Here is a 112,999-nt window from a genome sequence, read left to right as displayed (position 1 = left end):
GCACGTAGAATGAGATCGCGTGATCATTGGTGTGCCTGCCGATCGACATCGAGATCTTGTAACCAAGCGCCCGACAGCGTTCGTAGGCCCCGATCACGTCGTGAACATCGGCTACTTCCAGCGCCATGTGATGGATCCGCGCCGGCATCGGGTCCATCTTCATCCCTTTTGTTTCCGCCACGGCAATCGAGTGATGGCGCTCGTTGAACCGGGTGAAGGTGATCAACAACTCCACGCCTGGTACCTTCTCGACGATCTGGTCCGAAGTCCTTGCGTCGAAGATCTCGCGCCAGAAGCCCAGCATCGAAGCGGGTTCGCGCGAGGTTATGGCAAGGTGACACAGCCCGCCCTCGTCAACCTTGAACCCGCTCGGCTTGATCTCTGGCGCCGTGGCTATCGTGCGAGCCGTCAGGAACATCTCGACGGCGATCTTCTTGGGGCCAACCAGCTTCCAGAACCGGTCTACACCGCGAATGTCGGCTTCCTTGCCTGCGACCTCGGTCACGTCGACACTGCGCTCCTTGAGCCGCGACAGGATGGTTTCCAACGCATCCTCGTTCGCGATCTCGAGACCGATGGTCGCGATGTCATTCGTCTCACCCTTCCGGATGATCAGCCTCCGCTCGCGGTCATCGACGCGAAAGCTCAGCAAGTCCGGCCCGCGCACATCCATGTGCAGCCCGAGCGCCTCTCCGCCAAAGCGTTTCCAATCGTCGATATCGGTCGTAGTGGCAACAACGTAGCCAGTCTTGACCTTGTCATAGACGGTGTTGAGTTTCATGGGGTCTCCTCCGGAAATCTCTGGTCAGCGCTCAGGGGGGTGCCGCGATCGGCCGGAAAGAGTGCTGCGCACATCCCGACCGTGCCCGCCACGATGGCGGGATCTTTTTCATCAGCAATCTGCATGTTTCACACGTCGGCGTTCGCCGACAGGAAGGCAGTACAGACCGCGTTGAATTCAGCGGCGCGTTCCCACTGCACCCAGTGACCGACCCCGGCAAAGATGTAGAGGTCGCAAGACTTCATGTTTTCCCGAAGCCAGTGCCCGCCCGTAAGCAGGTTCACCCGGTCTGCATCGCCCCACAGGGCAAGCGTCGGATGATCGATCTGGGTCATGCGCGGATCTGCCGACAGGTCCAGCCGCGCCATGGCCTGCGGATCGTTGGGTACCTGAAGCGGCGGGTTGGCGACTACCTCGGGGTCGATCGACGCCCGGTAGCGCGCCTCGATCATCTCGTCCGATACGGCGGTTCCGTCGGCGACCAGGAACTCCCGCAGGAACTCGGCCAGTTTTTCGCGGCTGGGGCCGTCGCCCTTGTAGTAACCGATAAGCTTTTGCAGCCCCAGGCTCGGCCCGCCCTGCAGGCCTCCTACTCCGCCCGGCCCCATAAGGACGAGACGGTCGATCCGGCCGGGATGGTCCATCGCCATGCGCAGCGCCGTCGCACCCCCAAGCGAATTGCCGACCACGCTGGCCCGTTCGATCCCAAGCGCGTCCATCAAGCCGATCATCGAATGCGCCAGGTCACCGAAAACGTCGGACTGGTCCAACCTCTTGGTCGACTGACCATATCCCGGCATGTCCGGCACGATGACGCGAAACCTCTGGGCCAGGGTGGAAACGTTCCTTGAGAAATTGGACATCCCCGACGCGCCGGGCCCGCCACCGTGCAACTTGATGACGACTGGCCCGTCGCCCACTTCCGTAACATGGATTTCGCGCGCCCCGACGGCAACGACCTGCTCTTTCAAGCCTTCTGGATCTGGTGTTTGCAGCATGAATTCCTCCTGTTTGAAGTATGCTGACAATTTCGTCATTATGACGCAAGTGTCATTTTTACTTTCTTGTAAGCTGCGGTAAAGAAGAGTGAAACAGGAGCAGGAAGATGGCCACGAAGCCCGAAACAGACCACCGGACACGTGCCGCTGCTGCACGACGTGCCAAGATGCGCGAACGCCTGATCGAGAGCGCCGTGCTGGTGTTTGCCGAAAAAGGCGTGGATGCGTCCGTGATCGATGACGTCATCGCAACGGCCGGCGTGTCACGCGGGACATTCTACAATTATTTCCGCTCGAACCAGGAGTTGTTGTCCGCGGCAGGCGATCAGCTTGGCGACGAGCTTGTCGAGATCATCGAACATAAGGTCAGTACCCTTCCCGACCCGGCCGAACGGCTGGCCACCGGCATACGCCTGTTCATCGAAACCGCGCGCCGTTATCCCCTTCTGGGTCGGTTCACCGCGCGTGCAGGGTTGGAATCCGGTGGGCCGGGCAACCTGATCTACGATTATCTGCCTGTCCATATCCGCCAGGGCATTGCGCAGGGCCGGTTCATCAACATGCCCATGACCGTTGCACTGGATCTCATCCGTGGAACTGCGGTTATCACCGTCTATCGGCTCAGCATCGGTAATGGCGATGAGACGGATGCCGATGAATCCGTTGCCGCGATCCTTCGCGGTCTCGGGCTTTCACCTGCGGATGCGCAAGAACTGGTGAAGCGTGACCTGCCCGAGCTTGTCGTGTCCAACACAGGTTTGCTGGAGCGCAGCAAAAAGCGCGCAGAAGAAGCCGGTATCGAACTCGTCAAATCGTGACCGCCGCAAAAGCGGCAGCCTCTTCATGGTCCAGCGTCTGCTGAAGCGTCGGACCAAGTTACCAAAAGTATACTGGTTGATATCTGTATACCTGCAATCCAAGATCCGGCGAGTCCCCGCCCGGCCGACAAGGATTGCCCAATGCCCTTCTCCCTTCCCGCCCCTTCCCCCGAACGTCGGAGCATGTGATGCGTCCGATCGTCTACCTCGCGCATCCCCGGCTCGACCGGTCCGAGATCAACGGCCCGATGTTCCGTATCGCGCAGGAACTGCCCGGTATCACCTGCGTGGATCTCTACGCCGAATACCCCACGTTCCACATCGACATCCCTCACGAACAGGCGCGGCTTGTCACGCATGACGCGGTCATCTTTCTGCACCCGGTTTACTGGTATTCCTGCCCCGCCCTGATGAAGGAGTGGATCGACCTGGTTTTCGAACACGGCTTTGCCTACGGGCAGGACGGTCATGCGCTGGACAACAAGGTGATGATGCAGGCCGTTACCTGCGGAGCCGCTGCACAGACATATCATCCGGACGGCGCCAATGGCGCCCATTTGCGCGATCTGCTGGCCCCGTTCGAGAAATCCGCAGACCTGTGCAGGATGCGTTACCTCGCGCCCTTCACCTTGTTCAGCGCGGGCAAGGCCGAGGAGGACGGCCGCGACGCGGTTCACCTTGGGCAATGGCGCGCCCTGCTGACCGCCCTGCGCGACGATACGCTGAACATTCCCGCTGCGCGCAAGGCGCTGACGCTCAACGACATCGCGGCCACCCTCGCCGCCAGCCCGGAGACCGCGTGATGGAGCTGTTGTCCACCGCCTTTGTCTATCTCGTCGCCGCCGTCATCGCGGTGCCGATTGCCAAACGGCTTGGCCTTGGTTCGGTCCTTGGCTACCTCATCGCGGGTGTGGTCATCGGACCGGCCCTGGGCATCGTGGGCGGCGAAACCGTCGAGATCCAGCATTTCGCGGAATTCGGTGTGGTCATGATGCTGTTCCTCGTCGGGCTGGAGTTACAGCCCGCGATGCTCTGGCGGATGCGCACGCAGCTACTGGGCCTCGGCGGGTTACAGGTCGTTGGCACCACGCTCGCCATGGCCGCGTTCGGCCTGCTCTTCGACCTCACCTGGCAGGCCGCCGTGGCGCTTGGCATGATCCTTGCCCTGTCATCGACCGCCATCGTACTGCAAACGCTCAACGAAAAGGGCTGGATGCGCAGCAATGGCGGGCAAAGCGCCTTTTCCGTGTTGCTGACGCAGGACATCGCCGTCATCCCGATGCTGGCGCTCATGCCGCTGCTGGCGGTGGGTGGCCCACCCTTGCTGGACGGCCATGCCTTTGCACCCTCGGACAATCCGTGGGGCGCGGCGCATGCCGCGACGCCAGCTGACGGTCACGCCGCCCCTACAGCCTTCGAAACCCTTCCGGAATGGGGTCAGGTACTGGCCATCCTCGCCATCATCGCGGGGATCATCGTAGCGGGCCGAACGATCATGCGACCGATCTTTCGCTTTATCGCCGAGTCGAAGCTGCGCGAGATCTTTACCGCCGCGGCGCTCATGCTGGTGATCGGCATTGCCCTGCTGATGACCTATGTCGGCCTTTCTCCTGCACTTGGCACATTTCTGGCCGGCGTCGTCCTGTCGGATTCCGAATATCGTCACGAGCTTGAATCCGACATTGAACCGTTCAAGGGCCTGTTGCTGGGCCTGTTCTTTCTCACCGTCGGTGCGGGCATCGATTTCGGCCTGCTCCTGTCGAACCCGGCTGGCTTGGTCGGTCTTGCTGTCGGGCTCATGGTCCTCAAAGGGGCATTGCTATACGTCTTGGGCACGGCGTTCGGCCTGAAGGGCGCTGATCGCTGGCTCTTTACCCTCGGACTTGCCCAGGCAGGTGAATTCGCCTTTGTGCTTTTCGGCTTTGCCAGCAGTGCCGGGGTGTTGCAGCCCGACATCGTGAAACCGATGACGCTGGTTGTCGCGCTGACGATGGTCCTGACGCCCCTGACCTTCATCCTCTACGAAAAGGTCCTTGCGCCGCGCTCAGTTTCGACCTCGGACCGGCCGGCTGACACGGTAGACCAGCAAGGGAGTGTCATTATTGCGGGCATGGGCCGGGTTGGGCAGATCGTCACGCGCCTTCTGATGACGAACGGCCACACGGTGACGGTTCTGGACCATGACCCCGAAACGATCGAGAACCTGTCGCGCATCGGCTTTCGGGCCTTTTACGGCGATGCACTGAGGCCCGACCTGCTGCACGGCGCGGGGCTGGAAGAGGCTGACCTGTTCGTTGCGGCACTGGATGATCGCGAGAAGCAGACACAGCTGGTGGCGCATGTGGCGCATGCCTACCCGCATGTGCGCATCCACGCCCGGGCCCATGACCGACATCATGTCTACGAGTTGGAAAATGCGGGCGCGCATCTTGCGCAGCGAGAAACCTTTGAGGCGGCGCTTGCCATGGGCCGCGACGCTCTTGTCGAGATGGGGTATCATCCGTTCCGCGCGGAAACCGCCCGGCGCAAGTTCCGCGCACATGATTTCCAGTCGCTCAACAACCTGCGCGATGCCTGGAATGCAGAGGGCGTATCACGCAACTATGTCGATACCATGCGCGCCCACCAGCAGACCCTGTTCGACCTGATGAGTACCGATCGCGCCGAAAATCACGACCGTTCCGAGCGCGGCTGGACACCGCCACCGCGTGGAGATGCCGGTCAATGATCCACGGAAACGGCGGTTTGGTGCCGCCGCTCCCGTGACCCATACAGGTCATGATCGCCAGTCACCCATTTGCGAAAGTGCGCTTGGCGGACCACTGACCATCGCGCGATGCGTGCTTCTGCTCGCTCGGCCACGGTCAACTGCCGATGCGCAGCGTTGCGGTATCGTGGCGCAACGCGGCCAGGATGCTCAGCGCGACAACCATGCTGGTGCGATTGTTGTCGGGCGAGGGGAAGTTCTGCGATTCCATGTCCAGCTCGACCGCGCGCGCCTTGACCGTCAACCGGTGTCGCGCGCCGGGCAAGGTTCCGTCGGCGCGAATGCGCACCCGTGTCCGGTCCAGCCCGATCCCCGCCAGCCCGAGCGTCACCGCGACGTTGAAATGGCGCGGAAAGTACCCCGCCGCCTCGCGCGCGCTGCCCTCGAAAACCTCGACAGGTCCGGCGGCAGCGGCATCGAGGTCGATACCGTGTTCCTTCACATAGGGTTCATGCGCGAAAGAGGCCGGGTTGATGTGCGAGGTCAACAGGACCTCGTCAATCTCGTCCTCGGCCGCCGCGCGGATGATGTCGATCCCCGGCAGGGTGCCGCCCGCGATCTGTAAAACGGCGTCGCTGTCTTGGGCGATGTCGATCAGGTCCAGATTCTTGGCCAGCGCGCCAACGCTGACCGCCACGACATGGCCACCGGCGCGCAAGGTCGGCTCCACCACGTCGCGGAAGCCGTCATAGGTCGAACACTCCACCAGGATCGCGTCAAAGCCGGGCGCCTCGGCAGAGGTGATAATCGGCACGTCGAGGCCCAATTCCTCCGCCGCCCGCGCGGCCTTGTCCTTGTCCCGCGCGACGATGGCCGCGATGCTCAGATCGGGATCTGCACCGCCGCCCAAGCGTCGCGCAAGCTGGCGTCCTATATTGCCGAAGCCACCCAGAATGATCCGTTTCGGTTTGGCCATGACAATCCTTCCGCGTGAAATCACCCTTTTGGGTCAATATGTATTCTTGCATGTATACATTTATTCATGCAACATGAAACGAGACCGGACAGGAGGCCCTGATGACCGCGCGTGCCCCGATCACCGACCAGCTTGCCAGATTTATCGCGGATTTCAGCCCGCAGGTCCTGCCTGAAGACGTGATGGCCTATACCCGCGTGCTTACCAGTGATGGTCTCGGTGTGCTCTGCGCGGCGACCCACTCTGACGTGACCGCCGCGCAAGGCATTGGTGCCTTTGCCGAAGCGGTCGGTGGAAATGGCCAGGCGACCCTGATCGGGAGGGGCCGCAAGACGGACCCGGTCACCGCAGCGCTGGCCAACGGAACGCTTGGCTATGCCGCCGATTTCGAACCTCACCACCCCGAGGCGATCCTCCACCCGGTCGCCGTGATGATCCCGACCGCGCTTGCCCTGTGCGAAACCCACGGGCGCAGCGGGGCCGATGCGCTCGCCGCCGTGGCGCTGGGATGCGAGATCACCTGCCGCGTCTCGATGGCGATGAACCCGCGTGAGCTTTATGCGCGCGGTTTTCACCCCTCGGCCATCGCGGGTAGTTTCGGGGCCGCCGCCGCCTCGGCCTTTCTGCTGCGGCTCGAGCCTGAGCAGACTGCGCGCGCCCTTGGGCTTGCCGCGCTGCAAACCAGCGGCTTGCTGGCGTGGCAGGACGACCCGCGCGAGGATGCCCGCCCCTTTCAGATGGGACTGGCCGCGCGCAACGGGGTGATGTCGGCCATGTTGGCCAAGCAGGGGTTCGGCGCGCCTGACCGTATCTTTGACGGCGGACATGTCGTGCTCGACGCCTATAGCGGCGTGGCCGATCCGGGGCACCTTACCCACGGGTTGGGTGAGGTCTGGGATGGCGTGATGGAGCTTGCGATCAAGCCTTACCCTTGTGTTTCCTTCCTGCATCCTGCGCTGGATGCGCTGGTGCGACTGATCGAAGACCATGACCTGAAATCGGAGCAGATCGACGGCCTTTCGCTGCGCTTTGCCGAAGCGGGCGCGCATTGCGTCGACGACAACCCCCTCAAGGGTCATTCGGCACAGTACATTCTGCCCGTGCGCGCTGCGATGGGGCGGCTGTCCTTTCTCGACCTGTTCACGGATCGACGCAAGACCGAGCCCGAGGTCGCCCGTCTTGCCAACGCTGCCACAGTGATCCGCGACACGGGGGCGTTCAACGATGCCTTTCCCGATTTCTACATGGGCGACGTCACGCTGACATTGACGGACGGCCGGCAGGTTTCGGCGACTGGAAAGATCGCGCGCGGCTACCCCGAAGAGCCACTGCCCCAAAGCGTGCTTGACGACAAGTTCGCCGAGGTCACCGGCACCGTCTACTCCCCAGAACGACAAGCTGCGCTGATACGCGCAGTCCAGGGTTTGCACGACGCACCGGATGTCACCACGCTCACCGCCCTGCTTGAACAGCCGCCTGATGCATGACGCCCCGCAAGCTTGACGCCTTCCCCTGACAGAACGCATACATATTCAAATACAGGAAGAGGACAGCGCATGGCGACCGCACAAGACAGCAAAAGGATTCGGCCCACGCCCTCGACCTCGCAGCGTGCCTATTCCCAGCTCCGCGAGCAATTGCTGCGGTTCAAGTTCCTGCCAAACCAGAAGATCAACGAGGTGTTGCTGGCCAGCGATCTCGAGATCAGCCGCACGCCCCTGCGGGAGGCGTTGAACCGTCTGGCCGCCGAAGGGTTGCTGATCGACCGGGGCCGCGGCTTTTCCGTGCCGGGGCTGGAACCTGCGGTGATCTTTGACCTGTTCGAAGCCCGGCAAGAGATCGAATGCGCCATCGTGCGACTGGCCTGCACACGCGCCGAAGACGCCGAGCTGGATAGCCTGTCCGATTTCCTCGAGGCGAGCATGGCGGAATCGCCGGACGCTTCGGTTGATCGCCTGATGGAACTCGACATCGGCTTTCACGACGCTATCGCGCAAATGGCCCGCAACGCCGTGTTGCGGCAAACCCTCACCAATCTCAACGACCGGGTACACCTTGTCCGCTGGATCGCGATGGAGGGGCGTCGCGACCGCACGCAAGCCCAGCACCTTGAGATACTCGGGCATCTGCGCGCCCGTGACGAGACTGCCGCGATGGCCGCGATGAGAAACCACATACTGCACCGCAACGAGGATATCATGGCCGCCATCAAGTCCGCCTATGGCCATGTCTACACCCGCGACACAAGCTGAACGGATGGAGCGCTACCTGATCATCGGCTCGGGATCGGGCATCGGGGCCGCACTGGCCCGGACTCTTGCCGGACCCGGGGTGGAGTTGATGCTGCATACCGGCAGCAATGCCGAAAGGCTCGCCCGCGTCGAAAACACGTGCCGGGAGGCCGGGGCCACGGTTAACAGCCTGTTGGGCCGGACCGAGGAGGCCGCGTTGGCCGAACGTGTTGGCGACTGGCTCAACACCCTGCCGCCGGGGGGGCTGACAGGCTTTGCCTTTGCTGCAGGGTATGCCCGTCTAGGGAGGCTCGATCATGCCGATACCGATGCCCTGCGCGCGGCCCTGAATGCGATGCCGGTAGCCTTTCAGACGCTGGCTGCCTTGACCGCGCCGAAACTGGCTGAGGGACGCGGTCGCATGCTGTGCGTCAGCGCGTTCGGTGCGCATCGGACGAAAACTCACTCCTATGCTCCCACCGCCCCGGCCAAGGCCGCGCTCGAGGCGCAGGTACGCGTTTTCGCGGCCAATCTCGCACCGCGTGGAATCACCGTGAACGCGGTGGTGCCGGGCTTCGTGGCAAAGGATCCGGGCACGCCGTCCTCGCTGACGCCCGAACAATGGGCCGAGGTGACCGGAACGATCCCGATGGAGCGGTTGGGCACACCCGACGAAGTCGCCGCCATGTCTGCCTTCCTGCTGTCCGAACCGGCAGGCTACGTCACCGGGCAGAGCATTCACGTGAATGGCGGCCTGACCCTCTGAATGATCGTGCAGCAGGGCATTGCGTCACTGCCGACATCATTGTATACATTTAAGCATTCAATGTTCTTTCGGCTATTATCGGTTGTCCCGATATCGCGCCCAAAGGGGGACCCATGCAGAACAAGCTCAACGGCGCCGAGGCGATGGTGCGGATGCTCGAGGCGCACGGCGTCTCGCATATCTTCGGCCTGTGTGGCGACACTACGCTGCCATTCTACGACGCACTGCATCTGCTCGATCACGATATTAACCATGTCCTGACACGAGATGAGCGCAGTGCAGGCTATATGGCCGACGGATACTCGCGCGTGACCGGTCGCCCCGGTGTTTGCGAAGGGCCGTCGGGTGGCGGGGCGACCTATATCCTTCCCGGATTGATCGAAGCATCCGAAAGCTCTTATGCGATGCTGGCGATCACCACCGATATTTCGGTCGGGACGTACGGAAAATTTCCCCTGACCGAGGTCGATCAGGACGCATTGATGCGGCCTTTGACCAAGTGGAACACCGTCATCAAGCAGGCCGATCACATTCCGCGCATGGTCCGCGCGGCATTCCGAGCGATGACGACCGCGCGCCCCGGCTCGGCCCATCTCGGCCTGCCCTATGACATTCAGTATCACCCGGTCGACCCCGAGGATATCTGGGCCGATCAGCGCCTGTCCACCTACCCGGCCTATCCGACCGGCCCTGACGAGGGATCCGTCCGCGCGGCTGTCGATGCGATCCTGTCGGCGAAATCCCCCCTCATCGTCTGTGGCGGCGGTGTAGTTGTCGCCGGCGCAATGAACGCGCTTGAGCGGATCGCCACCCGGCTCGATATCGCGGTGGCGACCTCGATCTCGGGCCAGGGCGCGCTGGCCGACACCCATCCCAACGCGCTTGGTGTCGTCGGCTCCAACGGCGGCACGGACGAGACATGGGAGATGATGCAGGCCGCGGACCTGATCGTGTTCATGGGATGTCGCGCAGGTTCCACCACCACGGCCCGGTGGGAGGCGCCCAGCGTCGGCACCCGCATCGTGCATTTCGACGTCGACCCCATGGTGATCGGGGCCAACCTGCCCACCGAGGTGGGAGTCGTCGGAGACCTGTCGATGTCACTGGCCATGGTCAATGCCGAACTCGACCGCCGAAACCAGGGCGCGGGAACCTTCGGGGGTGCCGCAGCCGTGGCCGACATCAAGCGGCGCAAGTTCGAGATCTTCGACCGCATCGCCGCCGAAGAAAACCGCCCGATCCGCCCCGAACGCATCATCGCCGACCTGATGAAGGTGCTGCCGCCGGATGCCACGGTGGTGTCCGACCCCGGCACCTCCTGCCCCTATTACTCGGCTTATTACCAGCAACAGCTGGCCGGGCGCTATTTCATTACCAACCGCGCGCATGGCGCCCTTGGATATGCGATGGCGGCCTCGTTGGGCGCCTGGCACGGGAGGCCAGCGTCAAAGACGGTGGCGTTGATGGGCGACGGTTCCTTCGGCTTCACGGTGGGGGAGCTGGAAACCGTGTGCCGCTGCCGTGCGCCGATCACCTTCGTGGTTTTCTCGAATTCGAATTTCGGCTGGATCAAGGCCAGCCAGATGGCCGACAAGGGATCGCGCTACTACAACGTCGACTTCGGCCGCGTCGACCAGGCCGCCGTCGCCGCCGCCTATGGTGTGAAATCCTGGCGCGTCGAAGACCCGGCACAGCTGCAATCCGTGCTGAAGGAAGCCGTGGAACATGACGGCCCCACCCTCGTCGACGTGATCTGCCAGCCGCTGGAAGAGGCCAACGCACCCGTGCGCCGCTGGATGGGCTGAGCCGCCCGCATACCGAAACACTCCCCCTGCCCCGGCCCGCGTGCCGGGGCTTTTCTTTTCCGAATGCCCGTCAGTCCCGACAGGTGACACTGCGGAGGCTGGATGCGGCCGCAATGAGAGGATCGAGCCCTTTTTGACCGTGATCCGACACACGGATACATGAGGTCAATAAAGACGCGTTCGACTGGCGACAGGGGCTTGCTTGTCGAGAGGAGGATCAATGGACGACAATCCGACCACCGGGCAATGCCTTTGTGGCGCTGTGAAATTCCGCATATCGGGAGAGTTCGAGGCCTTTTTTCTGTGCCACTGCTCCCGCTGCCGCAAGGACAGCGGTTCGGCCCATTCTGCAAGCTTGTTTTCGTCTACTGCCAGCCTCACCTGGGTATCAGGCGAGCAAAGCATCAAGACGTTCCGGCTCTCGGGTTCACGCCACATGAAGAGCTTTTGCGCAAGCTGCGGATCCGCACTGCCAGTTTGCCAGCCGGAAGTTGGTTTGCTCGTGGTGCCGGCAGGGTCTATCGACAGCCCGATCGACATACGACCCAACGCGCATATCTGCTGTTCCAGCCGGGCGAATTGGGACAACGACCTGGCCTCGATCGCAAGGATCGACGAGCTTCCCGGCTGAAAGGTCAAGCCGATGATGAATCTCGGACAATAGCCAGACCACTAGGACGCGACCGTAAGCTTCATCCGGCCAACCGACCGAAACACTCTACGCGCAATACCGGCCTTGCCTCAGTCGAACTTCGGCGCGCGGATGCGCAGGAAATAAATGAACACCCCTGTCATCACGTACAGGCCGATACTGATCGGGCTCGCGAAAAACGTCATGACATCACCGTCCGAGGTGATGAGTGCGCGGCGCAGGTAGAGCTCGAGGTAGGGACCAAGGATGATCCCCATCAGCATCGGTACCAGCGGATAGGACATCAACCTTAGCGCCCAGGCAAAAACACCGATCGCCAGCGCCATCCACATCTGGAACACCGAATAGGTCGAGGCATAGGTGCCAACCATCGCGATCATGGCGATGAACGCATATAGGACGCCCCGGTTCATCCGTGCCAGCCAGATGTAATAGGGGCCAAAAACCAGCACAGACAGAAAGACAAAGACCGCAGCCACCATCAGCGCGGCAAACATCGGTGCGATCGTCGCCATCTCGTTCGTCAACAGGCCCGGCCCCGGCACCAGACCGTGAATGAGCAGCACGCCAAAGATGATCGCCGTCACCGAGTCGCCCGGAATTCCCAGCGTCAACAACGGCACGACGGCCCCGCCGCACATCGCGTTATTGGCCGATTCAGCCGCGGCCAGCCCCTCGTGCGAGCCGGAACCGTATTCCTCGGGTTTGCGGCTGACGCGCTTGGCCTCGGCATAGGCGACGAAAGATGCCATCGAGGCACCCCCACCGGGCAGCATCCCGATCAACACGCCGATGACCGAGCTTTTCGCGTAGGTCAGGAACCCGATCTCGCGGATTTCGGACCATTTCGGAACGAAGTCACGATGCCCGACCTTGAACTCCGGCGCGTCGAGCGCTCCTCGCTTGGGCGCGCCGCCTTGCAGAAGCAATTCGCAGATCGCGAACAGGCCGATCACCGCGGGCAACAGCTGCACCCCTTCGATCAGGTTGGCGCTGCCGAAATCGAACCGCCCCTGTGCCACCATGTTGTCGAAGCCGACGGTCGAGATCATCAGCCCCAGCGTAACGGTGACGAGGCTTTTCCAGATCGACCCCTTGGCGACGATCACCACCGTCACCACCGCCATGAAGACCAGCGCGAACTTGTCCGGGGTCCGAAACAGCAGGGCAAACTCGCTCATCGGGATGGCCACGAACATCAGCACGGCCGCGCCGATCACGCCACCGATCGAGGAAGCCAGCGCATCGAGGCTCAACGCCTTGGCCCCATGGCCGCGCTTCATCAGCGCATGGCCCTCCATCGTGGTGATCGCGCCCGAGGCCGCCCCGGGAATATTCACCGTGATACCCGTCACGCTACCCGCATAGATGCCGGCCATGAAGATCGACATTACCATGACGAGCGCGTTGGTCAGTTCCATCGCAAAGGTGAACGGCAGCAAAAGGGCGATGGCCAGCGTCGCCGTCAGCCCCGGAATCGCGCCGAAGACCAGCCCCATGACAAAGCCGCCGACGAGGTAGAGAAAGGTCTCGACATTTGCCAGCGCGCCGAACCCGCCAAGGATTTCACCGAACATCAGAACATCCCCTGCGGCAGAAACAGATCGAAGAGCTGTACGAAGAACAGCCAGCCCACCCCGGTAACGCCAGCCGCGATCAGGGCCGATGTACCCAGAGCCTTGACCGGGCCAATGCGTTCTTGTTCGAATAACCAGCCGACGGCAAAGGTATATAGAACCGTCGCGCCCCAGTATCCGAGCAGTTCGAAGGCTGCGATGAAACCCCCGGTCAGGACGATCAGCGCAACGCTGCGCATCGCGAAATCAGCCTCGCGTTCTTCGCCGTCAAGCCCGCCGCGCAACGCTTCGATCATGACGCCAAGCGCCCCGATGGCGAGGAGCGCGACAAGGATCAGCGGCAGGAACGAAGGTCCGGGTTCACCCCGCTCGAATGGCAGCGGCAATTCCAGCGCCTGAACAAGATAGCCCAGGTCGAGAACGAGAATGAAAAGGGCGAAAACGACCTGGCGGTTCATCGTCACGAGGCGGCCTTCTTGTTGTCAGGGGTCAGTGATACGTCGACCCGACTGCTTTGCGCAGCCGGGTCGAACTTGCTGCAAGACGGGCAAACTCACTCGCCGATGACGCCGTCCGCCTTGAGCTTGTCGAGCATCGCGGTCGCACGTTCGCGCGTCTTCTGAACGAAGGCTTCGGTTTCCGCCCCGTCCATCCAATAGGCGTTCATGCCCGTGGCGCTGGCCTTCTCCTGGAACTCGGGGTTGTCGAATGCGGCCTTGAACCCCTCGGTCAGCGTCTGCTTGATGTCATCGGGCGTGTCTGCCGGAACGGCCAGCACGCGCATTCCGCCCCAAACGACGTCATACCCAAGTTCCTTGAAGGTCGGCACATCGGGCAGGCTGGGGTCACGCTTGTCACCCATGACGGCAAGCACGTTGACCTGCCCCGCGTCATGGGCACCGGCCACTGTGGCATAGCTGAGGCTGCCAGCGTCGTTCTCGCCCGAAATCAGGGCCTCGCGCTGCTCGGCGGATCCGTTGGGGAAGGGTACGTGGTTCAACTCGACCCCAATCTGGTCGGCCATGTCGAGCGCATGAAGATGCCAGATTCCCGCGATGCCAGAGTTCGAGATGGTGACATCGCCCGGTGCCTCCTTGGCCGCGGCGATGAAATCATCCAGCGTTTCCCAACCGGTATCGGCGTTCACCGCCAGAACCGTCGGATACAGCGTGACATTGGCAAGGTAGCTGAGCTGCGACATGTCGTAGCCCGGCACCAGGTTCTTGTAGGGCACGGTGATCATGCTGTCCCATGTGAGGGATCCGATCGTGTAGCCGTCGGGCCGCGATTTCATCAGCCGCAACGTGCCGACGCCGGATTGCGCGCCCGTCACGTTCTGGGTACGAATACCCACGCCGAGCGGTTCCTCGGCATATTGCAGAAAGGTGCGCATCACCGTGTCGGTCCCGCCACCCGCGCTCCACGGCATGATGTGGGTGATATCCTTGGCCGGATAGTCCTGTGCACCGGCGGTAACGGCAGCGGTGGCGGCCAGGGCCAGTCCAGCGATACCTGCACGAATGCTGTTTCGGATGGTCATGATGATCCTCTCTCTGTCTGTTGGGCCGCGTGGATCCGCCCGTGCGGGCGATGCCTGACCGTTCTTTGCGGTCTCCGTAGCGGGTGGCTCAATTTGTATACAACATGCTATACATTAAAGAGTGCAATGCAACGGTTTTCGATAGAGCCGTGTCAAAGACTGCCCAAACACACAGGAGACTGCCCATGAATGCCGCAAATATCCCTGGTCCCGGATCGATAACGCTGGACCATAGCGGCAGTTTCGTTACCGACCCCGAGGCCGCGCGCATCGCGCTGGCAGAACTGGGCTTTATGGTGACGCCATGGTCGGCGCAGGTGCAGCCCGATCCGGACACGGGCGAAATGCGTCTGACCGGTACAGGCAACATCTGCGTCATGCTGTCCGAAGGTTACCTCGAGTTTCTTGCGCATACCGCCGATACACCGCTTGGGCTGGAATTCCGGGCCGCGCTGGAGCGTCGGGCCGGCTTGCACCTCGCCGCCTTCGGCAGTGCCGATGCCGCCGCCGAACATGCCGCATTGTCCGCTCGCGGGGTTGACATGCGCCCGCTGGTCCATTTTTCACGCGAGATCGACACCGAAACCGGCCCCGGCAATGTTGCCTTTACGGTCGCACGTCTTGCTGCCGGAACCATGACAGAGGGCCGGGTGCAGATCGTCACGCATCACAGCGTCCCCGCGATGTGGCAAGACCGCTGGGTCCGGCATCCCAACGGGGCCATCGCCCTCCGATCGATGATCGTCTCGACGCCCGATCCCGAGGAAACTGCGGCACGGTTTTCCCGCGTCCTGAATCGACCGGCGACCCCGAATGGCGACGGGCTGCTGATTGATCTGGATCGGGGTGCGCTCGAGATCCTGCCCGAGGCCACTGCAACGCACCTTGTCGGTACGGTGGTCGATCCGGGCCAATCCTGCCTTGTCGCGCTGCGCATTGTGGTCGGCGACCTTGCACCGTTCCGCGACCGGTCCGGCGCGCGGATGCTGGACGACGGCACACTCGCCCTGCCTTTTGCCCCCGCCCTTGGGCGCGGATGCTGGGTGTTCGAGCGCACCTAAGCGAAGCGCGCGGCGGCAAAGGGCGCAAGGTCGATCCCCGGTGCCTCTCCGGTCACCAGCTGGGCGACCAACTCGCCCGTCCGCGCCGACCCGACAAGACCGACATGGCCATGACCAAAGGCGTGGATCACACCCCCAAGCCGTGCCTGCCCGATCACCGGCAGCCCGTCGGGCGTAGAGGGGCGCGAGCCCAGCCAGACCCTTGCCTCACCCACGTCGAGCCCGGGAAAAACCTCGGCGAGATGTTTGCGCAGGATCTCGGCCCGCCGCCAGTCGGGTGCTGCATCGACGTCCGCGATCTCGACCTGACCGGCAACTCGGATGCCATTTTCCAAGCGACTGATGACGACCTTGCGATCCCCCACCATGATCGAGCTGCGCGGCCCCGGCAGGTTGCCGCCCCCCTCGACCATGACGTGATAGCCCCGCTCAGCCTCCAGCGGCACCCGATCCCCGGACTGACGGGCCAGCGCGGCTGACCGTGCGCCGCTGGCGATCACCGCCGCGTCGCAGGCGATGTCGCCCTGAGTGGTGCGTACGGCAACGAGGCGACCCGCCTTTTCATGAAACCCTGTCGCGCGCGCCGCGACATGTCTCCAACCCCGCGCAATGGAATGGGCAATCAATCCCGCGCAATAGGCACCGGGGTTCAAGCATTGGCCCGCCTCCGGCACAAAGATGCCAAACCGGTAACCGGGCGCAAGGTCAGGCTGGCGCTGCGCCAGTTCCGCGCCTTCGATTTCCTCATGGACTATCCCCAACTCAGACCGGATGCGCCAGGCCAACGCCTCAGCCTCGAAGCCGGAGCGATCGGGATAGACATGCATCAACCCCGAATTCGCATCTATCAGGTCGGGCAGGCCCGCCCGCCCGGCCACCTCGGCATGGCGCTGCGGCGCTGCGGCCAGCAATGTGCGCAGGGCTGCCGCGGTCTTGCGCAGCTTCTCTTCGGTCGAGGCCGAAGCGAGATAGCGCCACAGCCACCCTGCTGCGCGCGGCAGGTGGCCGGGCCTTATGCGCAGCGGCCCCATCGGATCGGCCAGCCAGCCGGGCACCTGTCGCCACACACCCGGCGAGGCTGGCGGCAGAACCGAATGCGAAGAAAGCCACGCCGCGTTGCCGTAACTCGCCGCCTGCTCACCGCCGGGAGGGCCGGGGTCGACCAGCACACCCGTCACCCCGCGTTCGGCAAGCTGGAAAGCAGCATGGGCACCGACCACCCCTGCCCCGATAATCACGACTTCCGCCTTCATCGCGTGTCCTTTCCGCTGGTGGTCAACGCGATCAATTCTGTATACATCCGTGTGGACGAATACAATTGCCCGGACAGGAGAGCCGCATGACGCTCAGATACGAACCCGTCTATCCCTCGCGCCGTTCCGCCGTTCTGGCCGACAATGTCGTGGCGACGTCTCAGCCCCTTGCCGCACAGGCCGGGCTGGAGATGTTGCGGCGCGGCGGCAATGCCGTCGATGCCGCCATTGCCACAGCCGCGGCACTGACCATCGTCGAACCGACCGGCAATGGGCTTGGCTCGGACGCGTTCTGCATTCTCTGGGACGGCAGCCAGTTGCACGGCCTCAACGCCTCGGGCCGCGCGCCGGCGGCATGGACGGCCGAACGCTTCCCGGACGGGATGCCACGTCGCGGCTGGGACAGTGTCACCGTGCCCGGTGCCGTCAGCGCTTGGGTAGACCTGTCGACCCGGTTCGGTTCGCTCGACCTTGCGACCCTGCTGGCCCCGGCGATCCGTTACGCCGAAGAGGGCTTTCCCGTCTCCCCGGTGATCGCCGCATTGTGGGAGAAAGGGGCCGAGACACTGAAGGACCAGCCCGGATTTGCCGAAACCTTCATGCCCCGCGGGCGCGCGCCCCGCGCTGGCGAAAGGTTCCGAAACCCCGGTGCCGCCCGGACGCTGCGCGCCATCGCCGAAACCGGGGGCCGCGCCTTTTACGAGGGCGAGATCGCAGAAGAGATCGCTGCATTCGCTGAGGCCCATGGCGGCGCGATGACGGTCGAGGACCTTGCCGCGCACCAGAACGACTGGTGCGGGACGGTCAGCCAGGGCTTTGACGACGTCACCCTTCATGAGATCCCGCCCAATGGACAGGGCATTGCCGCGTTGATGGCGCTGGGGATGCTGGACCATACCGACATCCGCGACCACGGGCCGGACGATGTCGCGGCGATCCATCTTCAGATCGAGGCGATCAAGCTCGCCTATGCCGATCTTCACCGTTTCGTCGCGGATCGAAACCATATGTCCGATGTGCCAGAGACCGCGCTGCTGGACCCCGGCTACCTGCGGTCGCGCGCCACGCTGATCGACCCGGCCCGCGCGCAGGATCATGGCCCCGGCGCCCCGAAACGCGGCGGTACGGTGCTGCTGAGTGCTGCCGACGCATCGGGCATGATGGTCAGCTTCATCCAGTCAAATTACATGGGGTTCGGCTCGGGCGTGGTGGTTCCGGGCACCGGCATCTCGATGCAGAACCGTGGTGCAGGTTTCACATTGGAAGAGGGTCACCCGAACCGCGTGGCCCCGGGCAAGCGGCCATTCCACACGATCATTCCGGGCTTCATCATGAAAGGCGACCAGCCGTTGATGGCCTATGGCATGATGGGCGGTCCGATCCAGGCCCAGGGCCATCTGCAACTTCTGCTCAGAACGCAGCTTTGGGATCAGGACGTACAGGTTGCCGCCGACGCGCCGCGCTGGCGGATGATCTCGGGTCTCGACATCGCGTGCGAACCTGACCTCGGCGCGATCGAAGGGCTGCGCGCCATGGGCCACAAGGTGCAGGTCGAGGCACCGGACAACGCGTTCGGCTTTGGCGGCGCACAACTGGTCCAGCGCCTGCCGGGCGGTGGTTATGCGGCGGGCTCGGATCCACGCAAGGATGGCCAGGCAATCGGGTTCTGAGCGCCGGCACACGCCGCGCAGGGCGATCTTAGCAAATCAACGGCACTTGCGCGGTCATAAACAGCGCAAGTTAAAGAGCGCCGGACATGACCGCGAGCCGCAAGAGCAATCTGTCGACTTCAACCCGACGTCTCCGTATCGGAGAGCGGGCTGTCGGATAGCAGCGCATCGGGGTCAATCCCGCGCTTTTTGGCGCTTTCGCGGACGGCCTGCCGGATCGGCTCACTTCGGCGCAACAGACGGCGGAACCTGTCTTCGTCAAGGATCAGCAACGTGGTAGGTGCAATTGCGCGCACCTCTACCCGGCGGGGGCTGCGCATCAGGATCGCCATCTGCCCGAACATCTCGCCCCGACCAAGAAGCCAGCTTTGCCCCGCGCTTTCCAGCTCCACCGCCCCCGACGCGATGAAGAACACGCGCTTGCCCACGCCATCGCGCGACAGGATCACATCGCCGGGATTGACGTAACGCGTCTTGAGCGCCCGCCCCAGCCGCCGCAGCGCCCCAGCATCGAGGTTGGCAAAAAAGGGAAATTCCCGGATCAACTCGTCCCGGCGCAGCGCGATATCCAGTCGGGGACGGTCTTCGGCCCCTGCGCGGCGCCGCGACAGACCCTCCATCAGGGCGGTATGCACCTCGGCCCCGATCAACCCGTCCTCGCGCATGGTGTCGTATTCGCGCTCCTCCAGCCGCAGGGCGGTACGCCGAATAAAGCGGCGCTCCAGCTCTTCGGCATAGCCGGGATATTGCAGGCGCAACCCTTCGAGCGCGGTTTCGACCGCTTCGGTCCGTCGGGCCAGCAATTCATGCAGCAGATCGGCCACCCGACGGCCGTGGATGCGCCGGATACGTCCGTCGATAAAGGCACCGAGATCGCGCAGGATCAGGCGCTGCGAAAGCAAGTGCTCGAACCGGTCGGCCGTCATCCGCGCCAGAGGAAGCGACACGCGCAGCCTGTTATGCAGTGCAACCGCCAAGCGGAAGCCCCGGCCATAAGCCACGATGCCCCGCGCCGCACGCTGGTATCCGCTGCGTCCACCGCTGCGCGCTCCTTCGATCAACCGGTCGGCATCCGACAACAGCCGTTCGGACATGCGCGCCGAGACCGTGCGTTCGCGCACGCGGGCCAGTACGGTATCGCGTTCGTGACCTGCCAGCGCGATCAGGCCCAGCGTGATACGGTCACGGTCCAGGATGTCCTCGCTGTCCTCGGCGCTCTTGACGGACACGTCCAGCCGCTCGGCAAAACGCTTTGCCTCCGAGCGGACGATCTCGCGCGTCAGCTCGTAATTCTCGGTGGTGCGCGACACGTCCTCGCGCACGGTCTGAAGCGCGACGGCCACCACCTGGCGCGACAGTGCCTCGTCCAGGGGCGACAGACGATCCAGGCCCAGCCAGCCGATGACCCGGCGCAGCGTGGTCCCCTGCACGATCAGCGTGAACAGGGTAAAGCCGGTGGCAAGAATGCCCACCACGCGCTTGACCTCGACCGGGACACGGAAACTCTCGGTCACTGCCAGGGCCAGCGCCAGCGTGACCGCCCCGCGCAGACCACCCCACAGGATCGCGACGCGATAGGGTCGTTCCACCGGCGGTGAAACCCGCAGCCGAGCCATAAGCGGCAGCAGCACGAACAGGATCACGCTGCGTGCGGCTATGGCTGCCAGAACAACGACACCGATCAGGCCGATATCGGACAGGCGAACCTCCTCCAACAGGCGGGGGATCAACAGCGCAGCAAGGATAAAGATCAACGCCCCGGCCCAATGCGCCAACAGGTCCCACACCTCTCGAAGGTACGCCCAGGCCTGCGGTGGCATCCGCCCCGGCCCGGTCAGGTTCAGCGTCAGCCCCGCCGCCACCACGGCGATCACACCCGAGGCGCCGACGGTTTGTTCCGCCAGAACGAATGCCAGGTAGGGCAGCGCGACCGAGATCGAGATCTGCGCCATCGCGAACCGGTTGAACAGCGCCATGATCCAGACCGCCACCCGCGCCGCGACCCAGCCGGTAATGGCGCCTCCCACGATCAGAACCGGAAAGCGCGACAGCGCGTCGCCCAGTTCAGGATCGGGCACGCCCAGCATGACATAGCCCATGAACAGGCCGAACAACGCGATGGCCGCGGCGTCGTTGAGCAGGCTTTCGCCCTCGATGATGCGTGCCAGCCGCCGCGGGGCCGAGATGGATCGAAAGATCGACACCACCGCCGAGGGATCAGTGGTCGAGACGATGGACCCGATCAGAAGGCAGGCCACCAGTGGCAAGGCGCTGGCCCAGTAAAGCGCATAGCCCACGCTGAGCGTCGCCACCACCACCGCGACGACCGCCAGCACCAGGATCGGCACCCAGTCGTCCAGCATCCGCCGCAGGTTCATGCCGATCGTGGCCTGGAACAACAACGTCGGCAGGAAGACGTAGATAAAGACGTTGGACCGGATCGGCAGGCCAAGTATCGCACTGGCCACGGGATTCAGCGCGTCGGTCAGATCGGTCGCCAGAAAGAACGCAGCCCCCACGCCGATCAGGATGCCCAGAACCGCCAGGATCACGCTGTACGGCAGCCGCAGCCGGTCCGCCAACGGCTCGGCCGCGCCGATCACGAAGAACAGCGATGCGATGACAGTGGTGACGACGACGATATCCATGCCGCCGGGTTACCCGAAACTCGCCCCGGTTGGCATCCCCAATCGCTCTCCCGACCGCCTGCCGTGCATTTGGTCGCGGGTAACGCGCTCTGCCGCGGGCGTTCGCACCTGCCAAGCGACACGACCCCGCAAAGCATCTGAAGCGCAATGCAGCGCCACCCCAAAGAAAGCCCCAAGGGATCAATCAACCCAAGCACTGATGCACCTTGGATCGCCTAACGGTAGGCCTGTCTGGGGCTTTGCGCCGGAGAACAACCAGTCGAACCGCGACAGACGTTTATCCGAGCTCCTTCAACAGCCACTCGGCACGTTTTTCCTGGGCACGGGCGACTTCCAGCTTTCTTTCCAGCCGGGTTCGTTTGTCCGTTGACCTCGCAGAGTCAATCTCCGCTTCCAGCTCGGCGGACTTCTTTCGAAGCCTCTCAAGCACTTTCCGGACATGGGCGGGCTTGATCTTGCTCGCCTTGCCACTTTCGAGGCGCTCGTTGTAGTCGGCCAGTTTCACAGCAAGCTTCTTCAGGCCCATCTGTGGATCTCCGATGCTCTCGGTTGCATTCCACCCTAGTCCTTTTTCATGACGACCCGGTGACGGTTTTCCTCCGCCCGCAGGTCATCGGTATGTTCCACGCCGGCCTGGGGTTCGATCAGTTCGTCCTCTTCAAGCGAGAGGATCTGTTCGACCTCGGCAATGGCGTCGTCGCGTTCCCTGTAGTAACCGCGCGCCGCATCGATCAGGTCGCGCATGGCACTGTGCGCATATCCGGCGTCGTTCAGAAACGAGGTTGCCGCAGTGGCGCTCAGACCTCCGCTTCGGATCAGGGCATCGACCCGATCCGTCGTCGAACGTGCCGCATCTTCGACTTCGACCCTCTCCTGATCGAGCCACAGAACACTTCGGTCTTCGGGCGCGGCAAGGCCCAGTTCGTGGATCTCGGCGGTGATCCGGGCGATCTCGGTGCGCAACCCGTCGTAAAGATCGGTAACGGACCCTTGTGGATGCGTCGTGTAGCGCAGGATGTTCTTTCGCAGGTGTTTGACCGACTTCACCGCCTGAACCACATCGCTCGAGATATCGCGCAAGGCGTAAATCGAGTTGGCTGTATCCCGGGTGAGATGCTTGTCGCCGGCACGGGTCGCGAACTCTACAATCGCCGAGTAAAGCGTTTTCACGTGATGCTCATAGCCCTCGTCGATGTCGAACTCGATGGGTGTCCGGCTTCGGCGCACTGTCCCCGCGATATCATCGGTCGAAAAAATGTCTTCGCGGTGGAGGTTCAGACCGTGCAGGATCAGACCGACAGCATTGTCATAAAGGTGAAGAACCTCTTTTCTGAGAGCAATCTCAAGCGTCTGCGGGAAATCGTCGACAGCCTCGTTCAGGAAACGGGGGCGGCTTACATCCGGCAGGGGTTCAGGGATGCGGCGTTCGAGGAATGCGACCAGCCTTGTCAGCAATGGCAGCATCATGGCGACACCAAGCACGTTGAATATCGTATGAAAGACGGCCAGTTTCATCGCGAAATCGTCGGCTGCGATCCCGATACTCGCACTGATCCAGTCCACGGCTTCGCGCAGCGGCGAGATCAAGGCAAGGGCGACAATGGCGGTCGACAGGTTGAAGATGAGATGAGCAAGCGCCAGGCGCCTGCCCTGAAAGTTCGCACCGATCGCGCCGATGATCGCCGTGATCGTGGTGCCGACGTTCGAACCAATCGCCAGCGCAAGCGCGTTGTCGTAACTGATCTGGCCCGCCGCAAGGGCGGTGAGGATCAGAACCATCGTGGCATGGCTGGATTGCATGATGACAGTCGCCACCGCGCCGATCACGGAATAGACCACCAGCCCGATCAAACCGGGCAGAGCGAACCTAGTCAGGTCGATGTGATCCTGGACCGCCTCGAAACCTGTTTTCATGTAGTGGATGCCGAGAAACAGAAATCCGAGGCCGGCAAGCGCGTAACCGGCCCCCCGCAAAAGCTTCGATTTCTGGAACACCAATATGATGCTCACGGCAATCATTGGCATTGCGTAGGCCGCGATGTTGATCTTGAGTCCCAGCCCAGCCACTAGCCACGCGCCGGTGGTCGTTCCGATATTGGAACCGAAAATGATGCCGACCCCGCCGATCAAGGAAATCAGCCCGGCGCTCAAAAACGAAATGGTGATTATCGAGACAAGCGAGCTGGATTGCAGAAAGGTCGTCGAAATGATCCCGAATGTCAGCGCCTTGGGCGTCGACCGCGTCGCCCCTTCCAGCACCCGCTCCAACGTACCGCCGCCAAAAAGCTTGAACCCATCCTCGAGCATGAGCATGCCAAACAAGAAAATCGCGACGCCAGCCGCGATTTCCTGCACTTCGGGGCTGAACCAAAAGGCCAAAAGAATGGCGCCGATGGCAACCGGAAGGGCATAGCGGCTCATTGTCGGCCCCCGGTCCCCGGCTCCGCCCCTTGCTTTGGCAACGGGCGGCCTCCGGTCCATGCTCGTATCTGATCCGACCTATCTTTCAGCGGACAACCTCATCTCGTTCAATGACGCCATGGAGACATATTGATCTTAATATGTGTCGTCCTTGACCTGCGTCATTTGCGATTCTGCTCAATGCGTGATCATGCCATCAGCCATCGAAGCAGCAAGGGAGGACTGCGTCTTGATGAGAACGGAAACCGTCGAGTCCGTCGTTCAACGGAACCGGGGAGAACTTTTTCGGTTTGGGACCGCGTTGATTTTCATCGTCGGGATCATGCTGTTCGCCATTGTACGCATAGATGGCGGGGTTGACGGAACTCTTCTTGTCGTTGCCGCAATGATCGGCGGTTACATGGCGATGAACATCGGTGCGAACGATGTGGCAAACAACGTTGGCCCCGCAGTGGGGTCTCATGCCATTACTCTGACTGGTGCGATTATAATAGCAGCCTTTTTCGAGGCTGGCGGCGCGCTGATTGCCGGAGGCGACGTTGTCGGAACCATCAAGAGCGGCATAATCGATCCTGATTTGGTCGCCGATCGGGACACCTTCATTTGGTTGATGATCGCCGCGCTTCTGGCAGCGGCGGTATGGCTCAACTTCGCAACCGCCATCGGCGCACCGGTATCAACGACACATTCCATCGTGGGCGGCGTTCTTGGCGCGGGTATCGCAGCGGCCGGCTGGAGCGTTGCGGACTGGTCTGTCGTCGGCCAGATCGCAGCAAGCTGGATTATCTCACCGGTGTTGGGCGGATTGATCGCAGCTGCCTTTCTGTACCTGATCAAGCACACGATCACCTATCAAAGGGATGTGCTGGATTCCGCGAACCGAATGGTGCCTGTTCTGGTTGCTATCATGGCGTGGGCTTTTGCAACCTACCTGATGCTCAAGGGCGTCAAAAAGATCGTTGCGGTCCCATTTCCTCTGGCCGTCCTGATTGGAGCAATACTCGCCTTGGCGGTCTACTTGGTCATGCGGCCTCATATTGCGAATATGACCTCGACGCTTGAGAACGACAAGTCCAGCGTCAACGAACTCTTTACCATCCCATTGATCTGTGCTGCCGCCCTTCTGAGCTTCGCCCACGGGGCGAATGACGTTGCCAACGCAGTAGGGCCACTGGCTGGTATCAACGAAGCCATCGTTTCAGGCGGCATTTCCACGAAGGCCGGCATCCCGCTTTGGGTCATGGCCGTAGGTGCCGTGGGTATCTCGTTGGGATTGGCTCTTTACGGGCCAAAGCTCATCAGAACAGTCGGGAGTGAGATCACGGAACTCGACAAGATGCGCGCCTTTTGCATTGCCATGGCTGCAGCCATCACAGTAATCATCGCGTCACAATTGGGACTTCCCGTCAGTTCGACCCATATCGCGGTTGGTGGTGTCTTCGGCGTTGGCTTCCTGCGGGAATACATCAAGTCGAGCTACGCAAGAATGCTTGCCGAAATCCGCGAGCATCACGCAGATCACGACCCAGAGGCTGTTGAGGGCTTCCTTGCACGTTTCGAAGCTGCGGACGTTACTACGAAAGGCGAAATGCTTCGCCGGATGAAGGCACAAGCTGCCAAGGACAGACTACTCGCCAAACGGGAACGCCGGGGGCTTCGTCGTGTCCATCGGGTTGAACTGGTCAAGCGCAACCTACTTCTGCGCATAGCCGCCGCGTGGGTGATCACCGTCCCCCTCGCGGCAATTCTTGCTGCGATGTTCTTCTTCATGCTTCGAGGTATGCTTTTGCCGTGAGTGATCGAAGTTCTTTTGGACCCGACCGCTGACGTAGGGTGCAGCCTGGGCCGCTGCAGCGTCGGATTTCGCTGCGACCTGCGAAACGCCTGTGGCATGCTGCACGTTCCTATGACGAACAGCGAGTCGCCAGCTTCCGACATCTCGGAACCCGCCCAATCCTGTACCATGAGCATTATGTTCTTCAGATCGAGTTGCGAGATCGGGATCAATTGTAGTTGCTATGAAAGTGGAACGAACTGGCATCGTCGTGGACCGGCTTGTCGGACTTGCCGAAACCCAGCCAGTCGGGCGCGATGACGCAAGCTCCGGTCGCAGCGAAATGGACGTCCGCGCGAAAGCCGAACTGCGTGATCATCAGTTTCGTGAGCGACATATCGCCAGAGCCGAGGGAACAACCAAGTAAAATGCCGTGACATTAACTTTCTCCATCGGAATCTTTTTTGAAGGATGACTGCTCCGCCAGTGCGGTCCCGCGAACAGCGAGGTTGTTTTCGCCTGAAAACGTCATCCAAAACAGCAATAAGCCGATGATCAGAACGCAGGTCGCACCAGCCAACCGTGCGCCAGTCTCGAACTGCACACGCTTGGCATCGTTGGAACCGAACCGGCGCTCTGCCCAGCCGCGCCCCCAAAGGGCAGCGATCCCGATGGCTGACATCGAGGCTGCCATACCCAGTGAGATGGCCACAACCATGGCGATGGCCGGCCCCACGAGATCGTTAGCCAAGCCGAAGAGCATGACCAGCAGAGCGCCAGTACAAGGCACAATCCCAATGGCCGCCGCGACCCATCCGCTGCCTTTTGGACCTGACGCCGCGCTGCAGGCGGCACAGCCGGTATGGCCATGAGCCTCATGCGTATGACCATGCGCGTGGGCTTGGCAATCGACCGTTGATGCGCTTTTTCGCGCTCGAACCGATGCCAGAGCCTGCCACAGCATGAAGGCGCCAATCAGAACGATGAGTGCATAACTTCCCAAACGGATCGCGCGGTAATCCGAGGGCGCGGCACCTGTCGTCTGACGCACGGCGAAGTCCAGCAGAAAGACCAACACGACGGATGACAGAACATGGAACACCGCGATGCGCGTGCCCATCTTCAGGCCGCGCGTCAGACTGCCGCCGCTTCCGACGAAATAGGACACAATAACCGCCTTGCCGTGACCGGGGCCCAGCGTGTGCAAGGCGCCGTAGCCAAAGGAAATGAGGAGCGCAAAGACGAGCGCGTTCCAAGATCCGTTTTTGCCGAACGCCGTCATGCTGTCGGTAAAGAGGGTGCTGATCCAGATCTGTGCGCGTGCCGCGAGGGGCACGTCGCTTACGGAAGATGCGATCACCTTTCCGGGCTGACCGCCAAGAGTCGCCTCGGCCAGTGCGTACGATGCGGGAACATTCCGGCGCCCGTCGACCAGGAAGAGACTGCGGTCGGCCGGTTCGTGTTTGAGCGTGCCCGTTAGGCGGACCGCGTCGAATTCCCGCTCAAGGGTGAGCCCTTCCGGATAGGAAACATGAATGATCTGGTTGGGCGGCGGTGCCGGAGTGTGGATACAGGCCCCGACCCAAGGCACCAGCAGAAAGTCGACCACGCGCCCGTTCTCCATTGTGAGGGGCAGGACATATCCGTCGATCGTGATCCGAGTGTCCAAGATGTTCGACGCGACGTCGTAGGCAGTCTCTTCCCACTCTTCGACAACTACGCTTCCCGTCGCCAGCGGATCGAAGGGATTGATAGCCGGGATCGGTGCACTCGAACCACTCAGCGACGCCCCGCCCGTTCGAATGTGTCGATCCGCTTGTTCACTTGCCTCTCCAATCTGTCCCGGAACCAGCGTGTCCCACGTGACGACTGCAGATGTCTGCGCAGGGACACCGGTCGACATCATTACGGCCAACAGCAAGACCAGCAGCGTTAAGCCAAACCGCTTCAAATCCCTGGTCGATCTGTTCATCTTGAAACCCATTGCCAGTACGATGGCCACTATCGCTGCGAGGGGCAGAGCTGTTGCGAAGCGCAGAACTGGTATGACCAACCAATAATCATTGGCCTAACACCGAAGTTCGCGGCGTATCTCTCTGATTTTTTGCGACACCTACAGACCGATCGTTGGTCGCGACTGACTGCACTTCAGTTTTGCGACCAAAGGTTTCGACCTGGACCACATCCATCGAGAAAGTGGCACGCATAGGAACAAACCCGTCCACGACCACCATTCGCCTCTCCGAAGGGTCGATGTCAATTCGGCCAGTCACCACGACAGGCTCATGGATCATGGCCGGTTGCCAGCCATTGGTCAGGCGCAAGCGCACCATCTGATTTGGCGGCGGCGGCGGAACGTGACTACACATGCCCCGCTCGGGAACGAGATAGGCCATCGCTGTGCCATCTTCAGCCGGAGGCGCAGAAATGGCAAAACCGCCAAGTTTGACTGTCTCGCCGTCATAGGCTGGGTTTCCTGCCGCATCTGCCAGCTCTCTTTTTTCAGCTACAATCCAGCGTTGCGATATCAGCCAATCGGCGTCTAAACCTTGGGATGAAAGTGATGCTTTGACTTGCTGAAGCTCAGTTCCTGCTTTCGCCGACGGACTTCCGCCGTCTAACGCAGTTTGCAGTCGAACAATACGGCGAAGGTCATCAATCTGATCGTAGCTCAGGTCTCGGAAAGGATCCTCAAAGGATTGGGCACTTTCATCGATGAGATCGGACCAATCGATTTGATTTTCTTCAGCGGAAAGAGGCGAAAATCCAATAAGGATCGCGATAGTGATCAGGAAACGTCGCATCTCAGATTCTCTCTTTCGTCGGAGCTTTTGGTTGCCGAATGGCCATGCTCATTCAATCGGTGTCGTCAAATCCGGCACTCGTTTCAGCGCCTCGACCATGTCAGAGCTCGTCATCAGTTCGATAAATCTATAGTCTCTAAGGACACCCTGACTTAGCCTCGACAAGTACATGGCTTGGATCATCCCGGGGTCGTCCGGCAGCCGGACGGTGATGTAGTTTTTTCCGTCAGCCAGGCCCCAAAAATAACTGATCATCTCGCCGCCTATTGCGGCCAACGCAGCACCCATCTCCTTTTCTCGGTCGGTGGGATTGTCGATCATAATTATCCATGCTTCGGCAGACGGTTCGCCAACACCCAAATAGTATCGACTACGCTCTTCATCCGCCGTGACTGACTGCGATGACAAAAGCAACACCATTCCAAAAAACGCGAAAACTCCTCTTTTCTGGATATCCATTACAGTTCTCCAATGGTTAGTGACGCTTTGGCAAAATCGTATCCAGTTCCAGCGGCTTCTGATTAACATCATTCGACAAACCTCGACACTACAGTTACCTTTGCGCCCGGACGAAGTACCAAATCCGGGTTTGGAAACTCCGCCAGAACCTCAAGAGTTTGAGTTTCTTCGTCAATGCTAAAAGCCCCACCGAAGTATCGGCCTTTGTGCGGGTAGTCATCCCCGTTGGGTAACAGCAAACTCAGTTCCAGAGCTGCAAATCCCTCTTCGTCTGTTGCTAAAATTGAACGTCGCGCGAGAAACTGCTCGTAAGGTACTATTACGACCACATGGACAGGGTCGATGTCCGCGAGAAACGCAAGTGTCTGATCACGGTTTCGACCAGTATCCAGGTATTTGAACAGTTTTACAAAAGGCTCACTTATGACACCGGAAAACGGCGCTCTAATTTCTGTGAAACCGTAAGCAAGTTCTGCGCCATCGTAGATTAGTTCCGCACGTTCTACCGCGACCTCGGATATATCTCGTTGCGCTTGTATAAATTGCAACTCGGCATCCGAAATCAGTTCTTTCAGGAATAGTTGCGACTTTCGTTGCAAATCCGCCTCGACAAGGCGCAGTTGAGCCTTGGCATCCTTCAAAGCTGTCTCAGCCAGCCTTAATTCAATCGCCGGCGCGCGTTTACCGAACTCGAAAAGTAAGTCTCCTTCCTCTACATACTGACCGGCGCGAAAATGTATCTCTGTTACTGCATTATCCACCAGCGGCGACAACTCTGCCTCACGGTTCGGGCGCACGACGCCCTCGAAGAGAAGTGGCTCAACGCCAACCGCACGTTTTTCTTCGGCGACGACTGGAGAAAATGACAACGCCATCGAGCAAAGGGTATTCGCGGCAATGATGCGGAGGATCTTTGTTTGCATAGTCAATTTCTTGCTTTGCGCGTCGTTTGCGTCTTCGGTATTTTATTTTGGAGCGATGCTGCCATGCGCTGTTTTTCTGGAGGATTCAGGCAATCGCAACAGGAGCCAGTCAAAGTGCCTCCCAAACAACTATTGCTTTGATCGAGAGTGAATACATATCCACATTTCAACTTCTTCACTTCAGGTATGGAAAAAGTGCGCGGGGTGCCCGGGTCATTTCCTCCCGTGCTACACTCAATTGAGTGTATTCTTGTAAATTACACCGTCCTTCATGATCAGGCGGATCGTTTCTACTTCTTCACGTTCTGGCGCGTTGAACCACTCTGGATTTGCGCCAATGACGGTAATGTCTTCGAGTGGGTTCCCGTCGACCAGCAAAATATCGGCATAAGCATCCTCCTCAATCACCCCCAGCTTTTTGGGATACGGGTTTTGCTTGCCAGTCAGTGCCATCAGTTCGCCGGCGGTTGATGTCATGGCACGCAGCGCCCGAAGGTTGCCCACAAAATCAGCCAGCGTCCACTTTTCAAAGTCGATGCCACGCCGCAGATCGTAACCAAGTGTAAACACGAGATCCGTTTGGAAAACTACTTTCAATTCTGGATTGTCGTTCAGGACGGTTTTGAAATTCGCAACTCCATCCAGAAACTGCTTGGTTTTTACGTAAATCGGTGACCCTTCAGTTCCATAAAGCGGGTGCGTCAAAACCTCCTGAGTGCTACCGGCAAGGTTCGTCACAATGAACGCGCCCTTTTCAATAGCCAGTTTTGCTGTTTCGTCGGTGAGAAACTGACCATGCTCGATGGACAAGACGCCGTTGTTCAGCGCGCGCTGAATGTCATAGTCGTTATATACGTGCACCATTACATACGTGTCCCATGCCGCCGCGGCGTCTACGGCAGCACGGATTTCTTCCTCGGTCATTTGAGATGAGTGCAGGGGGTCTTTCAGAGATGACACGCCCCCCGACACCATGATCTTGATCTGAGAGGCGCCGAGCGACAGGTTCTTGCGCACCGCCGCAGTCACCTGATCCGCACCATCTGCATTTATCGAGATACCAAGGCGGTACAGATTGCTTTCGCTTTGGTCGAACTGACCGTAGGTCACAAAATCCTGGTGGCCGGATGTCTGACCAATCCATGCGCCAGAGGGGTAAACGCGTGGACCTTCGATGTAACCTTCATCAATGGCTTTCTTGAACCCGGGTCCGACGGCACCACCACCCGCTTCGCGAACGGTTGTGAAACCATTGTACAAGTGTTCTTTCGCGGCGTATGTCGCCATAGCACCGATGTATTGCCAATGCGTTTGCTCTGCCGCGGCGACACCGCCGGGAAGCTGGAACAGGAAATGCGTATGACTGTCGATCAGGCCGGGCATCAATGTGCGACCGCCGCCGTCGATGACGGTGGCATCTGGCGCTTCGATGGCATCGGTGGACACGGTCTTGATCAGGTTGCCTTCGACCAGAACGCTTGCATTTTCGATCCGCTGTTCGTTGATGCCGTCAAAAACATGGACGTTTGTAAACAAGGTTTGCGGCAGGGAGTCCTGAGCAAGCGCACCTCCGGCCGCCAGTGTAACAACACTGACGAATGCCATCACTTTGGTTCTCAGTTTCATGTTTCGGTTCTCCAATCCGCGTCATGAGGTTGATCCGGGGGCCGAGGCAAGCTTACCCAGCGCAACACTCAATCGAGTGTATTCTTGTAGATTACGCCGTCCTTCATGATCATCCGGATCGTTTCGAAACCGCGATCACGTGGCGGTGCGTCGAACCATTCGGGATTGGCACCCAGCACCGACAAGTCTTCCAGAGGATTTCCATCGACGACCAAGATGTCCGCATAAGCACCTGCCTCGATCACCCCGAGTTTATTGGGATAGGGGTTTCGTTTACCCGTAAGCTGAGCCAGTTCTCCGCCGGTAGATGTCGCTGCGACAAGAAAGGCGTGGTTGCCAAACAATTCAGCAAAGTAGTATTTCTCGAAATCCCGATGCGCCCGCCCGAAACTGATCGTCGAAAGAACCGTATCGACGTTGTGGACGATCTTGGGCCTGTACTTTTTTACATATTCGACAAGGTTTTCAGATCCGTCCAGATATGCCTCCAGCTTTGGCTTCACTGTTGGTTGTGCGTAATTGGGGTGACTCAAGAGCTGCGGGTCCAAACCGGCGACATTGATCGCCCAAAAAATTCCCTCATCGGCAATACGCTTCACTGTTTCCTCGGTAACCATTTGACCGTGCTCTATGGACTTAACTCCCGCATCCAGCGCCATGTTTACGGTTTCATCCGTGTAGGCATGAACGGTCGCATAGGTGTCAAAGAATGAGGCGGCCTCAACCGCGGCTGCGATTTCGTCGACTCTGTAGGCAACCGACCACAACGGGTCGAGCTCAGAGGAGACGCCGCCACCGGCCATGAGCTTGAGGAAATGAGCACCATGCGCGAAATTCAAACGCGAGGCCTTGCGCACTTCCTCTACGCCGTCGGCGATGTAAGAGAGGTTGAGCGTGTTGCCGACGTCATTGGAACCCATGTTGAACGTTCGCTGAACCGGATTGCGCCAGTCGCCGTGACCGGACGACGGCCCGATGGCCGCACCGGCCGCATAGATTCGTGGACCGTCAACCGTCCCCTGATCGATCAGTTCCTTCAGGCCGGCCCCCATGCCGCCTGTATCCCGAACTGTGGTGTAACCATCGAATAGATAGTCGCGCGCGTTTTCAGCGGCTACGGCACCGATCTGGTCCCATTTCGCTGCCTGCAATCCGGCAAAAGTCTGGAAAACCCCGGTTGCATAAAGGTGCGTGTGACTGTCGATAAGGCCGGGCATCAACGTGCGCCCACCGCCATCAATGACGATGGCATCCGGCGCATCGATGGGATCGGTGGATACGGTCTTGATCAGGTTGCCTTCGACCAGAACGCTTGCATTTTCGATCCGTTGTTCGTTGACGCCATCGAAAACATGGACGTTGGTAAACAGGGTCTTCGGCAGAGCGTCTTGGGCCAAGGCACCTCCAGCCCCCAGCGTGATAATGCTGACGAGGGTGATCACTGTAGATGCCAGTTTCATATTCCGGTTCTCCAATACGCGTCACAGGGGTGCGCGGGGTGCCGAGGGAAATTCACCCCGCGCGACACTCAATTGAGTGTATTCTTGTAGATCACACCGTCTTTCATGATCAGATCGATGTTGGCCTCGTAATCGACCAGCAATTCCACATCTTCGACAGGGTTGCCTTCGACCAAAAGCAGGTCGGCGTAAGCGCCTTCTTGGATCACCCCAAGCGGCCCTGCTTTGTAGGGATTGAGTTCGCCGGAAAGCGCCAGGAGTTCGGCTGCTTTGGACGTTGCCTGTTGCAGGATCTCATGGCTTGTCCAGACTTCGAGGCGATACTTGAACTCATCGTTTTGCCTGGTGAGGGCGACCGGGTCGCCAATAATGTCGGTCGAGAACGCAACATTCTTGATCCCGAAATCCTTGATCAGCCGCATCTGGTTGCGCGCTCCGGCTTGAACGCTGAGGAACTTCTCGCCTGACGCAGGTCCAAGTGCCTTGATCGCGGTTTGCTCATCGAGACCCAAAAGAGAATAGAATGGCACAATCCATGCATCCGCATCCTTTATGGCCTGAGCCCCGACTTCGGTCATCAGTTGGCCGTGTTCAATACTGATCACGCCCGCTTCAATCGACCGCACGATGGACTCGTCTGCATAGGCGTGAACCATCACATAGGTGCCCCAATCAGCGGCGGCCCGCACGGATGCCTCAAGCTCTTCCGGAAGCCCCTGAACGGTGTGTAACGGATCAACCTGAGAGGACACGCCGCCGCCAGCCATCACCTTGATCTGAACAGCGCCAAGACGCAGGGCTTCGCGGGTCGTACGCAGAGTTTCCGGCACGCCATCGGCCAGAAACTCCAGGTGCTGATTGAAGAACGACGGTTGCGCTCCCATGAAATTCGGGTGGGGTTCGGTGTAGACGCGATGTTCTCCATGTCCCGATGTCTGAGAAATGACCGGGCCGGATGCGTAAATGCGCGGACCAACAGCCTTGCCGCGCTCGATGGCCTTGTGCAGCCCGATCGCCGGACCACCGGCATCGCGCACGGTCGTGAAGCCCCGCAGAAGCATCTTTTCGGCTTCAATTGTGGAGACCGCCCCCCAATACATCCAATCAAAATTGTCTCTCAAGTCCGCAACGGGCTCGGTGACAGTCATATGCACATGCGCATCAATCAGTCCGGGCATTAAAGTCCGCCCACCACCGTCAATGATCTGCGCGTTAGCTGCCGCGAGAGGTTCAGCGGACACCTCGGCGATCAGGTTGTCCACGACCAGCACGTTGGCATTCTCGATCCGTTGTTCGTTCACGCCGTCAAAGACGTGGACGTTGGTGAACAGAATCGGGAAGCTCTCTTCCTGCGCCATAGCGGCCTGAGCACTCAGTCCGAAAATGGCAAGCGCGGCGACGCTTGAGGGCAACTTGCCTGCTATCCGCTTGCGATTGTTCTTGGCACACATCGGCATCCCCACCCCACTTTTGATTTGCGTTCCCACAAAATCTTAGCAACGTTTCGAAGTGTTTTGCATTGCCACCTCAGGACAAACAGATGCGCCTCAGTCTTGAAATGATAAGCGAACATCTATGCCGAAGAGTCCTATGAGCATTCCAACCATGGAGTCGGTATTCCTGTCGAAGGTCGTAGAACGCGCGGCATGCTTGGGTGCTGACAGCAGTGAAATTCTGCGCGGTTCATTACTTCGCACAGAAGTTCTGCAAGGGCCGAGCACGCCGATACCCTGCGCTTCTGTTTATCTGGCCTCAAGCCGTGCAGCTGAACTCTCTGGAAACAGATTTCTTTGTGCAGAACTGGGAGAGCAATACGACTGGAGTAGCGGGTTCGCCATGCCGCTCTCACTGGGAGAGCGCCCCAGTCTTGGAGACATGCTCCTCGCGTGGCTACAGTTCACTGAACATGTGCAGGAGTCCATGCGGTACCGCCTTACTGTAGAAGGTCACAAGGCACAGTTGTCCGGGCGACGTTTCGTGATGGCATCTCATCCCCCGGGTCAGGCCGACGCATGGGACCTTGCGTCCTGGGTGCAAATGTTTGGACGTCTGATCGGATCAACGTGGAAAAGCGCGTCAGTTGAAGCCGCAGTCTTTGACCCAAAGGCCATTCCAAGCCGCTTGATCCCGGAAGCGCAAGTCAAAGAGAGTGATGCTTGGGGTCTCGGTATCACCTTTCCATCCTCTTGGCTGATGGAACGGATCAAACGACCTGATTACGGCAATAAACCAGATTTGCATCTGTCTGACGCGGCCGTGGATTTAAGCCAATTGTTTGATACTTTGGACTACGCCTCTTGGCCGGGCAGTGACGGTTTTGCAAAGTTTCTCGGACTGCATCCGAAGGCATTCCAACGGTCGCTTGCGGAGCGCGGAACGAATTGCACCGCTCTGGTCGACGCCGCGAAATCACGCCTCGCCTCGAAGTGGGTCAGTGACCGTGAGATGCCATTCAACGAAATTGCAAAGCGTCTCGGCTATCGGAACCCCAGCGCGTTCACGCGAGCCTGCCACAGATGGTTTGGTTGCGCTCCGGACGAAATACGATCGCGGTCCGAACTAAAAAACTAAGCGCTCTCCCGGAAGTCGAGACCGCCGTGTTTAGCGTTTGATCGCGGTTATGATGCTGAGCAATGTGCAGTACTAATTCAAAACATGGGATGACGTCCTGACGACGTTACCGCGCGCCTGCGCTACATCATCTGCGCCGGTCTTACCCATGGGGAAGGCCTGCCTCCACACTGCCGAACCTTTCGCGAGCTTTGGGCTCTTTCGAACCGCAATGCAGTTTTCCACCAATGCCGCATGGAGCATTACCGGTGCTTCACGGAAAAGCTGTTCGGCTGCGCGATACAGGTCTCGCCCGACAAGGCGACCCGTGCGCGGATGATCTGCCTGCTGGTCCCGTATCTCGAAGGTTGCTTGATCACCGCGCCATCGCTGCCATCTGACGCCGACACTGTCGCGGATATGATTGCCGAACCCGCCCTGTCATTGGCGGACCGCCAGATGGACGATCGATAATCCTTGCGAAAGCTCCGCGTTATCATGCACCGATGGGGCTGATCGCAAACGAACTCACCGATTGGCGCCGGGAACCCACAACACGTCTTGGTTGCCGTTGTCATTGGCAACGCGCGCAGCGACGAACAGCCAGTCGCTAAGGCGGTTCAGGTATTTGACGGCAAGCGGGTTGACGTCTTCGATCTGCGCAAGTTCGACGGCCAGCCGTTCCGCCCGACGCGACACCGTGCGGCCCAGGTGCAGGTGCGCGGCCAGTGCCGACCCGCCCGGCAGGATGAAGCTGCGCAAAGGCGACAGCGCCTTGTTCATCGCGTCGATTTCGGTTTCCAGCCGGGTAACCTGCGTTTCCGCGATGCGCAGGGGCGGGTATTCCGCCTCTGGATCCTTGGCAATGTCGGGCCGGCAAAGATCGGCGCCCAGATCGAACAGGTCATTCTGTATCCGTTCCAGCCCGGCATCCATATCCCCGGTGGCGTACAAACGGGCCAGGGCCAGCGTCGCGTTCGTTTCATCGACCGTGCCATAAGCGTTCACGCGGGCGGCATTCTTGGCCACACGCTGACCATTGCCCAGTGCGGTATCGCCCTTGTCACCGGTGCGGGTGTAAATCTTGTTCAGAACGACCATAGGGTCCAATTCCCCTGCATTTCAGAGTCAAAGCCAACTCGGCTGCAATCGTGGTTCGCGGTGTTCGTCGCGCGGTTTCTGACTGCTCAAATCAGCAATCCACCCCCGATGACCAGAACCTGACCAGAGACATAGTTCGCCTCGGGCGCACACAGCAGGTAGACGCCGTCCGCGGCCTCCTCGGGCGTGCCGCCGCGCCCGAGCGGAACCTGCGATCCGAATGCTTCGGCGGCGGCCTTGGGTATTCCGACCCCGATGGCGTTACCATCGACGACGACCTGTTCCTTGACCTCTCGTGCTTCGGTCAGACGGGTTTCGATATACCCGAAGGCGGCGCAATTCACGTTCACCTTGTGGCGCCCCCATTCCTTGGCAAGCGTCTTGGTCAGGCCGATAACGGCCGCTTTGCCCGCGGCATAGTTCGCCTGACCGGGATTGCCCCCCAGCCCCGCGATCGAGGACACGTTGACGACCTTGCGAAAAACCTCTTCGCCGCGGGCTGCTTCCGCCTCGGCGCGTTTGCGGATATGCGGCGCGGCCGCACGCAAAACCCTGAACGGCGCTTTCACATGCACGTCCATCATGGCGTCGAACTGCGCATCGCTCATTTTGGCGAGATAGGTATCCCACGTATAGCCCGCGTTATTGACGACAATGTCGATCTCGCCAAAGGCATCCAGCCCTTGCTGGATGAAATGATCGGCAAATCCCTCCTCGGTGACGCTTCCTATGACCGGAAGCGCTGTGCCACCAAGGCCAGATATCGCCCCTGCAACTTCGTTCGCCGGCTCGCCGTCCAGGTCGTTGATCACGACATTGGCGCCCTCTCGGGCCAGCTTGAGCGCGACGGCGCGGCCGATACCGCGCCCCGCACCGGTAACATATGCCGTTTTTCCCTTTAGCCTCTGGCTTTCCATGATATTTCCTTCGGTTCTACGGCCAGCACATGACTTGCCTTTAATTTGAAACGGTTTCTACTAGGCCTCGACCACAACTTCTGCTCGCCCCGAAAAGGCCTTGAGCCCCCCCTCCAGGAACGCTTCCAGATCCAGGATTACGATTGTCTTCCCAGCGGCCTCGGCGCGCGCGGCAACCTTGCCGGTGAACCGCAGTTTCGAGCCGACGGGCACGATTGCGGTAAAGCGTGTGGACAGGCTTTGCAGTGCTTCGATGGAGGCCCAGTTCGATACCAGTCGACCAAACTGGGCCATTCCCAGCATGCCATGGGCAAACACATCGTCCTGTCCGGCCTCTTTGGCAAAATCGCTGTCGATATGTATCGGGTTATGGTCCAGTGAAGCGCCCGCATAGAGACAGAGCATCGTTCTGGTCACGGGACCGAAGGCCAGATCTCCAATGGTGTCGCCAACCTGAATCGTTCGCGGTGTCTTGATCTGGCTCATCGACTGGCAAGCCCTTTGAGATTGTGAATGAGAGCCCGCCTGCTATCCACGAGCAGTCCCCGTTCGGGATGCGCAATGGATGTCTGAAGATGCGCTATTTCGATGCGGCCACCCGTAGCCTGGGAAAACCCAAGGACCGTGGACTGGTGGGTGACGGTATCGCCGGCAAAAATCGGGCCGTGATAGGTGTATTTTTCCTCACCATGCAAAAGAAATCGGAAATCCGCTTTGATCAGCTGGTGGATATCCGGATCACCGTCTCGCGCCGTGTCCTGAAGGGCGGCCATGTCGATCACCGTCCCGAAAGTGGGTGGAGCAACGACATCCGGGTATCCTGCCGCCCGGGCTGCGTCGCGGCGCAAGTGAATGGAATTGGTTTCGCCGATCGCTTCGGAGAAAAGCGTCACGCGCAACCGTTCGATCACGATGTCACGGGGTTTCGTGGTTTGCCCTGCCGTGCCGCGATCAAAGAGGCAAACCGCGTTTTCAGTCGATCCCGTCATGGCGACTCCTGGATTTCGTATCGAAGAGGTGCTGTTTGCGCGGCACAACGCAGGCGTCAGTTGCGAGCTTATCCATGATGTCGGGCCTTCCGTTTCTTGAAGGCCCGAAGGTCGTGCGCGCGCGGCAATTGACGCGGGTCTTCGCCGTCTTTGAAAATCATGTGCTTGAGCACTTTTTGTGTTCCCGTCACCGGCAGATCATCGACGAAAACGATCCAACCCGGCGCCTTGTAGTAGGCGAGTTCGGAATACGCGTGATCAAACAGTGCCTTTGCCTGCCCCTTATCGCCCTGCGCGTGTTGCGCGACGACGCAGGCCATGACCTCCTCGTCGCGCAACTCGTCCTCGATCGCGATGACCGCGACCTGTGCCACCGTGTCATGCCCTTGCAGGCAGGCTTCGATCTCGGCCGCAGCGATGTTTTCGCCGGACCGCCGAATGATGTTCTTCTTGCGGTCAAAGAAAAAAAGCATCCCGGTGTCATCCTGGCGTACGGTGTCGCCGGTATGAAACCAGCCGCCGCGCCACGCCTTTTCGGTTGCTTCGGGCAGGTTGAGATAGCCCGAGAACGCACCTTTCCTTGGCGTTTCGGCGGAATGACGGACCAGCAGCTCTCCGGTATCCCCGACCGGCACGTCACGGTCCTGTTCATCCACGACGCGCACCTCAAGACCCGGTTGAGGACGTCCCATCGCACGCGTGTTCACCCGTCTCGGCTCATGGCAGTTTGCCAGTACCCGGCACATTTCGGTCATTCCCCAGACCTCGATCAGCGGGAAACCGAACCGCGCCTCGAATGCCGCGTGCAATGACGGCTCGACGCCCGCACCGAAGCCCCAGCGGACCTTGTGATCGCGATCCTGTTCCTAGGGCGGATCGTTCATCAATACCGGAATGATCACGCCCAGATAATGCAGCCCCGTCGCGCCGGTTTCGCGAATTTCGCGCCACCAGACGGTCTTGCTGAAACGTTCGGGCACGATTTGGCACCCGCCGGTCAGGATCATGCCGAAAAACAAGAGTATGGCGGCATTGACGTGAAATAGCGGGAGAGGGCAGTAAACCCGTTCCCCTTCGGGGTCAAAGCTCAGATACCCGCCGCGCGACGCGTACCATGCCCCCATTTCCAGCTCATATTCGTGGCTGAGTATGCAGCCCTTGGGTTTGCCCGTCGTCCCCGAGGTATAGAGCAGGCTGGCTTCGCTTTGCGGGCTGACCTCCTCCTTGATCGGGGCGGCGCGCCCGGCCACAGGAAAGGTATCGTCCCCGTCCAAAAGATGCAGCGGGACGACACGACCGCTGCCAGCAATCCCCTCTGTCATCAGTTCCTTGTGATCGGGAAAGCAAATCGCCAGATCCGCGCCTGAATCCTGCAGGAGAAAGGCGATTTCGCTTGGCCGGTAATCAGGGTTGATCGGTACCCACGATATTCCCAGCGCACTGAAGGCAAGCTTGAACAGCAGCATCTCGGGCCGGTTTTCAAGCAAGACCGCAATTCGGTGCCCGTGCCCATATCCCGCCGATTGGAGCGCGTCTGCGATCCTGTCCACCGCCTCGGCTGCCTCGGCATAGGCAATCGTGCGCCCAGCGGGATCATAACGCCTTTGCGGATTGGGCGGAATGATCAGCAAGGGCCGGGATGCGTACAGTGCAGCAGTGTCCTGGAAGACCTTTCCGATTGTTGCAATCTCGTTGTCCAGCATTATTCCGCCCCCTGTTTTCATAGGGAAATCAAACCCGCTCGATCAGGACAGCCATGCCCTGACCGGCGCCGAGACACATCGAAATGATGGCGTAGCGCCCACCCGTATCATCAAGGTGATCGAATGCTGTCAGCGTCATACGCACACCGGTTGCGCCGGGCGGGTGGCCGATGGAAATTCCGCCGCCATACAGGTTGGTCCGGTCCCGTGGCACACCCAGCATCTTCTCGGCATGCAGGTTCACCACGGCAAAGGCTTCGTTGATTTCGAAATAGTCGATATCATCGACCTCCATCCCGCGGCGCTTGAGCAAGCGATCAATTGCGGGAACGGGCCCACACCCCATGATGCGCGGTGGGACGCCAACGATCTCCCAATCCACCAGACGCGCTCGGGGAGCGAGATTTTCAACCTTGGCACTTTCAGCGTCGCAAACCAAAAGAAAGGCCGCGCCGTCTGTCAGGCCGCTTGAGTTCCCGGCGGTCACCTGGCCGCCTTCGCGGAAGGCGGGCTTCAAGCCGGCCAGTTTTTCTGGGGTGACTGTCGGCCGGGGAAACTCATCCGTTTCGAACAAGCGGCTTCCACGTTTTTCCGGCACCTCGATTGGCGCGATCTGACGCGCGAGAAATCCCGACCGGATCGCGGCACCGGCGCGTTGCTGGCTTGTCAGCGCATAGTCATCCATCTCTTCACGGATGTAGCCGAAATCTTTGGTGAGGTTCTCGGCGGTCTCGCCCATAAGCGAGAGGTCGAACGGATCTCGATAGGCGTAGTCGATCATATCGATCACCGCACCCGCACCGCGTTTCATGCCCCACCGGCTGCCTGTCAGGATGTACGGCACCCGCGAGGCGTTCTCGTACCCGCCGGCCAACGCGATCTTGCTGTGCCCCGAGATGATCTGCTCGGCGGCCGAGACGATCGCCTGCGTACCGGACCCACAGGCGCGCGACACGTTCAAAGCGCGGCTGTCCTCCCGCATGCCAGTTCCCAATGCGATCACGCGCGAGGAAAAAAGCCCGCCCTGACCCACCGGGATCACGTTCCCGCAAACAAGGTGGTCAACCTTCGCGGCGTCGACGGCATTGACTTCGAGACAGGCCCTGGCCGCGTGGATCGACAGGTCTGTTCCCTCCAAGTCTTTCAAAGATTTACCAAAATCTCCGAACGGCGTGCGTTTTCCAGAGCAAAGAAATACCTCTTGGGTCATGATATGCCCAACTCCCAGTTTCGAATTTGGATTGACGGCGCCGCGACGGCGCCCGTTCACATGTGTTGGCGTGCCTTAACCATCGGCATCTCCCTTCGGGCTTTTCGAACCCTTGGGTTTCCGGCCCGTGCGCGCTCGGGCGGGCGCCTCGGCGGTGCGGTCCAGCTCTTCGAACTCTTCCTGCGTCACGCCATTCTCGCGCAGCCGTTCGACGGCAAAGGTCAGGATCTGATCCAGCCCCTTGATCCCTTCGTCCAGCGCCTCGCGCCGTTTCTGGAAGTCTTCCAGAAACCCGTAAGTATAGCGATACAGGGTCTTGATCGCCTCCACCTCGCTTGCACTTGCATCATAAGCCTCGAGGTATTTGCCGATCTGGTGCAGTGTCAGCCCGATCTGCTGGCTGGACCGCACGATGATCCTGATGCGGCCCCGGTCAGCGCGGGTGAACACGCGTTGACCACCAAATCGCGCAGGCTTGATCAGGCCCTTTTCCTCGTAGAAGCGTATCGTCTTTTCGCTGACGCCAACCTGCTCCGCGATCTCGGAAATCGTGAAGATTTCCGGCTCTGCCGAAGACCTTTGGCCTTCAAATTCCTGGCCGATTGTGCGTGGCTGTGAAGCAGACATTGGTTTCTCCGAGGTTCGGCAGCGCCCGATGGGTTTCGGGTGCTCCAAATTTTAATAAGGAAGTTCTTCCTGTATAACGACCCAAGCGCCATCTTGCACCTGTGACAGCACCAGAGAGTCCATTCCGCTGCGCTTGGTCTTGCTGTAGGACACGGTCGGCCCGCCAAAGATATCCTGATAGCCCGAGATACCTTCGATGGCCTCCATGACGCCCTCGGCTGTCAGGTCCTTGCCTGCCGCTTCCATCGCGGTGACGGTCAGGTCCGCAATGACATAGCCGATATAGGCCTGCGGGTTCGGTTCCTGCCCATAGGTTTCGACATACTTGTTGAACCAGGCATATGCCTCGGGGTTGCTATCAGCGGCATCCTTGAAATCGGGCAGAGCGAAAGGCGCGACCACGTAAAGGCCATTCATCCCTTCGGTTTGGGCCGTCAGCGGGATCAGGGGCACCATGTTGGCGAGGACGGGAATGTCCCAGCCGGCTTCACGTACCGCCGAATAAATCTGCATCGTGTCGCGCACGAACGTGCCAAGGACAAGGATTTCGCAGCCAGAATTCTTGAGGCTCGTCACCGCGCCGGTGAACTCGGTTTCCGAGGTTTTGTGGCTTCCGACGGAAGTTACCTCGAGCCCCATTTCATCGACCGCCTTGTTGAACCCATCCTCGACCTCCTTGCCGTAATCCGTGGCCTGGGTCTGAAGGCAGACGCGTTTCTTTCCGGTCTTTTCGACGAGATAGCGCATCCCGCCCACGGCCTGATCGCGATAGCTGGTCAGATATCCCATCGTCAGGGGGTGCGCAGGGTCGAACATCGAGATCGCCGCCGTCAACGGAAAGAGGTTCGGAACCCCGGCGTCCAACTGCTTGGGCATCGTGGCGTTGTTGTGTGGCGTACCGAGGTTGCCCACCATCAGAAACACCTTGTCACGGTTGAGTAGGCGGTTCGCGGCGCGAACGGCCAGTGGCACCTGGTACTGCATGTCTTCGACCAGGAAAGTGATCTTTCGACCATGAATGCCGCCCGCTTCGTTTGCCTCTTCGTAGCGCATGCGCTGCGCGTTGGTTGCGGGAACCCCCCAGACCGCGACCGGACCCGACAAATCCGAGTAGGAGCCGATCCGGATCTCGTCATCCGTGACCCCCCGCGGCTCGGCCAATACCGCGCTACCCAGGCTCAGCGCGAAGGCAGCCGTCAATAGTGTGTTCAATTTCATTTCTTCCTCCCGGAATGGAGCGGCTTACTGGCCGCGGGGTTAAGCGCTGTACATGTCGTTGATGAGTGCGCTGTACTTCTCGCTGACGAAGCTGCGTTTCAGCTTCATCGTCGGTGTGAGCTCTTCGTCCTCGGCGGTCAGCAACACGTCGATCAGCCGGAATTTCTTGAGCTGTTCGACGGGCGAGAAATTCCGGTTCACGGCTTCGATCTCGGCCCGGATCAGTTCGACCACTTCGGGACGCGCACAAAGCGAGCGGTAGTCCGTGAACGGGATCGCGTTGGTCTGCGCGTAGTGCTCGACATTTTCCTTGTCGATCATGATCAGCACCGTCAGGTATTTCCGCCTGTCGCCAATCACGACGCTGTCGGAGATGTACGGCGAAAACTTGAGCTCGTTTTCGATCTGGCTTGGCGTGATGTTCTTGCCGCCAGCGGTGATGATGATGTCCTTGATGCGGTCCGTAATGCTCAGGTTGCCGTCTTCGTCGAGATGGCCGACATCGCCCGTGTGAATCCACCCGTTCACGATCGTCTCGGCGGATTTCTCGGGCTGGTTGAGGTAGCCTTTGAACGCACCGTCGGTACGGATCAGGATTTCGCCGTTATCCGCCAGCCGCACTTCGGAACCGGGGACGGCGGGGCCCACGCTCCCGGGCTTGTATTGCCCCGCGCGGGTCAAGGTCGCCAATCCGCTGGTTTCGGTCTGGCCGTACGCTTCGGTGATCGAAAGACCCAAGCTCAGATACCATTTGAGCAGGCTTTCCGAGATGGGCGCTGCGCCCGACGCCAGGAATGTCGCACGGTCCAAACCGATCAGCTGCTTGATGTTGTGAAAGACCAGCCGGTCCACCGCGGCAAACGCCACCTTGTCCCAAAAAGACAGATCACGCCCGGCAATCAGTTTCTCGGCCCGACGCATGCCGACGCTCATCGCGGCCTGATAGGTCTTGCGACCGATCCATGTCGCCTCGCTCATCAACGTGTTGATCCGCGAGTAGGACTTTTCCCAGATCCGGGGCACACCGAAAATAACCGTCGGAGAAAGCTCTTGCAGGTTCTTGGGAACGGATTCCGGAGACTCGGCGAAATTGATGACCGCACCTGTCGCCTGGTGCATGCATAAGGAAAAAACCCGCTCCGCCACATGACACAATGGCAAGTAGGTGAGGAGTTCATCGTCTTGCGTGACTTTGAAATACTCCGGCGCCAACGTCATCTGATAGATCAGGGCGCGCTGCGGGATCATCGCACCCTTCGGCTTTCCGGTCGTCCCGGAAGTGTAGCACAGGATGGCCAGGTCTTCCGGGTCGGACCGTGCCGCGATCTCTTCGACCAGCGCCTCATTGGCGCCCCAAGCCAGCTTACCCTCTTCGTACAGGTGCTCGATCGGTTGGATCCGGTCGTCACGAAACGTGCGCAGCCCCTTGTCATCAAAGAAATAAACGGCCTCGACCTCCGGCACCTCGCTGCGCACGGTGATATACTTGTCAAGCTGCTCTTCGTTTTCGACGAACAGGAACCGCGTCCTGCTGTCGTTGAGCACATAGCCCAGCTGGTCCGGCTGGTAGGTCGGGTAGATGCCGTTGACGGTGCCGCCGGCCAGCATGATCCCCATGTCGGCCCAAACCCATTCCTTGCAGTCGTCCGACAGGATCGACACGACGTCGCCCTTTTGCAGGCCGAGCTTCAAAAGACCGTGTGCGATCCGCATGGCGCGGTCGTGAAAATCGTTCCATGAAAAGGTCTGCCACAGACCAAAGTCCTTTTCGCGCATGGCGATCCGGTCGCCGCGTTGTTTCACCTTTTCGAGGAACAGCTTCGGGATCGTGTCGCAGCCATCGATCTTGTGGATCACCGGCTCGAAGGGCTGGCTTTCTATGCGTGAAACCTGGTTCATTATGCCCTCACCTCCAAGTCTTCTGCTTTTTCCAGCGCCGGTTTTCACGTGCGCCTTCTTCCTTCTGGCCGAGGTAGAACTCTTGTATGTCCTTGCTTTCCATGAGCTCTTTCGAAGGGCCGTCCATCACGACGCCACCAACCTCCATCACGTAGGCGCGGTGGGACACTTGCAGCGCCACGTTGGCGTTCTGCTCGACCACGAGGATGGTGAGGCCTTCTTCCTCGTTCAGTTTCCGGATGATCGCGAAGATCTCCTCCACCAGTTTCGGTGACAGTCCGAGACTGGGTTCGTCGAGGATCATCAAACGCGGACGGGACATGTAACCGCGACCGATCGCCAGCATCTGTTGCTGGCCTCCCGAGAGATACCCGGCCATCTTGCTTTCGAAGGTTTTCAAGATCGGGAAATAGCCGTAGACCTCGTCGAGATCCCTTGCGACCTCGGAACGATCCCGGCGCTTGTACGCGCCCAGCATCAGGTTTTCCCTGACCGAAAGGAACGGAAAGACTTCGCGGCCTTCGGGCACATGCGCGACCCCAAGGGCCGCCACCCAGTCGGGGTCGCGCCCCTGGATTTCATTGCCATCCAGCAGGACCTTGCCCTTGCGGGTGTCAAGTGCGCCGGAGATGGATTTCATCAGCGTGGTTTTCCCCGCGCCGTTGGCGCCCAATACGGCCACCGTTTCGCCCGGCTCCACGGTCAGGCTGACACCGCGGATCGCCATGATAGGTCCGTAATAGGTTTCGAGGTTTTGCACCGCGAGCAACGGGTCAGTCATAGGTGCCTCCCAGGTAAGCAGATTGCACTTTCGGGTCGGCTTGCACTTCGGCCGGCGTCCCCAGTGCCAGCGTTGCCCCGTTGTTCAACGCGAGCACACGGTCTGCCATTCGATTGACCAGCGACATGTCGTGTTCGACCATCATCAGGGTGATCCCCAGATCATCGCGGATGTCCTCGAGCCAGAAGGCGAGATCGTCCGTTTCTTCGCTGTTGAGCCCCGAGGCAGGTTCGTCCAGCAGCAATAGCGACGGCTCGGAACACAGGGCCCGCGCGATTTCGACGTTCTTGCGCGCGCCATAGGGTAGGTCGCTGATGCGCTCGTCGCGGATATGCGACATGTCCAAAAGGTCGATGATCCCCTCGACCGCCAGCCTGTGTTCGCGTTCCTCGGCCCGCATCTTGCGAGAGAACAGCATTTCGCGGACCAAGTTGGGGCGCGTGTGGCGGTGGCGTCCGATCAGCAGGTTCTGCAAAACGGTTGCGTTTTCAAACAGTTCGATGTTCTGGAACGTCCGGGCGATCCCGAAATCGACTATCCGGTGCGGGTCGGCGGCAAGCAGGTCATGCGCACCGTATGCCACCTTACCCGTCGAGGGACGATAGATCCGGCTGAGCAGGTTGAAAATCGTCGATTTGCCTGCTCCGTTCGGTCCGATGACGGCAAAGATCTCGCCCGGCTCGACCATGAAGGACACGTCATCGACTGCCTTCACCCCGCCGAATTCAACCGACAGGTTTTCGACATGCAGCTGGTTCATCGCATCCGCTCCGTCTTGAGATAACTCTTCTGACGAACGAAGCTGGCGCGCTTGTAGTAGGGGAAGGTTTCGAGGAAGAGGCGGAACTTGTGCCAGCGGCCTGCCATCCCTTCGGGTTCGTAGATAAGCACCAGCACGATCACGATCCCGAAGAGCAGCGGCTCCAGCCCGGCCTGGTTCGCGATGCTGTCGGGTAGCATGCTGCGCAGGATGCTGATCCCGAAGGGCAGCGCGGTGATAAAGACCGCTCCCAGAATGGCGCCCAACAGCGTTCCGACACCGCCCACGACCACCATCAAAAGCAGCCGCAAAGATTCCGATATGCCGAACGTCTCGGGAGACAGGAAGTACAGGTGATGGGCCATCAGCACGCCTGCCAGCCCGGTGATTGCCGCGCTCAGGCCGAATGCCTTGATCTTGTACCACGCGATATCGACACCCAGGCCCCTGGCCGACAATTCGGAGTCGCGTATGGCCTGAAACGCGCGTCCGGTCGGCGCCCGAAGCAGGTTCGCCGCCGCGACCAGCACAATCAGGGTGAAGATGAGGTCCAGGTAATACTGGTGGATCGGTTCAGTCAGGTAGATCCCGAAGATCTTGATGTCAGGCACGGCAATTCCCGCATGCCCGCCGGTAACATGTTCCCATTCACCGATCAGAGTTTCGACCAGAACCGCAAAGACCAGCGTCGCGATCGCAAGGTAGAAGCCGTGCATCTTGGAAGCCGAGCGGCCAAGGATCAGCCCCGCGATGCCGGATAGAAGAACCGTAAGGACAACCGACGGCAGGAACGGCACACCAAGGGTCAGGAACACGGTATGCGCGTAGGCGCCTATCCCGAGGAAAGCCGAGTGGCCAAAGCTTACCTGCCCTGTAAACCCGACGAGGAGCATCAGGCCGATGCCTGCAACGACATACGCAAAAAGCAGGCCGATTTCGGTCAGGTAGAACGGATCAACCAATAGCGGCAGGACGACCACGGCGATAAGAGCGGCGAAAACCCTGATCTTTTCGCCACGCTTGGGCAGGTGATCAATGTCCTGATCGTAGCTGGTTTTGAACAAAACCTGCATGGCTTAAACCTTTTTCTGGAAGGTCTGTACGATCAGACCCTCGGGCTTGATGAAGAGAACGGCGAGCATCAGGATGTAAGCGGACACCCCCTTGATGGCGGGCAGGAAGTAGTCGGCAAACGGCTCCGCGACGCCGATCAGAAGGCATCCCAGAAGCGCACCGGGAATGGACCCGAAACCGCCGATCACCGCTCCTGCCAGCGCCTTGAGGCCAAGGGCACCGATCTGCGTATCGACCTGGGTAAAAGGGGCGTTGAAGATGCCTGCAAGCGCGGCGATGATCGCGCCGATGGCCCAGACGACCGAAACAAGCTTCTTCACCGGAATGGCCATGTAATATGCCGCCAACTGGTTCTGGCTGGCCGCCTGCATGGCAACGCCAACACGGCTGCGTGCAAAGAAGAAGTAGAGGCCCACGCACATGATTGCCGTGACCAGTATGATGGCCAACCGGTCCGCACGCACCGATACGCTTGCGATATCGAGACTACCGGAGAACGGCGTGTTCAGCGCCAAAAGATCCCAGCCCCAGATCATCCCGGCGATGGAACGGAAAATGAAACCGAACGCGACCGTCAGGATGAAAACGCTGGCCTGGCTTTGCCCGATGATGCGTCGCATCACGACCGCATCCAAGAGATACCCGACCACACCGACGGCGAGGGCCGCGCATACCAGTCCGATCCAGAAACCAAACAGGCTTGAAAAGGTCACGGCCGCGAATGCGCCCAACATCATGAATTCGCCATGCGCGAAATTCACCACTTCGGTTGCCTTGTATATTAGGACAAAGCCCAAGGCGATGAGCCCGTAGGCGCAGCCCTGGCTGAGACCTGTCAAAAGCAACGTCATGTTGTCTTGCAGTGAAAGCATTTCCTCCCCCTCTCTCCCGTATTTTGGCGAACACTCCTTTATAAAGGAGTTCAGGGCCAAAATTTTTTCCTATGCCACCCGCTCTGTCACGGCCGGGCGCTGTACCCGCCTTTCACTAAACCAGCGACCGCGAAATAAGCTCGAGCATGATTTCAGAGGTTCCTCCATAGATCCTCTGTACCCGGGCATTTGCGTAGAATTGGCTGATCGGATACTCGCTCATGTAGCCGTAGCCGCCGTGAAGTTGCAGACAGGCGTCGATCACCTCGCCCTGGGCCTCGGTTGCCCAGAGCTTGGCAATGGACGCCGACGCCGCGTCCAGTTCGCCGGCCAGATATTGCACCATGCACTTGTCGACATAGGCACGTGTCAGCTCGAGCTTCATCTTGCATCTCGCAAGAACAAAGCGCGTGTTCTGAAAATCCATGACGTGCCGGCCAAACGCCTTGCGGTCATTCACGTAGTCTATGGTCAGGTCGAGCGCGCCCTCGATTGCCCCCAAGGACCAGTAGGCAATCATCAGCCGTTCCCACGGCAACTCTTGCATCAGCTGACCAAACCCCCGGCCTTCCACGCCGCCCAGGATGTTTTCCTTTGGCACACGGACGCCATCGAACCGGAGTTCCGACGTGTCCTGCGCCTTCATCCCGATCTTGTCGAGGTTCCTCCCCCGGATGACCTGATCGGCCTGTTCGGGCTCCACGACCACAAGTGAAATGTCCCTGGCAGACCCGGTGTCCCCGGTTCGCGCCACGACGATCAGCATGTTCGACGTCTGACCGTTGCTGATGAATATCTTGGACCCGTCGATGACAAGGTCATCGCCATCTCGAACGGCGCGCGTCCGGATGCCCTTCAGGTCCGATCCGGCACCCGGTTCGCTCATAACGATGGAGGGAATGGCTTGACCGGATGCAAGTTGGGGAAGCCATTTCGCCTTCTGCTCTGGCGTGCCCTGCATGACGATGTAGTTCTTGACGATCGTATGCACGACAAAGCCCCACCCAAGAGCATTCACGCGCCCCTGTTCGGCACAGATCAGCGCATCGATGCCAGCGTCGATACCCAGGCCACCAAACGCCTCGGGGATGCCTCCGCCGAGAAGCCCGAGTGCACCGGCAGTGGTCCACACGGACTCGTCAACCTGCCCTGCCTTTTCCCACTCAGGTTCATTAGGAACGATTTCCTCGGCGAAGAACCGTTTTATCGTGTCTTCGATCAGCAGGTGATCTTCGGTTTGCCAGGAACTTTCGAACGGCATCTAGTCCTCCATTTCCGCAGAGAGTGCTGCGAGGGATTGCTTGATCATCCGGTCGAACTCTTCCTGCCCCAAGGCTGCGAGTTCCTTCTCCGGAATGCCCGCCGAAATCCTGCTGGCAAGAATCTGAACCGTCATAGCCAGCTTGTGCGCCTTGCGTTTCGCCAGCCGGTCGGACGTGCTCTCGCTGAGAAGCCGGTTGAGGGTATCCGCAAGCTGGGACACACCGGTTCCGTTCGAGGCCGACACCCGCAGGACCGGCACGTTACGGTGCTTTTCCGAGCGCAGTGCAAGCATGCTTTCCAGGTGTTTGGCCGTTTGATCGGCATCGTCCCGGTCCGCCTTGTTCACGACCAGCACATCGCCGATTTCCAGAATGCCCGCCTTGATCGCCTGCAAGTCGTCGCCCAAACCCGGCGCCGAGATCACGACACTCAGGTCCGCCACCTGCGCGATTTCCGTTTCCGATTGCCCGGCCCCGACAGTTTCGATCAGGATCAAGGGCCAGCCCGCCGCATCCATGACGTAAGCCATGTCGTGGGCCGCCACGCTCAGTCCGCCAAGATGTCCTCGGGCCGAAACGGAGCGAATGAAAACACCATCATCCAGCGTGTGCGCCCCCATTCGCGTGCGGTCTCCGAGAACCGCCCCGCCCGAGACGGGGCTGACGGGATCCACGGCAAGGACGGCGACGGGCAACCCTGCGCTGCGCCATTCATGGATCAGCGCATCGACCAACGTTGACTTGCCCGCGCCCGGAGGGCCCGTGAAGCCAATGATCCGCGCCTGACCACACCTGTTTTCCAGCTGTTTCAGAAGGGCCCTGCCATCTGCCTCCCCGACTTCGACCAGGGTCAGAGCGCGGCCCAGGGCCATCAGGTCGCCATCTGCAACCTTCTGCGCGAGCCGCTCGACATTAATTCTGCTCGACTCTGACATCAGGCCACCATCTGCGGATGGCCAAAGCCCAGTTCACCGCGCAGGCAGGCAATGATTTCGCCATGTGTCACACCATTCAGGGCACTGTCGACAACCTGCTCGTACACGTTTTCCGACCCGTTTGCCGCACGCGCCAGGCTGTCGAGTGCCTTGCGGACCACATCCTGATCGCGCGATGCCTTGAACTCCTTGAACGCGGCAACCTGCGCCTCCATCGCGGCCCGCTTGGGTCGGTAGGTTTCGACCTCCTGTGTCTCGTCCTCGGCCTGGTAGCAGTTCACACCAACGACTTTCTCGGCACCGGTTTCGATGCGGTTCTGATACTTGAAGGCCGACTTGCCGATCATGCGCTGAACGATTCCCTGATCCACGGCTGCGTACATGCCGCCCGCGTTTTCGATCACCTCCATGACCTCGAGGATCTTTTCCTCCATCTCGTTGGTCAGCGCCTCGACATAGTAGGAGCCGCCCAGCGGATCGATCACATCGCAAAGATGCGCCTCTTCGCGAAGGATGTTCTGCGTCGCCACGGCAATGCGGGCCGAGGCCTCGGTCGGACAGGCCAGCGCTTCGTCGAAACCGTCGGTGTGCATCGACTGCAAGCCGCCGAAGATCCCGGCAATCGCCTGTGCCGTGACGCGGGCGATGTTGTTGAGCGGTTGCTGTTGCGTGAGATCCACACCCGATGTCTGACCGTGGAACTTGAACCGCCAGGACCGCGGGTCCTTGGCTCCGAACCGCTCTTTGGTGATCCGTGCCCAGATCCTGCGCCCGGCGCGAAACTTGGCCACCTCTTCAAAGAAGCTGATCGAGATATCGAAGAAATAGGTAAAGCGCGGCAGGATATTGTCGGGGTCCATGCCCGCGTTGATGCAATCTTCGGCATATTGGATCGCGGTCGAGAGCGTCAGACCCATTGTTTCGGCTGGCGTCGCGCCCGCCTGCTGCATGTGTTGCCCGACCACCGAAACCGGGTTCCAGTTCGGCACGTTTTCCCGGCAGAACTTTACGTGGTCCACGAACACCCGCCGTGCCCCCGGCTGGCTGAGCCGATAGAACATGTGGTTGGCGACGTAGTGCGAAATGTAATCCGACTGGTTTGCCGTCCCGGTGATCTTGTCGAACGGAATGCCGCGCCGTTTCGCAACCCCGAGCAGAAACGCAAAGAGGGTAAACGGCGTGGGATCGTTCATCGCCGTCGAAATCTTGTCGATCTCGACCCCGTCAAGCGCCGCGTCCATGTGATCGACCGTGTTGATCACCGTGCCGCAAGTTCCCAGAAGCGGGATCGGGCTTTCATCGCAATCAATGCCCCGGAAGCCAGAGTTGCACGGCAGCAGGCTGATCGCGGATGCGCCCTGTGACAGCAGCATGCGAACGCGCTCATTGTAATCTTCGGGCGTCCCCAGCCCGATCAGCTGTCGCTGCGTCCAGGTCCGCCCGCGATGCATGGTGTTGTAGATACCGCGCGTGTAGGGCGGTTCGCCTGGCATCCCGAGATCTTGACCGTAGCGGTTTTCGGACCAGTCAAGCGGCGTATACAGCGGCCGGACCTCGATTCCGGACCGGTTGATGACCGTTCGGTCCTGCCCGATCTCGCGGTCATAGCGGGCACGCCAGTTGGCTTCCTGCGATTGCAGATCGGGCGCATCGGTGTTTGCAGGTTTTCCAGACATCAGACTGCCTCCGCTTCGTTGCGTTCTGCGCGCGCTTCCTTGGCAAGCGCACGCACTCGGCCCACGATTTCTTCGCTGGTCGCGCCGGGGTTGAAGATCGCGCTCACCCCAGCGGAAACCAGATCAGGCTGCTCGTTCTGAGGGATGATCCCGCCCACGATCACACGAACATGAGAAAGCCCGCTCTCTCGCAACGCACGAACCAAATCGGGGAGGATCAAATGGTCGGTTGCGAGAGAGCTCACGCCGACGACATCGACGTCTTCCTGCATGGCAAGCTTCACGACCGCGGCAATCTCTTGCCAGGGCGGCGTGTAGATCACCTCCATGCCCGCATCACGCAGATAGGCGGCGACAACCCGGCTGCCACGATCATGGCCGTCGAACCCGATTTTCGTCACCAGGATTCTTTCAGGGTATCCCATTAGCTAGATCCTTCTGAATTGCTTTGGGCCGGGCACCGGAAGTACCTCAGCAGTTCTTTGGCAATCTCGGATGGGCTGGACCCGCCCGGCTGGTACCAAACATGGACGTGGTTGACCGCGCCTATGAGGAACAGCCGCATCAGGCGGCGATCACAGCCAAGTGGGAGAGGCAGAGCCCCCACCAGGTCACGCAGGACCACTTCGTACTGGTCGCGCAGCCGGGTCAGTTCTGCCTCGACGGACGGAACATTGTCGGGAAGAATCCGAATGATCACGCTCGCATAAGCCGTTGGCTCCACGATCATTTCGATATGCGTTGCCAGCATCAGCTCCAGACGCTCCCAGGGATCGTCCGACGTTGCCAAAACTGACTGCACGCGTTCGGTCAGCTGGCGAACACCCTCTTGGTAAACCGCAACCAGGAGCGCCTCTTTGTTGGGGTAGTGGTAATAGATCGACCCGGGGAGCATTCCGCATTTCTTGGCAATGTCTCTCGTGGTGGTTGCCTGGTAGCCGAACGTGGAAAACAGCTCGGCAGCGCTGCTGAGCAGAACTTCCAGCCGGTTGTTCGAACGACTCGCGGTTTTCATGATCACTCCATTAACCAAGCAATCGCTTGCTTAAAGTGATTCCACCAATCTGTCAACAATTCCTTTATAGAGCAATCTTTGACGGCTGATCCTGCGGGTTGATACCCCGATCCGTTCGCTGGAATGGAGAAGACCCTACAGTCCGGATGCGTTGTGTCCGTGCGAATACTTCGAACGGGCATGCAGCGTTCGATCGCTCCGAACACGAAGAGGACCGCACCGGTCACAAGGAACAGTTCGATCAGGCGGCTTCAGCTGCCTCAAATGGCAATGCGAACAATTGTGCGCCCGAAAAGGCGCCTAAGTCGCTCTTTGTAGAAGGTCATGTTGATCGCCATGCGAAGCGCTTTCGGCAGCGAGGCTATTCAGCATTTCTCAAAAAGCACTACTTGCAATTTGTTACGTCAGCCGACTCAGCCCACCCAAAGGCAAGGTTTGCAGACCCGTTATCGCGGTGATCGAGGGTCCAAGAAACCAATTCAGGCTCGCTTTCGGATTGTTATCCGAAAGTGTCTTTTCGATCCGCGCGCCCCGAACGGCGGGGCGCGCGGCGATTGATCATTCGGCGGCTTCGCGCGGGATGCTCTCGGCCGAGGCGAGGCCCGGCGCGTCAGAAGCACCGCCCAGTTTCTCGCGTACCCCGGATTCTATCCGATCGCCGGTCTCCGTGTCGATTTTGCGCCAGTAGTCGAATGCGCGTTGCAGGATCTTCTCGCTGACCCCGTCGCACAGGTGCCCGACCACGTTCGACACCAACCGATCGCGGGCGGGTTCGTCCATCACGTCACGCACCAGCGCGCGCGCCTGGCTCCAGTCGTCGTCATCGGGGCGCTTGGTATAGGCCTGCCGCACCATGTCGCCATCGGCAAACCAGCGTCCCGCTTCACCTGCAGGGTCCGGCTGGGCCGCCGGGCCGCCATAGGAATTGGGCGCGTAGACCGGATCGACACTATTACCGATGCGACCCTTTCCGTCCTTGCTATAGCTGTGCACCGGCGCTTTGGGGCTGTTGACGGGAATTTCCTTGTAATTCACGCCAAGCCGCGCGCGATGCGCGTCGGCATAAGAAAACCCGCGCGCCATCAGCATCTTGTCGGGCGACAAACCCACACCCGGCACCATGTTGTTCGGCTCGAACGCAAGCTGTTCGATCTCGGTATGGAAATCGGTCGGATTGCGGTCGAGTGTCAGCTTTCCGACCTCGATCAGCGGGTAATCGGCATGGGGCCAGGTCTTGGTCAGGTCGAACGGGTTGATGCGATAGGTCTTGGCGTCCTCATATGGCATGACCTGCCATTTCAGCGTCCAACTGGGAAAATCCCCGTCAGCAATGGCGTTGAACAGGTCGCGACGATGATAGTCACTGTCCTGGCCGGCCATCTTGTCGGCCTCTTCCTGTGTGAAATGCGCGTTGCCATCGCCCAGATCAGTATGGAAGTGGAACTTGACCCAAAACCGTTCGCCCTCGGCATTGATGAGAGAGTAGGTATGGCTGGAATAACCGTTCATCTCGCGCCACGTCCGCGGAATTCCACGATCGCCCATCAGGTACGCCACCTGGTGCGCGCTTTCCGGCGAAAGCGTCCAGAAATCCCACTGCATGTCGTGATCGCGAAGCCCGTTATCGGCGCGGCGCTTCTGGCTGCGGATGAAATGCTGGAACTTCATCGGGTCGCGGATGAAAAAGATGGGCGTGTTGTTGCCCACCATGTCGAAATTGCCCTCTTCGGTGTACATCTTGACTGAAAATCCGCGCGGGTCGCGCCAGGTATCTGGGCTGCCGCGTTCGCCCGCCACAGTCGAAAACCGCATCGCCACGTCGCACGATGCGCCGGGCTGAAAGATCGCGGCCTTGGTATAGCGCGACACATCCTGCGTCGTCTCGAACCGGCCGAACGCACCAGAGCCCTTGGCGTGGGGTTGCCGCTCGGGGATACGCTCGCGATTGAAATTCGCCATCTGCTCAAGAAGATAGTGATCGTTCAGAACGATCGGACCATCTGGACCGACGGTCAGCGAATGCTCATCGCTTTCCACGCGGATGCCGGCATCGGTAGTGGTGGGCGGAACGGATTTGTTACTGGTCATAATGGGCCTCTTTCCAAGTCGCTGGTGAGGTAACGGCCCCGCCGGGCGCAGGTTCCGGACCTTCTGCGAGATCTGTTGCCCAGCCATGGCGTCGGCGCGGGCCATGCAATCCCAAGGCCCGCCACCTTGGCCGCGCATGACATCTGCGCCATGCGCGGCATCCAAAGATTTCGGCTTGTTTCCAGTCGCTCAAAACGTTCCTTGCGCAGCTATAGCGAAAGGCTGAACGAAAACCGGAGACTACCGCTCAAAGATCGCGATACGGTCCCCCCGGAAGGTGCCGACCCAGATTTCGTCACCGACTTCGATCCCGCCGGTGGCGGCGCCAAGCTGACCGTAAATGCCGCCCGCAACGACTTCCGTGATTTGTCCCGTGACAGGATCAAAGCGGTCGATGCGCAGCCCAAGTTCGGGGCAATTCACATTGTCCGAAACAAAACAGGCAAAGGCGTCGGCGACACTGGCGGTGATCCCACCCATCAGGATCGTTTTGCCATCGGCCGACCAGTTAAGGTTGTCGACCGGATAGCCGACATCGATCGTCTCGATGGCGGGCGTTTCATCCATATGGATATGCACCAGCTGCTGGCCCGACCATGCCGCGACATAGACATCCTTGCCGTCCGGTGTTGCAACGACCCCATTGGGGCCCGACAAGCCCTCGGTGCCGGGAATGACCTTCCAACCTTCATTGGCACTCCAGGTCGTCAGCCCGCCGACGGGCTCACCCTTCATCAGTTTCTCGAAACGGCCCTCGTCACGCGGATCCCACAGGCTGGTGACCACCATCCGTCCGTCGGGCAGAACCCATAGATCATCAGGCCACTGATCCTCGGGCGCGGGAATGCAACCGGTCCACGTCAGTTCGGGCGTATCGCCTTTCATCGCCACTTCGAAGATCTCGAGGCTTTCGCGCCCACCGTGATTTGTGGCAATCAAGCGTCCGCCATCACCATGCGGCTCGAAACTCAACCCGTGAGGCTCAAAGATCGACCAGTCCGGCGCACCGGGACAACTTGCATCGCCGTCTCCGCTACCGATTACGATCTCCGAAGGGTCGATGGCCCGGACAGATCCTGTCACGTCGAACAACCAGAAATGTCCCTGGTGACCATGACCGCTTAGGTCGCTGCCAATCACGGTGTTACCGCCGGGAAGCAGAACCAGATCCTCGACGTTGTTCACCCCGCATACGAACCGCGCACCATCTGCCGGTGCGCAGTCTTCGGCCGCCATCGCGCCGCCAGCCCATAGCGACACCAACAGTGCGCCTCCTGCTGCCTTCACCCTGAATTGTCCGGTCATCGCTTTTCCTCCTGTGACGATGAAATCCTTTGCGTTGGCCGAGCGGATTCGCCCCGTTCCGGATAGCCCGGATCGGGAAAATGAAATTCCGACAGCCGTGGATCAGGTGCTCGCGATCACAGCTTGATCGTGACGCATTTCAACTGCGTGTAATGGTGCAGGGCCTCGATGCCCTTTTCATGGCCGTACCCGCTCTGCTTGAAGCCGCCCAAGGGTGTTTCGACCCCGCCGGCCGAGTACTCGTTGACATAGATCTGCCCCGCCTCGACGGCGGCTGCCACACGATGCGCCCGGCCAAGGTTCTGGGTCCAGATTCCGGCGGCCAAACCATAGTCGGTGTCGTTGGCGATACGGATGGCATCTGCTTCGTCTTCGAACGGAATGACCGTCAGGACCGGCCCGAAAATCTCCTCGCGTGCAATTCTCATATCGTTGGTCACGTCGGTGTAGACCGTCAGCGGCAAAAACCAGCCCTCGCCCCATTCCTCGCGCCGCTCTGCGGCGCCACCCAATACAGCCTTGGCACCCTCGTCGCGCGCAATGTCAAAAAACTCCTGCACGCGCTCGTACTGCGCCTTTGTCGTAATTGAACCGACAAGCGCATTATCACCCGGCCCAACCTCGACCTTTTTCAGCTGTTCGACCAAGGCATTCACGAAGCGGTCCGCAATCGACTTCTGAACCAGAAGCCGCGTCCCTGCCAGGCAGATCTGGCCGGCATTTACCACGAAAGCCTTGACCGCACCGCCAACGGCCTCTTCGAAATCGGCGTCATCGAAAACAATGTTCGGTGACTTGCCGCCCAGCTCCAACGTAAGCGGGATGATCCGGTGCGCCGCGACCTTGCCAATCTCGCGCGCGGCGCGGATAGAACCGGTAAAGGCCATCTTGCGGATACCGGGGTGTTCGGTGATCGCCGCCCCTACCGTGGCCCCTTCGCCCAAAACGATGTTGAGAACGCCGGGAGCAAGTCCGCATTCCGCTGCCACCTGCGCCAGCAGAACCGTCGTCCCCGAGGTGAATTCCGACGGCTTCGAAACCACGGTATTGCCAGCAGCCAAGGCCGGCGCGATGCCGCGTGCGGCCTGGTTGACGGGCGCGTTCCACGGGGTGATGACCCCAACCACACCGAACGGCTCACGTCGCGTGTAAGAGTGATAGCCCGCCCCCAGACCGATCGTTTCACCCTGGTAGAGGTTCACCAACCCGCCATAGAACTCGAAATACTGCGCGGCGATCTCGATCTCGAACTTCGCCTGCCACAACGGCTTGCCGCCTTCGGCTCTCTCGATGGCCGCGAAATCGTCCAATCGGGCACGGATGGCTGCGGCAATCGCCGTCAGAATGCGGCCCCGCTCGATCGGGCGACAGTCGCGCCAGGCGGGCAAGGCACGCTCGGCGGCCTTGACGGCGGCATCGACATCCGCTGCCGTTCCGCTGGCGACCTGTGCGCCCGCCTGACCTGTGCAGGGGGTATTGGCTGAAAAATAGGTCTCGGCTTCAACCGTCTTTCCATCGATGAAATGGTTCCAGGTTTTTGTCATCACTTACCCCTTCGCGGTCAGTTCTTTGCATCCTGGCGGATCATGTCAGCGGCCTTTTCGGCCACCATGATCGTCGGAGCGTTGGTGTTGCCGGACACGATGGTCGGCATGATCGAGGCATCGACGACCCGCAGCCCGTCAATGCCGCGTACGCGCAGCCTTTCATCGACAACGCTCATCTCGTCGCTGCCCATCTTGCAGGTACCAACGGGGTGGTACATCGACTGTCCGTTGGCCCGGATGAACGCGTCTATGTCCTCGTCTTCCCGGCACTCCGCACCGGGCACACGCTCGTTGAGGAAAACGTCCTGCATGGGTGCCGCGTTGAAGATGTCGCGTATCTTTCGCACACCGGCGATCATCGCTGCCTGGTCGCGCGGGTCGGAATAGTAGTTGGCAAAGATGCGCGGCGCCTGTTTCGGGTCCGGCGAACCGATCAGAACCTCGCCCCGCGAGTTCGGCCTCAGGAAACAGACCGATCCCGTAACGGCCGGAACGGGGTCGGCAGCCCATTCCATCTTGCCTTGCGGAACGATCGTGCTGAACGGACGGAACGCAATCTGCAGATCAGGGTGTTCAGCCCCTTCCAGCCCCTTGACGAATGCATAGACCTGCGATGCGGCGAGTGTCAGAACACCCTTGCCCGTCGCCAGGTATTTCATCCCGTGCCAGTAAGCCCGCGGCGCTCGGATCTCCTTGTTCAGGGATCCCGACGGTACCGTGTTGGCAAGGTAATGCACATACATATGGTCCTGCAGGTTCCGCCCGACGCCGGGCAGATCACGGCGCACCGTGACACCCTGTTGTTGCAGCACCTCGCCCGGGCCAATTCCAGACAGTTGCAACAATTGCGGCGACGCAATTGTACCTGCGCTCATGATGACTTCGACGGCGGCTTTGGCGGTCTTGACCGAGCCGTTCTGCCAATACCGCAGCCCGGTGCAGCGGTCACCTTCGAACAAGAGCTCCTGCGCATATGCGCCGGTCTCGATCTGCAGATTGGGCCGCTTCTGGGTAGGTCGCAGGAAGGCCTTTGCCGTCGACTGGCGCGACCCCTTTTCCATGGTGAACTGGATGAAACCGGCACCTTCTTGCTGCGCCCCGTTGAAATCCGAGGTACGCGGAACGCCCGTCGCAACCGCCGCATCAAGAAACTTGTGACTGCTTGGATGGATGTAGCCTGGGCTGGACACGCCAAGCTCGCCGTCCTTTCCATGCCAGTCATCCGCAATGTCGTTGTTGCGCTCCGACTTCAGGAAATAGGGCAGGACGTCATCATACCCCCAACCGGAATTTCCCGATTGCCGCCAACGGTCGTAATCCATGGCATGACCGCGAATGTATGCCAGACCGTTGATCGCGCTGCTGCCACCAAGGGTCTTGCCTTTCGGCCAATAGATCCGGCGGCCGTTCAGCTCGGGCTCCGGCTCTGTCATGTAGCGCCAGTTCACCTTGGGATCGCCGAACAGGTACACGACACCTGCCGGGATATTGATCCAGGGGTTCGTGTCTTTCGGTCCGGCCTCAAGCAAAAGAACCCGCTTGGCCGGATCTTCGGACAATCTGGCCGCAAGGACGCAACCGGCCGAACCGGCACCTATGATGATATAGTCGTACATGTCGTTCCCGAGTGATTGGGTCAGTCTGTGGTGGTGCGAGTCATGGTGCGATTCCGACTGGACCCGTTGTGCGGGGCCTCCCGGATCTGTCCTCGTATCCTCCTCGCAGCCCGGAAGTTCCGCCGGACTGTTTTCCTCCGATACCGGTGATTTGACCTTCTTCCGAGCGGCCAATCAACGTGTATCGCAAATGTAGAAGTCGAAATTGCATATGTGATCTGTTGCTCTGTTCCTTGCGCGACCAACGCTGTCGAAGCGGCCCCATCACTGATAGACGATCGATGGAAGCCAGAGCGCGAGTTCGGGAAAGGCAAAGACCAGCGCCAGCCCGACCAGTTGCAACAGCACGAAGGGCACCACGCCCTTGTAGACGTCGATCATCGACACCGAGGGCGGCGAAGCGGATTTCACGAAGAACAGTGCAAATCCCACCGGCGGCGTCAGGAACGAGGTTTGCATACAAACGGCCACGAGGATCGCGAACCACACAAGATCGAACCCAAGCGCGGCAACGGAAGACGCGACAAGGGGCAGCACGATCATGGCGATCTCGATCCAGTCCAGGACGAAACCCAGCAGAAAGACGATGCCCAGAATGGCCAGAACGGTCCCCTCGGGCCCAAAAGGCAGCGAAAGGATCGTCTGGTCGATCACTTCGTCGCCACCCAGACCACGCAGAACGACAGCGAATGTCGTGGCACCAACCAGAGCGCCCAAGATAAAGGCCGTCGTCTTTGCTGTGCTGTAGCAGACATCCCGAAGCGTCTCGAAATCCAACCGCCTCTTGATCCAGGCAAGAAGCGTTGCACCTGCGGCGCCGACGCCCGCGGCCTCGGTCGGCGACGCGATCCCGAAAAAGATCGAGCCCAGAACCGAGAATATCAGCAGGACGGGCGGCATGAGCGCTTTGAGAATTCGCAGCACTGCCGCAATCCTGTCCCGCCCACTGGCCGGCGCACCCCCACGCGGGGCATGCGACGGGAAGATGAAGGCAAAGGCGATTACGAAAACGAAGTACAGCGCCGCAAGCACGAGGCCCGGCAAAAGCGCCGCCATGAACAGATCACCCACCGACAAGGCCAGCTGATCGGCCATCACGATCAACATGATCGAAGGCGGAATCAGAATGCCCAGGGTTCCCGAGGCGGCCACCACGCCTGTCGCAAGGCTTTTTGAGTACCGCGCTTCAAGCATCGACGGCAGCGCAAGCGATGCAAGAAGCACAACCGAGGCACCGATGATTCCGGTGCTGGCCGCCAGCACCACACCGATCGCGGTCACCGAAATGGCCAGCCCGCCCGGAAGGCGCACCAGCGCCTCTTGCATGGCATCCAGAAGCTCGCGCGCGATGTCAGAGCGATCGAGCATGAGGCCCATGAAAATGAAAAGAGGCAGCGGGATCAGGCTGTAGCTGCTGACGGTCGAAAAGATCCGCCGCACGGCAAGCTTGAGAAAACTCAGATCGGCATCCAGCCAGATGTCGAAATAGGTGTTCGCGATCTCGCCTGCGAAGGCGAACAGGACCGCGACGCCCCCAAGTACGAAAACCATCGGGTACCCGCTGAACAGGCACAGGATGAATGTCGCGAACATCACGAGGACAAAGACCGTGTTGATGTCCATCGAAAACCTCCAGAAAGGTGCGGGTGGGACGGCGTTCAGACGCCGCGGGAGCCGCGTGCAGACAGGGTTGCCACACTGCGCAGCAACGCGGCGATGCCCTGCACGAACAGCAGAACGAAACTGACGAACATCAGGAACTTGATTGCATAGCGCGCGGGCAGGCCGCCGGGTTCGGGCGACACCTCGTTCAACTCCCACGACTCGAGGAAATAGAACCAACTGTTATAGGCAATCAGACCTGCAAACGGCAGCAGGAAGATCAAGGTGAACACAAGCTCGACCCCGGCCTTGCCGCGCTTACTGAAACGTTCGTAAAGAATATCGACTCGAACATGCGCATCTTCGGCATAGGCATAGGCAAATCCGAGAAAGAATGCCGCGGCCATCAGGTGCCACTGGATCTCTTCCATCGTGATCGAACCCCTGTTGAACCCATATCGCAGGGTCACGTTCGCCAGCACGACAACCGTGAGAATGGCATAAAGCCATGAGGCCGAGCGTCCGATGAAGACGTTGAAGCGGTCAATCTGATCCGCAACCAGCACGAACCGCGATACGCGGTCCGTGCCGATGCCGTCTTGATTGGCATGTTGCATGATTGGCCTCAGTCGACGCTGGACTTCGACGTCCAGACCCGCAGGCTTTCGACATAATCCGCGACCGAGCGGTACGCGTTGGCATAGCTTTCGTCGGCAGCGATTTCTTCTTCGATCAACTGGTTGAAGGTCTCACGAAACTTGGCAAGGTCTTCCTTGCTCCACTCGTGAACCTGCACGCCTTCCTGCTCGTAGAAGGCCATCGCCTCGGCCTGCTCACCAAGGCCGCGGGCATAGGTCCAGGTCACGTTCGCCTGACAGGCGACCTCGATCATCGCGCGTTGACGATCCGACGCACCGTCCCAGACGTCCTTGTTCACCATCAGGAACTCGCTCTGATACGGCGAATGCCAGCCGGGGACGTAGAAATGCTTGGCGATCTTGTAGAGGCCAAGATTGCGATCGACCGAGGGAAGGCTGAACTCGGTGGCATCGAGAACCCCGCGCTCCATGTTCGGAAAGATTTCGCCCGCAGGCACCATGCTGATCGAGGCGCCCATCTTTTGCAGTACACGACCACCGGTTCCCGACCAGCGGATTTTCTTGCCGACGAGATCGTCGGACGAACCCAGGGCCTCGCGGAACCAACCGCCGCCTTCGCTGGGAATGAGGCCGCACAGAACGGCATGTACCCCGTGCTCCTCGAAGATCTCGTTTGCAAGTTCCGAACCTTCGCCCTCGTACATCCAGGTCATGTACTCTTCGGGGCGGGGTCCGAACGGGATGGCGGCAAAGACGGTCAGGGCAGGCAACTGACCCGCAAAGTAACCCGGCCAGCCGATCACCGCATCGATCGTGCCGTCGCGAACCGCCCCGAAGGTATCCACCGTGGGCGCAAGTTTGTTGGCCTCGTAAAACCGTATCTTGATGTCATCGCCCGCGATGCTCTCGATCGTCTTGACGAGGTTTTCGGACGCCTCGCCAATCACCGACAGAGACGGGTTGAAATGCGTCTGAAGTTTCAGCTTCAGCGTCTCGGCAAGACCGAGTTGCGGGGTTGTTGCCAGTGCGGCGGCCAGGATCAGGCCGGAGCGGCGGAGCTTGTCAAACATGGGGTCCTCCCTTGAACCAATCGATGGGCGGGCGCTTCGGGCATACACACACCTGCACCGGACGCCTCGCCGAGGCGCCTTGCCTTCTTCACATTCGGAAGGTCGGGCAGTGTTGGGTCGCGCTGAAACAGCGTCCGTTCCGATTGCGAGCCTCGTTTCGACGATCGACAAAGTCCACAAAAATCACATGTGTGCTGAAATGATTTTACATATGTGATAGATTGCGTTTGTGCGCCTAAGTCTCAAAGCAAGCTTTGTCCGGATCTGATCGGAAGCTCTACCAAGACGTTGGGGCAAAAATGCTAAACTCTTGTCCATCGCATATGTGATTTTGACTATCGCATATTCGATTTAGGTTGATCCCGCTTCAAGATCTTTCCTACCGTCCGGGGACCGGAGGCAGCCGCGGCATGGACGGCGCCACCTGCAAGGGAGGTTCAAAATCTTGTCTGAAAACCAGACACATATGATTGCGTCTTGGGTCGCGCGGACCAAAGCGGACGACATTCCCGACAACGTTTTCGCATGGGCGCGTCACTGTGTTCTCGACTGGATCGCTGTCACCATTGCCGGCGCGAACGACCCCGACGTTAACAAGCTGGTCGATCTTGCGCTTTCCAGCGGTTTCGGAACGGCACGCGTCATCGGACATGGCACCGGATTTGAATCGGGATGGAGCGTCGCGATCAATGGTATGGCAGGTCACGTTCTTGACTATGATGACGTGAATGAAAGGATGGTTGGCCACCCGACCGCGGCAATTCTGCCCGCCATCCTGACCGCAGCGCAGGAAGAGGGGAGCCCGGCCCGCGACCTGCTGGCGGCGTTGGTCGTCGGACACCAAGTGGCGAGTGCCTTGGGCGCGCTCATGGGTCCGGGGCATTACGCGGCCGGATTCCACGCGACGGCAACCTTGGGAGCGATCGCCGCAGCCTGTGGTGTCGGACACCTTCTGCGATTGGATACCGACCAGCAGGCCCATGCAATCGGCTTTGCCACGGCGCAGGCCGCCGGTCTCAAGGCGATGTTCGGAACCTCTGCAAAGCCGTTTCAGGTTGGTCGCGCCGCGCAAGCCGGATACCTGGCCGCGCGCATCGCAGCCAGCGGCATGACAGCACGCACCGATGCACTCGAGGCCGAAAACGGGTTCATCTCGACCCATGCGCAGAAAAATGCTGTTGATCTTGAAATCGCGCCCGACCCCGATTTCGCCATCACGCGCACCTTGTTCAAGTTCCACGCCGCCTGTTACCTGACCCATGCCACCATGGACGCGCTCGCAGGCTTGCGGCGGCGGCACAACCTGTCCGCCGACGATGTCCGCGCGATCCGGCTGCAAGTGCATCCCGGGATCCTTGGGTCGTGCAACATTCCTGACCCGCAAACCGCGCTCGAGACCAAGTTCAGCCTGCGTCACACCGCAGCCATGGCCGTCGCCGGCACCGATACCGCCGGGCTGGCGAGCTATTCCGATGACATGGCCGCGCACCCGGGCCTGATTGACCTCCGCAATCGCGTAACGGTCGAACCGCAGGATTGGCCCCAGGACCGGATGATGATCGGCATCGCCGAGATCGATACCGCAGACGGGCAGACGCTGACAGCACAAGGCGATTCAGGCCGGCCACTCCGGGATATCAATAACCAATGGCGCAGGTTGTCCGACAAGGCGCTGACCCTCGTTTCGCCCGTCACGGGCAAGGAAAAGGCGCGTGCATTGATTGACGCCGTCGCCTCGTTCGACACGACAAGCGCCCTGATGGAGGCCTGCCCATGAGCATAGAGACCGTAGCCGATTTGAAATCCCGTGCGCAGGGCTGGCCACGCGGCAATACCTTTGATCGGTTCAAGATCGGCCAGACCTTTACGCATCACTGGGGCCGCACCCTGACCGAGGGCGACAACACGCTCTTCACCACGCTGACGCTGCACTACAACCCGCTCTATACCAACGCCGACTATGCCCGCGCGCACGGGCATTCGGGAGCAGTGGTCTGCCCGTTGCTGCTGTTCACCACGGTTTTCGGCCTGTCGGTCGAGGACCTTTCCGAAATCGGCGGCCCGTTCCTGGGTGTTGATGAGCTGACCTACCACCGCCCGGTGATCGTGGGCGAGACGGTCTATGCCCGCTCCGAGGTGGTGGATACCCGCGAAACCGCCAAGCGGCCCGATTTCGGCATCGTGACCTGGCGCACCACCGGCCTCGACGAGGCCGGGGCGCCGGTCATCGAGTTCAAACGGGCCAATTTTGTAAGGAAACGGACATGAGCCAGAACGAATACGCAACAGCCGGCGACGGCTACCTGACCGAAGATCGCGTGATGATCCGCGATTCGGCTCGTGAATTCTGTGCAAACGAGATCCGCCCCCTGGCCGACAAACTGGACCCGGAAAAGGGCGAGATCCCTGACGCGCTGATCGAGAAGATGGCCGAACTCGGATACTTCGGCATCATGGTGCCCGAGGAATACGGCGGGCTGGGCCTTGGCGTCTTTGAATACTGCATGGTCGCCGAAGAGTTTTCGCGCGGATGGATGTCTGTCGCGTCTCTGCTGACGCGCGGCAACGGCATCTTCTTCAACAAGGGATTCAACCACGATCCCGCCCGAAAGAAAGAGTACCTGGAACGGGTGGCCACGGGTCGGTTCCTGTCCGCCTTCGCCCTGTCCGAGCCCAATACCGGGTCGGACTTGTCGTCAATCGCCTGCCGCGCGCATCGCGATGGAGATGACTGGGTAATCAACGGCGCGAAATACTGGTGCACTTTCGCCGATCGCGCGGACTCGATTGTGGTCTTCGCGCGAACCTCGCCCCCGCCCAGTGCCGACAAGCGACATCTGGGCATCTCGGCCTTCGTTGTCGAAAAGCCCCGCGGAGAGCTGCCGGCGGAGTGTTTCGGCGCTCCCATTCCCAAGATCGGCTATTTCGGCTGGAAGACTTACGAACTGTCCTTCCAGGGCACACGCGTCCCGCACTCGGCGCTGCTCGGAGAAGAGGGGAAAGCGTTCTACATCATGGCATCGGGTCTGGAATCCGCCCGTGCCCATACGGCGGCCCGTTCCATCGGCCTGGCGCAGGCGGCACTGGACGATGCGATTGCATATGCCGGCGAGCGCAGGCAGTTCGGCCAACCGATTGCCGAGTTTCAAGCCATCCGGTTCAAGATCGCCACGATGGCCACCAAGGTCGAGGCCGCCCGGCAGATGATGTATGATGTCTGCAACAAGATCGACTCGGGCCGCCGGTGCGATACCGAGGCATCCATGGTCAAGTATTTCGCCTCCGAGATCTCGGAAGAGGTGACATCCGAGGCCATGCAGATCCTCGGCGGTGCGGGCTACACCACCTTGCACGCGGTCGAACGCCATTGGCGCGACGCAAGACTTACCAAGATCTTCGAAGGCACCTCGGAAATCCAGCAGCGTATCATCTCCGACAACCTGCTGGGGCGGTCGCAATCCGACCGCCGGATCGTCGAAGACGCCTATTCCCGCAAGTTTGAATGAGGTCCGCCATGCATTGTCACGCCAGCGAGTTGACCTCGCCCGACAACTATTTCGAGGATTTCCAGCCCGGACAGGTTTTCCGCCACGCACGCGGCAAGACCATGACCGAAATGGACAACGTGCTGTTGACCAACATGGTGATGAACACGGCCGCCGCGCATTTCGACGAACACCTTATGAAAACCGCTTTTGCAGGCCTCAAGGGGTTCGATACGCGGGTCGTCTTTGGCGGCATCAACTTTTCGCTGGTTCTGGGCCTCGCGGCGCAGGACACCGGCGAGCAGGTTTTGCAGGAACTCGCGCTCGACCAGATCCGGCTGCTGACGCCGGTCCATCACGGGGACACGCTCTATGCTTTTACCGAGGTCCTCGAAACCACCGAAGCCGAGCGCGACGACGCGGGCATCGTTACATTCCGCCATTACGGCGTGAACCAGAATGACGAAATGGTCTTTACCGGCAATCGCAAGGTCCTGATGAAGCGGCGGAGCGCATGGGCGAAATGACCGACGCGATACACAGAGGGCCGCTTGACGGTGTCGTGGTACTGGACCTGACCTCCATGCTGGCAGGCCCGTTCGCGACAATGGTCCTGGGCGATCTGGGCGCGCGGATCATCAAGATCGAGGCGCCTTTCGGAGATTCGGTGCGTAGTGCGGCCCGCCTGCCCGGCGATGTCGATCCAAAGGGGTTCGGCGGCTATTTCCAGTCGATCAATCGCAACAAGGAATCGCTCGTTCTCGACCTCAAGACCGATGCCGCCAAGGATGTGTTCCGCCGCATGGTGACCGAGGCCGACATGGTTGTCGAAAATTTCCGTTCGGGCGTGATGACTCGGCTGGGCCTGTCATTCGAGGACCTGAAAGAAATCAACCCTCGCCTTGTCTACGGCGCGCTGCGCGGTTTCGGCGATGCCCGCACCGGACAAAGCCCCTATGACCATTGGCCCGCATTCGATGTCGTCGCCCAGGCAATGGGGGGCCTCATGGGCATTACCGGTGATCAGGGCGGCGCACCGATGAAAGTCGGCGCCGGGGTGGGCGACACGGTTCCGGCGCTGTTTCTGGCTATCGGCCTCGTCACCGCCTTGCACGCCGCGCGCGAAAGCGGCGAGGCTCAATTCGTCGATGTCGGTATGTATGACAGCGTCATCGCGATTTGCGAGCGCATCATCTATCAGAACTCCTATTCAGGAGAGATCCCCGGACCCGAGGGTTCCGGACACCCCCTGCTCTGCCCGTTCGGCGTTTTCCCCGCACGGGACGGCCATGTCGCCATTGGCTGTCCGCGGAACAATTTCTGGAAAATCCTGACACAGGAGATGGGTCAACCGGAACTGGCAGACGACCCGAGGTTCCTGAGCAACGAGGATCGGGTTGCGAACCGGGTCGAAGTTGAAAAGGCGGTATCGGGCTGGACCCGGGGCCTGACCAAGGCGGAACTGATCGACAGGCTCGGCGGTCGCGTCCCGCTTGGTCCGGTCAACACGGCGGCGGATATCATGGCCGATCCACATGCCACCGCACGCAACATGCTGGCCACCGTCCCACAGCCGGGACCAAACGGACGAGACGTGCAGATTGCCAATACGCCGATCCATTTCCTGAACCGTGAAACCGGGGTGCGCCGCCGCGCTCCGACGATGGGCGAGAACTCTGCCGGCATACTTGCCGATATGGGCTTCGATCCCGATGAAATTGCCGCGCTCTATCGCGCTGGCGCCGTAGAATAAGGAAATCCAGAATGAAAGAACGACCCAACCGGTTGCGCCGGTGCCAACTTGCCGTGCCCGGAAGCTCGGAAAAAATGATGACCAAGGCAGCGGGGCTGGACGTTGATTACGTCTTTCTCGACCTCGAGGACGCGGTCGCCCCGGATCAGAAAAAGCCGGCCCGCGTCCGCATTGCAGAGGCTCTCAACACGCTGGACTGGGGCCGCACAACACGCTGCGTGCGGATCAACGACACCGCGACGCCCTATTGCTATGGCGACATCATCGACGTCGTAACCGCTGCCGGAGCGAATATTGACGTCATCATGGTCCCCAAGGTCATGAATGCGGCGGACCTGCTTTTTGTCGACAAGCTCTTGTCGCAGCTTGAGGCGGATCTGAACCTTCCGCACCGGATCGGGCTTGAATGTCTGATCGAAGAGGTCGAGGCGATGATGCGCGTCGAGGAAATCGCAGCCGCCACACCCCGGCTGGAGGCCATGATCTTTGGCGTCGGCGACTATTCAGCCAGCCAGGCCGTCCCGATCGCCGAAATCGCCGCGAACCGCACCTATCCCGGAGATATCTGGCACTATCAGCGTCAGCGCATGTCGATCGCCTGCCGTGCAAATCGCATCGACTATGTCGACGGTCCCTATCCTGACTTCAACGATCCCGACGGGTTCCGCGAGGAGTGCCGCCGGTCTCAAATCCTCGGCGCCGTCGGCAAATGGGCCATTCACCCCAGCCAGATCGCCTTGGCGCAGGATGTTTTTAGCCCCGATCCCGAAGAGGTCGCGCGCGCCCGCGCGATGAAGACCGCATATGAGGACGCACAAAGGCAAGGGCTGGGAGCCGTGACCTACGAAGGCAAGATGATCGATGTCGCCGTCATCCGGCTTGTTCAGAACACGATCGATCGGGCCGATCAAATCGGCCTGTAACCCCGATGCGGGTCAGGCTGTCACGCCTTGACCCGCACGTTCTCTGAAAACTCCTGTACGGCCTGCCGCAGGCTGGTCAGGTACCCCTCCTTGTTTGCCAAAAGGAATTGAGAGACCGCGCCGACACCGATGGCCAAGGGCTTCTGTCCCGGGCCGAGGTCAAGCGCCATGGCAATCATGCCTGCGCCCGGCGTGTATAACCCGTCTGACAGGTAGTACCCGTGTTCACGCACGAACCCGACCTTTTCCAGGATGTCCTGCTCGGACGCCTTGTATAGCGGGTTTTCGTTGATTGCGTTGGAGTGGGTGACGATCCGGCGTATCTCCTCGTCGCTTTTCTGTGCCAGCAGAACAAGGCCCGCTGCCCCCATGTGAATGGGTCGCGTCAGCCCCGTATGAATGATCATGCGAATGGTTTCGGTCGACTCGATCGTGTTGACATATTGCATCCGCAGACCGTTCTGAACGACCAGCGCAACGGTTTGCCCGGTCTCATCCGACACCCGGCTCATCAGGTGCAACAGGTCGGCCGTGCGCGTATCGTGCCCCAAGACCCAGGTGCCCAGCATGGCAACCCGAACCGAGGGTTTGTAGGTGCGCGTTTCAGCGTCAAAATCCAGAAACCCCATCGTATTGAGGCTTTTGATCAAGAGCGATGCGCTCGATTGCGGTATGTCCAGCCGCTCGGCCACATCCGACACGCGCAGCGGCCGTGCAGCGGCATCCATCGTTTCCAGTATCCGCATGGCCCGCCCGGCCGATTTGATGACGCCCTGTTCCATGATGCCTCTTCTTCCATGTTCCCGGGCACCCTATATGCAATATCTCGTATTGCATATTAGATATTGAAATCACCCCTGGGCGGGGGCCAAACACAAAAAAGCGCCCAAGCGGGCGCTGTATGTCCTTGGAGGAATACGGTTTTGTCTAAGGCAAATGCTTAACAACGCGCCATCGGTTACTGGGACGGCGCGATACTCGATCCCGGTCGCGAATGCGAAGCGGACCGCCTGTGACGGTCAACATCAAGGGTGACGGGTTCCCTATCTGCCGCGAAAAACCGGCGGACGTTTTTCAAGGAAACTGAGAGGACCTTCGCGCGCATCTTCGCTGGCCAGAACAGGCGCGGCATAGCGCAGCTCCTGCGCCAAGGCCTCCTCTTCGGGCGTACCGAGCAGTGACCGGGCCGCGTGTCGGACGGCGCGAACCGCAAGCGGCCCGTTTCTCGCGATCCTTTGCGCCAGATCACGCGCAACCGGCATGACCTGAGCAGGCGGAACCACGCGGTTTACGAACCCCCAATCAAAGGCGGTCTTGGCGTCAATCGGATCGCCGGTCAGCAACAACTCCATGGCGCGCGCCATAGAGAGTTGCGCCGGCAGGCGGACGGTCGACCCACCCGCCGGAAAGATACCCCATTTCACTTCCTGCACACCAAACCGGGCGTTTTCGGACGCCACGCGAAGATCGGTGCCCTGACATAGCTCCATCCCGCCCGCGATGGCATGCCCGTTGACTGCTGCAATGACCGGGACGCCGATGTCGAAACCACGCAGCAAAGCACGATTGAACACTTCCGGATCTTCGGCGACCCTGTGGTCGAAGTCATCCTCGGGCGGCCGCTGGCGAGCCAGCAGAGGCAGCAAGCGCCCAAGGTCCGCACCGGCGCAGAACGCCTTGTCGCCCGCGCCCGTAACGATCACGGCGCGCAGTTCGGTGTCGCGGCTCGCGGCCTCAAACGCATCGGCCATCAGGCAAAGCAATTCGGGATCAATTGCGTTGCGCGCCTCAGGCCGGTTGATCGTCAGGGTCAGGACGTTCCCGTCGCGATGGTGCAGAAGCTTGGACAATTCATTCACTCCGGGATAGGCGTTCTTCGAGCTCGTGACGCATGATCTTACCGGTCGTGCTGCGGGGTAATTCTACCTCGGACACAAATCGGAACTCACGCGGGATCTTGTAGCGCGCAATGGTACCTTCACAAAGCGCGCGCAGCTCCACATCCGTCACCCCGGCATCGCGCGCCACGATGAAAGCGATCGGCACCTCGCCCCACTGGGGGTCGCTGCGGCGCACCACGACAGCGTCGGCAACGCGCGGCTCGGACAGCAGGACGCGTTCAATCTCGGCGGGATAGATGTTTTCCCCGCCCGACTTGATCAGGTACTTTCGCCGATCCACGAAACTCAACGATCCGTTCCGGTTGCGAATGAACATATCCCCCATGTGGAACCAGCCGCCGCGAAAATCAGCCTCGTTTGCCGCGGGGTTGTTCCAATAACCCGAGAACAGGGCCGGGGTTCGCAATGCCATCTCACCTGGCTGCCCATCGGGCACAGCATTGCCATGCGTATCGACGAGACGGATCTCGCATAGAGAGCTTTGTATCTTTTCGAGGTTCCGCGGCGCTTCGCCAACCGGGATCCTGCCCCGTGAAGCCGGCGCCAACCCGGTCTCGGTGGCGCCGAACGTATTGAGGTAAGGCGCGTTGAGCAGGCGGGTGATCTCGGCAATCTGCTCGCGTGGGACGAGGTCGGCCATCACACCGACATATCGTACCCCGGCGACCCGCCCGCCTTGCTGCTTCACGGCATCAAGAAACGGCTCGATCATGCCCGGCATGACCGTCAGCCGGCCCAGTTTTTCCTCAGCGACGATTGCGGCCAGTTCATCCGGGACAAACCCATCCGTGACGATCACCTTTCCACCCGTCATCAACGTGGCAAAAACGGAATCCGTCGAAACCATGTGAAACAGCGGGGCCCATGCAACGAAAGCCTCGTCTGTCTCGACCGGCAGATCGGCCATTTGCACGAGGCTACGGGCCATTTCGGCGCGATGCGAGATCAGCGCCCCCTTGGGCAGGCCGGTCGTACCAGATGTGTAAAGGATGACGACACCATCCTCGGGGCCGCAACCACCCTGAACAGCACCGGCGGGTGCTTCACTTAGCGCTTGTTCGAACTCTTCTCCCAGTTGGAGACGCGCAACCGTGCCGCCGCACCGCGCCGCCGCTTCGGCATGACGAGGGGAGGTGATCAGCAGCACCGGCGCGACAAGGTTGAGGCAGTGGGAAAGTTCGGCGTCAGCCAGGCGCCAGTTCTGGCAGGCAAGTGTGACGCCCATTTTTGCCGCTGCCACAAGGCACTCAATATATTCGGATCGATTTTCCGACAGGATCGCCACGCGGTCACCGGGCCTTACACCGCGCGCCTGCCACACACGGCAAATGGCATCGGTGCGCCGGTCGAGCGCCTCATAGCTCGAACGTTGCGCCCCTGCCTGCACCGCGACCCGATCAGGTGTCAGGCGGGCCTGCTGTGTGACCATCGACCCAATGGTCAACTCCGACGCGCGCAAGGCGTCTGGATGCAGCGCCCCACCCGTCATGCCGTGGCCGTACTGTTCGGTTGAGTCGAGCGTTCACTCGATCTGCGCTTGAGGTTCCGCAAATCATGCGTCTGAGGCAGGGTCAGAGGGTCTTCGCCCTGTGCAAAGATCTGCCCTTTCTGAATTTTCTGCGTTCCCGTCGTCGGAAGCTCCTTGCGAAAACAGACGTAGCCGGGCGCTTTGAAGTAGACCAGGCGCTCCATCGTCCAATCGAACAGGGTTCGGGCCACAACGTCACTTGCTTTGATCCCGTCGCGCATGACCACGCAGGCAAAAACCTCTTCCTCCCGCAGCTCGTCGGGCATCGCGATTACCGCTGCCTGTAAGACATCGGGATGGCTTTGCAGGCAGGCTTCAACCTCGGCGGCCGCGATGTTCTCGCCCGAACGTCTCACGATGTTCTTTTTTCGGTCAACGAAATGAAGCATGCCACTTTCGTCTTGCGTCACCACGTCGCCGGTTCGGAACCAATCCTCATGCCAGACCGAACATGTCGCGGCCTCATCCTTCAGATAACCCGAGAAGAAGCCCAGCCGGGGATCATCCCCGCCCGAACGCACCAACAACTCACCGGCGACACCGCGCGGCAGGTCCTGCATCCGATCATCGACAATCCGCGCCTCGAGACGGGCATCCGGGCGGCCGAAGGCGCGCGTTCCCACCTGGCGTGGCTCCATCGCGTCGATGAACCCCGATCCGACCTCGGTCATGCCCCAGAGTTCCAACAAGGGAAACCCGAACCGGGCCTCGAACGCGGCGTGGTGTTTCGGATCGACGCCCGCCCCGATACCGGCGCGGATCTTGTGGTCGCACTCATCCGGCGCGACAGGTCGCGCCAGCAACAAGGCCGGCATGACGCCAAGGTAGTGGATCAGTGTCGCCCGCGATTCCCGACAATCCACCCACCAGCTGGAGGGGGAAAACCGTTCGATCATCACGGTGCATCCCGCCCGCAACATCATGGCCGTCGTACTTACGACGAGATTGTTCATATGGAACAGTGGCAGCGGGTTTAGCAGGCGTTCCTCACCATGGAGCAAGGAGACGAGTCCGTCCCAGCCCGCATACCGCGTGGCGGATTCGACGAAATACCGGTTGGACAGGATACAACCCTTGGGCAGACCAGTGGTGCCCGAGGTGTACAGGATTGCGGCCTCGTCATCCGGCCCCGGCTCGATTTGAGTTGCGCGGACAGGTGCGGTCGGAATGGAAGGCTCTGGCGTTTCCGCGTCGATAACCGCTGGCGGCTCCCCGGCTATCGACAGGACAGCGTCCAACGCCGGCTTGCAACCCGGTGCCACCACGACAAGCGCCGCCTCGGAATGCTCTATCGCATAGAGCATCTCGTTCGGACGCGCATCGGGGTTGAGCGGGACGATAGAGACGCCAAGACCATTGAGAGCCAGATGATGCACATGAAAACTCGGCCTGTTTCCGATCAGCAGTGCCACCCGCGTGCCGGCACCCCACCCTGCCACCCGGTAAAGAGAACGGAGCTGTTCAACCTGCGCCAGAACGTCCCCATAGCTTTGGTCGACGAATTCGCCGCCGCCATCGGGTCTGCTTGAGATGAACGGCAAGTCGGGATGCGCATGTGCGGTTTCCTCGAACAGCTTGGCCACGTGGCTCCCATTCACGGGCCTGATCGTCAGATCCTCGGGCATTTTCGGTCTCCTCCCCTCCATGCAACCAGCGAACACGCAATTCCTGCGACCCGCACCCGGCACAACGGCCATAGGTAGACACGTTATGCCCTGTCGGCTTTCAGGCTTGTTCCTGAAAGATACAAACCGTTTGGTCGGTTTTATTTCGTTGAACTCGATACCGTCAATCGGCATTTTGGCGTGACGCCGCGTCTGCCTCCCTGGAAGCCATCCATGACGGACACCCGCCCGACCCCGAACCCGGAACCTTCGAAACAGGAATTACGCTCGGCCGCGATGCAGGCCCGAATATGCGAGGCCGCGGTTCGGTGTCTGGACAGGTTCGGATACGCGGAAACGACGCTTGCACGTATTCAGGATGAGGCGAAGGTATCGCGAGGCGCGATCATGTACCATTTCGCCGACCGGCACGAAATCGTCACCGCAACCGCGATCCGTCTGCTCAACCAATCCTTGCGGCCGATCGAAACCCGCAAGGCGAATGACCGCTCGTCCAGTCCGCGCGAGCTGATACAGGAAATCTGGCACCGGGTGGTAAACACCAGCGGTGGTCGCGCAATGCTCGAGATCCTCGTCGCCTGCCGAACGGACCCTGCTTTGAAAGCTTCGCTGGCAACCCGCTTACACGAATGGGACAAGGCCAGCTTGGCCTCTATTGCAGAACTCTATTCTGGTACGGGACCAGATCCCGATGACGCCGCCCTGCTCTGGAGTATCGCGCGCTCTTTCGTGCGCGGCCTGATCGTACATGAGCAGTTTCTGGAATCCCCCGAATTCACGACGCGCATGCTGTTGCGGTTCGCCGATCTTCTTGAGGATCACCTGAAACCGCTCGGGCCCTGAGGGGCCGAGCTTCGCCGGCGTGTCACGGCAGCACCCTTCTTGCGCACCGTCCCGTTTCACCACAGTCTGACGGGATAACCCGACAATAGGGCTGTGACCTGAATGCCGTTTTCGATAGAGGATTTGCGCGCTTTCCTGACGATCGCGCAAACGAAAAGCTTCACGCTGGCCGCCGACAAGCTTTTGGTGACCTCGCCTGCCATTACCCGCCGCATCAAGAAGATGGAAGAGTTGATCGGCGAACCCCTGTTCGAGCGCACGACTCACATGGTCAGAATAACGCCCGCCGGCCAGTCGCTGTACCCCCGTGCCGAAAATCTCTTGCGCGAGTTCGACAACTTTCAGGCTGCGGCATTGAGCCTGTCGAACGACAGGGCAATGACCGTCAGTTTTGCCTGCGTGACAAGTGTCGCCGGCTCCCTGCTGCCGGGAATAATCTCCAGCTTCACGGACCGGTTCCCTGCCTGTCGCTACGATTTGCACGACGGCCACGGAAAGATCGTTCATCGGTTGGTCGAAGAACAGGTTGTCGAGTTCGGTATCGGCACGCGTCCCGACCCAGATTCAAACCTCGATTTCGCAAAGCTGATAGATGACCCCATAGTTGCGGCCATTCCAAAGACCCACGAATTGTTCGACGTTTCCGGCCTGTCCTGGGCAGAAGTGGCGCATCGCGAATTCATGATGCTGAAAGGCGAATCTTCCTTTTTTGGTCATGTCGAGACCGAGTTGCGCCGCGCCGACATCGCCATGCCGAACGGCATTCGCGTTCATGACGCGTCGACCCTGCTGGGATTCGTCGAACAGGGGGCATCTCCCATCATCATGACCGGACTCTTCGCAAGCCGCTCCGCACCATCCGAGGTGAGGGCAATCACCATATCACGCCCCGAACTCTACAATTCGGTTGGGCTGTTGACGTCTCCGGAACGGCAGTTGAGCGCGGCTGCAAGGGATTTGATCGCCTTTACGAAAGACGAACTGCCGCGGCGGCACAGGCGCACACTTGACCAGCTCAGCATCTGAGACTTGGATGCCTGGTGATAAGTTTTGGTAAATACCCTGTGATTTTTATTCAATTCCCCTGACTTTCATCGCGTGTATTCTGAGGCGGCCGGCGGATGTCGGCCACGCATACCGCGTCGCGCCAAGTGAGGACGCCAAGGGGGAGACCACATGAAATTCCTGATGAACGCGGCCTTTGTCGCCGCCGTGACCGCAAGCTGTGCTGCGGCCGAAGAATACATCATCGACATCTCGCTCGACACCGGGCCGACGCATCTGCGCAACGTGCTTGTTCACGAAATAACCGACAGGATCGAAGAGGCGTCCGACGGACGGCTGAAGTTCAATTTCTTCGAAGGCGGTTCGCAGTACAATGACCGCGACGTGACCACCGCATTGGCTCAAGGCGCAATGGATATGGCCGTTCCGGGCCATTGGAACCTTGCGCGCATTGTCCCGAACTACAACGTGCTCGGGTTGCCGATGTTCTACGGCCTCCCGCGCGAGGATCAGTACAAAGCCACCGACGGAGAAACCGGCGCGGCACTCGCCAGGGAAACCGAGAACAAGCTGGATGTTACAGTCCTTGGCAACTGGATGGACCTCGGTTTTGGCGCGATGTTCTTTACCGAAACACAGGTGGATGCACCCGAAGATATCAAGGGACTCAAGATGCGTTCGCCAGGCGGACCCATCGCCGTTTCCCGGTTCGGCAAATTTGGCGCGACCGGTGTGTCGATCCCCTTTCCCGATGTGCCCCAGGCGCTGCAAAAGGGTACGATCGACGGGATGATGACGACGTTCGAGTCCGTTCGCTCGGCGAAGCTGTGGGATTCCGGGCTCAAGCATTCGTATTCGGACTTTCACGCCTTTTACCAATACGTTCCACTGATCAGCGCACATGCATGGAACGAGTTGCCCGAAGACTTGCAGCAAATCATGCGAACTACCTGGAACGAAGGCGTTACATCCGCCCGCGAAACGGCGGCAAAGGCCCAAGCAGAAGCAGCGGACGAGGCGGCCCGGCACGGTATGCGCAATGTCGCGGCAAAAGCGGAGGATCTTGATGCGCTGCGTGGCGACCTGATGGCCGACCAACCGCAATTGGTAAAGGAACTGCGCATCGACCCCGCCATGGTCGAGCTTGCCCGGAAAGACCTCGCCTCGTGAAACAGAGCGGCCTGATGCGCGATGGCGGAAGGACCGGCTTGATGGGAACCATCCTGAATGCCCTGAGCCGGTTCGAAGCTCTGATCATGGGATGCCTGGCCGCTGTCGCCATCCTGCTGGCGGTCTACGAGGTCGCCGCCCGCTACCTGATGCCTTCGATGCTGACGGACTGGGGCGGCGAGGTCATCGTTTATCTCATGATCTGCGCAGTGTTGCTGGGTGGCGGTTCCCTGGTATCCAGCGGGCAGCACGTCCGCGCCGATCTGTTCATCCGCAAGGCACCAAAACCCCTGCGGCGCGCAGCCGAAATCTCGTCTCTCGTCGCGGGCCTGGCCTATTGCGGCATCATTGCATGGTACGGCGTCGACATGGTCGAGTTTGCCCGTATGATCGACATCCGCTCGGACAGTTCCCTCCAGTTTCCGCAATGGATCTTTTATTCCGTCCTGCCCATTGCCTTTGCCTCGATGGCGCTGAGGTTCGCGCTGCTTTTGTGGCGGGCGCTGTTTTTGGGGCAGGCCGCCTATCCCGCTGACCCGTTGCATGGGCATCCCGGACAAAGCGCGGGGGTCGCCTGATGTCTCCGGTTTTCGCTCTTTCGGGTTTCATGGCCCTTCTGATCGCGGGGTTTCCCGTTTTCCTTGTCTTGGGAATCGTATCGCTTGTCCTTTTCGCGACAGAGGGGCGACCGCTCGTCGCAATGCCTCAGCTTTTCATCGATCACCTGAAATCGGATACACTTGTGTCTGTGCCGTTCTTTGTGATCGCGGCAACATTCATGCAGCGCGGCGGCATCGCCAAGGCGCTGGTGGATTTCGCTTATGGCTGGATCGGAGGCGTGCGTGGCGGCATCGCGCTGGTCTGCGTGTTGGCCACTATGGTGTTCTCGGCCATTTCCGGTTCTTCGGTTGCCACGGCAATGGCCATGGGCGCGCTTCTTGTTCCCGCGATGCAGAGCACCGGCTATGACAACCGCTTCTCTCTCGGTGTCGTTGCTTCTTCGGGTACGCTGGGCATCCTTATCCCGCCGTCCCTGGCGATGATCCTGTTTGCCGTCGTTGCGGGTGAGAGTGTTCCACAGCTTTTCCTTGCCGGGGTGGTTCCCGGTCTTCTGCAGGTGGCGTTCTTTGCGATCTGGATCGTCTACTTCTCGCGGCGTCGGGGCTATGTCGGGGGCAAGCCGATGTCACGCACCGAATTCTGGGCCGTCAATCGACGAGCCCTGCCCGCGATGCTGCTCCCGGTCATCATTCTCGGCGGAATCTATAGCGGACTGGTGACCGTCAACGAAGCTGCGGCAACAGCCGCTTTCGTCTCGATCCTCGTATCGCTGGTATTTTACAAAGGCTGCACCCTGTCCGAAGTACCGTCCATTCTGGCGGACTCGGTAAAGGCGACCGCGGTTATCTTCTTCATCACCATCGGAGCGCTCGCCTTCGGCCACTGGATCACCTCCGAAGGGCTTGCGAAACACATGGTCGACTACGTGGTCGAAAACGACCTGTCGGCATGGCATTTCCTCTTGGTGATCAACGCGGTGATGTTCCTTTTGGGCATGTTTCTTGAAACCGTCGCCGTCATCCTGATCGTCGTACCTCTTGTGCTTCCCCTGCTGGCACCCCTGGGCATTGACCCTGTGCATTTCGCGGTCATCATCGTGATCAACATGGAGATCGCCTTGCTGACGCCGCCGGTCGGACTGAACCTGTTCATTATGTCCTCGACGACAGGGGCGCCGGTCGATGACGTGGCACGCGGCGTGTTTCCATTCATCCTTATCCTCGTGGTGCTGTTGGCCCTGGTGACGTTCATTCCGCAGCTGTCGCTCTTCCTGCCCGAACTCATCTACGGACGTTGAAAGGCTCCGATGCGGTGATGTTCGTCGGGGTGCGTAAGGGGCCAGACCCGGGCGTGCACTGCAGCGACACGCGCAGACTCGGGATACCCAATCCGCCGTTTGCCTACCAACCGACGGAACGTCACGAAAGACTCCTCCGTTCTTCGGTTGCTCGAAGAAAAAGCGCCGGATAGCTTCGGTTATGAAAGTGATTCCTGCCCAATGGGGATCGCATGGTCATTTTGGAGGACGGCATGAAAACGCGGATCACGGAACTGCTGGGGATCGAGCACCCGATCATCCAGGGCGGGATGCATTACGTCGGCTTTGCCGAGCTGGCAGCGGCCGTGTCGAATGCCGGCGGTCTGGGAACCATCACCGGGCTAACGCAGAAAACCCCTGCGGACCTTGCCAACGAGATCGCCAAGTGCCGCGACCTGACGGACAAGCCCTTTGCAGTGAACCTGACATTCCTGCCGACCGTGAATGCCCCCGACTATCCGGGATACGTCAAGGCGATCATCGAGGGCGGCGTGAAAGTGGTGGAGACCGCGGGTCGCAATCCAGCGCAGGTCATGCCCTATCTAAAGGATGCAGGTATCAAGGTTGTGCACAAATGCACCTCGGTACGCCATTCGCTCAAGGCGCAGGAAATCGGCTGCGATGCGGTTTCGGTGGACGGGTTCGAATGCGGCGGACATCCGGGCGAGGATGACATCCCCAACATGATCCTGCTGCCACGTGCGGCGGATGAGCTTGAAATTCCCTTTGTCGCCTCCGGCGGCATGGCCGATGCGCGCAGCCTTGTTGCCGCGCTGGCGATGGGGGCCGAGGGCATGAACATGGGCACACGCTTTATCGCGACGCAGGAGGCACCCGTGCACCAGCGCGTGAAAGAGGCGATTGTCGCCGCGACCGAACTGGATACGCGCCTGGTGATGCGCCCGCTCCGCAATACCGAAAGGGTGTTGAGCAATGCCGCCGTCGAACGGCTGCTGGAAAAAGAGCGGGCCCTTGGCGACAAGCTGCAGTTCGAGGACATCATGGAAGAAGTGGCCGGGGTTTATCCAAAGGTCATGATGGATGGCGATATGGATGCCGGGGCGTGGTCCTGCGGCATGGTGGCCGGGCTGATCCACGACATCCCGACCTGCAAGGACCTGATCGACGGCATCATGACAGACGCCGAGGCGATCATTCATGCCCGTCTTGGCGGCATGTCGGGTGCATCGGCCCAGGCTGCGGAATGACCGGAGGGGAAGGAATGAGTTACGACACACTGAACTGGTCCAACGAAGATGGCGTCGTCGAAATCACGATGAACCGTCCGGAGAATGCCAATGCGTTGAACGCAAAGATGGCTGACGAGATCTTTGACGCCGCCTGCCGATGCGAGGCAGAAGGCGCGCGTGCGATAATCGTGACCGGCGCCGGCAAGATGTTCAACGGGGGCGGCGACCTGGCCGAGTTCGACGCGGCCTCCGACAAGGCAGACCACGTCACCCGCATGGCGACCATCCTGCATGCCGCGCTGGCGCGTTTCGCCCATCTCGATGCGCCGCTGATCACGGCGGTGAACGGTTCAGCCGGCGGCGGCGGCTTCTCGATCGCCATTTCGGGCGATATCGTGTTGGCCTCGGACCGGGCCAAATTCGTGTCGGCCTATACCGCCTCGGGTCTGACGCCCGATGGATCTTCGACCTATTACCTCGCCAAGCATGTCGGGCTCTTGCGGGCCAAGGAATTGATGCTGACAAACCGTGTGCTGAGTGCCGAAGAAGCCCGTGACTGGGGACTGGTGACACGGGTCGTCCAAGCCGATGACCTGATGACCGAGGCCCGCGCCTTGGCCGCGTCACTGGCCAAGGGGCCGACCAAGGCCTTTGGAGGGGTAAAACGTCTTCTCGACAGCGCTTTCTCGGAGGGTCTGGAAACCCAGCTTGACCGGGAAACCCGCTCCATCGCCTTGATGATGCGGACGGTGGACGGACCCGCCGGGATCAATGCGTTCCTGAACAAGCGCAAACCGGAGTTCCGGGGCGAATGACACGGGCGCCCATCACCGACGATTGCGGCGTGGCCCAGGCGTTGAACGTGGTGGGCGAATGGCGAACCTTCCTGATCGTGCGCAACCTGTTCAACGGGATGCGCACCTTCGATGCACTGCAGTCGCATCTGGGTATCTCCACCAGCGTGCTATCGGCACGGCTGAAAACCCTGACCGAGGCCGGGGTGATCGAGAAACGGCCCGACCCGCAGGATGGCCGGTCGCATGAATACCGGCTGACCGAGCGGGGACTCGACCTCTACCCGATCCTGATCGCCCTGCTTCAATGGGGAGAGAAATGGACGCCAAATGGCAAAGGCCCGCGATTGCAACTTGTCGATCGCGAAACCGGCCAGCCGATCCGCGCCCTGGCCGTTACCGCGCAAGATGGCCGAACGCTTGGCCCCCGTGACGTGACGCCGATCCTCGGGCCAGGCGGCAATGACCACATGCGCGCCCTCATCGCGCGCCGGAACACTCGAAAGGCAAAGACATGACATCGGACTGGGCAAACCAGAAAAAGAAGGTATCGGTGCATGGGCACCAGATGGCCTATGTTGAACGTGGCGAAGGACGGCCCATCCTTTTCCTGCACGGCAACCCCACCTCGTCTTTCTTGTGGCGCGACGTGATGGCCGAATGTGAGGGGCTGGGCCGATTGATCGCGCCCGACCTGATCGGGATGGGCGACAGCGACAAGCTGCCCGAGCCGGGTCCGGACACCTATACCTTTGCGACCCATCGCAAATTCCTCGACGGGTTCGTCGAGGAAATGGGGCTGGACGGCAACATCGTGCTGGTGCTGCATGACTGGGGTTCGGGCCTCGGCTTTGACTGGGCCAATCGGCATCGCGACGCCGTGGCAGCCATCGCCTACATGGAAGCCATCGTGAAACCTTTGGCCGATTGGACCGAGTTCAACGAACAGGCCGCCCCCCTGTTTCAGGGGTTCCGCTCCGACAAAGGCGAAGACCTTGTGCTGGAACGCAACCTGTTCGTCGAACGCGTGCTGCCCGGCTCGATCCTGCGCGACCTGACCGACGACGAGATGGCAGAGTATCGCCGCCCCTTCCCAAACCCCGCCGATCGCTGGCCCACCCTGTCCTGGCCACGTCAGATCCCGGTCGCAGGGGACCCGGCCGACGTATCGCAGATTGCCCAGGATTATTCCGAGTGGATGGCCGGGAACGACCTGCCGAAACTCTTCATCAACGCCGAGCCCGGCGCGATGCTGGTCGGCAAACCACGCGAATTCTGCCGCAGCTGGAAGAACCAGGTCGAAGTAACGGTGAAGGGCAGCCATTTCATTCAGGAGGACAGCGGCACCGAGATCGGCCGCGCCATCAGGGACTGGCTGACCACCTGACGACGGCCTGGCCGACCCGGTGTCATCGTGTTGATACCGGGCGGTCATAGGTGCAATGCGAAACGAAACCCGATCCGGGGCGTTCGCACACCCGTGACCCACCAGACGAGGCAGATGATGGCGTCCAACCTGATCACACCCATCGGAACCCTTGTCGACAGGGCATGGATTGCAATCGGGCTCGACTTCGACGGCTTCGCGCGACGCAATCCCGATCGGGCCCGTCGCGTCGGTATTTGGTGTCTCGCGATCGGAGAGACCATTGGCTATGCCGGGCTCTACTACGTCTTCAGCGCGCTTCTGTTTTCGTGGGACGCCAAGCTGACATGGGGCAAGGAGTGGCTGACCTTTGCGTTCATGGCTGCTGTGCTGGCGGGCGCCGGGGTCTCGCCACTCGCCGGACGGCTGGTCGACCGCGGTGTCGGTCGGTGGTTGCTGAGCGGCGGCATGGCCATGGGTGCGCTGGCCCTTTTCGCCCTGGGCTGGTCACAGAGCTATGCAGCCTTTTTCCTGTGCTGGCTGGTGATCGGCGCAGCGCAGGGGGCAAGTCTTTATGAGCCCTGTTTCGCGTTCATCACGCGCACGACAGGCGCTGCTGCAGCTCGCAACATCACGCTGATCACGCTGGTTGCGGGCTTTGCCTCGACCATTGCCTTTCCCTCGGGCGCCTTCCTGGCCGAGGTCCACGGGTGGCGTACCGCCGTCTGGACCTTTGCAGCTGTCGTCGGGTTCGTCGGGGTTCCGCTCCTTTATGCCGGCGCAACGATGATCGAATGCTGTCCCGAGGATACGCGCACGCCAGAGAGCATCGCGCAGGATCGCGACGCCTTTCGCGCAGCGCGGGCGCGACCGGAATTCTGGCTGCTATTCGCGGCTTTCCCCCTCATCGGTCTGACCGAGGGGCTGCTGCTGGCCCATATCATCCCTATTCTGACGGATTCCGGGCTGTCGCTTGGGCAGGCCGTCGCGGCCTCGGCTCTGTTCGGCCCGATGCAGGTTGCCGGCCGGCTTGCGATGATGCTGCTTTCGGGGCGGGTCAAGGCGCTGGCAATGGCGGCGATGGCCTTTTGCGGGGTTCTGGTCGCGGTTCTGCTGCTGATGCAGGTGGACAAGATCCCCGTCGCCGCCTTTGCCTTTTCGCTGGTCTTCGGTGCCAGCTACGGGCTTATCAGCATATTGAAACCGGTCGTCACCGCCGACGTTCTGGGGCGCCGCGCCTTTGGGGCGATCTCGGGCTTCATGGCCGTACCCTTCCTGATCGCGCTGGCGACCTCACCACAGATCGGCGCGGTGCTTTGGCGCGTTGGTGGTTACGATCTCGCCTTGGTATCGGCCGCGGGAATCGCGGCGCTGGCGCTTGTGACCTTGTTCGCCCTGATCGGACGATTAAAGCATCAGGGCTAAGGCAGAAGCGCCGGATTACACACCAGTCAAAACGGATCGACCACGCGTGCTCCCGTCGGCGCGAAATCCGATACATTCCCGGTCACAACCGCACCATCGCGCGCAATCGCCTGCGCCGCGATCATCAGGTCCGCACCCGGGTGACCCAGCCGTGCCGACAAATCTCCCCAGATCAGCGCATCCTGCGCAGAGAAAGGCAGCACTCGGTCGGCGAACAGCGTCACCGTACGGTCCAGCCAACGCCGCAAATCGCTGGCGAAATCCGGGTTGCGCCGCTCTTGCAGACGAATGCCGCGCTCGATCTCACCCAGCGTGATAACACTGAGATACAGATCACTTTCTGCTTGCGCGTCGAGCCAGGCCACGACTGTGGGCGCGCGATCTGCGCGCCTGACTGCGGAAATGACGTTGGTGTCGAGGATGAATATCAAAGCGTGACATCCCGCGGGGCCACTTTGGCGCGCGGCACGTCCTCGCCCGGAAAATCCTTCAGGTGATCGGCAAAGCTCCCACGCTTGTCCCGCGCGGCCGCGATCAACCGCGCATAGTCTTCGGCAGACACCACGACCACGGCGGGCTTCCCCCGCCGCGAAACCTCTTGCGGGCGTCCGGCAAGGGCTGCATCGACGACGGCGCTGAAACGGTTCTTTGCATCCTGCAATGTCAGCATGTCCACACCTTCTGGCTAGCTATCTGTCTAGATAGATGTGATGAGCGGCCAAATCAAGACCGGCTGTCAGCGGACGAGCTGCGCGCGCAAGAAACCCACATTCAGCGCAAGACCCGGCAATAGCCACTGGAACAGCCGGACGACGTCGCGCACCTGATCGGGATCGGCATCTTTGGCCGCTGCGTCGATCAGCGCCTGTGGGGTCATCCCCGTGACGTTCGGCAGCGAAAGCGCAAGCGATACCGCGCGGTGATGCACGCGCGTCACCGCCGGCTGATAGCACGCGTCAAGCGCCACCGGCTTCAGGTCACCCCAGGCGGTCGCGAAGTAACTCGGCCAGCGCGCAAAGGCCCGGTAGTCGGTATTCACGAACGGCAGGCCGAGCGTCTTGCGCAGATCGGCGTACAGGGCACGGGTTTCGGGATCGGCGTGATGGACCTCCATCAAGGGCGGGCGCGGCATCTCCGGCACGGACGCAGGCAAGGGCGTCGACGCACCCTGCCCGGTCCATTCGATCCCTTCCAGCATCGCGCGTGCCAGTGTCGCCATCAGGACATAGGGCATGTTTCCGGCCGAGAAGACCTCGTTGCAGGCCACGATGTCTTCCAGCTCGCCTTCGCCATAGCCCATCGCAATCAGGCGATCGCGGATCGGCGGGGGGCCAAGCTTTCCGGCCTCCTCCTCGGCGGTCCGGCGCAGATCTGCACAGGCGGCGGCGAATGCCGGACCGGCGACCATCGGCTCCAGTGCCGACCACAGCCTGTCGTAGAAGGTCGGATAATGGGCAAAAGCCATCGCCACGACACCCATCCATGGAACGCCAAGGGCACGCTTGGTCCGGTCATAGACCTCTGCCAGACGTCCCGAGGCGGCATACTCGGCGACCGGATGTATGGTCGGGACGGGATCGGGCTTGCGCCGAGGCAGACCCTCACTCATCACGCACCATGGATTGGGGCAGGCCCTCGCTCCACAGGCGCAACTCGTTGAGGAACCCCAATGCCGTGGCGCCGAAATCCGTGATTTCGTACTGTACCGACACGGGGGCCGTATCCAGAACCTCTCGCCGGACAAGACCCTGCGATTCCAGTTGGCGCAGCCGTTCGGTGATCATCTTCTTGCTGGCCCCGCCGATCATGCGGGACAGGTCGTTGAAGCGGACCGGCCCATCCTTGAGATGCCACAGGATCGATCCCGTCCATTTGCCGCCGATGATCCGCATGCCTTTCTCGATGGCGCATGGCTCCAGACAGGCCTCGACGACCTGACGACGACCTTTCGCATCTTGTTCTACACGTGCTCGCATCCAGTCCTCCTTTCTTGCTGAAGGGAATGCAAACCAGAAACTTTAGGTTACCAAAAGTATACTGGTTGCTTTTTGTTTTCTGGCCACACATCCTTCTACCCGAACCCGACGCGAGTCAAGCGACACATCAACACATTCAAAAGGAATATACCGTTGAGCAAGATCCTGATCCTGAACGGAGCACAACCCTACCCGTTCGCCAAGGGAGAGCTGAACGCCGCGCTGACCGAACGCGCACGCACCGCGCTCTCCGAGATGGGGCACAAAGTACGCGTCACGACCGTTGCCGACGGGTACGACGTCGAAGCCGAGGTCGAGAACCATATCTGGGCCGACACCGTGATCCTGCAGTTTCCCGTCAACTGGATGGGTGTTCCGTGGTCCTTCAAGAAATACATGGACGAGGTCTATACCGCCGGTATGGATGGCCGTCTGTGCGCCGGCGATGGCCGCACTCCCGAAGCGCCCAAGGCGAATTACGGCATGGGCGGATCGCTCCGGGGCACGAGCTACATGATCTCGACCACGTTCAACGCCCCGGCCGAGGCCTTTGCCGACCCGACCGAGCCGTTCTTTCGTGGCGCGAACGTAGATGATCTGCTGCGCCCGGTTCACCTGAACTCCCGCTTTTTCGGGATGGAAGCGCTGCCGACCTTCGCTGCCTTCGACGTGATGAAGAACCCGCAGATCGAAGACGATTTCCAACGTTTCGACGCGCATCTGAAGTCGGTTTTTGCCCCGGCGGCCACAGAAACCGCCGCCTGACCTGCAAGAGCCAAGGGGCGGTCGGTGACGGCCGCTCCGCCTCGGCCTGCCTCCATCAGCTAACCGCACATCGACCAAGGACCCTATGCCATGAGCGAACCCGACATCCACCTCTACACGGCAGCAACGATGAACGGATACAAACCCGTCATCTTCCTCGAAGAGGCCGGGGTGCCGTATGACCTGACCTTTGTCGATTTCTCGAAGCAGGAGCAGAAAGCGCCCGATTACCTTCTGCTCAACCCCAACGGCAAGATTCCGACCGTCTATGACAGGGCCGAGGGGCGCGCGATCTTCGAATCCGGCGCGATCCTGTGGCATCTTGCCGAGAAATACGGCCAGTTCCTGCCCTCCGATCCGGTTGCACGGTCCGAGGTCATGCAATGGACCCTTTTCCAGGTCGGCCATATCGGCCCGATGATGGGACAGGCCATGTATTTCCAGCGGATCGCCGCGCCCAACGGCCATGACGAACCCTTTTCGATCAAGCGGTATGTCGATGAAAGCCGCCGTTTGCTGGAGGTTATGGACACGCGCCTGGATGGCCGGGAATGGATTGCCGCCGATGAATACACCATCGCCGACATGATGCTGTACCCCTGGGCACGCGCTTATGTCTGGGCCAAGGTCGATGTTGACGGCCTGTCAAATCTCAAGGCCTGGTTCGACCGGATCGACGCGCGGCCTGCCGTGCAAAAGGCGCTGACCATCCCCAAGGCGCAGCCACAGTTCTGGGATGAAAACGCCGATCCCAGCGCGTTCCTCAAAGAGAACGCCGCCCGCTTTGCCACCGATGTGAAAAAGGCGTGAGACCGCGCGCCGGCCATCGCGCCCACTATTCGCACCGAAACGGAGAAGACACATGACAGCCCAGCCCGTCCCCCTTCGCATCGACATCGTGTCCGACGTGGTCTGTCCGTGGTGCGCGATCGGCTATCACCAACTGGCACGCGCCATTGAGGAAACCGGTGTCGAAACCGAAATCCACTGGCATCCGTTCGAGCTGAACCCCGGCATGGCACCCGAGGGCGAGAACCTGCGCGAGCACCTCGCCGCGAAATACGGAACGACGCCCGAGGATTCGCGCAAGGCCCGCGCAAGACTGACCGCGATGGGGGTCGATCTGGGCTTTACCTTCGACTATGCCGACGACATGCGCATGTACAACACCTTCCGCGCGCATCAGCTGATCGACTGGGCCGAAGATCAAGGCAAGGCGCATCAGGCCAAGATGGCGCTATTCGCCGCATTCTTCACCCATCGACGGGACGTGTCAGATATCGGTGTGCTTGCCGAAGTCGCCGCGGAGATCGGGCTTGACCCGAACGCCGCCCGCGCCATGCTGGAGAGCGGCGAGCGGGCCGAACAGGTTCGCGCCAGGGAACAGTTCTGGACCAGCCGCGGCATCCGGGGCGTTCCCGCCATGATCTTTGACCGGCAGCACCTCGTCACCGGCGCGCAGGGGGAGGAGAATTATGCCCGTATTCTGCGCCAGCTGAGCGAAGGACAGGCTGCATGAGCGAATTCGACATTCACCGCGAAGAAGGCGAAAGCAAGGGCCGCTACTGGCTGGTCCTCGATGGGCACGAGGCCGAGATGACCTATTCGCGGCTCGGCAATGCCTCGATCATCATCGACCACACGGGTGTTCCCGATGCGCTGCGCGGACGTGGCGCGGGCGAGGCACTGGTCGCGCGCGGCGTCGCCGACGCCCGTGCCGAGGGGCGCAAGATCGTACCACTCTGCCCCTTTGCCAAGGCGCAGATCGCCCGCCACCCCGAATGGCAGGACGTGCTGTAACCTGATCCATCCATTGCCATCGAAGGAGGAGACGATGAGCAAAGCGCAAGTGATCCACAAGCTGGGCCCGCCAGAGGCGATGAAATGGCAAGACTGGCCCGTTCCGGACCCTGCACCGGGCGAGGTTCGGCTTCGTCACACGGCCGTCGGCGTCAATTATGCCGACACCTATCACCGCGGCGGGATCTCGCACCCCTGGCCGGTCCCGGCCCCGCCGGTCGTCATCGGTTTCGAAGGGGTAGGCATCGTCGAAGGCGTGGGTGAGGGCGTGACCGGGTTCCAGACCGGCGACCGCGTCGCTTATGGCATTCCTCCGCTCGGCAGCTATTCCGAGGTAAGGAACTATCCCGCTGACAAGCTTCTCCACCTTCCTGACGGGTTGGATGACAAGCAGGTCGCGGCCCTGCTGATGAAGGGGATGACAGCCCACTACCTGCTGCATCGAACTTATGCCGTGCAGCCGGGCGACACGATCCTTGTCCACGCCGCCGCGGGTGGCATGGGGCTGATCCTGTGCCAATGGGCGAAGGCCTTGGGCGCAACTGTCGTGGGGACCGTCTCGACCCCGGAAAAGGCCGAGGTCGCCCGCGCCGCTGGCTGCGATCATCCGGTCGTTCGATCACAACAAAGCTTTGTGGACGTCGTGCGCGATGTGACGGATGGCGAGGGCTGCGCCGTCGTGTACGAGGCGATCGGCAAGGACACGTTGCAGGACAGTCTCGACAGCTTGCGCCTGATGGGCGTCTGCGCCGCCTACGGCCATGTCTCGGGTCCACCCGATCCGATCGACATCATCCAGGACCTTGGACGGCGCGGATCGCTCTTCATCACCCGCCCTGCAATCATGCATTACGTCGCCAAACGCTCGGACCTGGAATGGACGGCGCGCGATCTGTTCAAGGCTATCGGTGACGGGATCCTCGACGCCAATATCAACTACGAATACCCGCTCAAGGATGCGGTCAAGGCGCATCAGGCAATTGAATCCGGCAAAACGCTGGGCGCGACGGTGCTGATCCCATGAGCCTTGACGGTATTCGCGCGCTGACGGTCGACACCGGCGGAACGGTGCTGGACTGGCATGGCGGGTTTCGCGATGCGCTGGCGCGGGCCGGCCAGCGCCACGGGATCGACCGCGATTGGGCCACCCTCGCCAACGCGCTGCGCCGGCGCAGCTTGGAGGCCATGCTGAACCTCGGTCAGAACGGCCCGCCGGAATACAATTTCGACCAGGCCCACCGGTTCTGCCTCGATGCGCTGCTGGCCGATGAAGGGCTCGATACGTTCGACGAGGCCGATCGCCACGCCATCGCGTGGGAGGCGCCGCATGGCTTCGCCGCCTGGCCGGATGTCAAGGACGGGCTGGCGGCACTGCGCAGCCGCCTGCCGGTCGTTTCCTTCACGTTGCTCAGCTATCGGCTGGTGATCGACAGCGGGCGTCAAAACGGCCTGACCTGGGATGCGATCCTGTCCTGCGAAGGTCTTGGCGTCTACAAACTCCTGCCCGAAGCCTATCGTCGCGCGGCCGGGATGCTGCAACTGGCGCCCGAGCAATGCCTTATGGTCGCCTGCCATCCGTTTGACCTCGATGCCGCACGAGATGTCGGGTTTCGTACCGCGCTGGTACGCCGCCCGCTGGAGTGGGGACCGGAACCGCCTGAAATGCCCCCGCCCGGCGGCTACGATATCGAGGTCGACGACTTCATCGCACTTGCGCAGGCCTTGGAGGGGTAGAGGCGCTCCATTGCGTACGGCGGTATTGGCCCGGCGTCATCCCCGTATGCCGGGAAAACACGCGGTGAAAGGCGGGCAGATCGGAATACCCGACCTCGGCCGCGATAGCGGCCACGGCGCGTCCGGTTTCCGACAACAGGTCGCGCGCCCGTTCGATCCGCAATGCCTGCTGGTAACCGGTCAGGTTGTAACCGGTCGCCGAATGGAACCGCCGTTGGAGCGAACGGAGGGACAGCCCGACCTCGAGCGCCAGGTCGGCGGCCATCAGCGGACGGTCCAACCGCGCCTCGATCCTGTGCTGTGCGGTCAGAACCGCCCTGTCGCCGTGATCCATCGCAGGAAGGAACCGGCGGAACCGCCGCTGGTCGCGCCGCCCGGGGTCGATCACGAAATGGCGTGCCGTCTCCAACATGGCCGCGCGCCCGGACAAACGCTCGATGACCACAAGCGCAAGGTCGATCCACGCCATCAGACCGCCCGCCGTTACAAGGTCGGAATGTTCGATCACCAACCTGTCAGTGTCCAACGCAAGGCTGGGCCAATCCTCGCGCATGCGTGCCTCAAGGCCCCAGTGGGTGGTGACGGGCCGCCCGCGATCTATACCCGCCGCCGCGATCCAGTGCAGGCCGAACAGATCAAGGCCCCCTGCCCGGCCTGATCCGACAGCCAGTCGACGATCCATGGTGCCTCGCGCGGGTGCGATTCCCCGGCCGATGGCGGCAGGATCACGGCCCGCGCCCGTGACGGTGCCTCGCCCTTCGCGGAAACCGTCACGGGCGCAAGCGCGGCATGGCTCAGCATGTCCGACAAGCCCAGTACGGACGATTTCATGGCCTTGGGATAAGACAGAATGACGGTCGAAGGCATATCTGGCGCAGTCAGCAAAGGTTGCTAGCAAACGACACTAGCGTGAAGGCATCGTCAATGCGAGAAACCTGTGCGCCAATTGTCGCGTCAACGCGTCCAGTTCGGATTCAGAAAGTTGCTCCTCGACCCGTAACAGCCGCTGCCGCTGTATCCCGGCCAGCGTCCAACGCAGGATCCTTGCCTCGTGCCCGGGGTCGCCGCAATCCAACCCGCGCCGCTTGCAGAACTCCAGGATGCTCCGGTCAAACGCTTGCGCGACCCGCTGCCCGCCTGACCGGAAACTGGTGGCAAGATCGGGAAACCGTTCCAGTTCGGAAATCACGATGCGCGTGGTGGCGAGCGCTTCGGCGCTGAGCAACAAGTCGATATACGCGCGCAGGATCCGCGATAGCTCTATCTCCGGGCTTTCGCAGGGTCGATGCGGTTCGGGCGCAGTTGCGATCACCTCTTCGATGCGCTGCTCTACCGCGACGCGAAACAACTCCTCCTTGCTGGGAGCGAAGCGATAGAGGGTCCGCGTCGAAATCCCCGCGCGCCTCGCGATCCCGCCCATGCTTGCCCGCATGGCCCCGTGGTCGATGAATTCTTCTATCGCTGCACGGACTACCAACTGTCGCGTCTCGTCTTCGGATCTTGTCGGCGGTCGACCGGCCTGCCGCTTGCTGTCCTGCCGGTTCTTTTGCTCGTTGCCTGTTGACATGGGGCGTTGCCTCCCTATTTGGAAAATATCAATTTTCCTAAATATGACAATCTACCGGAACAGAGGAATTTTCCAATGGCGTCACGCAAGATGGCCGCTGCCCTTATCGTCCTTGCCGTGGCCGCGGGTGGGTATGTCGTATGGGCCGCAAGCGCGCCGCCCACCCTTCTGATCCAGGGAGAGGTCGAGGCAACGCGGATCGACCTCTCGCCGCGCGTCCCTGGTCGCGTGGCCGATGTCAGCGTCGATTTCGGGGACCGGGTCGAAAACGGCGACCTGCTGGTACAGCTCGAAAGCCCGCAGTTGCAGGCGGGGCTGGCCGAGGCGCGCGCCGCACTGGCCGTCGCAGTCGCCAATCGCGACCTGACCTATTCCACCCGCCCCGAAACCATTGCCGCACGAGAAGCCGCCTTGAAAAAGGCCGAGGCCGATCTGGATTTCGCGCAAAAGACCTATGACAGGATCAGCCGCCTGCGGGATTCCGCGGTGGCCTCGGTCCAGCGACTTGACGAGGTTTCGAACACATTGGACGTCGCCATGCGCGGCAGGGAGGCTGCCGAGGCCGAGCTTCTCTTGGCCCGCAATGGAAGCAGCAGCGAACAAAAGGCCGTCGCCACCGCGCAGGTAGAGCAGGCGCGCGCCAATGTCTCGCGGATAGAGACCGATATCGCCGAACTGGCCATCCATGCCCCGATCAATGGGCAGGTCAGCGCACGTATGGCCGAACCGGGCAAGCTGTTCTCGGCCGGTGCGCCGGTTCTGTCCATCGTCGATGTCGACAATGCCTGGTTCACCTTCAACCTGCGCGAGGATCTGCTGGACGGCCTGACCATCGGGCAGGAGTTGCGCGTGCGCGTTCCCGCGCTGAACGACCGCGTCGTCACCGCCCGGATCACCGCGATCAACGTCGAAGGCACATATGCAAACTGGCGCGCCACCAAGGCGACCGGCGATTTCGACCTGCGTACCTTCTCGGTCCGTGCCGAACCGGTATCCCGGGTGCCGGACCTGCGCCCGGGGATGAGCGCGCTGGTCGACCGAAGCGGGATCTGAGCCGTGGCGAAGCGGGTTCCGCCGGGGTTCCGGCGCGTCTTCATGCGCGAGTTGCGACAGATCGCAGACCGGCCCGCATTGGCGTTGATGCTGGGCCCGGTCCCGCTGGCATTGATGCTGCTGATGTCCGCGATCTTCTACAACGGGTTGCCGACCGACCTGCCGATTGCCGTGGTGGACGAGGATAACACGACCTTGTCGCGACGGGCCGTCCGGATGGTCGACGCCACGCCTGAAATCGCGGTGGCAGCCCACATGTCAAACCTTGCAGAAGCCAAGACAGCGCTGGTTGCTGGTGATGTTTACGGTGTGGTTCTGATCCCCGAGGACATGGAAAGCGATCTGTTGCAGGGACGCCGCCCCGAGATCGTGACCTTCTACAACAATCAGTTGCTGACAGTGGGCGGCATCGTCTCGCGCGGAACGCAGGCGGCGCTGGGAACGTTCTCGGCCGGTGTGTCGATGCAGGTGCGAATTGCCCGCGGCGAACCGCTCCTCGAGGCGCGCGAGGCGATCAACCCGGTACCGGTGCAGCAAAGCCCGCTGTTCAACCCCGCGCTGGATTACGTTCAGTTCCTGCTGGCCGCCGCGATGCCCACGGTACTGCACATCTTCATGGGAATCAGCGCCGCGCTGGCGATGGCCCGCGACCGCCATTCACGCGCCGGGATGGCGCGGCTCGTGGCGCAGGGCGGATCGGTGTTCAAGGCCGTGGCGGGCAAGCTGGCCCCGTACGCGCTGGCCTTTCTGCTTATGGTCGCTCTGGCCGACGCGATCCTGTTCGGCTTCTTCGGCGCGCCCTTCCGCGGCAGTATCGAACTGCATGTCACCTACACGGTTCTTTTCGTGCTCTCATGCCTCTGCCTCGGGGCGTTTGCAGGCATGCTCGCCGGTGACACCGTCGGTGCCCTCGGGATGACAGGTTTCCTGACCGCGCCGGCCTTTGGCTTTGCCGGGATCACCTTTCCACGGGCGCTGATGAACAACTTTTCGGTCATCTGGGGCGCGCTTCTGCCGCTCACGCCCTACCTTCAACTGCGGACCGATCAGGTGATCCGGGGCGCTCCGGTCGACATATCGATCCCTGCGATCGGATGGCAGGTTCTGCAACTCGTGGCCTATGGCGGCGTGATGCTGCTGCTGGTGCACAAGGCCGCCGCACCCCCCCGGCCCGAACGCGAAGAGGTCAAACCATGATCTCTTTCTTACGCGCCATGTTCCGCGCCTTGAAAGCCCTGCTGGCCGATCCGGGGGCGCGGGCAACAATGCTGGTATCGATCGTCATTTATTCGATGCTTTACCCGCAACCCTATCGGACCGAGGTCGTCCGCGACATGCCCATCGCAGTGATCGACCAGGACGGCTCGGGCGCCAGCCGCACGTTGTTCCGCAGGATCGACAATGCCGATACCGTCGCCATCTTGGCATCGGTGAACAGCCTGGCCGAAGCCGAGGAGATGTTCTTTCGCCGCGAGGTCTTTGGCGTCGTAATCGTCCCGCCCTTCTTTGAGCGCGATCTGCTGGATGGTAGGGCCGCGCCGATTGCCGCCTTTGGCGACGGCAGCTACTTCCTCGCCTATGGTTCGATGATCCGGGCCGTTTCACTGGCGGCCCGCAGTCTGGGTGCCGAGGTGCAATATGCCCGGCTGACCACCAGCGGGACCGATGCAGCGACTGCAATTGCGGCGGTTTCGCCGGTCACCGTGACCGCGGTTCCATTGTTCAACCCGCAAGGCGGGTACGCGAGTTACGTGCTGCCCGCGGCCTTTGTACTGATCCTGCAACAGACCCTGTTGATGGGCATAGGCATCCTTCATGCCGGGCGCAGGCCGCTGTCGGGCGTGGACACGGTGGCAACACCTCTGGCCTATCTTCTTCTCTATTGCGGCTGGATCGCGGGCACGCAACTGCTGTTACCATGGCTATATGCGATTCCGTACATCGGCACGGCCAAGGGGTTGTACATCGTGGCGATCCCCTTCCTGACGGCAACCATTGCGATGGGGTTTGCCCTGGCGCGGCTGATCCCGTGGCGCGAGGGGGTGATCTTTCTGCTGGCGGTGATGGGCCTGCCGCTTTTCTTCCTCAGCGGAATGTCATGGCCGGTGGAAAGCGTCCCGGAACCGATCCGAACTCTGGCTAACCTTATCCCCTCGACCACCGCGATGAAGGCGATGGTCAAGATCGACCAGATGGCGGCACCCGTCTCGGCCGTATTTGACGAGGTTGGCACGCTGCTCATGCTGACAGCGGGTTATTCCGCCATCGCGCTGGTCCTTTCGGGGTCGTGGTTCAGGAAACAAACGCGGCGAAGCTGATCCGCGTTTTGGCGCCTTCGGCAAATCATTTGTCATCAGCGACAATAGATTTCGCGCCGGGTCACCGCATATCCAAGGGCAACGTCAATCAAAGGATCACCAAGATGCCCAATCCGCACAGCATGACCATCGGCCAGATCGAGCTTACCGTGTTCGACGACGGTCATTTCGACCTTCCAGTCGCGTATTTCTCCGGCCTGTCCGACGACCTCGCCGCCCGTCTGAGCGATCCGGTGACCATCGGGGCCAATCTTTGGCTGGTGAAAACCGGCGATCGGCGCGTTCTCATCGACACCGGTTCGGGTCAGGCGCTTAAGGAGCGGTTTCCCGAAACCGGCATGTCATTCGAGACCATTTCAGGCGAACCGATCACCGATATCGTCCTGACCCATATGCATGCCGATCATATCGGCGGATTTCTCGGCGGCGGATTTGCCGGCGTGCCGGTCCATGTCGCGAAGTCCGAGTGGGAGTTCTGGACCAACCCCGACCTGCCCGCAGCCGTTCCCGCCGATCAGCGTCCGATGATCGAGGCCATTCAGACCATCGCCGGCACTTTTGCCGACCGCGTCGTGCTGCATGACGGCGCGGCGGACCTTGGCAATGGCCTGACACTGGTGCCGTTGCCTGGACACACGCCCGGTCATCGCGGGTTGCGCCTGGCATCGGACGGGCAGGAACTGCTGATCGCTGGCGATGCCCTGATTTCCGCCGATGTGCATTTCGCCGAACCCAATGTCGGATACGCGCTGGACGGCGATCCGACCACCGCCGCCGCCACGCGACGCGCCCTGCTGAGCGAAGTCGCCGCATCGGGCGTTCCCATTGCAGTAACCCACCTGCCCTATCCCGGTCTTGGTCGGGTCGAGGCCGAAGGCGATGCCTGGCGTTTCGTTCCGCTGTGATGCGCACTCTGCCTGCCCGGGGCTTCACATCCTGGGCAGCGCCGTTTTGAAATGGCCTCGACCCCTTTGGCGGTCAAAGCGCAGTGATCATTCCGGGAACAGGCCCTCGAACCGTTGCCGCAAGTCGCGCTTTAGGATCTTGCCGCTTGCGTTCTTCGGCAGTTGGTCGGCGATTTCCACGTGTTTGGGCGCCTTGAAATGGGCAAGCACGTCCCGGCAATAGGCCATGATCTCGTCCGCCGTCACGCTTTCACCGGCCTTGGGCACCACGACGGCGACGACCCCCTCGATCCACTTGGGATGCGGCACGCCAAACACCGCGACCTCGGCGACAGCCGCGTGACGGAACACCGCCTCTTCGACCTCGCGGCTGGCCACGTTCTCGCCACCTGTCTTGATCATGTCCTTCTTGCGGTCAACGACGTAGAGATACCCCTCGTCGTCGAACCGCCCCAGATCACCGCTGTGGAACCAGCCGTTGCGAAAGGCGTCTGCCGTCTTTTCCGGATCGTTGTAATACTCGGTGATGAGATGCGGGCTGCGATGCACGATCTCACCGACCTCTCCCACCGGAACCGGGTTGTCCTCGTCATCCACCACCCGCGTTTCCACGTTCAGCGCGGGCCGCCCGGCCGAACCCAGCTTGCGCATCTGGTCCTCGGGCTTGAGGATTGTCGCCACCGGCGCCATTTCCGTCTGGCCATAGAAGTTGAACAGGCGCATCTGCGGCAGGCGCTGCGCCAATTCCTCGATCACCGCGGTCGGCATGATCGACGCCCCGTAATACCCTACGTTCAGCGAGCTGAGGTCACGCTTGTCGAAATCGGGATGGCGCAACAGGGCGATCCAAACCGTTGGCGGGCAGAACAGCTTGGTCACGCCATGCGTCTCGATCGCCTCGAGCATCTCTGCGGGATCGGCCTTGTCATGCAGGATCGACGTCACGCCAAGGTACAGATCGGGGCTGAGGAAACAGTCGAGCTGGGCGCAGTGGAACAGCGGCAGGCAGTGAAGCGACACGGCATCCGCCTGCATCTCGCCATCGATGATGCAGCTTGCGTATTGCGCGTAAAGCGCGCCCGAGGTCAGCAGGGCGCCTTTGGGCCGTGACTCCGTTCCGCTGGTATACATCATCTGCACCGGGTCGTCCTCGGCCAGGTCGCACCACGGCTCGGAACTGTCCGAATGCTCCAGCAACTCTGCGACCGGAACCCACCCCTCGGGTGCATCCACGCCGGCATGGGGAATCGCAAACCGCGGAATCTCGGTTCCGGTAATGGCGAGCGCCTCGTCGGCCGTGGCGCACAGCGCGTCCTCGGCCACGATCATGCACGCGCCGGAATGGCTCAGGATGTAGGCCACGTCAGGCGCGGTAAGCATGAAGTTGACCGGCGTCGCGACAGCGCCCAGCCGGGCCAGCGCGAAACGCAGCACGACGAAGGTTCTGTTGTTGTGGGTGAACAAGGCCACACGGTCGCCCTTCTTGACGCCACGCTCGGCCAGGCCGTTCGCCGCACGGTTCACCGCAGCGTCAAGCTCGGCAAAACTGTCGGACTGGTCCCGAAACACAAGCGCGGTCTTGGTCGGCATACGCATGGCCGAGCGGCGCAACAGGTCGCCCAGTTGCTGGCTGCGGGCACGGCGGATCAGTTGGTCAGTTTGCATTTTTCTTCTCAATCATCGCTTGAAGGGGGCCGGTTTCATCAGCTCAACAATTCGGGCAGCCACAGAACCAGTTGCGGGAAGGCGCACAGGATCGCCACCAGCACCAGGTCCATGACGATGAACCACACCACGCCCCGGAAGATGGCCGAGGTTTTGACAAGGTCGCCCACCACGCTCTTGATCACGAATACGTTCATCCCGATGGGCGGGGTGATCATTCCGATCTCGAGCAGCTTGGTCAGCACGATGCCGAACCACAACAGGCTCCAGCCCGAGGCATCGACGACCGGCAGAATGATCGGCAGGGTCAGCAGCATCGCCCCGATGGGTTCAAGAAACATGCCCATCAACAGGTAGACGCAGACGATGCCGATCATCAGCAGGATCGGGCTCGTCGCGATGGAGAGAATGCCCGAGGACAGGAAATCCCCCGCGCCAGAGAGGGCAAGGAACCGCGTCAGCAAGCTGGCCCCGATGGCAATGATCAGAAGCGCGGCAGTGGTCATCAGCGTTTCGCGTGCCGCTGTCAGGAACCTTGTAAACGTCATCTGACCGCTGACGATGGCGACGAGACATGCCAGCGAGGCACCCACTGCGCCCGCTTCGGTCGGGGTAAAGACGCCGCCGAACAGCCCGCCGAAAATGCCGATCATGATCAACAGGATCGGCCAGGTCTCACGCAGTGCGAGGAGCTTTTCGCTCAACGGTACACTTGCGTCGCGATCCGGCGCCAGTTCGGGGTTCAGGCCGACCCTGACCAGAACGACGATGACATAGCCCAGGGCCGTCAGCAGGCCGGCCACCACGCCGCCGAGAAACAGGGCGGAGATCGAGATCTGCGCGATCACCCCGTACAGGATCAGGATGATGGATGGCGGGATCAGCGCGCCGATCGTGCCCGCGACGGCCACGGTCCCGGTGGCCAGTTCCGGATGGTAGTGATGTTTCATCATTTCCGGAATTGCGATCCGGCCCATAGCGGCTGAACAGGCGATAGACGATCCCGACACGGCGGCAAAACCTGCCGAGCCAAAGATCGACGCGATGGCCAGCCCGCCGGGCAGGCTCGACAGCCAGATCCGCGCGGCGTTGAACATGCCGCGTGTCAGCTGCGTGTGGTAGCTGATGAAGCCCAGGAACAGGAACATCGGGATCGAGCTGAGAATCCAGCTCGACGTGAACTCGTACGGGATGATACTGAGCGATCCCCATGCCACCCGTGGTCCCATGAGCATCCAGAGCCCGCCAAAGGAGACGCCGATCAGCGCGATCCCGATCGGGACCCGGACAGCGATCAGGGCGATGAGCGTGGCAAGGCCGCTCAAGCCGATTCCGACATCAGTCATTTATGAACTTCGCATTTTCATCTGTTTCATCCAGCCCGCTGCGCGCGCCCGTGATCTGGGTCACGACGCGATAGGCCGCGACCGCCGCCATCAGCGTTGCGCCCACAGGGATCGCCCAGTAGCTCTGCCAGATCTCGATCATCGCCGAACCCTGTTCCTTGGTCGCGCCAAGGTTGGTCTTCTTGACCGCTTCGAGGTAACCGCCCCACGCCACCAGAGAGATGACGCCGACGGTGAAGATCCCGGAAAAGACGTCCAGAACCTTGCGCGGCCGCTCGGGCATCATGTCGGTGAATACCTCGACCGAAATATGCGCGCGTTTCTCCTCGGCCACGCCGATCGAGAGAAAGACGAGCACGATCATGTAATAGTTGGCCACGATCACGATGGTCCCGATCAACGGCGCGTTGAACAGGTAGCGTCCGACCACGTCGGCGGTCACGTGCAGCATCATCAGCGTCACGCAGATCGTGCCCAGCACGGTTGACGCTTTGGCCAGTGTCGAAAGGAGTCGTCCTATGGCGAACACGGCGAACCTCCGTTGGTCAGGAAAGGCAAGAAAGGGCCGGACGCGCCCCGTGGGATACGTCCGGCCAGGTCACGAAGGTCGGGGATCACTGACCGTAGGAAGCGGTGTCCACTTTCGAGAAGACTTCGTTCCAGTAGATCTCGCCCAGCTCGTCGCCGTTCGAGACGTCCTTGGTCAGCTCGGTCCACTTGCCCATCAGTTCACGGATCGCGGTGCTGGCTTCGTCGCCCGAGGTCAGGCCGAAACGCTCTTCGTAGATCCGGGCCACCGCATCCTTGTCCGACGCAATGAAGGCGCGGTTGCCGTCAACCATGTCCTGCGGCGCGTCGGTGTACTCGATGCCCAATCCCGGTGCGCGTTCCTTGCCGGCGCGTGCTTCCTCGATATAGACCCACGTGATGTCCGCCACCAGGTCGGCCGATGCACGCAGGATTTCGCCGCGGGTCTCGGCATCCATGCCGCCCCAGGTGTCCCGGTTCATGGTCACGGGGACCGTGAACTGCGCGCCGGGCAGGCCAAGATAGACGTATTTCACGACGTCGATGAAACCAAAATTGACAAAGTCGGCGGTGTTCGAGGCGGTGCAGTCCACAACGCCCTGGTTCAGACCTTCGAGCGTCTCGTTGACCGAGATCGAAACCGGAACCGCGCCCACGCTCTCGGCCCAGCGGGCCCAATACGCGCCTGCCGTACGGATGCGCTTGCCTTCCAGGTCGGCAGCCGATTCCAACGGTACGACACATTGCAGCACATAAGACGTGGTCGACGCTGCCCCCAGATAGACCTGGTTCTGGTCGGCGACCTCCTTCTGGCAGTCGTCGCAATTCAAAAGCACGTATTCCGACAGCGCGCCTGCAAAAGCGGTCGAGCTGATCTCGCTTGCGAATTCTTCAAGCTCGGCCAGTTCCGAGAACTCGGCCAGCATGTTGAGGTTGGGGAACTCCGCCGGGAAATAGGGCGTCAGGTTCACGGTCATGTCCGCGATGCCGTCACGAACGCCCGCATTGGACTCGGCAAAGCTCAGCAGCGACAGCGGAAAGACACGGACCGTGACATCGCCGCCCGAGTTCTCTTCGACGGCGTCGGCGAATTTCTCCAGCATGCCCGTGGGTGCCGAACCGGGGGGCCACCCGCCGGCAAAGGTCAGCTGCTGCGCGTGCGCCGCGCCGGCCAGCGCCAACATCGAGGCGCCTGCGACAAGGGTTTTGATCGAAGTGTTCATGGTCTCTTTCCTCCCGTTGAGACATCCATGTGTGCCGTTGGTCCAGGCGGACCAATGGCGCTTCTGCTAACGACCTTCCAAGGATTGTCCGGTCCGTTATTTGTGAAAGTTCGGGCTCCGTTTCCGGAGAAAGGCATCCAGCCCTTCGGCAAAATCAGGACCGTTCCCGGCCTGTTTCTGAAGCAAGCGCTCGGTGACGAGCGTGGCCTCGAAATCCTGATCCGCTGCAGCCCATGCCGCGCGCCGGATCAGACCGTAGGCACGCGTCGGCCCCTGCGCCAGCCGCGACGCCAGTTCCAGCGCCTCTGCCTCGGCATCCTTGTCGGCCAGCCGGGTGACCAGACCCCATTCATGGGCTTTGGTCGCGTCGATTTTCTCGGCCAGCAACATCATCTCCATCGCGCGGACGCGGCCCACGGCACGGGTCAGCAGCCATGTCGCGCCGCCATCCGGCACAAGGCCGATCCGGGCAAATGCTTCGAGAAAATAGGCGTCGCGCCCCGCCACGATCAAATCGCAGGCCAGCGCAAGCGAGGCACCGACACCCGCCGCCGCACCGCGCACCGCCGAGATCAGCGGCACCTCCAGGTCACGGATCGTCAGCATCAGCGGGTTGTAATCCCGCTCCAGCGTCTCTCCCGCGTCGAAGGAGCCAAGATCGCCTGGGATCGCCGCCTTTAGGTTGGCGCCGGTCGAAAATGCCCGCTCGCTACCGGCAAGGATCAGCGCACGCGCGCCTTCGGCGACCTCGGACTTGATCGCGTCATGCAGCCCGTTCGCCATGTCCGCGGTAATCGCGTTCATCGTCTCGGGGTCGTTCAGCCTCAGGGTCGTGACCGGCCCGTGGCGCTCTATCAGGATTTTGTCTGTCATGACCTACTCTGATTTCCAGCCGGGTTCGTCCCACCATGGGAAAAATCCGGGCATGTCGGTCGAAACCGTGTTCGGGAAAGCGGGGGCTCGTTTTTCAAGAAAGCTCGCCACGCCCTCGGCGGAGTCTTCGGAACAGCTGCGCGCAACGATGGCGCGGCTGTCGACGCGATGCGCCTCCATCGGATGCGATGCCCCGGCCATGCGCCACATCATCTGTCGCGTCAGCGCGACCGAGATGGGTGCGGCGTGATCGGCAATCTCCCGGGCGATCTGCATTGCTGCCGGTAACAGGTCTTCGGGCGCATGAACGGACCGCACGAGCCCACCGGCCAGCGCCTCTTCCGCACCGAAGACACGGCCCGTATAGCTCCATTCCAGCGCTTGCGACATTCCGACGAGGCGCGGCAGGAACCAGCTCGACGCTGCCTCGGGCACGATACCGCGACGCGCAAAGACAAAGCCGAACCGCGCCTTTTCAGACGCTAACCGGATGTCCATCGGCAGCTGCATCGTCGCGCCGATACCCACCGCAGGCCCGTTGACCGCAGCGATCACAGGCTTGAGGCAGTTGAACAGCCGCAATGCCAGGATCCCGCCCATGTCCCTGTTGCCGGGATCGGCCCACTTTTCCGGGTCGGTCTCGCCCGGATCGATCTGGGCCGCTGTAAAGGCGTCTGGATCATCCAGATCCACGCCTGCGCAAAAGGCGCGCCCTGCCCCGGTCACGATCACGGCGCGCACCGCGTCATCGGCATCGGCCATGTCCAGCACGGACAGCATCTCGTCCAGCATGGGTCGGGTAAAGGCATTCAGCCGGTCGGGCCGGTTCAGCGTCAATGTCATGACACCGTCGTCTGTCTCGACGCCAAGGGTCTCGAAACTCATCACATCATCCTATGACAGGGACCGGGGGTTGAGGGCGATGGCATCTTCAAGCCCGGCAATCTGAGCCCCGCGCCAGAAATCCTCGATATGCATGCGGGCCCATTTCTCGGCCCGCTCGCTGTCGCGATCCCGCATTGCGGCGATGATGTTGGAATGCGCCTCGATCTGGCGCTTGTAGAACTTGGTGGCGTATGGCGCGATCTGCGCAAACCCGCGAAACAGCAACAGCGAGATCGGCTCGCGGGCTAGGGCAAGCACGCGGTTGCCCCCTATTTCGGCGACGCGCATGTGGAACAACTCGTCCAGCTTGATCGTGCGGGCCATTTGCCCTTCGGCCGCGACAAGGTCGGAATGCAATTCCTGAAGCCTCTCGATATCGTCATCCGAGGCACGCTCCGCCGCGATCCTGGCCGCAAGCGGTTCGGTCACCATCGTGACCTCCCACAGCTCGCGAAAGGTAACTTTCATCAAGGCCATCGCGCGCCCCGACCGCGTCGTCAGCTGGTCTGCCTGCGGAACCGTGACCTCAAGCCGCCTTGGCGACGGTCGCCGCACCAACCCGTCGCTTTCCAGCTGCCGAAGCCCTTCGCGAACGGTGGAACGCGTCACGCCGAACATCGCCGCCAGCTCGGCCTCGCCCGGCAACGGATCGCCGGGTTTCAGATCTCCGCGCATGATCTGCGCTTCGATCTCCTCGGCGATCTGCTGATAGGCATAGCTGGCCTGGATGGGTTTCGGCGTCAGGCTCATCGCGACCGGACTCCCCTGCGCCGCGCTTGACGCACCAACGCGCCCGGCTGACGGACCATGGTGGTTTCGGCCACTCGAAATGTCATCGGTCGCTCCGCTATCGTCGGACATTAACCGGATGTGAGCGTGTTTCTGCCAGTCTGTCAATGGATGAAACCCGAAGGTTTTCCGCCGCGCTGCAGCATATGAAACTGGCTGACCCGGACACGAATCAGGATTACGCGGTCAAGCGGTTCCGGATCACGACGTTGCGGCACAATGCGGTAGGGAAGCACCAATTATCAACAGGTTAACGTAGGGTCGCCATATCTTCAGGCGCCAACCCGACCGGCGCGCGGTTTCACTGACTAAGGCGCTTCGGGCAAACGAAAGACACTGCAATGACCGGGAAACTCCGCGGTTTGCAGTGAAAACCATCAACCTGCTTGAAGGCATGTCAGGAACATTAGTGTCTGACAATAGAGATGCCCGCCACTGCCCGGCTCTTCCAGATGCGGTCAGACCCCGGCGACAACGACCACTTGCCGCACCGTCGGGTCATGTTGCGTATAGGCGGCCAGCAAACGCCTCCCGAGGTGCTGGGAGATGTAGTCCGCGATGAATTGCGAAGGGGCCAGCAACAGAACGCGGCCGTCGCGGTGCTCCGCCTCTGACAATAGAGAAAACCAGGTCTCTGTCAGGTCGGCCTCTCGTGTGGCGAGCGTCTTCAACACGTCCCCCCAAAGCCCCTCGACGGTGGCAGCCGGTTTCCGACGAAGCGGCACCACCTTGGGGTCGGTGCTCTGCGAAGGCTCATCCTTGCCCTGATCCATGCGCGCTTCGAAATCCGTCCCTATGGCGCCCCAGATCTCCCGCGTCGCAGCCAGCACCGTGGACAATGACAGCTCATAGACCGCCACCCTGCCCCGCGCCGCGGGACGCTTGACCTGTAGCCAACCGGCATTGCGCAGCTTTGCCATCTCGCGTTTCACTGTGCGCTCGTCCACCGACCACAGCCGAGCGATCTCGGCTCGCCCGATCGACAGTTCGTTGCTTTGCCAGTTGTAGCGCGTCGTGATTAGAACCATCAGTCGCAGGACCAACCGCTGATGATGCTTGTCTCCGGCCAGGGCATGTACCCCAAGCGCCGAGAGGATATCATACTTTAGGGCCGGGGCATTTCGCCCGACCGGTTTGACCATCTGCATGGCTGCTCCACCGCCTCGTTGCCCGTTATTGCCTGCGTTTCAAACGCTTTTCCGAGCTTGTGGATTATTTGCGTCCATCCTTTCGATTCTGTCAACCCACCGGTCGATGTGAGCCCTTCGAACTGTGCCCCAATCAGCCTCAAAATCAAAAGATAGGTGAATCTATGGTGAAGGGGGACATCCTGTGTGTCCCCTCTTTGGCCGAAAATGTCCCCCCAATCCTGGCGAATGGGCGAATCATGTCCCCCATATTTTGTGTTCCAGTGATCCTGCGCTGTATTGGCCGCGCGAATCGCCCAGTGGGCGGAAGGGGCAGGTTTTCCGGCGGTTTTCTTACCCGTGGGTAATACCGTAACCGAAGGATAATACCTTTTGCAAATTTGGCAAATCAGCCGTAATTTCCGGTCAAGGGCGGAAAACCGTCCAGCAAGGAACGAGGCCAAGGATATAAAATGTACACGCATGAGGATCTGAGCACGCTGCAGAACCGCTCTCTCAAGTTGCAGGGCTGGATCAGGCAGCAGACCTTTTCGCCGCAGATGGAAAAGACTCTCCGTCGCTTTTCGTCCTGGGAAGTGGCGGAGCTGATCTTTCGTATCAACCAGTCGACCTTTCGCGGCAAGCTCTCGGCCGACCCGTCGCTACCCGCTGGCGAGGTCGAGCCTGATGGCCGGCAGCGGTGGTTCTCGTTGGAAGAGGTCAACGAATTGCGCCGACGCCTGCGCTTCAACAAGCGTAGCCTGATGCCCCCTCGTCCGACCGGAAAGCGTGCGGTGCGCGCGGCGATTGCGAACTTCAAGGGCGGCGCAGGCAAGTCGACCGTGGCATTGCATTTCGCTCACGCGGCCGCGCTGGACGGGTATCGCGTGCTGGTGGTCGATTTCGACCCACAGGCGACGCTCAGCCATTCGATGGGCCTGACCGATGTTTCCGAGGAGCACACGGTCTGGGGTATCATGGCACGCGACCTGATCCGTGAAACCGAGCGGATGAATGCTGGACCACAGGGTGCGGAATCGGGAACCGCCCTGCCCCGCCGCCACCTTCCCAGTTCGATCACCGGGCTTGGTCTGGGAGAGCTGAGGATCACCGATTTCATCAAGCCGACCTCCTGGCCGACCATCGACGCGATCCCCTCCTGCGCCAACGCGGCCTTTGTCGAGTTCGCCAGCGCCCAGTACCGACACCTGAATCCCGAATGGTCCTTCTTCGCTGCCGTATCGCGCTATCTCGACCAGATCCCTGATGAAAGCTATGACCTGATCCTGTTCGATTGTCCGCCGGCGATTGGCTACCAGTCGATGAACGCGGTCTTTGCCGCCGATGTTCTCTATATCCCGTCCGGTCCCGGCTACTGGGAATATGATTCCACCACGTCCTTCATCGGGCAGCTCTCGGAGGCGTTGGAGGATCTGGCCGCCGGGTTCGATGACACCTTACCCATGGGTAAGACCAACCTTCCCAAATCCTTCCTCGATATCCGGTTCCTTTTGACCCGGTTCGAACCGGGCAACGACCTGCACCGCGCGATGCAGGAAGCTTTCAACAAGGTTTTTGACGGACACGTGGCCCAGCACCCGGTCGAGATGACTCGTGCAGTTGAACAGTCCGGTCGGTTCCTCAGCTCGGTCTACGAGATGGATTACCGAGAGATGACGCGCGAGACCTGGCGCCGCGCACGATCGACCTTTGACCGGGCCTACGAGGAATTCCGCGACGTCCTGACCGGCGCGTGGGAGCAGATGGAGGAGACGAGATGAGCAGAAAGCGGAGAGTTTTCGATATCGAGGTGCCCGGCGTCGACGACATGGAGGTCGGCAAGGTGCCCGACCGTGCACTGGCACGCCGCGGACCCATGGCCTCGGCCATCTCGGAGAATGCCGGTGCGCTCAAGGCCCGGCGCGAGGCGGAACAGGCGATCAGAGCCGAGAATGACCGCCTTGCCAAGGAGTTTGTGCAGCTCAAGCGCGAAGGGCTGGTCACCGGGCGAATTCCGCTGGAGGAGGTTGTGACCGAAAAGCTGGTTCGCGACCGCAAGCCCGGATTGGACGACGCGCTGGATGAGCTCAAGACCTCGATCCGCGAAATCGGTCTCAGCAACCCCATCCGGGTCGAGGCACGAAGCGATGGCCGCTATGAGCTGATCCAGGGGATGCGGCGCCTTCTGGCCTACCGTGCGCTGCTCGATGAAACGGGCGAGGAGATCTATCGCACGATCCCCGCCGGGATTACCCCGCTCAGCGATGACACGGCAACGACGTATCGCCGGATGGTGGATGAGAACCTGATCCGCAAGGATATCTCTTTTGCCGAGATGGCCGAACTGGCGCGGCGCTATGCGCAAGACCCGGCCAACGATTGCGCCGATGCGGGCGAGGCGGTGGCGATCCTGTTCAAATCCGCCAGCTATACCAAGCGCAGCTATATCCGTGCCTTTGCCGATCTGTTGGCCCGGTTCGACAAGTTGCTGGAACATCCTGCCGACATTCCGCGCAACCTGGGCGTCGATCTCAAGCGTAGGCTGGACCGAGAGCCGGAGTTGGTGTCCGACATCGTCCACGCCCTGCGTGCCGCACCGGGTCGCGATGCGGCGCAAGAGATCGCGATCTTGCGCGGATTCGTGACGGATAGCGGGGCAGGGACCTTACCCACGGGTAATACCGGTGCCAGCCCGGCGCGGCCCCGCAAGGCGCGCACGACCTTCCAGGTCTCGACCGACGAGGGTGTCGCCAAATGCACCGCGTCGCAGGGTAAGCTGGAATTGCGGACCGAGCAGGATTTTTCCGCCATTGACCGTGTGAAACTGGAACGCGCCATCGCGGCCTTCTTTCGGGAACTCGAAGAATAGTACTTCGCCGCGGTAAGTCGGCTTACAGCCCCGCGGCCTTGGTCAGGTTCACCCGGAACCGGTCGCGGCGGCGCTGGTAGCGGCGGGTCATCTCGGCCGAGGCGTGGCCGAGATGCTTCTGGACATAGCGCTCGTCGACCTCGGCCGAACTGGCGAGACCGGCGCGCAGGGAGTGGCCTGAGAACAGGGCGATACGTTCGTTCGCAGGCAGGTCCGGACGCAGGCCAGCGTCGAGCGCGGTCCGCTTGATCAGGCGCGCAACGTGCCTGTCATTCAGTCTCGTTTCGAGCGCACGTTTGCCGTCGCGAGAGGTTCCGACGAAGACCGGCCCGAACTCGATCCTGGCAAAATGCAACCATCGTTCGAGAGCGTGCACAGGGCAGGTCCGGTCCGAGGATCCCCGCCCGATCTCGACCTCGCGCCAGCCGGTTTTCGCGTTGAGAGTAAGCAGCGCGCCCTTTCCCATGATCTCGATCCAGCCACCGGAATCCGGGCTGTCGTCCTTGCCGACATCCAGGCTGACGATTTCAGAGCGTCGCAGCCCACCGGCATATCCCAGCAGCAGGATGGCCCTGTCGCGCAGCCCGCGCAGATCGTGGGGCAGGGTGGCGACCATGGCAAGGATGTCCTCGGCCAGGATCGCCTCCTTCTGCACTGGCGGTCGCGCGTGCTTGCGCCGGATGCCCGCAAGCACGGTGGCAATGTGGCGGTTCTTTCGATCCAGAGTGAACCCGCGCTGCGCGTAGTTCCAAGCGAGACCAGAGAGGCGCCGGTCAATGGTCGAGACCGAGAGGGCAGGGGAGGGGCCAGACACGGACGCCAGATCGGCAAGGTAGAGGCCAATCACTTCTGGTAACGGAGGCAGAGGCTCGGTGCCCTTCAACCGGCACCAGCGCGCGAAATGCTTCCAGTCGGCAGCATAGGCCTTTGCGGTGTTCTCGGCCGTCGCCGCGCGGGCAAAATCGCGGGCCGTGTTCACCAACCGGTCGAGGGCGCCGGATCCGGCGACGTGGGAGGGCAGGGCGATATCTTCCCGGTCCTTCCCGCTGACAGGAGGATCATCGCGTTCATCAGGCAGTGCCGGTGTCGATTTCTCGCTCTCTGGGGGCATGTTCCACTGATCCCGGCGCAGAAACTGGGTCGATTACGTGGTTACAAAATTATGTCCGATAATGCAAATTTATTGGACATGTACATGAACTGCAAGTCGAGGCGGTTTACACATCATATTGTGGACGAAAGCGCCGGCAGAGACTAGTGTTGTGTCATGACATATGCTCGGGACGACTTTGAGACACTACGCCGAATGCCCTCCTGGGTCACCTCTGCGCGGGCTGAAGTCATTGAAGATGTTGCGTTTTTGTCTGGTGCCGCCTTGGGCCACCTGCATCTTGTGGTGAACCGGCCGGACCTCCCCCAAAGCTTGTTGCGCGCCCGCCTGGCCCTGCGCGCGTCAGAGGCCTGCGTGATCCTGTCGGGGCGGCCCGAGCGGGCAGGGGCCTTGCGGGACGCGGTCGCGTTCCTGCAGCCTGGCGATCTGCCGGGACCGGCCGGTGAGGTCTGTCTGTCGTGGCAACGGGCCGTGGAGCGGCCGGTCTCGGTCAAGGCGCTGAAACGCGCGCTGCCGCAGGTGGATGAAGATCAGATCGCGACCTGGCTGGAAGCGGGGCAGGGGGCACCGGTTCCGCGCGCCGCGGCCGTGCTGCAGACCGTTCTCGAGGATCGCCCACGCGACCACGCCACCGCACTGCTGTTGGCCGAGGCAGCGCTGGCGCAGACGCTTGGGTGGGGGCACGTCGTTCCCCTCCTCGCCCTTGGTCTCAAGCGCGCTGATCTGAAAAAGACGGGTGACGCGCTGCGGCTGGCCTGCCATCGGGCGATCAGAACGGCAGCCTCCGAGGCGGCGCGGGACGCTGCTGATCTGACGCGCCGCGCGATCCGGCTACGAGAGGTGGCGCCACGGTTGCGGGCCAAGGGCGCGGAGGAGGCCGTTGCCCTGTTCCTCACCCGCGACGCTGTCGCCCCGACGGCACTGACGTCGCTGCGATCGGATCGCGCCGCGCGTCGGTTCTGCGACCGATTGGTTGCGCTTGGCGCGGTGCGCGAGCTGACCGGGCGTGATACGTTCCGCCTCTACGGGGTGTAGCGATGAGCATGTCCAGCGAAAGTGGGAACCGGGCTCAAGGTTCGGACATGCGACCATCAAAGTCGGCCAAGGACAGATCGGAGCCGGAACTTGACCGCGAACTTGCCGACCTGCCACCCGAGCTGCGCTGGCGGGAATGGATGCGTCGGATCGAGGCCGTGCTGTTTGCCTCCGCCACACCGGTGCCGCGCGAGGACCTGGCACGCGTGGTGGGGCAGGGGGCCTCGGTCGAGGTGCTGGTCGAGGATCTCGCCGCCGATCTGGAGGGGCGAGCCTTCGAGATTGTCCAGGTCGCCGGGGGTTGGATGTTCCGGACGCGGACAGCCTACGCGCCGGCGATCCGGGCGGCGGCAGATGTGGGCGATCAGGCCCTCGATCTGCGCGCGTTCGACGTCGCGGTTCTCGCCGCCATCGCCTATCACCAGCCGGTCACGCGCGACGGGCTGAAGGAGATCTTCGGCAAGGAAATCAGCCGCGACCTGATCGGCCGGTTGCATGCCCGTGGTCTGATCGGAACCGGCCCACGGGCGCCCCGGCGTGGCGCGCCCTATACATTCGTGACGACCGAGCAATTCCTCGTGGCCTTCGACCTGGAGAGCCTGCAAGACCTGCCGGACAAGGAAGCCTTGGACGACACCGGGGTCGCCTCCTCGTCGTGAAGTCGCGATTGGAAATTGACGAACCTGTCACACCCGACGCAGTTTGCGTCTTGATGGTTCGAATCCCGTCCGCTCCGCCACCTGACCTCACCAAATGTTTCTCCGCCTGCGGGCATCCCCAGAATTTCCCTTTGTTTTCAAGGGTTGTAGCGATTGGGCTATTCACCTCGATCCGCTGAATCTGGCTTGAACCCTTTCTCTGAGGCCGAAATTCTCTGAACCTGATGACTACGACGATTTGGTGCAGAGCTTGTATCGCGTTGAAATAAAACTGCTTTTCTTACTGGTAACCTGAACACTTCGATACCAGTGGCGCTCGTTGAGATGGAACGGAAATCGGACGTTCGCCATTTGAGCCGTTCGTTGCGACACGTGCGACGGACCTAGTTTCGGGACCCTGCGACCCTGCATTTTATCTTCGCGGTTTTCAGTCCGTCCAGGAGGTGCGCTGGTCTCAAGTGGTTGCCGACGATGAAAATGGCGAAGACGTCGACGAGCACGATCATCAGTTTCGCCGGCGGCGGGATCTGCTCTACGGCGGCTGCGATCCTTTTCGTGTGCGCGTCGAGTATGTCCGTCAAGCTTCGGGCCACCACGGCGCGGATCGGATCCGATGGCTCGGTGTCGAGCGCCTGCAACGTCGCAGGCTAGATCTCTGCCTGCGCCGCGAGCGTGCGCGCAAGGAACTCGTTCCACGCCTCGCGGATCGCCGTATTGCCCTGGGCCACGAGCCGCGTTTGCGCATAGGTGAGGATCCGTGTCTGCAACTCGGTGAGCCCCGGCTCTTCGAGAAGGTCGGCCGTCAGGAACGCCATGCCGATCGCCATGGCCTCGTCGACGAGGGTTGAAAACGGCAAGAGTGGTTCGGTTAAACCCGAGTAGAGGTCAGCCGCCTCGATATCGGTCATGTCTCCTCCTTTGGCGGCTCGTCCTTGCTCATTTCTCGCGCACGGCCAATCTGTATGCATGGGGCGTAAGGCCTGTCCATGTGCGGAAAGCGCGGCGGAAACTGTGGGGCTCGTCGTAGCCCAGGGCGCGTGCGATGGTCGGAACGTCCAGATCGGACTCGGCCAGAAGGGCGCGGGCACGCTGTTCAAGGAACTTTGCCTTTACCTCCCGAAACGACGTCGCTTCCGTCTTAAGCGCGCGTTGCAGGCTGCGCCGGCCCAGCGACAGGCGGCTCGCGACGCTCTCCTCCGACAGGTCCCCGAGCACGAACTGCGTGCGCAGCACCTGGTCCACCGCCGACGTCATCGTTTCGGGCGGATCCACCCGCATCAGTGATGGAAGCTCGATGAACCCGACCCGCTGATGTGAACCAGGCGGGTTCGGGTTCGGAGCGGACAGTGCGCTCTCCGAGATCGCCAGAGCAGGCATCTCGGAACCGGCGCGGACCGGCGCCCCGATCGTCTGCTGTAGATAGGTCGTGCTGACGGAATCCGTCCCTGTGGATTCGACCCATGCCGGGCGCCAATCGGGACCGAGGAAGTGTCGGATCACCCCACCGATGATCACGATCGCGCCGTCGTCGAGGTGGCGGTGTCCAACCACTGTGGTCAACTCGGTCCTTCGGCCTACCAGCACGTGCCCCTCTTGGCGACGCAGCAGGATTTCCGAACCGGGATGCGTCAGAGCGAACGCGCGGCGGCCTCGGTAGAGGGCCTCTTCCAGATCCTTCGCACCCAGAACATAGCGCGCGTAAGCGTCGTAGCTGGAGTAGTCGAACCGCTGTGCGAGGTGGGTGCCCAGCGTTGCGTCCCCAAGGGTCCGAGCGACACGCTCGATCACGCGGGCCTCGAGATCGTAGGGCAGAAAGCCAACATCTTGGGCGAGCACGTTCCTGCTCAGTCCTTCCGCCCGCAGCGCCCGGTTCACTATCGCCGGAGAGGCAATTCCATCGAGCAGGTCGAGGACGTGCCTGAACTCGATGAGATTCACCATGGGAACAGCCATACTGTATTCTGTCGCAAAATGATCGCCAATGCTATGCTAATCTTTTTCATGGGTTTTCGGAATCAGCACGCACGCTTCCGCAAGCCCCCAGAATGCATTGTGACGCCCGTTGGCGTAGACGAGAGGGGGACTCACCCATGGATCTGAATCGAAAAACCCTGATTGCCGGCCTCGTGCTCACCCTGATCATGAGCCTTTCCCTGGCCTTGCCGGCGGACGCGGGCAAACGGCAGGTCAAGAACACCATCGGAGGCGCTGCGATCGGCGCGGGCGTTGGCGCGCTGGTCGGTGGCAGCTCTGGTGCGCGCAGTGGCGCGGTCGTCGGTGCGATCGCCGGCGCTGTCAAGAAGTGAACGTCTGATCCCTCAGTCAACGTGAAGGACCTTGAAACATGCTCAACAACCTGAAAGCCGCGATATGCATTCCGGCATGTCTGATCGCATATGTTGGAATAGCGCAGGCCGAGGAGGTGGACATCCAGGCCGTGCTCGATGCCGCCATGCCCCACATGCATCACAGCTGTGAAAGCGTGTTGGAAACCTACCCGGATGATGATGAGGCGGTG

The 112,999-nt window shown here is 61.0% G+C and carries 109 protein-coding genes and 1 pseudogene (1 of these 110 cut by a window edge); 44 read left to right on the top strand and 66 right to left on the bottom strand.

Features of this window, described 5'->3' with window-relative positions; genetic code table 11:
* Positions 1–781, bottom strand: partial view of a VOC family protein gene (locus tag ACFORG_RS03510; protein ID WP_386734008.1) — the 5' portion only. The gene continues 203 nt to the left of window position 1, outside the view; only the first 781 of its 984 coding nucleotides appear in the window; its start codon is at positions 779–781; its stop codon lies off the left edge, out of view.
* Positions 782–909: 128 nt separating this feature from the next.
* The gene (locus ACFORG_RS03505; protein WP_386734007.1) at positions 910–1,779 is read right to left on the bottom strand and encodes an alpha/beta fold hydrolase; all 870 of its coding nucleotides are present in this window, start codon (positions 1,777–1,779) and stop codon (positions 910–912) included.
* Between the two features lie 107 nt (positions 1,780–1,886).
* On the opposite strand from ACFORG_RS03505, the gene ACFORG_RS03500 reads away from it, so the two are divergent.
* The 3 genes from ACFORG_RS03500 (at position 1,887) to ACFORG_RS03490 (ending at position 5,325) form a co-directional block, all read left to right on the top strand.
* A complete protein-coding gene (locus ACFORG_RS03500; RefSeq protein ID WP_386734006.1) occupies positions 1,887–2,597 on the top strand; it encodes a TetR/AcrR family transcriptional regulator in 711 nt (236 codons plus the stop codon).
* 188 nt (positions 2,598–2,785) lie between these two features.
* Entirely contained in the window at positions 2,786–3,400 is a 615-nt protein-coding gene (locus ACFORG_RS03495) for an NAD(P)H-dependent oxidoreductase (protein WP_386734005.1), read from the top strand.
* Entirely contained in the window at positions 3,400–5,325 is a 1,926-nt protein-coding gene (locus tag ACFORG_RS03490; protein ID WP_386734004.1) for a monovalent cation:proton antiporter-2 (CPA2) family protein, read from the top strand. Before ACFORG_RS03495 ends, ACFORG_RS03490 begins: the two co-directional genes overlap by 1 nt.
* Before the next feature lie 136 nt (positions 5,326–5,461).
* Here the strand turns inward: ACFORG_RS03490 and ACFORG_RS03485 are convergent, their stop codons facing one another.
* Positions 5,462–6,280 (bottom strand): aspartate dehydrogenase domain-containing protein, encoded by an 819-nt coding sequence (locus tag ACFORG_RS03485; protein WP_386734003.1) that lies wholly within the window; start codon positions 6,278–6,280, stop codon positions 5,462–5,464.
* 101 nt (positions 6,281–6,381) lie between these two features.
* Between ACFORG_RS03485 and ACFORG_RS03480 the strand changes: the two genes are divergently transcribed.
* From ACFORG_RS03480 to ACFORG_RS03460, 5 genes are all read left to right on the top strand, one after another.
* On the top strand, positions 6,382–7,767 hold the full coding sequence (locus ACFORG_RS03480; protein ID WP_386734002.1) for an MmgE/PrpD family protein: 1,386 nt from the start codon (positions 6,382–6,384) through the stop codon (positions 7,765–7,767).
* Between the two features lie 69 nt (positions 7,768–7,836).
* On the top strand, positions 7,837–8,532 hold the full coding sequence (locus tag ACFORG_RS03475) for a GntR family transcriptional regulator (RefSeq protein WP_386734001.1): 696 nt from the start codon (positions 7,837–7,839) through the stop codon (positions 8,530–8,532).
* Positions 8,501–9,277: an SDR family NAD(P)-dependent oxidoreductase gene (locus tag ACFORG_RS03470; RefSeq protein ID WP_386734000.1), complete on the top strand. Its 777-nt coding sequence runs from the start codon at positions 8,501–8,503 to the stop codon at positions 9,275–9,277. The genes ACFORG_RS03475 and ACFORG_RS03470 overlap by 32 nt, the downstream gene beginning before the upstream one ends.
* 113 nt (positions 9,278–9,390) lie before the next feature.
* Positions 9,391–11,082 (top strand): thiamine pyrophosphate-binding protein, encoded by a 1,692-nt coding sequence (locus ACFORG_RS03465; protein WP_386733999.1) that lies wholly within the window; start codon positions 9,391–9,393, stop codon positions 11,080–11,082.
* Between the two features lie 220 nt (positions 11,083–11,302).
* The gene (locus tag ACFORG_RS03460) at positions 11,303–11,713 is read left to right on the top strand and encodes a GFA family protein (RefSeq protein WP_386733998.1); all 411 of its coding nucleotides are present in this window, start codon (positions 11,303–11,305) and stop codon (positions 11,711–11,713) included.
* 110 nt (positions 11,714–11,823) lie between these two features.
* Here the strand turns inward: ACFORG_RS03460 and ACFORG_RS03455 are convergent, their stop codons facing one another.
* From ACFORG_RS03455 to ACFORG_RS03445, 3 genes are all read right to left on the bottom strand, one after another.
* A complete protein-coding gene (locus tag ACFORG_RS03455) occupies positions 11,824–13,311 on the bottom strand; it encodes a tripartite tricarboxylate transporter permease (protein ID WP_386733997.1) in 1,488 nt (495 codons plus the stop codon).
* Positions 13,311–13,769 (bottom strand): tripartite tricarboxylate transporter TctB family protein, encoded by a 459-nt coding sequence (locus ACFORG_RS03450; RefSeq protein ID WP_386734113.1) that lies wholly within the window; start codon positions 13,767–13,769, stop codon positions 13,311–13,313. Before ACFORG_RS03450 ends, ACFORG_RS03455 begins: the two co-directional genes overlap by 1 nt.
* Before the next feature lie 95 nt (positions 13,770–13,864).
* Positions 13,865–14,851 carry a tripartite tricarboxylate transporter substrate binding protein gene (locus ACFORG_RS03445; protein WP_386733996.1) on the bottom strand — a complete coding sequence of 329 codons (987 nt, stop codon included), beginning with the start codon at positions 14,849–14,851 and terminating at the stop codon, positions 13,865–13,867.
* Between the two features lie 185 nt (positions 14,852–15,036).
* Here ACFORG_RS03445 and ACFORG_RS03440 point away from each other — a divergent pair, with 185 nt between their 5' ends.
* Complete coding sequence (locus ACFORG_RS03440; protein ID WP_386733995.1) at positions 15,037–15,912, top strand: VOC family protein; 876 nt, start codon at positions 15,037–15,039, stop codon at positions 15,910–15,912.
* Here the strand turns inward: ACFORG_RS03440 and ACFORG_RS03435 are convergent.
* Positions 15,909–17,165, bottom strand: coding sequence for an NAD(P)/FAD-dependent oxidoreductase (locus ACFORG_RS03435; protein WP_386733994.1), 1,257 nt, complete (start codon positions 17,163–17,165; stop codon positions 15,909–15,911). The genes ACFORG_RS03440 and ACFORG_RS03435 overlap by 4 nt on opposite strands.
* A gap of 86 nt (positions 17,166–17,251) precedes the next feature.
* On the opposite strand from ACFORG_RS03435, the gene ACFORG_RS03430 reads away from it, so the two are divergent.
* Positions 17,252–18,835 (top strand): gamma-glutamyltransferase family protein, encoded by a 1,584-nt coding sequence (locus ACFORG_RS03430; RefSeq protein WP_386733993.1) that lies wholly within the window; start codon positions 17,252–17,254, stop codon positions 18,833–18,835.
* Positions 18,836–18,954: 119 nt separating this feature from the next.
* On the opposite strand, the gene ACFORG_RS03425 is transcribed toward ACFORG_RS03430, so the two are convergent.
* From ACFORG_RS03425 to ACFORG_RS03415, 3 genes are all read right to left on the bottom strand, one after another.
* A complete protein-coding gene (locus tag ACFORG_RS03425; RefSeq protein WP_386733992.1) occupies positions 18,955–21,483 on the bottom strand; it encodes a cation:proton antiporter in 2,529 nt (842 codons plus the stop codon).
* Between the two features lie 277 nt (positions 21,484–21,760).
* Positions 21,761–22,009: a hypothetical protein gene (locus tag ACFORG_RS03420; RefSeq protein WP_386733991.1), complete on the bottom strand. Its 249-nt coding sequence runs from the start codon at positions 22,007–22,009 to the stop codon at positions 21,761–21,763.
* A 35-nt stretch (positions 22,010–22,044) separates the two neighbouring features.
* Positions 22,045–23,904 carry a Na/Pi cotransporter family protein gene (locus tag ACFORG_RS03415; protein WP_386733990.1) on the bottom strand — a complete coding sequence of 620 codons (1,860 nt, stop codon included), beginning with the start codon at positions 23,902–23,904 and terminating at the stop codon, positions 22,045–22,047.
* Positions 23,905–24,136: 232 nt separating this feature from the next.
* Here ACFORG_RS03415 and ACFORG_RS03410 point away from each other — a divergent pair, with 232 nt between their 5' ends.
* On the top strand, positions 24,137–25,699 hold the full coding sequence (locus ACFORG_RS03410) for an inorganic phosphate transporter (protein WP_386733989.1): 1,563 nt from the start codon (positions 24,137–24,139) through the stop codon (positions 25,697–25,699).
* Between the two features lie 208 nt (positions 25,700–25,907).
* On the opposite strand, the gene ACFORG_RS03405 is transcribed toward ACFORG_RS03410, so the two are convergent.
* From ACFORG_RS03405 to ACFORG_RS03370, 8 genes are all read right to left on the bottom strand, one after another.
* Complete coding sequence (locus ACFORG_RS03405; protein ID WP_386733988.1) at positions 25,908–26,075, bottom strand: hypothetical protein; 168 nt, start codon at positions 26,073–26,075, stop codon at positions 25,908–25,910.
* Positions 26,076–26,117: 42 nt separating this feature from the next.
* The gene (locus ACFORG_RS03400; protein WP_386733987.1) at positions 26,118–27,650 is read right to left on the bottom strand and encodes a HoxN/HupN/NixA family nickel/cobalt transporter; all 1,533 of its coding nucleotides are present in this window, start codon (positions 27,648–27,650) and stop codon (positions 26,118–26,120) included.
* 88 nt (positions 27,651–27,738) lie between these two features.
* A complete protein-coding gene (locus tag ACFORG_RS03395) occupies positions 27,739–28,482 on the bottom strand; it encodes a DUF3299 domain-containing protein (RefSeq protein ID WP_386733986.1) in 744 nt (247 codons plus the stop codon).
* 48 nt (positions 28,483–28,530) lie between these two features.
* Complete coding sequence (locus ACFORG_RS03390) at positions 28,531–28,941, bottom strand: hypothetical protein (protein ID WP_386733985.1); 411 nt, start codon at positions 28,939–28,941, stop codon at positions 28,531–28,533.
* 68 nt (positions 28,942–29,009) lie between these two features.
* A complete protein-coding gene (locus ACFORG_RS03385; protein ID WP_386733984.1) occupies positions 29,010–29,864 on the bottom strand; it encodes an efflux RND transporter periplasmic adaptor subunit in 855 nt (284 codons plus the stop codon).
* A 234-nt stretch (positions 29,865–30,098) separates the two neighbouring features.
* Positions 30,099–31,490 carry a metal-dependent hydrolase family protein gene (locus ACFORG_RS03380; RefSeq protein WP_386733983.1) on the bottom strand — a complete coding sequence of 464 codons (1,392 nt, stop codon included), beginning with the start codon at positions 31,488–31,490 and terminating at the stop codon, positions 30,099–30,101.
* 68 nt (positions 31,491–31,558) lie between these two features.
* Positions 31,559–32,950 (bottom strand): amidohydrolase family protein, encoded by a 1,392-nt coding sequence (locus ACFORG_RS03375; RefSeq protein WP_386733982.1) that lies wholly within the window; start codon positions 32,948–32,950, stop codon positions 31,559–31,561.
* 68 nt (positions 32,951–33,018) lie between these two features.
* On the bottom strand, positions 33,019–34,401 hold the full coding sequence (locus tag ACFORG_RS03370; RefSeq protein WP_386733981.1) for a metal-dependent hydrolase family protein: 1,383 nt from the start codon (positions 34,399–34,401) through the stop codon (positions 33,019–33,021).
* Between the two features lie 139 nt (positions 34,402–34,540).
* Between ACFORG_RS03370 and ACFORG_RS03365 the strand changes: the two genes are divergently transcribed.
* Both ACFORG_RS03365 and ACFORG_RS03360 read left to right on the top strand, forming a co-directional pair.
* Positions 34,541–35,521 carry a helix-turn-helix transcriptional regulator gene (locus ACFORG_RS03365; RefSeq protein WP_386733980.1) on the top strand — a complete coding sequence of 327 codons (981 nt, stop codon included), beginning with the start codon at positions 34,541–34,543 and terminating at the stop codon, positions 35,519–35,521.
* A gap of 234 nt (positions 35,522–35,755) precedes the next feature.
* On the top strand, positions 35,756–35,974 hold the full coding sequence (locus tag ACFORG_RS03360; protein ID WP_386733979.1) for a hypothetical protein: 219 nt from the start codon (positions 35,756–35,758) through the stop codon (positions 35,972–35,974).
* 54 nt (positions 35,975–36,028) lie between these two features.
* Here ACFORG_RS03360 and ACFORG_RS03355 read toward each other — a convergent pair whose 3' ends face one another.
* From ACFORG_RS03355 to ACFORG_RS03230, 26 genes and pseudogenes are all read right to left on the bottom strand, one after another.
* Positions 36,029–36,601: a cob(I)yrinic acid a,c-diamide adenosyltransferase gene (locus ACFORG_RS03355; protein WP_386733978.1), complete on the bottom strand. Its 573-nt coding sequence runs from the start codon at positions 36,599–36,601 to the stop codon at positions 36,029–36,031.
* A gap of 86 nt (positions 36,602–36,687) precedes the next feature.
* Positions 36,688–37,518, bottom strand: coding sequence for an SDR family NAD(P)-dependent oxidoreductase (locus ACFORG_RS03350; protein WP_386733977.1), 831 nt, complete (start codon positions 37,516–37,518; stop codon positions 36,688–36,690).
* A gap of 60 nt (positions 37,519–37,578) precedes the next feature.
* Positions 37,579–38,004 carry a MaoC/PaaZ C-terminal domain-containing protein gene (locus tag ACFORG_RS03345; protein ID WP_386733976.1) on the bottom strand — a complete coding sequence of 142 codons (426 nt, stop codon included), beginning with the start codon at positions 38,002–38,004 and terminating at the stop codon, positions 37,579–37,581.
* Positions 38,001–38,507, bottom strand: coding sequence for an FAS1-like dehydratase domain-containing protein (locus ACFORG_RS03340; protein WP_386733975.1), 507 nt, complete (start codon positions 38,505–38,507; stop codon positions 38,001–38,003). The genes ACFORG_RS03345 and ACFORG_RS03340 overlap by 4 nt, the downstream gene beginning before the upstream one ends.
* Before the next feature lie 68 nt (positions 38,508–38,575).
* Positions 38,576–38,980, bottom strand: a complete 405-nt coding sequence (locus ACFORG_RS03335; RefSeq protein ID WP_386734112.1) for an AMP-binding enzyme — start codon at positions 38,978–38,980, stop codon at positions 38,576–38,578.
* A 132-nt stretch (positions 38,981–39,112) separates the two neighbouring features.
* A pseudogene (locus ACFORG_RS03330) lies at positions 39,113–40,210 on the bottom strand (AMP-binding protein); the annotation flags it as partial.
* Positions 40,211–40,238: 28 nt separating this feature from the next.
* On the bottom strand, positions 40,239–41,420 hold the full coding sequence (locus tag ACFORG_RS03325) for a thiolase family protein (RefSeq protein ID WP_386733974.1): 1,182 nt from the start codon (positions 41,418–41,420) through the stop codon (positions 40,239–40,241).
* Positions 41,421–41,495: 75 nt separating this feature from the next.
* Positions 41,496–42,047 (bottom strand): MerR family transcriptional regulator, encoded by a 552-nt coding sequence (locus ACFORG_RS03320; protein ID WP_386733973.1) that lies wholly within the window; start codon positions 42,045–42,047, stop codon positions 41,496–41,498.
* Positions 42,048–42,098: 51 nt separating this feature from the next.
* Positions 42,099–43,265, bottom strand: a complete 1,167-nt coding sequence (locus tag ACFORG_RS03315) for an ABC transporter substrate-binding protein (protein WP_386733972.1) — start codon at positions 43,263–43,265, stop codon at positions 42,099–42,101.
* Between the two features lie 39 nt (positions 43,266–43,304).
* Positions 43,305–45,164 (bottom strand): AMP-dependent synthetase/ligase, encoded by a 1,860-nt coding sequence (locus ACFORG_RS03310; RefSeq protein ID WP_386733971.1) that lies wholly within the window; start codon positions 45,162–45,164, stop codon positions 43,305–43,307.
* Between the two features lie 7 nt (positions 45,165–45,171).
* Complete coding sequence (locus tag ACFORG_RS03305) at positions 45,172–45,945, bottom strand: ABC transporter ATP-binding protein (RefSeq protein WP_386733970.1); 774 nt, start codon at positions 45,943–45,945, stop codon at positions 45,172–45,174.
* Positions 45,938–46,705: an ABC transporter ATP-binding protein gene (locus tag ACFORG_RS03300; protein WP_386733969.1), complete on the bottom strand. Its 768-nt coding sequence runs from the start codon at positions 46,703–46,705 to the stop codon at positions 45,938–45,940. Before ACFORG_RS03300 ends, ACFORG_RS03305 begins: the two co-directional genes overlap by 8 nt.
* Positions 46,702–47,778: a branched-chain amino acid ABC transporter permease gene (locus tag ACFORG_RS03295; protein ID WP_386733968.1), complete on the bottom strand. Its 1,077-nt coding sequence runs from the start codon at positions 47,776–47,778 to the stop codon at positions 46,702–46,704. Before ACFORG_RS03295 ends, ACFORG_RS03300 begins: the two co-directional genes overlap by 4 nt.
* 3 nt (positions 47,779–47,781) lie before the next feature.
* Entirely contained in the window at positions 47,782–48,651 is an 870-nt protein-coding gene (locus ACFORG_RS03290; RefSeq protein WP_386733967.1) for a branched-chain amino acid ABC transporter permease, read from the bottom strand.
* Between the two features lie 115 nt (positions 48,652–48,766).
* Positions 48,767–49,912 carry an acyl-CoA dehydrogenase family protein gene (locus ACFORG_RS03285; protein WP_386733966.1) on the bottom strand — a complete coding sequence of 382 codons (1,146 nt, stop codon included), beginning with the start codon at positions 49,910–49,912 and terminating at the stop codon, positions 48,767–48,769.
* Entirely contained in the window at positions 49,913–50,848 is a 936-nt protein-coding gene (meaB, locus tag ACFORG_RS03280; protein ID WP_386733965.1) for a methylmalonyl Co-A mutase-associated GTPase MeaB, read from the bottom strand.
* On the bottom strand, positions 50,848–52,524 hold the full coding sequence (locus ACFORG_RS03275; RefSeq protein ID WP_386733964.1) for an acyl-CoA mutase large subunit family protein: 1,677 nt from the start codon (positions 52,522–52,524) through the stop codon (positions 50,848–50,850). Before ACFORG_RS03275 ends, meaB begins: the two co-directional genes overlap by 1 nt.
* Positions 52,524–52,949, bottom strand: coding sequence for a cobalamin B12-binding domain-containing protein (locus ACFORG_RS03270; RefSeq protein ID WP_386733963.1), 426 nt, complete (start codon positions 52,947–52,949; stop codon positions 52,524–52,526). Before ACFORG_RS03270 ends, ACFORG_RS03275 begins: the two co-directional genes overlap by 1 nt.
* On the bottom strand, positions 52,949–53,539 hold the full coding sequence (locus ACFORG_RS03265) for a TetR/AcrR family transcriptional regulator (protein ID WP_386733962.1): 591 nt from the start codon (positions 53,537–53,539) through the stop codon (positions 52,949–52,951). The genes ACFORG_RS03270 and ACFORG_RS03265 overlap by 1 nt, the downstream gene beginning before the upstream one ends.
* A 558-nt stretch (positions 53,540–54,097) precedes the next feature.
* Positions 54,098–55,627 carry a catalase gene (locus ACFORG_RS03260; RefSeq protein ID WP_386733961.1) on the bottom strand — a complete coding sequence of 510 codons (1,530 nt, stop codon included), beginning with the start codon at positions 55,625–55,627 and terminating at the stop codon, positions 54,098–54,100.
* 240 nt (positions 55,628–55,867) lie between these two features.
* Positions 55,868–56,932: an SMP-30/gluconolactonase/LRE family protein gene (locus tag ACFORG_RS03255; protein ID WP_386733960.1), complete on the bottom strand. Its 1,065-nt coding sequence runs from the start codon at positions 56,930–56,932 to the stop codon at positions 55,868–55,870.
* 116 nt (positions 56,933–57,048) lie between these two features.
* Positions 57,049–58,476: an aldehyde dehydrogenase family protein gene (locus tag ACFORG_RS03250; protein WP_386733959.1), complete on the bottom strand. Its 1,428-nt coding sequence runs from the start codon at positions 58,474–58,476 to the stop codon at positions 57,049–57,051.
* Between the two features lie 17 nt (positions 58,477–58,493).
* On the bottom strand, positions 58,494–60,095 hold the full coding sequence (locus ACFORG_RS03245; protein WP_386733958.1) for a GMC family oxidoreductase: 1,602 nt from the start codon (positions 60,093–60,095) through the stop codon (positions 58,494–58,496).
* Positions 60,096–60,359: 264 nt separating this feature from the next.
* Complete coding sequence (locus tag ACFORG_RS03240) at positions 60,360–61,718, bottom strand: TRAP transporter large permease (RefSeq protein ID WP_386733957.1); 1,359 nt, start codon at positions 61,716–61,718, stop codon at positions 60,360–60,362.
* 35 nt (positions 61,719–61,753) lie between these two features.
* Positions 61,754–62,314, bottom strand: a complete 561-nt coding sequence (locus tag ACFORG_RS03235) for a TRAP transporter small permease subunit (RefSeq protein ID WP_386733956.1) — start codon at positions 62,312–62,314, stop codon at positions 61,754–61,756.
* Positions 62,315–62,322: 8 nt separating this feature from the next.
* Entirely contained in the window at positions 62,323–63,366 is a 1,044-nt protein-coding gene (locus tag ACFORG_RS03230; RefSeq protein WP_386733955.1) for a TRAP transporter substrate-binding protein, read from the bottom strand.
* A gap of 445 nt (positions 63,367–63,811) precedes the next feature.
* On the opposite strand from ACFORG_RS03230, the gene ACFORG_RS03225 reads away from it, so the two are divergent.
* The 6 genes from ACFORG_RS03225 to ACFORG_RS03200 are packed head-to-tail and all read left to right on the top strand — an operon-like array spanning position 63,812 to position 69,527.
* Positions 63,812–65,143, top strand: a complete 1,332-nt coding sequence (locus ACFORG_RS03225) for an MmgE/PrpD family protein (protein WP_386733954.1) — start codon at positions 63,812–63,814, stop codon at positions 65,141–65,143.
* Complete coding sequence (locus ACFORG_RS03220; RefSeq protein WP_386733953.1) at positions 65,140–65,634, top strand: MaoC family dehydratase; 495 nt, start codon at positions 65,140–65,142, stop codon at positions 65,632–65,634. The genes ACFORG_RS03225 and ACFORG_RS03220 overlap by 4 nt, the downstream gene beginning before the upstream one ends.
* Positions 65,631–66,872 carry an acyl-CoA dehydrogenase family protein gene (locus ACFORG_RS03215; protein WP_386733952.1) on the top strand — a complete coding sequence of 414 codons (1,242 nt, stop codon included), beginning with the start codon at positions 65,631–65,633 and terminating at the stop codon, positions 66,870–66,872. Before ACFORG_RS03220 ends, ACFORG_RS03215 begins: the two co-directional genes overlap by 4 nt.
* An 8-nt stretch (positions 66,873–66,880) precedes the next feature.
* A complete protein-coding gene (locus tag ACFORG_RS03210) occupies positions 66,881–67,378 on the top strand; it encodes a MaoC family dehydratase (RefSeq protein WP_386733951.1) in 498 nt (165 codons plus the stop codon).
* Complete coding sequence (locus tag ACFORG_RS03205; protein WP_386733950.1) at positions 67,366–68,604, top strand: CaiB/BaiF CoA transferase family protein; 1,239 nt, start codon at positions 67,366–67,368, stop codon at positions 68,602–68,604. Before ACFORG_RS03210 ends, ACFORG_RS03205 begins: the two co-directional genes overlap by 13 nt.
* Positions 68,605–68,615: 11 nt before the next feature.
* Complete coding sequence (locus tag ACFORG_RS03200) at positions 68,616–69,527, top strand: HpcH/HpaI aldolase/citrate lyase family protein (protein ID WP_386733949.1); 912 nt, start codon at positions 68,616–68,618, stop codon at positions 69,525–69,527.
* A 20-nt stretch (positions 69,528–69,547) separates the two neighbouring features.
* Here the strand turns inward: ACFORG_RS03200 and ACFORG_RS03195 are convergent, their stop codons facing one another.
* From ACFORG_RS03195 to ACFORG_RS03180, 4 genes are all read right to left on the bottom strand, one after another.
* On the bottom strand, positions 69,548–70,309 hold the full coding sequence (locus tag ACFORG_RS03195; protein ID WP_386733948.1) for an IclR family transcriptional regulator: 762 nt from the start codon (positions 70,307–70,309) through the stop codon (positions 69,548–69,550).
* A gap of 261 nt (positions 70,310–70,570) precedes the next feature.
* Entirely contained in the window at positions 70,571–71,377 is an 807-nt protein-coding gene (locus tag ACFORG_RS03190) for an enoyl-CoA hydratase-related protein (protein ID WP_386733947.1), read from the bottom strand.
* Between the two features lies 1 nt (position 71,378).
* Positions 71,379–72,917, bottom strand: a complete 1,539-nt coding sequence (locus ACFORG_RS03185; RefSeq protein WP_386733946.1) for a class I adenylate-forming enzyme family protein — start codon at positions 72,915–72,917, stop codon at positions 71,379–71,381.
* Entirely contained in the window at positions 72,914–74,581 is a 1,668-nt protein-coding gene (locus tag ACFORG_RS03180; protein WP_386733945.1) for an AMP-binding protein, read from the bottom strand. The genes ACFORG_RS03185 and ACFORG_RS03180 overlap by 4 nt, the downstream gene beginning before the upstream one ends.
* Positions 74,582–74,794: 213 nt before the next feature.
* Here ACFORG_RS03180 and ACFORG_RS03175 point away from each other — a divergent pair, with 213 nt between their 5' ends.
* The 10 genes from ACFORG_RS03175 (at position 74,795) to ACFORG_RS03130 (ending at position 84,253) form a co-directional block, all read left to right on the top strand.
* Positions 74,795–75,424, top strand: coding sequence for a TetR/AcrR family transcriptional regulator (locus ACFORG_RS03175; protein WP_386733944.1), 630 nt, complete (start codon positions 74,795–74,797; stop codon positions 75,422–75,424).
* A gap of 102 nt (positions 75,425–75,526) precedes the next feature.
* Positions 75,527–76,450 carry a LysR family transcriptional regulator gene (locus ACFORG_RS03170; protein ID WP_386733943.1) on the top strand — a complete coding sequence of 308 codons (924 nt, stop codon included), beginning with the start codon at positions 75,527–75,529 and terminating at the stop codon, positions 76,448–76,450.
* A 150-nt stretch (positions 76,451–76,600) separates the two neighbouring features.
* Positions 76,601–77,599, top strand: coding sequence for a TRAP transporter substrate-binding protein DctP (gene dctP / locus ACFORG_RS03165; protein WP_386733942.1), 999 nt, complete (start codon positions 76,601–76,603; stop codon positions 77,597–77,599).
* A 41-nt stretch (positions 77,600–77,640) separates the two neighbouring features.
* Complete coding sequence (locus tag ACFORG_RS03160; protein ID WP_386733941.1) at positions 77,641–78,177, top strand: TRAP transporter small permease; 537 nt, start codon at positions 77,641–77,643, stop codon at positions 78,175–78,177.
* Positions 78,177–79,457 carry a TRAP transporter large permease gene (locus ACFORG_RS03155; protein ID WP_386733940.1) on the top strand — a complete coding sequence of 427 codons (1,281 nt, stop codon included), beginning with the start codon at positions 78,177–78,179 and terminating at the stop codon, positions 79,455–79,457. Before ACFORG_RS03160 ends, ACFORG_RS03155 begins: the two co-directional genes overlap by 1 nt.
* A gap of 233 nt (positions 79,458–79,690) precedes the next feature.
* Positions 79,691–80,686 (top strand): NAD(P)H-dependent flavin oxidoreductase, encoded by a 996-nt coding sequence (locus ACFORG_RS03150; RefSeq protein WP_386733939.1) that lies wholly within the window; start codon positions 79,691–79,693, stop codon positions 80,684–80,686.
* Positions 80,687–80,700: 14 nt separating this feature from the next.
* Positions 80,701–81,483 (top strand): enoyl-CoA hydratase/isomerase family protein, encoded by a 783-nt coding sequence (locus tag ACFORG_RS03145; protein ID WP_386733938.1) that lies wholly within the window; start codon positions 80,701–80,703, stop codon positions 81,481–81,483.
* Positions 81,480–81,980, top strand: a complete 501-nt coding sequence (locus tag ACFORG_RS03140) for a winged helix-turn-helix transcriptional regulator (RefSeq protein WP_386733937.1) — start codon at positions 81,480–81,482, stop codon at positions 81,978–81,980. Before ACFORG_RS03145 ends, ACFORG_RS03140 begins: the two co-directional genes overlap by 4 nt.
* Positions 81,977–82,849, top strand: a complete 873-nt coding sequence (locus tag ACFORG_RS03135; RefSeq protein ID WP_386733936.1) for a haloalkane dehalogenase — start codon at positions 81,977–81,979, stop codon at positions 82,847–82,849. The genes ACFORG_RS03140 and ACFORG_RS03135 overlap by 4 nt, the downstream gene beginning before the upstream one ends.
* A 117-nt stretch (positions 82,850–82,966) precedes the next feature.
* On the top strand, positions 82,967–84,253 hold the full coding sequence (locus ACFORG_RS03130; protein WP_386733935.1) for an MFS transporter: 1,287 nt from the start codon (positions 82,967–82,969) through the stop codon (positions 84,251–84,253).
* Between the two features lie 26 nt (positions 84,254–84,279).
* On the opposite strand, the gene ACFORG_RS03125 is transcribed toward ACFORG_RS03130, so the two are convergent.
* From ACFORG_RS03125 to ACFORG_RS03110, 4 genes are all read right to left on the bottom strand, one after another.
* Positions 84,280–84,684, bottom strand: a complete 405-nt coding sequence (locus ACFORG_RS03125) for a type II toxin-antitoxin system VapC family toxin (protein WP_386733934.1) — start codon at positions 84,682–84,684, stop codon at positions 84,280–84,282.
* Complete coding sequence (locus ACFORG_RS03120; RefSeq protein ID WP_386733933.1) at positions 84,681–84,923, bottom strand: type II toxin-antitoxin system Phd/YefM family antitoxin; 243 nt, start codon at positions 84,921–84,923, stop codon at positions 84,681–84,683. The genes ACFORG_RS03125 and ACFORG_RS03120 overlap by 4 nt, the downstream gene beginning before the upstream one ends.
* A gap of 66 nt (positions 84,924–84,989) precedes the next feature.
* Positions 84,990–85,862 carry a hypothetical protein gene (locus ACFORG_RS03115; RefSeq protein WP_386733932.1) on the bottom strand — a complete coding sequence of 291 codons (873 nt, stop codon included), beginning with the start codon at positions 85,860–85,862 and terminating at the stop codon, positions 84,990–84,992.
* Positions 85,855–86,229 carry a winged helix-turn-helix transcriptional regulator gene (locus ACFORG_RS03110; RefSeq protein ID WP_386733931.1) on the bottom strand — a complete coding sequence of 125 codons (375 nt, stop codon included), beginning with the start codon at positions 86,227–86,229 and terminating at the stop codon, positions 85,855–85,857. Before ACFORG_RS03110 ends, ACFORG_RS03115 begins: the two co-directional genes overlap by 8 nt.
* Positions 86,230–86,382: 153 nt before the next feature.
* Between ACFORG_RS03110 and ACFORG_RS03105 the strand changes: the two genes are divergently transcribed.
* The 6 genes from ACFORG_RS03105 to ACFORG_RS03080 all read left to right on the top strand — a co-directional run bounded on the left by ACFORG_RS03105 (position 86,383) and on the right by ACFORG_RS03080 (position 90,528).
* Complete coding sequence (locus ACFORG_RS03105) at positions 86,383–86,994, top strand: NAD(P)H-dependent oxidoreductase (protein ID WP_386733930.1); 612 nt, start codon at positions 86,383–86,385, stop codon at positions 86,992–86,994.
* 90 nt (positions 86,995–87,084) lie between these two features.
* Positions 87,085–87,804: a glutathione S-transferase family protein gene (locus ACFORG_RS03100; protein ID WP_386733929.1), complete on the top strand. Its 720-nt coding sequence runs from the start codon at positions 87,085–87,087 to the stop codon at positions 87,802–87,804.
* Between the two features lie 52 nt (positions 87,805–87,856).
* Entirely contained in the window at positions 87,857–88,513 is a 657-nt protein-coding gene (locus ACFORG_RS03095) for a DsbA family oxidoreductase (RefSeq protein ID WP_386733928.1), read from the top strand.
* Positions 88,510–88,794, top strand: coding sequence for a GNAT family N-acetyltransferase (locus tag ACFORG_RS03090; protein WP_386733927.1), 285 nt, complete (start codon positions 88,510–88,512; stop codon positions 88,792–88,794). The genes ACFORG_RS03095 and ACFORG_RS03090 overlap by 4 nt, the downstream gene beginning before the upstream one ends.
* 34 nt (positions 88,795–88,828) lie before the next feature.
* Entirely contained in the window at positions 88,829–89,818 is a 990-nt protein-coding gene (locus ACFORG_RS03085) for a quinone oxidoreductase family protein (RefSeq protein WP_386733926.1), read from the top strand.
* On the top strand, positions 89,815–90,528 hold the full coding sequence (locus tag ACFORG_RS03080) for an HAD family hydrolase (protein WP_386733925.1): 714 nt from the start codon (positions 89,815–89,817) through the stop codon (positions 90,526–90,528). The genes ACFORG_RS03085 and ACFORG_RS03080 overlap by 4 nt, the downstream gene beginning before the upstream one ends.
* Here ACFORG_RS03080 and ACFORG_RS03075 read toward each other — a convergent pair.
* Genes ACFORG_RS03075 through ACFORG_RS03065 form a run of 3 tightly spaced genes read right to left on the bottom strand, consistent with a single transcriptional unit; the run spans position 90,497 to position 92,095 of the window.
* On the bottom strand, positions 90,497–91,210 hold the full coding sequence (locus ACFORG_RS03075) for a GlxA family transcriptional regulator (protein ID WP_386733924.1): 714 nt from the start codon (positions 91,208–91,210) through the stop codon (positions 90,497–90,499). The genes ACFORG_RS03080 and ACFORG_RS03075 overlap by 32 nt on opposite strands.
* Entirely contained in the window at positions 91,126–91,395 is a 270-nt protein-coding gene (locus ACFORG_RS03070) for a hypothetical protein (RefSeq protein ID WP_386733923.1), read from the bottom strand. The genes ACFORG_RS03075 and ACFORG_RS03070 overlap by 85 nt, the downstream gene beginning before the upstream one ends.
* 37 nt (positions 91,396–91,432) lie before the next feature.
* Positions 91,433–92,095, bottom strand: coding sequence for a TetR/AcrR family transcriptional regulator (locus ACFORG_RS03065; RefSeq protein ID WP_386733922.1), 663 nt, complete (start codon positions 92,093–92,095; stop codon positions 91,433–91,435).
* 75 nt (positions 92,096–92,170) lie between these two features.
* On the opposite strand from ACFORG_RS03065, the gene ACFORG_RS03060 reads away from it, so the two are divergent.
* The 4 genes from ACFORG_RS03060 to ACFORG_RS03045 all read left to right on the top strand — a co-directional run bounded on the left by ACFORG_RS03060 (position 92,171) and on the right by ACFORG_RS03045 (position 96,371).
* Positions 92,171–93,148, top strand: coding sequence for an HlyD family secretion protein (locus tag ACFORG_RS03060; RefSeq protein WP_386733921.1), 978 nt, complete (start codon positions 92,171–92,173; stop codon positions 93,146–93,148).
* A 3-nt stretch (positions 93,149–93,151) separates the two neighbouring features.
* Entirely contained in the window at positions 93,152–94,345 is a 1,194-nt protein-coding gene (locus ACFORG_RS03055; protein ID WP_386733920.1) for an ABC transporter permease, read from the top strand.
* On the top strand, positions 94,342–95,466 hold the full coding sequence (locus ACFORG_RS03050) for an ABC transporter permease (protein ID WP_386733919.1): 1,125 nt from the start codon (positions 94,342–94,344) through the stop codon (positions 95,464–95,466). The genes ACFORG_RS03055 and ACFORG_RS03050 overlap by 4 nt, the downstream gene beginning before the upstream one ends.
* A gap of 104 nt (positions 95,467–95,570) precedes the next feature.
* Positions 95,571–96,371 (top strand): MBL fold metallo-hydrolase, encoded by an 801-nt coding sequence (locus ACFORG_RS03045; RefSeq protein WP_386733918.1) that lies wholly within the window; start codon positions 95,571–95,573, stop codon positions 96,369–96,371.
* Between the two features lie 87 nt (positions 96,372–96,458).
* Here the strand turns inward: ACFORG_RS03045 and ACFORG_RS03040 are convergent, their stop codons facing one another.
* The 8 genes from ACFORG_RS03040 to ACFORG_RS03005 all read right to left on the bottom strand — a co-directional run bounded on the left by ACFORG_RS03040 (position 96,459) and on the right by ACFORG_RS03005 (position 104,828).
* A complete protein-coding gene (locus ACFORG_RS03040) occupies positions 96,459–98,036 on the bottom strand; it encodes an acyl-CoA synthetase (RefSeq protein ID WP_386733917.1) in 1,578 nt (525 codons plus the stop codon).
* Positions 98,037–98,074: 38 nt separating this feature from the next.
* Complete coding sequence (locus ACFORG_RS03035) at positions 98,075–99,382, bottom strand: TRAP transporter large permease (RefSeq protein WP_386733916.1); 1,308 nt, start codon at positions 99,380–99,382, stop codon at positions 98,075–98,077.
* Entirely contained in the window at positions 99,375–99,911 is a 537-nt protein-coding gene (locus ACFORG_RS03030) for a TRAP transporter small permease (protein WP_386733915.1), read from the bottom strand. The genes ACFORG_RS03035 and ACFORG_RS03030 overlap by 8 nt, the downstream gene beginning before the upstream one ends.
* Positions 99,912–99,996: 85 nt before the next feature.
* The gene (locus ACFORG_RS03025; protein ID WP_386733914.1) at positions 99,997–101,133 is read right to left on the bottom strand and encodes a C4-dicarboxylate TRAP transporter substrate-binding protein; all 1,137 of its coding nucleotides are present in this window, start codon (positions 101,131–101,133) and stop codon (positions 99,997–99,999) included.
* A 96-nt stretch (positions 101,134–101,229) separates the two neighbouring features.
* Positions 101,230–102,006: an enoyl-CoA hydratase-related protein gene (locus ACFORG_RS03020; RefSeq protein ID WP_386733913.1), complete on the bottom strand. Its 777-nt coding sequence runs from the start codon at positions 102,004–102,006 to the stop codon at positions 101,230–101,232.
* Positions 102,007–102,009: 3 nt separating this feature from the next.
* Positions 102,010–102,891: a crotonase/enoyl-CoA hydratase family protein gene (locus tag ACFORG_RS03015; RefSeq protein WP_386733912.1), complete on the bottom strand. Its 882-nt coding sequence runs from the start codon at positions 102,889–102,891 to the stop codon at positions 102,010–102,012.
* Positions 102,892–102,900: 9 nt separating this feature from the next.
* Positions 102,901–103,641 carry a FadR/GntR family transcriptional regulator gene (locus ACFORG_RS03010; RefSeq protein WP_386733911.1) on the bottom strand — a complete coding sequence of 247 codons (741 nt, stop codon included), beginning with the start codon at positions 103,639–103,641 and terminating at the stop codon, positions 102,901–102,903.
* Positions 103,642–104,138: 497 nt separating this feature from the next.
* Positions 104,139–104,828 (bottom strand): hypothetical protein, encoded by a 690-nt coding sequence (locus tag ACFORG_RS03005; RefSeq protein WP_386733910.1) that lies wholly within the window; start codon positions 104,826–104,828, stop codon positions 104,139–104,141.
* A 452-nt stretch (positions 104,829–105,280) separates the two neighbouring features.
* Here ACFORG_RS03005 and ACFORG_RS03000 point away from each other — a divergent pair, with 452 nt between their 5' ends.
* Both ACFORG_RS03000 and ACFORG_RS02995 read left to right on the top strand, forming a co-directional pair.
* On the top strand, positions 105,281–106,588 hold the full coding sequence (locus ACFORG_RS03000) for an AAA family ATPase (RefSeq protein ID WP_386733909.1): 1,308 nt from the start codon (positions 105,281–105,283) through the stop codon (positions 106,586–106,588).
* Positions 106,585–107,676, top strand: coding sequence for a ParB/RepB/Spo0J family partition protein (locus tag ACFORG_RS02995; RefSeq protein WP_386733908.1), 1,092 nt, complete (start codon positions 106,585–106,587; stop codon positions 107,674–107,676). Before ACFORG_RS03000 ends, ACFORG_RS02995 begins: the two co-directional genes overlap by 4 nt.
* 22 nt (positions 107,677–107,698) lie before the next feature.
* On the opposite strand, the gene ACFORG_RS02990 is transcribed toward ACFORG_RS02995, so the two are convergent.
* Positions 107,699–108,787, bottom strand: a complete 1,089-nt coding sequence (locus ACFORG_RS02990) for a tyrosine-type recombinase/integrase (protein WP_386733907.1) — start codon at positions 108,785–108,787, stop codon at positions 107,699–107,701.
* Positions 108,788–108,943: 156 nt separating this feature from the next.
* On the opposite strand from ACFORG_RS02990, the gene ACFORG_RS02985 reads away from it, so the two are divergent.
* Positions 108,944–109,822 carry a DUF1403 family protein gene (locus ACFORG_RS02985; protein WP_386733906.1) on the top strand — a complete coding sequence of 293 codons (879 nt, stop codon included), beginning with the start codon at positions 108,944–108,946 and terminating at the stop codon, positions 109,820–109,822.
* A 47-nt stretch (positions 109,823–109,869) separates the two neighbouring features.
* Positions 109,870–110,481: an SMC-Scp complex subunit ScpB gene (scpB, locus tag ACFORG_RS02980; protein WP_386733905.1), complete on the top strand. Its 612-nt coding sequence runs from the start codon at positions 109,870–109,872 to the stop codon at positions 110,479–110,481.
* A 647-nt stretch (positions 110,482–111,128) separates the two neighbouring features.
* Here scpB and ACFORG_RS02975 read toward each other — a convergent pair.
* Together ACFORG_RS02975 and ACFORG_RS02970 are read right to left on the bottom strand one after the other, a co-directional pair.
* Positions 111,129–111,389, bottom strand: coding sequence for a hypothetical protein (locus ACFORG_RS02975; protein WP_386733904.1), 261 nt, complete (start codon positions 111,387–111,389; stop codon positions 111,129–111,131).
* Positions 111,390–111,417: 28 nt separating this feature from the next.
* Positions 111,418–112,434 carry a helix-turn-helix domain-containing protein gene (locus ACFORG_RS02970; protein ID WP_386733903.1) on the bottom strand — a complete coding sequence of 339 codons (1,017 nt, stop codon included), beginning with the start codon at positions 112,432–112,434 and terminating at the stop codon, positions 111,418–111,420.
* Between the two features lie 137 nt (positions 112,435–112,571).
* Between ACFORG_RS02970 and ACFORG_RS02965 the strand changes: the two genes are divergently transcribed.
* Positions 112,572–112,787, top strand: coding sequence for a hypothetical protein (locus ACFORG_RS02965; RefSeq protein ID WP_386733902.1), 216 nt, complete (start codon positions 112,572–112,574; stop codon positions 112,785–112,787).
* The last annotated feature ends 212 nt before the right edge of the window (positions 112,788–112,999 follow it).

The sequence above is a fragment of the Lutimaribacter marinistellae genome, assembly GCF_042648365.1.
In the GTDB taxonomy this organism is placed as follows: Bacteria; Pseudomonadota; Alphaproteobacteria; order Rhodobacterales; family Rhodobacteraceae; genus Lutimaribacter_A; species Lutimaribacter_A marinistellae.
This window is presented reverse-complemented; position numbering and strand designations above follow the sequence as displayed.

Excerpts from the sequence above, each read along its gene's own strand:
- ACFORG_RS03505 (WP_386734007.1), bottom strand. The coding sequence starts at position 1,779 with ATGCTGCAAACACCAGATCCAGAAGGCTTGAAAGAGCAGGTCGTTGCC.
- ACFORG_RS03500 (WP_386734006.1), top strand. The coding sequence starts at position 1,887 with ATGGCCACGAAGCCCGAAACAGACCACCGGACACGTGCCGCTGCTGCA.
- ACFORG_RS03495 (WP_386734005.1), top strand. The coding sequence starts at position 2,786 with ATGCGTCCGATCGTCTACCTCGCGCATCCCCGGCTCGACCGGTCCGAG.
- ACFORG_RS03490 (WP_386734004.1), top strand. The coding sequence starts at position 3,400 with ATGGAGCTGTTGTCCACCGCCTTTGTCTATCTCGTCGCCGCCGTCATC.
- ACFORG_RS03485 (WP_386734003.1), bottom strand. The coding sequence starts at position 6,280 with ATGGCCAAACCGAAACGGATCATTCTGGGTGGCTTCGGCAATATAGGA.
- ACFORG_RS03480 (WP_386734002.1), top strand. The coding sequence starts at position 6,382 with ATGACCGCGCGTGCCCCGATCACCGACCAGCTTGCCAGATTTATCGCG.
- ACFORG_RS03475 (WP_386734001.1), top strand. The coding sequence starts at position 7,837 with ATGGCGACCGCACAAGACAGCAAAAGGATTCGGCCCACGCCCTCGACC.
- ACFORG_RS03470 (WP_386734000.1), top strand. The coding sequence starts at position 8,501 with ATGGCCATGTCTACACCCGCGACACAAGCTGAACGGATGGAGCGCTAC.
- ACFORG_RS03465 (WP_386733999.1), top strand. The coding sequence starts at position 9,391 with ATGCAGAACAAGCTCAACGGCGCCGAGGCGATGGTGCGGATGCTCGAG.
- ACFORG_RS03460 (WP_386733998.1), top strand. The coding sequence starts at position 11,303 with ATGGACGACAATCCGACCACCGGGCAATGCCTTTGTGGCGCTGTGAAA.
- ACFORG_RS03455 (WP_386733997.1), bottom strand. The coding sequence starts at position 13,311 with ATGTTCGGTGAAATCCTTGGCGGGTTCGGCGCGCTGGCAAATGTCGAG.
- ACFORG_RS03450 (WP_386734113.1), bottom strand. The coding sequence starts at position 13,769 with ATGAACCGCCAGGTCGTTTTCGCCCTTTTCATTCTCGTTCTCGACCTG.
- ACFORG_RS03445 (WP_386733996.1), bottom strand. The coding sequence starts at position 14,851 with ATGACCATCCGAAACAGCATTCGTGCAGGTATCGCTGGACTGGCCCTG.
- ACFORG_RS03440 (WP_386733995.1), top strand. The coding sequence starts at position 15,037 with ATGAATGCCGCAAATATCCCTGGTCCCGGATCGATAACGCTGGACCAT.
- ACFORG_RS03435 (WP_386733994.1), bottom strand. The coding sequence starts at position 17,165 with ATGAAGGCGGAAGTCGTGATTATCGGGGCAGGGGTGGTCGGTGCCCAT.
- ACFORG_RS03430 (WP_386733993.1), top strand. The coding sequence starts at position 17,252 with ATGACGCTCAGATACGAACCCGTCTATCCCTCGCGCCGTTCCGCCGTT.
- ACFORG_RS03425 (WP_386733992.1), bottom strand. The coding sequence starts at position 21,483 with ATGGATATCGTCGTCGTCACCACTGTCATCGCATCGCTGTTCTTCGTG.
- ACFORG_RS03420 (WP_386733991.1), bottom strand. The coding sequence starts at position 22,009 with ATGGGCCTGAAGAAGCTTGCTGTGAAACTGGCCGACTACAACGAGCGC.
- ACFORG_RS03415 (WP_386733990.1), bottom strand. The coding sequence starts at position 23,904 with ATGAGCCGCTATGCCCTTCCGGTTGCCATCGGCGCCATTCTTTTGGCC.
- ACFORG_RS03410 (WP_386733989.1), top strand. The coding sequence starts at position 24,137 with ATGAGAACGGAAACCGTCGAGTCCGTCGTTCAACGGAACCGGGGAGAA.
- ACFORG_RS03405 (WP_386733988.1), bottom strand. The coding sequence starts at position 26,075 with ATGTCGCTCACGAAACTGATGATCACGCAGTTCGGCTTTCGCGCGGAC.
- ACFORG_RS03400 (WP_386733987.1), bottom strand. The coding sequence starts at position 27,650 with ATGAACAGATCGACCAGGGATTTGAAGCGGTTTGGCTTAACGCTGCTG.
- ACFORG_RS03395 (WP_386733986.1), bottom strand. The coding sequence starts at position 28,482 with ATGCGACGTTTCCTGATCACTATCGCGATCCTTATTGGATTTTCGCCT.
- ACFORG_RS03390 (WP_386733985.1), bottom strand. The coding sequence starts at position 28,941 with ATGGATATCCAGAAAAGAGGAGTTTTCGCGTTTTTTGGAATGGTGTTG.
- ACFORG_RS03385 (WP_386733984.1), bottom strand. The coding sequence starts at position 29,864 with ATGCAAACAAAGATCCTCCGCATCATTGCCGCGAATACCCTTTGCTCG.
- ACFORG_RS03380 (WP_386733983.1), bottom strand. The coding sequence starts at position 31,490 with ATGAAACTGAGAACCAAAGTGATGGCATTCGTCAGTGTTGTTACACTG.
- ACFORG_RS03375 (WP_386733982.1), bottom strand. The coding sequence starts at position 32,950 with ATGAAACTGGCATCTACAGTGATCACCCTCGTCAGCATTATCACGCTG.
- ACFORG_RS03370 (WP_386733981.1), bottom strand. The coding sequence starts at position 34,401 with ATGTGTGCCAAGAACAATCGCAAGCGGATAGCAGGCAAGTTGCCCTCA.
- ACFORG_RS03365 (WP_386733980.1), top strand. The coding sequence starts at position 34,541 with ATGAGCATTCCAACCATGGAGTCGGTATTCCTGTCGAAGGTCGTAGAA.
- ACFORG_RS03360 (WP_386733979.1), top strand. The coding sequence starts at position 35,756 with ATGGAGCATTACCGGTGCTTCACGGAAAAGCTGTTCGGCTGCGCGATA.
- ACFORG_RS03355 (WP_386733978.1), bottom strand. The coding sequence starts at position 36,601 with ATGGTCGTTCTGAACAAGATTTACACCCGCACCGGTGACAAGGGCGAT.
- ACFORG_RS03350 (WP_386733977.1), bottom strand. The coding sequence starts at position 37,518 with ATGGAAAGCCAGAGGCTAAAGGGAAAAACGGCATATGTTACCGGTGCG.
- ACFORG_RS03345 (WP_386733976.1), bottom strand. The coding sequence starts at position 38,004 with ATGAGCCAGATCAAGACACCGCGAACGATTCAGGTTGGCGACACCATT.
- ACFORG_RS03340 (WP_386733975.1), bottom strand. The coding sequence starts at position 38,507 with ATGACGGGATCGACTGAAAACGCGGTTTGCCTCTTTGATCGCGGCACG.
- ACFORG_RS03335 (WP_386734112.1), bottom strand. The coding sequence starts at position 38,980 with ATGCTTTTTTTCTTTGACCGCAAGAAGAACATCATTCGGCGGTCCGGC.
- ACFORG_RS03325 (WP_386733974.1), bottom strand. The coding sequence starts at position 41,420 with ATGACCCAAGAGGTATTTCTTTGCTCTGGAAAACGCACGCCGTTCGGA.
- ACFORG_RS03320 (WP_386733973.1), bottom strand. The coding sequence starts at position 42,047 with ATGTCTGCTTCACAGCCACGCACAATCGGCCAGGAATTTGAAGGCCAA.
- ACFORG_RS03315 (WP_386733972.1), bottom strand. The coding sequence starts at position 43,265 with ATGAAATTGAACACACTATTGACGGCTGCCTTCGCGCTGAGCCTGGGT.
- ACFORG_RS03310 (WP_386733971.1), bottom strand. The coding sequence starts at position 45,164 with ATGAACCAGGTTTCACGCATAGAAAGCCAGCCCTTCGAGCCGGTGATC.
- ACFORG_RS03305 (WP_386733970.1), bottom strand. The coding sequence starts at position 45,945 with ATGACTGACCCGTTGCTCGCGGTGCAAAACCTCGAAACCTATTACGGA.
- ACFORG_RS03300 (WP_386733969.1), bottom strand. The coding sequence starts at position 46,705 with ATGAACCAGCTGCATGTCGAAAACCTGTCGGTTGAATTCGGCGGGGTG.
- ACFORG_RS03295 (WP_386733968.1), bottom strand. The coding sequence starts at position 47,778 with ATGCAGGTTTTGTTCAAAACCAGCTACGATCAGGACATTGATCACCTG.
- ACFORG_RS03290 (WP_386733967.1), bottom strand. The coding sequence starts at position 48,651 with ATGCTTTCACTGCAAGACAACATGACGTTGCTTTTGACAGGTCTCAGC.
- ACFORG_RS03285 (WP_386733966.1), bottom strand. The coding sequence starts at position 49,912 with ATGCCGTTCGAAAGTTCCTGGCAAACCGAAGATCACCTGCTGATCGAA.
- meaB (WP_386733965.1), bottom strand. The coding sequence starts at position 50,848 with ATGTCAGAGTCGAGCAGAATTAATGTCGAGCGGCTCGCGCAGAAGGTT.
- ACFORG_RS03275 (WP_386733964.1), bottom strand. The coding sequence starts at position 52,524 with ATGTCTGGAAAACCTGCAAACACCGATGCGCCCGATCTGCAATCGCAG.
- ACFORG_RS03270 (WP_386733963.1), bottom strand. The coding sequence starts at position 52,949 with ATGGGATACCCTGAAAGAATCCTGGTGACGAAAATCGGGTTCGACGGC.
- ACFORG_RS03265 (WP_386733962.1), bottom strand. The coding sequence starts at position 53,539 with ATGAAAACCGCGAGTCGTTCGAACAACCGGCTGGAAGTTCTGCTCAGC.
- ACFORG_RS03260 (WP_386733961.1), bottom strand. The coding sequence starts at position 55,627 with ATGACCAGTAACAAATCCGTTCCGCCCACCACTACCGATGCCGGCATC.
- ACFORG_RS03255 (WP_386733960.1), bottom strand. The coding sequence starts at position 56,932 with ATGACCGGACAATTCAGGGTGAAGGCAGCAGGAGGCGCACTGTTGGTG.
- ACFORG_RS03250 (WP_386733959.1), bottom strand. The coding sequence starts at position 58,476 with ATGACAAAAACCTGGAACCATTTCATCGATGGAAAGACGGTTGAAGCC.
- ACFORG_RS03245 (WP_386733958.1), bottom strand. The coding sequence starts at position 60,095 with ATGTACGACTATATCATCATAGGTGCCGGTTCGGCCGGTTGCGTCCTT.
- ACFORG_RS03240 (WP_386733957.1), bottom strand. The coding sequence starts at position 61,718 with ATGGACATCAACACGGTCTTTGTCCTCGTGATGTTCGCGACATTCATC.
- ACFORG_RS03235 (WP_386733956.1), bottom strand. The coding sequence starts at position 62,314 with ATGCAACATGCCAATCAAGACGGCATCGGCACGGACCGCGTATCGCGG.
- ACFORG_RS03230 (WP_386733955.1), bottom strand. The coding sequence starts at position 63,366 with ATGTTTGACAAGCTCCGCCGCTCCGGCCTGATCCTGGCCGCCGCACTG.
- ACFORG_RS03220 (WP_386733953.1), top strand. The coding sequence starts at position 65,140 with ATGAGCATAGAGACCGTAGCCGATTTGAAATCCCGTGCGCAGGGCTGG.
- ACFORG_RS03215 (WP_386733952.1), top strand. The coding sequence starts at position 65,631 with ATGAGCCAGAACGAATACGCAACAGCCGGCGACGGCTACCTGACCGAA.
- ACFORG_RS03210 (WP_386733951.1), top strand. The coding sequence starts at position 66,881 with ATGCATTGTCACGCCAGCGAGTTGACCTCGCCCGACAACTATTTCGAG.
- ACFORG_RS03205 (WP_386733950.1), top strand. The coding sequence starts at position 67,366 with ATGGGCGAAATGACCGACGCGATACACAGAGGGCCGCTTGACGGTGTC.
- ACFORG_RS03200 (WP_386733949.1), top strand. The coding sequence starts at position 68,616 with ATGAAAGAACGACCCAACCGGTTGCGCCGGTGCCAACTTGCCGTGCCC.
- ACFORG_RS03195 (WP_386733948.1), bottom strand. The coding sequence starts at position 70,309 with ATGGAACAGGGCGTCATCAAATCGGCCGGGCGGGCCATGCGGATACTG.
- ACFORG_RS03185 (WP_386733946.1), bottom strand. The coding sequence starts at position 72,917 with ATGACGGGTGGGGCGCTGCATCCAGACGCCTTGCGCGCGTCGGAGTTG.
- ACFORG_RS03180 (WP_386733945.1), bottom strand. The coding sequence starts at position 74,581 with ATGCCCGAGGATCTGACGATCAGGCCCGTGAATGGGAGCCACGTGGCC.
- ACFORG_RS03175 (WP_386733944.1), top strand. The coding sequence starts at position 74,795 with ATGACGGACACCCGCCCGACCCCGAACCCGGAACCTTCGAAACAGGAA.
- ACFORG_RS03170 (WP_386733943.1), top strand. The coding sequence starts at position 75,527 with ATGCCGTTTTCGATAGAGGATTTGCGCGCTTTCCTGACGATCGCGCAA.
- dctP (WP_386733942.1), top strand. The coding sequence starts at position 76,601 with ATGAAATTCCTGATGAACGCGGCCTTTGTCGCCGCCGTGACCGCAAGC.
- ACFORG_RS03160 (WP_386733941.1), top strand. The coding sequence starts at position 77,641 with ATGGGAACCATCCTGAATGCCCTGAGCCGGTTCGAAGCTCTGATCATG.
- ACFORG_RS03155 (WP_386733940.1), top strand. The coding sequence starts at position 78,177 with ATGTCTCCGGTTTTCGCTCTTTCGGGTTTCATGGCCCTTCTGATCGCG.
- ACFORG_RS03150 (WP_386733939.1), top strand. The coding sequence starts at position 79,691 with ATGAAAACGCGGATCACGGAACTGCTGGGGATCGAGCACCCGATCATC.
- ACFORG_RS03145 (WP_386733938.1), top strand. The coding sequence starts at position 80,701 with ATGAGTTACGACACACTGAACTGGTCCAACGAAGATGGCGTCGTCGAA.
- ACFORG_RS03140 (WP_386733937.1), top strand. The coding sequence starts at position 81,480 with ATGACACGGGCGCCCATCACCGACGATTGCGGCGTGGCCCAGGCGTTG.
- ACFORG_RS03135 (WP_386733936.1), top strand. The coding sequence starts at position 81,977 with ATGACATCGGACTGGGCAAACCAGAAAAAGAAGGTATCGGTGCATGGG.
- ACFORG_RS03130 (WP_386733935.1), top strand. The coding sequence starts at position 82,967 with ATGGCGTCCAACCTGATCACACCCATCGGAACCCTTGTCGACAGGGCA.
- ACFORG_RS03120 (WP_386733933.1), bottom strand. The coding sequence starts at position 84,923 with ATGCTGACATTGCAGGATGCAAAGAACCGTTTCAGCGCCGTCGTCGAT.
- ACFORG_RS03115 (WP_386733932.1), bottom strand. The coding sequence starts at position 85,862 with ATGAGTGAGGGTCTGCCTCGGCGCAAGCCCGATCCCGTCCCGACCATA.
- ACFORG_RS03110 (WP_386733931.1), bottom strand. The coding sequence starts at position 86,229 with ATGCGAGCACGTGTAGAACAAGATGCGAAAGGTCGTCGTCAGGTCGTC.
- ACFORG_RS03100 (WP_386733929.1), top strand. The coding sequence starts at position 87,085 with ATGAGCGAACCCGACATCCACCTCTACACGGCAGCAACGATGAACGGA.
- ACFORG_RS03095 (WP_386733928.1), top strand. The coding sequence starts at position 87,857 with ATGACAGCCCAGCCCGTCCCCCTTCGCATCGACATCGTGTCCGACGTG.
- ACFORG_RS03090 (WP_386733927.1), top strand. The coding sequence starts at position 88,510 with ATGAGCGAATTCGACATTCACCGCGAAGAAGGCGAAAGCAAGGGCCGC.
- ACFORG_RS03085 (WP_386733926.1), top strand. The coding sequence starts at position 88,829 with ATGAGCAAAGCGCAAGTGATCCACAAGCTGGGCCCGCCAGAGGCGATG.
- ACFORG_RS03080 (WP_386733925.1), top strand. The coding sequence starts at position 89,815 with ATGAGCCTTGACGGTATTCGCGCGCTGACGGTCGACACCGGCGGAACG.
- ACFORG_RS03075 (WP_386733924.1), bottom strand. The coding sequence starts at position 91,210 with ATGGATCGTCGACTGGCTGTCGGATCAGGCCGGGCAGGGGGCCTTGAT.
- ACFORG_RS03070 (WP_386733923.1), bottom strand. The coding sequence starts at position 91,395 with ATGCCTTCGACCGTCATTCTGTCTTATCCCAAGGCCATGAAATCGTCC.
- ACFORG_RS03065 (WP_386733922.1), bottom strand. The coding sequence starts at position 92,095 with ATGTCAACAGGCAACGAGCAAAAGAACCGGCAGGACAGCAAGCGGCAG.
- ACFORG_RS03060 (WP_386733921.1), top strand. The coding sequence starts at position 92,171 with ATGGCGTCACGCAAGATGGCCGCTGCCCTTATCGTCCTTGCCGTGGCC.
- ACFORG_RS03050 (WP_386733919.1), top strand. The coding sequence starts at position 94,342 with ATGATCTCTTTCTTACGCGCCATGTTCCGCGCCTTGAAAGCCCTGCTG.
- ACFORG_RS03045 (WP_386733918.1), top strand. The coding sequence starts at position 95,571 with ATGCCCAATCCGCACAGCATGACCATCGGCCAGATCGAGCTTACCGTG.
- ACFORG_RS03040 (WP_386733917.1), bottom strand. The coding sequence starts at position 98,036 with ATGCAAACTGACCAACTGATCCGCCGTGCCCGCAGCCAGCAACTGGGC.
- ACFORG_RS03035 (WP_386733916.1), bottom strand. The coding sequence starts at position 99,382 with ATGACTGATGTCGGAATCGGCTTGAGCGGCCTTGCCACGCTCATCGCC.
- ACFORG_RS03025 (WP_386733914.1), bottom strand. The coding sequence starts at position 101,133 with ATGAACACTTCGATCAAAACCCTTGTCGCAGGCGCCTCGATGTTGGCG.
- ACFORG_RS03020 (WP_386733913.1), bottom strand. The coding sequence starts at position 102,006 with ATGACAGACAAAATCCTGATAGAGCGCCACGGGCCGGTCACGACCCTG.
- ACFORG_RS03015 (WP_386733912.1), bottom strand. The coding sequence starts at position 102,891 with ATGAGTTTCGAGACCCTTGGCGTCGAGACAGACGACGGTGTCATGACA.
- ACFORG_RS03010 (WP_386733911.1), bottom strand. The coding sequence starts at position 103,641 with ATGAGCCTGACGCCGAAACCCATCCAGGCCAGCTATGCCTATCAGCAG.
- ACFORG_RS03005 (WP_386733910.1), bottom strand. The coding sequence starts at position 104,828 with ATGCAGATGGTCAAACCGGTCGGGCGAAATGCCCCGGCCCTAAAGTAT.
- ACFORG_RS03000 (WP_386733909.1), top strand. The coding sequence starts at position 105,281 with ATGTACACGCATGAGGATCTGAGCACGCTGCAGAACCGCTCTCTCAAG.
- ACFORG_RS02995 (WP_386733908.1), top strand. The coding sequence starts at position 106,585 with ATGAGCAGAAAGCGGAGAGTTTTCGATATCGAGGTGCCCGGCGTCGAC.
- ACFORG_RS02990 (WP_386733907.1), bottom strand. The coding sequence starts at position 108,787 with ATGCCCCCAGAGAGCGAGAAATCGACACCGGCACTGCCTGATGAACGC.
- ACFORG_RS02985 (WP_386733906.1), top strand. The coding sequence starts at position 108,944 with ATGACATATGCTCGGGACGACTTTGAGACACTACGCCGAATGCCCTCC.
- scpB (WP_386733905.1), top strand. The coding sequence starts at position 109,870 with ATGCGACCATCAAAGTCGGCCAAGGACAGATCGGAGCCGGAACTTGAC.
- ACFORG_RS02975 (WP_386733904.1), bottom strand. The coding sequence starts at position 111,389 with ATGACCGATATCGAGGCGGCTGACCTCTACTCGGGTTTAACCGAACCA.
- ACFORG_RS02970 (WP_386733903.1), bottom strand. The coding sequence starts at position 112,434 with ATGGCTGTTCCCATGGTGAATCTCATCGAGTTCAGGCACGTCCTCGAC.
- ACFORG_RS02965 (WP_386733902.1), top strand. The coding sequence starts at position 112,572 with ATGGATCTGAATCGAAAAACCCTGATTGCCGGCCTCGTGCTCACCCTG.